Raw genomic sequence first — 109,985 nt, 5'->3', positions numbered from 1 at the left:
GTCGACCTTGGTGCCGCCGACGGTCACCACGTGCCGGTCGACGTCCATCCGGACGGGCCCGGCCTCCAGGGCGGCCGGGGCGACCTCCTCCGGCTCGCCGCGCCGGCGCAGTACGGCTCGGATGCGGGCGACCAGCTCGCGGGAGGAGAAGGGCTTGGTGACGTAGTCGTCGGCCCCTATCTCCAGTCCGACGACCTTGTCGATCTCGCTGTCCTTGGCGGTCACCATGATCACGGGAACGTTCGAGCGGCCGCGCAGCTGGCGGCAGACCTCCGTGCCCGGCAGGCCGGGCAGCATCAGGTCGAGGAGCACGAGGTCGGCGCCGTTGCGCTCGAACTCGTCGAGTCCGTCGGGGCCGGTGGTCGCGATGGCGACCTCGAAGCCCTCCTTGCGGAGCATGTACGACAGGGCGTCGGAGAAGGACTCCTCGTCCTCGACGACGAGCACACGGGTCACGGAAGGACCTCCGGGGCGGGAAACGTTTCGTACGGGGATGTTTGGGGGGATGAGGCCGACCGCGGGGTCTCGTCGCCGATTCCGTCGCGGTCGGACCGCTGCCGCGCGCGGTCGCGGGCCAGGCCCGCCTCCGGCAGCCGCAGGGTGAAGGTGGAGCCCTGGCCTTCGGCGCTCCACACCGTGACCTCCCCGCCGTGCGAGGCGACCACGTGCTTGACGATCGCGAGACCCAGGCCGGTGCCTCCGGTGGCCCGCGAGCGGGCCGGGTCGACGCGGTAGAAGCGCTCGAAGACGCGCTCCTTGTCCTTCTCCGAGATGCCGATGCCCTGGTCGGTCACGGCGATCTCGATCAGGTCGCCGCCGGTGGCGGCGACACGGCGGGCGGCTATGCCGACGCGGGTGCGGGCCGGCGAGTAGTTGACGGCGTTCTCGACGAGATTGCCGAGGGCGGCGGCGAGCTGGCCGCGGTTGCCGCGTACGTGCAGATCCGCCGTTCCTCCGGCGGCCATGGTGATCTGCTTGGTGCCGGCCGCGTGCCGGCAGCGGTCGATGGCCTCGGCGACCAGCTCGTCCACCCGGACGGGCTCGGCGTCGTCGAGGGGGTCGTCGTTCTGGACCCGGGACAGGTCGATGAGCTCCTGCACCAGGTTCGTCAGCCGGGTCGCCTCGATCTGCATCCGCCCGGCGAACCGCTCCACGGCCTCCGGGTCGTCCGCCGCGTCCATCACGGCCTCGGACAGCAGCGAGAGCGCCCCGACCGGCGTCTTCAGCTCGTGGCTCACATTGGCGACGAAGTCGCGCCGTACGGCCTCGATGCGGCGGGCCTCGGTGAGGTCCTCGACCAGCAGCAGCACCAGCCGGGATCCGAGGGGCGCGACGCGCGCCGAGACGGCGAGGGCCTCCCCCCGCCCGTTGCCGCGCCGGGGCAGGTCCAGCTCGACCTGCCGTATCTCCCCGTCCCGCCGCGTGTCCCTGGCCATCTGCAGCATGGGCTCGACGGCGAGCTTGCCGCCCCGGACCAGGCCGAGGGCGTACGCCGCCGAGCTGGCCTTGACCACGGCGTCGGCCTCGTCGAGGACGACGGCGGAGGAACGCAGTACGGACAGGACGGTGTCGACGCCGGGCGGCAGCACGGGGTCGGTGTGCAGCGAGGTGCGTGTGGGGCGCTTCTGCTCCCGCTCGCTCCAGCGGAACGCCAGCGTGGCGATGACACCGGTGAGTACTCCGGCGATCGCAGCCGCTGCGGCGACCGCCGCGTTCACGTCCATGTCTCCAAGGTTAGGCACGGCGAACGGCCATGCCCCAGCCATCGGGGTGCGACCTCGAACACTCGTCGCCCAGAGTTCACCTTGGAGCCAGGGATGGTTCATTTGGGGTGCCGGAAACGGACGCGTACAGGACGGAACGTGTAAGCGTGGGGGCACGGCGAGGGGCGCGAGGCCGCTTTCGAGCCCCTTAAACAGACGTACGAGAGGGAATCCTGATGCGGGACGCGTACCACGAGGAACTTGATTCGATCGGTGACGGTCTGGTGGAGATGGCCCGGCTGGTCGGGTCGGCCATCGGACGCGCCACGACCGCGATCCTCGACTCCGACCTGAAGCTGGCCGAGGCCGTCATCGAGGCGGACCAGAAGGTCGACGACCTCCAGCACGAGCTGGAGGCCCGGGCGATAACCCTGCTGGCCCGCCAGCAGCCGGTCGCCACCGACCTGCGCATCGTCGTGACCTCGCTGCGGATGTCGGCCGACCTGGAGCGCTCGGGCGACCTGGCCCAGCACGTGGCCAAGCTGGCCCGGCTGCGCTACCCGGAGCGTGCGGTGCCGCACGACCTGCACGCGACCATCCTGGAGATGGGCCAGCTCGCGCAGCGCCTGATGGCGAAGGCCGCCGAGGTGATCATCACCAAGGACGTCGACCTGGCGCTCCAGCTGGAGCAGGACGACGACGCGATGGACCTCCTGCACCGCACCCTCTTCCAGCACCTGATGGACGACCGCTGGAAGCACGGCATCGAGACGGCCGTCGACGTCACGCTGCTGGGCCGCTACTACGAGCGCTTCGCCGACCACGCGGTCTCGGTCGCCAAGCGGGTGGTCTACCTGGTCACCGGCGAGCACGCGGACGCCCTCCAGTCGGACATCCAGCCGGCGACGCAGGTCGAGGGGGCCTGAGCCTCGCCTGCGCGGGAGGCCGGCTGCACGGGAGGCTGGCCATGGGGGGAGGTCGGCCGTGGGGGGCGCGCGGGTTCGCTTCAGTGCGCCGTTGATGCGACGGCCACTCGGGGCGTGCAATGGACGCAGGACCCCGGGGCCCCGGGACCCAGGGCCCCGGCACCCGCTTCCAGGAGGAACCATGGCCGATTCCCCCAGCACGAGGCCCGACCCCGCACAGGAACGTCCCACCGAGCAGCCCCCCGAGATCCGCAGCCTCCCGCTGATCGCCGCCTGCGGCTGCGGCTCGGGCTGCGGCTGCGGCTGCCAGTCGGGAAGCCCCTGCCAGTGCGGCTGACGCGGTAGCGGCAACCGGTGCACAGGGGTGCGGCGGCCGGGTTCGCCCCGGCCGCCGCACGGGCGCACCCTGGAGGAAAGACCCTGAAGGGGGTGCGAGGCGCCATGGCTCACTTCATGGACGTACACCACGGGATGCACGGCATCACCTCGGACCAGTTGCACCGGGCCCACCAGGCCGATCTCGCCGTGGAGAAGGACGAGAACGTCCACTTCGAACAGGCGTGGGCGGACCCGGCCTCCGGCACCATCTACTGCCTCTCCGAGGGGCCGTCGGCCGAGGCGGTCCAGCGCGTGCACGAACGCGCGGGCCACAAGGCGGACGAGATCCACGAGGTCCCCCTGTCGGTATAGACCCGGTCCAGGCCCGGTCCAGGCCCTGCTACGGCCCGGACAGGCCTCCGCAGGCGGGTACCGCGTCACCCCGGACTTGAGTACGGGTACTCAGGCCCGGGGCGGGCTCCCGGTCGACCCTGGTTCAGGAGCACGACCACGACCACCACCCCGGGGGGCCCGGATCCCATGAACAGCACCCAGCCGAACAACGCCCGAACCGACCGGACCGACGGCACCGACCGGCCCGGCCGTATACGCGGCCTCGTCCGCCTGGCCCTCGCCAACCGCGTCTCCGCGGCCTACCTCACCCTGGTCGGCGGCGCGATGGCGGTCGCCGCGGTGCAGCCGCTCTTCTGGAACGGCCCCGACGCCTCCCTCGTCTGGGTGTGGCCGGCCCTGTTCACCTTCCCGGCCTTCGGTTTCGTGGCCTGGCTCGGCGAGGCGGGCTGGGGCGGCGAGGCACCGGCGTGGTTCTTCGTCGGCGGCATCGTGCTCTCGGCGCTGGTCCAGTCCCTGGCCCTGGGTGCGGCGTGGCGGACGCTGCGCGGACGCCGGGACGACCGCCGCCACCTGACGACGGCGAACTGACCCCCGCACTCCCTCCTCCCTCCCCCGCCCGCCCGAACCGACCGAACCGAACGGCGGCGATCGGGCGTCGCCCGTGTGCCCCCTGCGACGGTGGATGCCGAAGGGAGGCCGCATGATCTCCGCGTTGAACCACCTGGTCGACCTGGTCGAGGAGCACCTCGGCGAGGAACCGGACGTTCCCGCACTGGCCGCGAAGCTCGGCACGACCGAGTACCACCTGCGCCGGATGTTCTCGTCGCTGGCGGGCATGCCGTTGTCCGAGTACGTCCGGCGGCGCCGCATGACGGTGGCCGCCGCCGACGTCGTACGGGGCGAGGACGATCTGCTGACCGTCGCCGTCCGGTACGGCTACGGCTCGACGGAGGCGTTCGGACGCGCGTTCCGGTCGGTCCACGGCTCCGCCCCGCGCGACGTCCGCCGCGACGGCGGCCCCCTTCGGACACAGCCGCAGCTCAGGTTCCGCCTGACCGTCGAAGGGAGCACCCCCATGGACACCCGTTTCACCGACCGCCCCGCGTTCCGCCTGATCGGCCACGCGACCCGCGTCCCCCTCATCCACGAGGGCGTCAACCCGCACATCCAGCAGCACATCGCCGCCCTCCCCCAGGAGGCCCACGCCCGCCTGAAGTCCCTCGGCGACACGGACCCGGCGGGCCTGCTCCAGGTCTGCGACGACGTGGCCCAGGACAGCGCGGAGGGCACGGAGCTGACCTACCTCCACGGCGTCGCGATCTCCGGGGCCACCCCGGCCCCCGACGACCTCGACGCCATCGAGGTACCGGCCGGCACGTGGGCGGTCTTCCGCAGCTCGGGCCCCTACCCGGACGCCCTCCAGACCACCTGGGCGGCCACGGCGTCGGAGTGGTTCCCCTCGAACCCCTGGCGCCTGCGCCCGGGCCCGTCGATCGTCACCGTCCTGGACCGGGCGGAGGACTTCACGACGGCGACGACGGAACTGTGGCTGCCGGTGGAACCGGCCTGAGGGCGGGCGCGCTCAGACCGTCCCCAGCTCGTCGGCCAGGTCGCCGAGATCGGCGGTGTCGTCGGCCGGCGGCGCCTCGACGGTCACCGGTTCGTTGACGTCGAGGAAGGTGACGGTCATGTCGAGGGGTTCGCCGTCGATGATCTCGAGCGGCTGGTCGACGGTGCCGCCCTTCGACGCGTACGTGTCGCTGCGCATGCGGAACCGCTTGGTGCGGTTGTCGTCGCCGACCCACAGGTCCATGGTGAGCGTGCCGTCGAGGCGCATGGCCGAGAACTGGCCGAGGCTGTCGATCTGGCGCTCGCGGGCCGCTTTGTCGGGGGCGGCGTCGCGGGCGGCACGTACGCCCTTGCTGGTGACCGTCCCTCTGTAGTGCGTGGCCGGGACGCCGTCGATCGTCTCGGTCCCGACGCGTCGCACGTCCTTGGAGGCGGTCAGCATCGCCGACTGCACGACCGGGTTGCCTTCGAGCTGACGCGGCAGCAGGCCGTACGACTTGTTGTCGAACAAGTCGCTTCCCCACGTGCCCGGTTCGGCGCGGAGCCAGCTCGCGCCCTTCAGCTTCCCCGAGTCGACGCCGTCCCGGTGAACGTACATCGCTCCGTCGACGAACCGGATCTCCAGTCGGCTGCCGCCGTACCGGCCGTCGGTGGCGTTCATCGTCATGTCCATCGTCATGGGCGCCGTGTGCATGGACGCCTCCGCGTTCAACCGGCCCCACTCCGGCACGGTGCCGGTGACCCGGTAGTGCAGCGACGTGATGTGCCCGGCGCTCGCTGCCGCCTTCGCGACGGCCTTCATGGGCGTCACTTCGGGCGATTCCTCGTTCGCGGACGCCGAGTCACTCGCCGCCCCCTCCCCGCAGGCAACCGTTCCTCCGGTGAGCAGCACGACGGCGAACGCCGCACTCGTCACCCTGCGCGGTATCCGACCACGCGGTGATTTTCCCACGATTCCCCCCGGAACCAGAGCGGCCGACCCTGCCGCGCCGTGAGCGTATCCCGGTGCACGCCCCTTGATCCACGGAGGTGCGTGAGCCCGACCCGAGCCCCGCGCAGCCGGCTGCTAGCTTCCGGAACCATGACGGACAGCGTGTACGTGGGCAACGCGGGCAAGGACGCGGCACTGGACCGAGGGTGGCTGCTGGGGCACTTCAAGGACGCCTCCGACCCCCGGCACAGCGAGGACGTGGAGATCAAGTGGGGCGTCCATCCGAAGGGGGACGAGCGCGCCCACTGGGTCACCGGCGAGGAGCGCACCGCCCTGCAGGTCCTCATCAGCGGCCGCTTCCGCGTGGAACTGCCCGGCCGCAGCGTCGTCCTGGCCGAACAGGGCGACTACGTCGTGTGGGGCAGGGGCGTCGACCACTCCTGGTACGCGGAGGAGGAGTCCGTGGTGCTGACGGTGCGGTGGCCGTCCCTGCCCGGCTACGCGGTCGACCGGGACGCCTCCGGGTCGCCGCCCGCCGGGGACTGAGCAGTCCGGAGGGACCGAACTCACCTGGCAGGATGGCCGACATGCCGACCCGGAACAAGACCGAGACCGCTTGCCGGACATGCGGCCTGGACGACGGCGAGGTGCTCTTCGACGAGTACGGCGTGCCCCAGTACGTCATCTGCGAGTGCTGCTACAACGAATCCGGCATCGGCGACGACACCGTGACCCAAGTCCGCGAACTCCGGGGCTACTGGGTCGGCAACGGCGCTCAGTGGCACGACCCGAAACGGAAGCCGGCCGACTGGGACCTGCTGAAGCAGATCGGCAACATTCCCCCCGAGTGGCGTTGACCTGGGCGTCGCGCGGCTGCAGTGCGCACACCACCGACGCTCGAGAGTCCGGCCCCGGTGTCAGACGTCCCTGATGATCACGCGGTCGCCGCAGAGCCGGGTCCAGTCGTCGCGGTCGGCGGTGAGGACCAGTGCGGGGGACGGCGAGCGCAGGGCCGTCGCGGCGACGAGGGCGTCGATCGCGTACTTGTGCCCGTGCGGTCCCCCGGCCTCCCGCAGCAGGTTCACGGCTTCGAGCGAGTCTTCCGGCGTCACGGCCTCCAGCCGGAGCCTGGAGAGGTGCCACCGCAGACGCGGGACGTCGGTCTTGCCGTGCACCGCCTCGACGACGGTCAGCGCCGAAACGCGGACCGGGAGACCGGCTCCGCGGGTCGCCTCGATACGGGCGGTCATCGCGCGGTCGTTGCGCAGGAGCAGCGAGAGCGCCTCCGAGTCGAGGACGACCGAGCGCGCGGCACCCTCCTTCACGCGGCGTGCTTCCCGTCGCGTCCGGCGTCACCGAAGAGCTCCCGGGACGCGGCCTCGATCTCCGCCGCGGTCAGCGAGCCGTGCTCCGCCTCCTGAGCGGCGACGATCTCCGCCAGGCCGTCCATCTCCAGCTGATGCCGGACGGCTTCGGTGATGTAGGCGGACAGCCCTCGTTTCCCGGTCCTCTCCCGCAGTACCGACAGCAGATCGGCCGGTAGGGAGACGGAGACGTTCTCGGTGCTTCCCGCGCGCTGAGTGGCCATGCCGGCGAATGTACGACAAAGTGCGTTACACCACCCACTTGCCACCCCGGAAACTCAATACTTTCCACACAGGAAACAGACTGCTACTCTTTCCAGTATGGAAACTAACGGGGTACCGCTGACGCCCGAGCAGGCCCGGGCCGCCCTGACCGACACCGAGCGAGTCCGGGTCTCGGCGGCGGCACTGACGGCCACACCATGGCCGACCTGGTTCTTCATCACGCTGACGCTCTACGTCGTCGCCCTCCCGATCACCCTCGGAGGCATCACGGCCGACCGTGACTGGCTGCTGCCACGCCCCGCCTGGATGGCCGCCATGCTGGTGATCACCGCGCTCTACGCGGCCCTCTTCGCCGTCGCGGCGAAGGCGTGGCGCGAGAAGACGGGCGTAGCACTGCGGATGGACGTACTGCCGAAGCGGGCGACCCTGCCGCTCATGGTCGGCCTGCCCCTGCTGCTGGTCGGGGGGCCGCTCGCCTTCCGCGCCACGGGCCAACCGGCGTGGCTGATCGCGTCCTCCCTGCTCGGCGCCGCCGCCTCCGTCGGCTTCCACCTGACCTTCGTACGCCTGCACCGGAGGACCGCGTGAGCGCCGAGCCCCGCGACCCTCTGGTCGGCTTCGACACCACCATCCACGCCCCGCACCGCCTGCGCATCTGCGCCCTGCTGGAGGCAGCGGGGGAGGCGGAGTTCGGCCTGGTCCAGAAGGAACTCGGCCTCTCCGCCTCCGCGTTGAGCAAGCACGTCACCGTCCTGATGGACGCCGGCCACGTCGAACAACGCAAGGCCGTCCGAGACACCCGCCAACGCGTGTGGCTCCGCCTCACCAAGCAGGGCCAGGCCGCGTACCAGGGCCACCTCGCGGCCCTGCGCGCGATCGTGGGTCCGTCCGACCCGGCACCCTGACCAGAACAGGAATCCGCCCCATTCCCCTGAGCAGGCCATGGTCAGTGACTACGGCTAGGGTCGCGGACGCGCGGTCGGCATCCGAGGTACCCAGCTCTGCAGTGGAGCTGCATCCCCGGTTCTGTCCGGGGGCGGCCCGGGAACAGCCCGGGACCCAACCGACGGCCGGGCTTCGTCGATGGCCAAGAGCGAGACCTGCCAGCGCCGACCGCGCGCCTCTTCCCCCGGGAGCCGTCAGGCAACATTTTATAGGAGTACAGTTTATAAAAACGTACCCCTACCACCTGAAGCGGGTCGCATGGAAAAGCCCCTCGACATGTTCGACCGCGACCACGAGTGGGCGGCTCTGACCCGGTTCGTCACCGACGCCCAGCCTGGTGCGACCCTGGGGGTCGTCTCCGGAAGGAGGCGCCAGGGGAAGACATTTCTGCTCGAGGCGGTCTGCGAAGCGGCAGGCGGTTTCTACTTCGGCGCGACAGAGGCTGCCGACGCCGAGTCCCTGCGCCGGCTGAGCACCGCGCTCACGGCACACGACCGTCCCGCCAGCCCGTACCACTTCGCCGACTGGCACGAGGCGGTGGACGCCCTGCTCGCGCTGGGCAGAGAACGACCGGTGCCGGTGGTGATCGACGAATTTCCCTACCTGGCCAAGGCCAACCCGGAACTGCCGTCGATCATTCAGAACGCGCTCCGGCCCCTGCGGGAGCAGCGCGTCGGCTCCCGCGCCCGGTTGCTGCTCTGTGGTTCGGCACTGTCATTCATGGGCCGCCTGCTGTCCGGAAACGCTCCACTGCGCGGCCGGGCGGGCCTGGAACTCGTGGTTCGTTCCCTCGACCACCGACAGGCGGCGCGGTTCTGGGGCATCGACGATCCACGACTGGCCCTCCAGGTGCACGCCGTCGTGGGCGGCACCCCCGCATACCGCCGGGAATTCGCGCGCGGCGACAGCCCGTCCGGGCCGGACGACTTCGACGACTGGGTCATCCGCACGGTACTGAACCCGGAGACCCCACTCTTCCGTGAGGCCCGTTACCTGCTCGCCGAGGAACCCGACCTGCGCGACACCGCGCTCTACCTCTCCGTGCTCGGAGCCGTGGCAGAGGGCAACACCACGCGTGGCGGCATGGCCGGCTACCTGGAACGCAAGGCCACCGACATCGCCCACCCGATCAACGTCCTGGAGGACTCCGGCCTGCTCCGGCGCGAAGCCGACGCCTTCCGCAGCAACCGCTCCACGTATCGCATCTCCGAGCCCCTGATCGCCTTCTACCACGCGGTGATGCGACCGGTCTGGCCACAGCTGGAACGCCCCGGAAGCGCCGCCCGGGTCTGGCGGGCCAGCCGCAGCCGCTTCGCGGCCAACGTCCTCGGCCCCCACTTCGAACAGGTCTGCCGCGAGTGGGCACTGCACCACGCCGACCCCGACCGTCTCGGCGGCCTTCCCGCCCACGTCGGCCAGGGCGTCGTGAGCGATCCGTCGGCGCGCACGTCCCACGAGGTCGACGTCGCCGTCGTCGGAGTCGCCGACGGGACCAGGGCCCCGCTCCTGGCGATCGGCGAAGCCAAGTGGAACGACACGATGGGCATCGCCCACATCGACCGGCTGCGTCACATCCGGGACGTCATCACCCGGACCTCCCGCTACGACACCAGCCGCACCCGGCTCCTCTGCTTCAGCGGCGCCGGCTTCAACGCCAAGGCCCGCCATGCCGCCGCCACTTCACCGGACGTACATCTGATCGACCTGCGGACGCTGTACGACACGACGGGGACCTGAGACCGGACACCCTCCAGACTCCCTGGCGGCCACGACGTCCGAGTGGTCCTCCTCCACCCCCTGGCGTCTGCGCCCCGGCCCGTCGATCGTCACCGTCCTCGACCGCGCGGAGGACTTACCGCGGCGGCGACCGAACTGTGGCTGCCGGTGGAACCGGCCCGAGGGCGAGGTGCTCTCAGCCGCTCACCGGTGGGCGCTTCCACGCGCTGACGTACCCCTTGAAGGTCGGCAGCCCCGCTCCGCCCTCCCCCGGGACGATGTCGGTGATCTCCGCCTCCGCCACACTGTCGTTGCTGGTGATGGCGCACAGGATGGTTCCGACCTTCACCTGTCGACCCAGGCGCAGTTCCGCGGCAGGCAGCGGGTGGGACAGTACGGCCGTCTGCTGCTCCTCCGTGCAGACGGTCTTCCGTTCCCCGACGACGACCAGGATGCTGCCGAGCCAGCCGTCGGAGTTGTACACCAGCTCCGCCGGCCCCGGGAGCGCGGCGCGTTCCATGTACGTGGCCCTGGGGATGTCGAGGTCCAGGTGATTGGCCTGATCGTCCCTGGCCGGCGGGGCGAAGGTGAAGGGCTTGTTGGCGAAGAGCAGCCGGTAGCCCTGGGGCGCGTACGGCACCGGACGCTTCCCGTTCGCGCCGCCGCTCCCGGACGGCTTCGGCGACGCCGTACCGGTGCCGGTACCGCCGCCCGTACCGGCGTCGGTCGGGCCGCCGGGGCTCGGTTTCCCGGACGCACGGTCCCCGTCGTCCATCCCCTGCCACACCACCGTGGCGGTGGCGCCCAGTGCCACGATCGCGAGAGCGACGGCCCCAGCGGCCAGCGCCCGTCCTCGGCCTCGCCGACCGGTGGATGCCGGACGGGGACGGACGAGCACCGTGGGCATGCTGGGCGCCGGTCCGAATCCGGCGACCGGCGCGGTGGACGGCATCGGCGGCGGTGCGACGGCCGGAGTCGGCGGCGGTGCGGCGACCGGCGGGCCGGTAACGGGCACGCTCCTGGTGGCGGCGGTCACCGCCTCCTCCATCTCGGCCACGACGGAGGCGACCGGCCCGGGCAGCCACCCGTCGAGGTCGGCCAGGGAACGTCCCGCCGCCTCCTCGCACAGCCCCGCCAGGGCGGCCGCGTCGGGCCGCTCCTCCGGCGCGGCGGCGAGGGCCGCCCGCAGGATGTGCCGCAGGGGCGCGGGGTAGTCGTCGAGCACGGGCGGGTGACTGTCCGTACCGGCGATCAGCGCGGCGACGGCCACATCGCCGGCATCGCCGTAGGGATGGCGTCCGGTCGCCGCGACCGCGGCCAGCAGGCCGAGGGAGAACACATCGCTGGGTGACCCCGGCCCCGCCCCACGCGCGTGCTCCGGCGACATGTAGCGCAGCGTCCCCACGAGGCCGCCGGCGGTGGTGAGCCGAGTGGCGGCGACGGAGCGGGCGATGCCGAAGTCGATCAGCCAGGGACCCTCCGCGCCGAGGAGGACGTTGCTGGGCTTGACGTCCCGGTGCACGTACCCGGCGGTGTGCACGGCGTGCAGGGCCCGCGCCACGCATCCCGTCAACTGGAGGGCGGCCACCGCCTGAAGCGGGCCGTACGCGTCGAGCACGGTGGAGAGGGCCGGACCCGGCTGGTACGCGGTCGCGATCCACGGCTGCTCGGCGTCGGTGTCGAAGTCGACGACGGGGACCAGGTGGTACCCGGCGACCTTCCGGGCCGCCCGGGCCTCCTGCGCGAACCGGAGCCGGTACTGCGGATCCTCGGCGTACTCGCGCCGGATGACCTTGAGCGCGACGGGCCGGTTTCCCCGGGTGCGCGACAGGTAGACCGTGCCCATGCCGCCCTCGCCGATACGGGCGTGCACGGGATAGCCACTGATCTCCAGGGGGTCGCCGGGTCTGAGCCCCTGGAGCCCCCCGGTGCCCCCCGTACCACCGGTCAACCGCATGCCGTCCCCCTGAGCGCCGTGACCACGAAGTGGCCACAACCTAGCAAGGGCACGATCAGGCCACCTGAGTACGGGAACTCATTCCGCCGGAGCGAGGGACGAGGGGCAGGGGGACGGGAGCTGATCCTCCTTGGTCACCGCCGTGGTTTCACCTCAGCAGGCTCTCCAGCCCGACGTCCCGACCGCGCACCCGTCAACGAGGCGAGTGGCCGAGTTCCCCACCGCGATCCAGCGTGCGGCCGAGAAGGGGCAGCAGGCGCTCCCAGTGACGCCGCAGTGCGGCGGCGTCGAAGGCGTCGGTGTCCGACATGGTGAAGCCGTGGACGGTGCCGGGATAGATCTCGGAGGTGTAGCCGACACCCGCCGCGTCCAGGCCCTGGTTGAGCTCATCGAGAGCCTCGGGCGTCAAGTCGCCCTCGGCATGGCCGAAGTGGACCTCGGCGGTCAGCTCGGCGAGGCTGTCGGGCCCGTCGGCTCCCACGGGAGCGTGGAACGCGGCGAGGGCGGCCACCCGGCCCGGGTGGGCCACCGCGGTGCGCGTCGCCAGGAGGCCGCCGATGCAGTAGCCGGTCACCGCGACCGGTCCGGGACCGACCTCGGGCTGAGCGGCGAGGAACGTGAGAAAGGCGTCGGCGTCGCGCAGGACCCGTTCCGAGGTGTGCGCCTCGATCAAGGGCATCACCTGGGCGAAGACCGCGCCCCGGGCCTCTTCTCCGATGTACTCGGGAAGCTCGACGACCGGCGCCGGGCCGTGCCGGTAGAAGTAGTTGGGCACCAGTACGTAGTACCCGTGCCCGGCCAGTTCGCGGGCCATCTCCCGCAGCACGGGCCGGATCCCGAAACCGTCCGCGTACATCAGGACCCCCGGGTACCGCTCCCCGTCGCCGGGGAAGGCGGCGAACGCGTCGGCCTGTCCGTCCGCGGTCGGGATCTGCAACATCTTGGTGGGCATGAATTCCCCTGTCGTGGTTGATGTGTCGAGCCTGTGATCAACACGACGGAGGCGGAGCCCGCGCGGCGCTCAGAGGAGCACCGGGTCACCAATCCGTGTGTGGCGCGAAGCCGTCCCGGTAGTCATGACTCCAGAACATAGCCCACCGGACGCCGCAGGGGTCGGGCCCTACGACGTCCGGTGGGCTACTGGGCCGCCTGTTCTCGACGTGCACGCTGGTGCCGTCGCGGCCTCACGCCGGGGGATAGATGTCCCCGCCCCGCTCCATGCTTTCCTCTTCGCTCTGACTTCGCAGCCTTCGGGCCTTCTCCTGGAGCCTCTTCCGCTCGTCCGGGTCGCCGGCCCGTTCCGAGGCGGCCTGCAACTCCTGGGCCTTGTCGCGCATCTGCTGGAGTCGGGCGCGCGTTTCTCCGCTTTCACTCATGGGATCCGTCCTCGCATCGTGAGCGGCGGTTGCGCATACCAGCGAAACACACACGGCTATGCTCCGCACCCGGAGCGTTACCCGAGCCGCGCCGCGCGCTAACGGCGTACGTTCTACTGTGGTCGCGGACCGAAGGGGCGGCGCATGGCCTACGTCGTGGATCTGATCCGCTATCCCGTCAAGGGGTGTGCGGGCACGTCGTTGAACGATGCGCTCCTGACGCCGGCGGGCCTCGCCCACGACCGCAGCTTCATGGTCATCAGCGAGGACGGAATCTTCCGCACGCAACGCCGGCATCCCCGCCTCGCCCTGATCCGTCCTGCCATCAGCACCGACGGCACTCGGCTCACGCTTGACGCGGCCTGTGGTGCCGACGGCACGGGCCGCTTCGGCACGCTGTGCCTCGACGTGACGACGTCCGCACCCCGCCGCGACGTCGATCTGTTCGGCACCGCTTTCCAGGGGATCGACCAGGGTGACGAAGCCGCCGCCTGGCTCTCGGAGTTCCTCGGCACCCCCAGCCGTCTGGTCCGCGTCCCGCCGGAGCACGACCGGATCGCCGACGGCCTCACCCCTGGCCCGTCCGGCTATGCCGACAGCAGTGCGGTGCACCTGCTGTCCCGCGCCTCCCTCGCGCTCCTCAACCAGCGGATCGCTGAACGCGGTGCCCCGCCCCTGCCGATGAACCGCTTCCGCCCGAACATCGTCGTCGACAGCCACGAGGGCCACGACAACGACAGCGGTAGCGGCAGCGACCGGGCAGCCCTGCCGCACGCCGAGGACCGCGCACGCCGCATCTCCATCGGCGGTGCCGAATTGGGGTACGCCAAGCTCGCGGTGCGCTGTGCCGTTACCCTGGTCGAGCAGGAGGCCGGAGCGAGGCGAGGGCCGGAGCCCCTGCGCACACTCGCGAGCTACCGACGGGCGGCAAGCGGCGGCGTGGTGTTCGGCGCCAAGTTCTCCGTGATCACGCCGGGCAAGCTGTCGGTCGGCGACGAGCTTGTCGTCCAGGAGTGGGGCGACGCCGAGCCACAACCCCTCCCAACGAACTGATCCGGATCCGATGGCAGACATGACCGAAGGCGCCGCAGTCGACGTCGCCGACGAACAGATCCTCGGCAACCAGATCATCCGGGGCATCCAGACCCTCCGAGACCATCTGGACTGCTCTCTCCACGAGGCCCTGGACGTCTTCGCCGCCAGGTACGAGGTACTGAGGGCGGAGCGCCCGGGCGACTTCGTCTGCGGCCGTGACGAGTACGGGGCCGGCTTCTTGTCGTGAGGCCGAGCCCGCCGCCGACAGCACGGCCGGATACGCGATCGCCTCGCCGCCACCAGCCACGACCGGCGCGTACTCCACCGCCGGTCTCAGGCCGAGTGGAACGGCGCGGCTAAGGCATCACGGGTTCGAGCCGCAGCCGCAGGGTCGGCCAGGGCGCCGGCTCGGCCGGGCCGAACCAGATCCGGACGTCCTCCCCGGTGCGGACGGGCAGGCGGGGAAAGTCGTTCTCGGCGTGCTCGGTGCGGTGCAGCGCGTGGCCCGGGCCCAGGTGCCGAGTCGCGTACGCGTCGAAGTCGGCCGCGTCGGCGGGGTGACAGACGGTCGCGAGCACCACCCGCGTGCCCGGCTCCGGCATGAAGCCCGGGCCGCGCAGCAGCAGGACGTCGTCACTGTCGACCATGGTGGCGTTGGCCGCGTCACGGTGCTCCCGCCACTTCGGGCCTGTGTAGAACGCCTCAAGCGCCCGCCGGCGGTGCGTCATGTCGGGGAACGCGCGGAGCCAGACGAAGCGGTTCGGGTCGTCCAGGTCGCGGAACCGGCCGCCGACGGTGATGCCGGCCGCCTGCTGGCCGGTCACGAACTCGCGCTCGAACAGCTCGATCAGCGTCTCGCGGGCGCCGGGATGCAGGGTGTACTGCCGGAGTTCGACGATGCTCATGCGGTGGCCTGCCCGGTGCGCGTGGGGTCCATGGTCCAGTTGTCGTCCATGCGCCGCAGGCTAGAGCCAGTCTCCTGACATCTCCTGTCAGTGGATAATGAGGCGGCATGCGCGCGAGTCGGCTGATCGCCCTGCTTCTGCTGCTCCAGAACCGGGGCCTGATGACGGCCCGGCAGTTGGCCGACGAACTGGAGGTCTCCGTCCGGACGGTCTACCGGGACGTCGAGGCGCTCGGTGCCGCCGGTATTCCGCTGTACGGCGCCGCCGGCCACGCCGGCGGCTACCGCCTGGTCGACGGCTACCGAACCCGGCTCACCGGACTGACCACGGACGAGGCGCAGGCCGCGTTCCTCGCCGCACTCCCCGACACTGCCGCCGAACTCGGCCTCGGCGAGACGCTCGCCACCGCCCAGCTCAAACTGCGGGCCGCCCTTCCCGCGGAGCTGCGCGAGCATGCCGAGCGGATCCAGGAACGCTTCCTGCTCGACGCCCCCGGCTGGTACGGCGACGCCGACCGGGTGCCTCACCTGGCCGCGGTCGCCGCCGCGGTGTGGGCGGGGCGGGCGGTGGTACTGCGGTACCGGCGCTGGCGGGCGCCGGAGGAGATCGAGCGACGGGTGGAGCCGTACGGGCTCGTCCTCAAGGCCGGCCGCTGGTACCTGGTCGCCGGTGGGACGTCCGGGATCCGGACCTACCGCGTCGACCAGATCCTCGAAACCCAGTCACTGGACGAGGAGTTCGCCATTCCGGACGGGTTCGACCTGGCCGGACACTGGAACGGCTACCTGGCCGACTTCCGAGCACGACTGCACACCGCGGAGGCCCTGGTACGACTCACCCCGGAGGGCGCACACCGCCTCGGTGTGACACCCACGGGTACCGGATGGACGGAGGCCCGCGTGCCCATCGAGTCGATCGACCACGCCCACCGAGAGTTCCTGCGCCTAGGCACCGATGTCGAGGTCCTGGCACCGGCCGAACTACGCAGCCGCATCGCGGAAACAGCACGAAACCTGACCACCCGCTACGAAGGGCGGTAGGACCCGATGGGCCTCTCTTCGTTGATCACACGTCGTAGGCGTCGGCTAGGTTGCGGAAGTGACCGTCATAGATCCGCTTGTGCCAGCCCTTGCAGAGGTGGTTGTCGATGCTTTCCGGTTTCTCGAAAGCTGCGATGACGACGAAGTAGATCCCGACTCCGCGGTGAAGTTGATGGAAGGTATGAGCGGGGAGCTGCTGCGACTGCCTCCGGACCAGCGCGCCCGTCTCCTGCAGGCACTCGCCGACTTGACCGAAGCAGAACAGGACCCCGGACGACGGGAGTTCCTGGAGTCGTTTCGCTTCGCCTGCGGCCTGGTCGAGGAACCGAGGGACTGAGCCCAACGTCGGCTGAGAGAGCGCCGCCGCTCCTCGCTGTCGTTGATGTCAGCCATGGATGTCGCCTCACATCCAACTGACAGTCACTTGCGACGCTTGCGCGCCTTCGCCTTCCGCTCGGCTTCCTTGCGCTTCTCGATGGTGTACGACGACCACTCGCCACGGTGCAGGTTGCATCGCGACGCACCGACCATCGCCAGCCGCCGGCACCGCGCGCCCTTCTCCGTCAGCGCTCCACACCTGGACTGCGTACGAGCCACGTCTCCCACCTCCGGTCTCGACCGTCGTGCGAACCCATGCAGGATGGCCGGACCCATGTCCTCTGTGGAGGGCGCACGGCTCCGCGCAGTGGTGCACGGCGGCCCAAGCAGGTTGCCCGGGGCGCCGGACTCACGCGTCGAAGTCGTACTCCAGGATGTACGAGGCGGCGTCCAGCGTCATTTCGTTGACCTCGACGGGGCGGCCCTCGGCGCGAAGCCGACCGGCTCAAAGTACGCGCCCGCATCGAGATCCAGCGGATAGTTCGCGACACCCAGGACGCCCTTCACCGCGCTGGCAAATCGCAAACTGCCCAGATGCTGGAGCAGTTGTTGGTGGACTTCGCGATTGGCGATATCCATCCCGAGGATGGTCCATCCGGACGCCACCGCCGCACCACACTACCCGTATCTACACCGCGCCCCGAACTCACCATCTGAAGTGCAACTCGTACATGATGGCCTGGTTCTCATCATCTGATGCATCGCCCAAGGGCGTGCCACCGGGCCAGTCGCGCACGAGTCGTATGTTGCCGCAGTTCAGCGCAACTGATCATTTGTGACCGTGAGCTGTGGCTGCGTTTTCGATTAAATCCCTCGTGCTGCTGAGCTGATGGCAGTTGTCTGCGTTGGTCATCGTTGAGCCCTTCCATGGCTCCAGGGCGGCCCGGGGGATGGCGCTCGTGCGTGAGCATCGCGTTAGGAGAGAAGGTGGGTGGTCTGCGGGCTGAGCTGCGGCTTCGCCGGCCGAGGAAGTAAGCGGCTATTCGACCGTGGGGCACCGATGTTGACCGTGACTGACCCCTGCATCTGGCACGGTTGTGGCACGAACCTCAGCCGACGAAAGCCAGCCACGATGGCGGGTGCGCCGACCGACCAGGCGCGCGTATGCCTCGCTGTACCCCCACGTGCCTTAGCCACGTTACTCAGCTTGTGCCGTCTACTGAACCTTACGCGGCTGTCCAACGGCCGTTTCAGCCGACTGAGAATCAAAGGATCTTCTGCGCGTGTTCAGCAATAGGCGTAGATGCAGTGACACCAGGCAAGACGCCGCGACGCTCGATCGCGTTACGAGTGAACCAGCCGAAATCCTCTCTGATCGAAGAGAACGTTTCCCTTAGTGCTTCTTCCTGTTCTCCATTTGGCAGCAGCTCGTAAATGTCCGAAATTATAATTTCGAGAGAACTGGCGTGAGCGCTATACCGGATCGGATCTACAATCCTGCCGTGATAGTCATGGAAGATATAAGGGAACACGCTGCCTGGAATTACAGACGTCAATATGAGTTCTTCGTGGAACTCTCGCCAGGGCGAGTCTTCCCGACCGCGACGGCCATCGAACCAGGCATAGAACTTCAACAGGTTCCTACCAGGTATCCGGATTCGCAGATCAGATCTACTTGCGTCATCGATGGCGATCAGGTCGTCGTCTTGCGCGTCGATCGATGCTAGAAAGTGTTGACCTTCAGAAGAGAATTTGAATACACCTCCCGCCGGTTGATAGTGAGGAAAGCGCGAGCCTCGGACGAGGAGATATTTATCGTCCAGTTTGATGCGGAAGAGATACGCGGCCGAGATTCGGATGGTTTGATTTCTATAGCGCAACGAATACCAGTAAAGCCGCGCATGCGTCCGACTGGAGCTAATCGCTATTCCAGTGGGCACTGTCAGAGCCAAGAAGGCTCCAACTGACAGGTCCCCTAACGTCGTGTTTTGGAAGGAGAAGCCCAACGTGAGAAGAGTTACGGAGGCGGCTAGGTAGAGCGCGGCTCTCAGCAATTTGACTCCTTTCAGCTTAAACAGGAAGAGGTACGTCAGACACGTTGCGCAGATATCGCGCGGTCCAACTTAGATCAGTTTCCCTCTTCTTTTCGATGTCCCGTAGTAGAGCATCCGGCATGTATGCGCATTCGTGCATAGCGATCAGTAGCGCTCGCTTGATCGCGTCACTATTCTCGGACTCGTACTGCATCTTCAGCAAGGGGCCGTCAGCTACGTCTGAGTTGCGCCCTATATATCGCGCAGCGAACTCGCGCGGGTAGTTAGGTCGATTTCTGTCTCGCAGGATGGCCCAAGCGGTATCCTTTAGCACCTTAGATTGGACGTCTTGCCGTAGAGCACAGTGCAATATATTACGTTCAAGGAACGGATAGTTCAGTAGCGAGTAGTCTGACACCACAGCTTCTAGTGTGCTAACCAGGCGTTTCCGATAGCCAGGAAGTGCCTCGATATAGCGAAGTATCTGAGCGGATATATGGTGGAGATCTTTAAGATTGTTCAAGGCCCAGTCGACAGCGGTCGCATCCTGCCTGTACCTGAAGCGCGTTAGGGAGAATTTAACGTCCCTCTCATTTGGAGGCGTCTTGGAAGTGGCATTTCGGAACAGCTTATTCAGCAGCTCTTTCGCTTGAGGATTACCCAGCGAATGCAGGTATGCGATCAGGTCGCGCTCTGCGTCATCTAGATAGTCTATCGATTTACTACGGCTTAATATCTCTGTCTTCTTTGAGGACGGAGTGAGGCGCCGAGCGCGTAAAGCCTGGTTTGCGCCTACCAAAGATGACCTTAGAGTTTCCCAATCGCTGCCAAAAAGATACGTGTCGTCAGAATAACGAACATGCTCTATGCCTGACTGTCGAATGAACTCATCGAAAGGGAGGAGGTAGATATTTGCCAAGACGCCGGAAGCGCTTGACCCTTGAGGTAACCCCCAGGCCTCCGATTGATGCTGAAAGCCCTCCAGGAATGATTGGATTTGTTCAACGAGAGATACTTCCACGCCAGCTTGAAGTAGATCTAACTGCAAGATGTCTATGTCTATGTTCTCGTAGAAGGCAGATACGTCCGTTCTGGCCATCATGAGATTTGGGTTAGACAGTAGAATTTTCCGAGCGCGATGTCGCATGGCCAACCAGTCGTGCACTGAGTGCATCTGGTTCTTCTTGAGGCGGTAGCTGAAAATATTAGATGGAATCAATTTGTCTACCGCATGGGATGCCTCAAGTGCAAGAGTTTCGTAAGCCAAGCGGTCCTTGATGTCAAAGCGAGCCAAGGGGCGCACCGAAATGGGGTCTTTGGGGTGCTCTACGATCTCTACCCTTGCTGGAGCGACATCCGGGTTCGAGACGTACTTGATCATTCCGCCCTTGTAGACGTCCCACTGCTTTTTAATGTCGCTGAAATTAATGATGTCCGGGAGCTCTTGACGCACTTCGACGAAGAAAAGGCGGCGAGCTGCGCGTCGCAGGTAGTCTTCCTTCGCCACTGGCACCCCGCCGCTTGGTAAAGTGAATAACTGGGCGTAGTTTACCGGTAGGCCTTACCGGACTCTAGTGCTGATCAAGGGTCGGCTGAGCGGCTTGGCCGGGAGCCCGCTTGGCCTGACGGCTTGTCCGCTGCGAGGCGCGGGTACGGCCGCCGGCCGGGCTGGAGCGGGACGGAGGCAGGAGCGCAGGCCCGGCCGGGGGCCGGGCCGCGTGCGGGGAGCGGAGCGAGTCGCCTTGAAGCCAGTAGAGAGAGTTGTAGCTCAGTTGGGCACGTGACGGTCCTGAGGAAGGCTCGGTGCCTTGGTTCTCAGGGGATTTGTCGGGCCATGAGTGCTGGGATCGCGGCGATCTTCTCCGTCGTGAGGGCCGACCAGTCGACTCCTGACGGACGGTGAGGGTTCGGGCAGGTGATGGTTGCATCGGGAGTCACGATCAGGTCGACGCCTACGTCGTGTCCGGAAGTGGGGATCACGGTCTCGGTCACCTGGAGTGGGTGGACGGTGGTGATGACGACGGTCTCCGGCGTCACCAAGCCTGCTTCGGTCAGCAGGGCGAACTCGATGTCGGAGTAACCAGCGCCCTTGCCGATGCGGGCGCCGTTGCGGTTGACGGCGACGCTGCCAAGGATGATCAGGTCCAGTGGGCGGAGGGCTTCGACTTCGACGGTCGGGGCGAGGGTGGCGGCGGTGCGGCTGCTTGCGGCCTCGACGGGTGGGATGGTGAGGGCGGCCGGATCGAGGAGGTAGAAGGGCTTGAGGGTGGCCAGTTTCGGGACGGCCATGTAGACGGTCTTGCCTTCTTCCAGTGCTCGCGCCCGAACCGGAAGTTGGGCCTTGTCCGGCACGGCTTTAACGACGCTTGCAGCCTGCCAGACTGGGAGTGCCGCGAGTCGGGCCGCAGCTTGCTCGGCGCCCTTGAAGTGAGGGATCCGGCCGTGGACGGAGACGTCGTGGACCGCGTCCTCAGTGGTCAGGGCATCCCAGACCTGTGTGCGTACCGCCTGCTTGGCGCGGTCCACGGAATTGGCTGCCACCTGTGTCTCCTTCTCTCCTCTACGCTGCCGTCATCAGGCCGAGCAGCCTGTCGTGAACCTCAGCGACGAAGGGTTCCTGTCGCCAGGGGCGCAGTTCTCGGGCGGCCCCGAAGACGATGTTCATGCCTCCGCCCCCACGTGTGGTCTCCAGCTCGACGATGGCTTCGGTGAGGCTGGCCACCCCTGCCTCGACATCGCCTTGGCGGATACGGGCGAGCGTAAGGTTCCCCAGTACGATCGCGCGCGACTTTCGCCTGTCCCGTAACTTCTCCGCCGTGCCGGCCAGCAGGGTCTCCGCCCGTCGGTGGTCCCCAAGGGTGAGGTAGCAGGAGCCTGCGAGTCGCCCGAACTGGGTGGGGGACACGAGGTCAGCGGCGGCGTCCCCGTCGTCCGCGTGGGCGAGTCGGCTCTCCGCGCCAACGAGAGCGCGTTCGCAGTCCGAGGCCGACCGCAGCATCGCGTGTGCCTCGGCGACGTGCAGGAGCGCCAGCCCGGCCAAGGCGGGACTCGTGCGCCCTGCGATTTCGGCCGCTTGCTGCGCGAGCGTGAGCCCGGCCTGCGCATCGTGTGCGCCGTACAGCGCGACGTAGCAGGTGCGCAGTAGGGCGTGGGCTTCGAGAGTCGTGTCCCGTAGGTGTCGTGCGAGGTCGGCGCTCTGCTCGTAGTACGCCTTGGCACTGGTGTGGTCGCGACGCTGAGAGGCGTCCCAGATCAACTGCCCCATGAGAGCGCACGCGTCGGCATGCAGCGCATGTAGTTCTCTCTGTGCACGCCCGCGGGCGCACCCGGTGGCGAGCCGGTCGATGTCGTTGAGCTGCGCCGCCGCCTCTGCGATGAGGCCGGCCGAGGGTACGCGGTCGTAGCGAGCGGCACAGTCGTCGAAGCGCGTGCGCAGCGCGGCGACGGCGCTCAGGTCGATGCGGTCGGGGTGAAGCAGCACGTAATCAAGGGCGTCCTGCCCCTGCGTGCCAACCGCCGACCGCACAGTCAGCAGGTCGTTGAGGCCCTCGGCATCGACGCGCAGAAGGCGGGCCAACCGTGGGCGCATCCAGGGCTGCGGGGCGGTGCGGCCCGACTCCCAGCGGGTGATGGTGGAGCGGTCCACCTGCATGTGCTCGGCGAGAGACTCCTGGGTGAGGCCTACGGTCCGGCGGCGCGCTGCGAGGCCGTTGCGGCTGTGTGCCATGACGCTGTCTCCCCGTTTCTCCTGCCCTGTCAGGGATGTGCGGCTGAAGCGACTTCCCAGGTGAGGTGTGGTGATGGCGCACGGATGCCGCATGGATGCATCCATTGTGCTCTGGGCGTTGTCCGCTGTGGGCGGTTGTGTGGAACTCCGACGCTCATCGCCAGGAAGGTCCGCCCTCCATGACGTTCCGAACCCTCGTATCGAAGTCCTTCACCTTCCGTGTCCCGTCCGACGTCGGCGCCGTGTCTCCCGCCCGCCGCCGGGTTGTCGCGATCGTCCGTGACTGGGACGTGCCGCTCGTGCAGGACACGGTCGAGACGCTGGAGCTGCTGGCCGGCGAGGTGGTTGCGAACGCCGTGGTGCACACGGGGAAGGGCTGCCAGGTCACGGTGAGCTGGGACGGGGCCCGTTTGCGGTTCGAGGTCGAGGACGCAGAAGGCGGCCCTCCCACGCAGCGGACGTCGGTCGGCTCGCACGAGGAGAGCGGGCGTGGACTGCAATTGGTCGACGGCCTTGCCCAGAGATGGGGATCCCGGCCGACTCCGGACGGAAAGGTGGTCTGGTTCGAGATCGGCGGTTGCTCACCGCCGCCGCTCCGCCCGTGCCCCACCGTGAACGACAGCGATCTCCCGTTCGGGGGAGCACAACGGCCGGTGTCGGTTGCCGAACCGAGTCGCAGTGCGCTCGGCGGTTCTCACGTACATGCCGCTACCACCTGATCACTGACCACCTGGCTCGGGAGGCGCAAGTCCTGAGCCAGGTCCCGGCATCCCTGAGCTGCCCTCCGCCTCTGGTGGGGCAACCGGGGGCGCCACCACCAGGGAGCGGGCGACCGGCCTGCTTCCGCCCCCACCAAGAGGAGATACACCCATGCCCGAGCAGAACATGACCACGAACGGTGGTCAGGAGGGCCACGGCCTGCTGGTAGCCCGTCGCCGGATCGTCGCCACCCGTTCTCGTGCCGAGCAGCCCTCGGACGGCGGTTCCACCGGTCGTTCCGACGGCAACGACTAGGAAGGGCCAGGACCGTAACCGATGACCACCGACTCCTTCGCGGTGGTCGCGCGCCTGGGCGAGGACTTCCTCGCCCAGGCGTACGGCCGCACCTACCGCCACTTCCCCGGCGAGCCGGACCGCTTCGGCGGCCTGCTGGGCTGGGACGACCTGAACGCCTTGCTCACCCACCACCGGCTCGAACCGCCCCGCCTGCGACTCTCGGCCGGCGGCGAGACGCTGCCCCAGCATGTCTACACGGTGCCGGTCACCACCCGTCGCAACACCGTGTGGCACCGACTCAAGCCTGCCGACCTGCACCGCCACCTAGCTGAGGGCGCCACCCTCGTCCTGGACGCGATCGACGAACTGCACCCAGCCGTCGGCGACCTCGCCCGGTCGCTGGAGCGGCACCTGCGCACCGGCATCCAGGTCAACGCCTACGCCTCATGGACCCCCGAAGAAGGCTTCGGCGTCCACTGGGACGACCACGACGTTCTCGTGCTTCAACTGGACGGCGCCAAGCGATGGCGCATCCACGGCCCCACGAGGCAGGCCCCGCTCCACCGGGACACAGACGTCCCCGAACCACCGCCGAACGAACCAGTCGTCGAACTCGTTCTGCATGCCGGGGACATGCTGTATCTGCCCCGAGGCTGGTGGCACGCGGTCGCGGCCTCCGAAGGGGTCCACTCCCTCCATCTCACCTGCGGTATGCAGACGGCGACCGGAGCCGACCTCCTCCAATGGCTCTCCGAGGACCTGCGTCGCGAATCGACCGTGCGCAGCGACCTGCCACGTTTCGGGACCGACGAGGAGAAGGCACACTTCGTACGGTCCCTCGGCGACCTCATTGTGAAGGAGTTCGAGGACGTGGCCCTGCTCGACCGCTTCCTCACCATGCGAGACGCCACCGACCGAGCCCGCCTCGCGCCCTCTCTGCCGTACGTCGAAGGTGTGCCGCCCGACTCCGGTCTCGCCGTACGCCTGGTGACCGCTCGCGCCCGGCTGCACAGCGACGAAGAGGGCCATGCCGTGCTGACGGCAGGAGGAGAGGAATGGACCTTCTCCCCCCAGGCCGCGCCCCTGCTGTCCCTCCTCGTGGACGGAGGCCGTCACCGCCTGGACACACTCGCCCAGGCGGCCGGCCTTCGTGTCGGTCAGGTGGCCCTGCTCGTGGGCGAACTGGTGGACGGCGAGGTCGCGGCCGTGGAGCAGATCCGGTGAGCGCACAGCTCGCGGCCGGGACGTACCGTTGCCGTGACGTATCCAAGTCGGTGGCTGCTGCCGTGCGCGCTGGGGTGACCTGGATCGACACGGCTCCGAACTACGGCTCCGGTTCGGCCGAGGCCGCGCTTCGGCAGGTCCTCAACGCATGCCCAGAGGTACAGGTCTCGACAAAGGTCGGCTTCGTCCCCGACTCCGACCGACGGGCCGCTCGGGATGTCGGCGCACTGCGGCACGGCCTTGAACGAGGCCACTGTCTGGCGCGTCCCTACATCTCCTGGCAGCTCGCCCGAAGCCGCGCCCGTCTCGGCCGTGTCCCGGACCTGGTCTTCGTCCACAACCCGGAACACGGGCGGACGGACCGGGCCGCTGTGTCACGGACGCTGGCCGGGACATTCGAGGAACTGGAGAGCGCGGCGGACGCAGGCAAGATCGGCGGCTACGGCGTTGCCACCTGGGCAGGCCTGTCGAGCGGCATGTTCACCGTCCCTGGACTCATGAAACTCGCCACAACCGCGGGCGGGCCACACCACCACTTCCGGGCTGTGCAGTTCCCGGTCTCGCTCATTCATCTCGCTGTGGTCGCGGATGCACTCGACGGGCACGGAGCACTGGCGCAAGCGCAGGAAGCAGGGCTGGATGTCTTCGCATCGGCCCCCCTCGGAGGGGGTGAACTGCTCGGCGCCATGACGGAGGAGCTGGTACGCCTCATCGATAGTGAGGCATCTCAGGCCCAGGCCGCCCTCTTGGTCGCGCTGTCCGCCCCTGGGGTGTCACGTGTCCTGCTGTCGGCGAGTACAACGGCACACTGGGCGGATGCCCGTGGTGCTGCGGCCCGCGAGTCCTTGCCGCCCGATCGCCTGAGAAGGGTCGCCGATGTCCTTGGAACCTGACGACCTAGAGGTCGGCGCACGCATGCGGAGTGCCCATACCGTGGCGTGCGGCCTTTTCGGCGCGGCCCCTGACGCTCGGCTGTCCGACGGGGAGAGGCAAGAAGCGTGGGGCTGGAAGGGGCGCACGCTCGGCCGTCCCGTCGCAGGCCCATACGGACCCGGATGGCTGCGTGTCGTCCACAGTCCGCTGGACAAGGCGATCGGCAAGTTGTGGACCGGTCCGGAAGATGCCGAACGGCTGGTGCCCTCGCAGGTGCCGCGCCCTGGCCTACGTCTGGTACGCCAGTGGGTGGAGGGCGGATACGCGTACAAGGCGGAGCTGTACGACCACACCGCCGGCGAAACCGTCTCGCCCACCCCCACGCCCGTCACCGACGAACCTCCGCTGACGGCAACCTGGTGGAGCGACCTGCGCACGGCCCTCGGCCGTGTCTCGACGGTCGACACCGACCGTACGGCCGTACGACAGGCGTACCTGGACCGCGCCATGCCCAAGTACCTGGCCTTCCTCGGCGGGCCGGTCCCTACGACGCCGCGCGCCTGGTCCACCGCACATGGCGACCTGCACTGGGCAAACCTGACCGGTCCTGAACTCGGCATTCTGGACTGGGAGGGCTGGGGCACGGCCCCGGCCGGCTACGACGCCGCCCTGCTGCACGCCTACAGCATCGGCAGGCCGAAGGCTGCCGAACGCGTCCGCCAGGAACTCTCCCCCGTCCTCGACAGTGAGGACGGGCGCTTCGCGGAGCTGGCAGTCATCACCGAACTCCTGCAGAGCGCAGAACGCGGAGACAACGTGGAGCTCGTTCCCGCTCTGCGACAGCGTGCGGAAGAGGTCTGGCACCGGGTGTCGGCCGACGGGGTGATCAGGGCCCAGTGAGGGCCCAAGGGCAGCAAGAAGCCCCTTACCTGGGGGAAACCCGCAGGTAAGGGGCCTACTCGCGGGTGCCTACTTCTTCTTGCCCTGGTTCTTCACGGCCTCGATCGCTGCCGCGGCCGCGTCCGGGTCGAGGTACGTGCCGCCGGGGTTCAGGGGCTTGAACTCGGCGTCGAGTTCGTAGGACAGCGGGATGCCCGTCGGGATGTTCAGGCCCGCGATGTCCGCGTCGGAGACGCCGTCGAGGTGCTTGACGAGGGCGCGGAGGGAGTTGCCGTGGGCGGCGACGAGGACCGTGCGGCCGGTGAGGAGGTCGGGGACGATGCTGTCGAACCAGTACGGCAGCATGCGGCCGACGACGTCCTTCAGGCACTCCGTCTGCGGGCGCAGCTCCGGCGGGAGCATCGCGTAGCGCGGGTCGGAGAACTGGGAGTACTCGGCGTCGCGGTCCAGCGCGGGCGGCGGGGTGTCGTAGGAGCGGCGCCACAGCATGAACTGCTCCTCGCCGAACTCCGCGAGGGTCTGGGCCTTGTCCTTGCCCTGGAGGGCGCCGTAGTGGCGCTCGTTGAGGCGCCAGTGGCGGTTGACCGGGATCCAGTGGCGGTCGGCGGCCTCCAGCGCGAGCTGGGCCGTGCGGATCGCGCGCTTCTGGACGGACGTGTGGACCACGTCGGGCAGCAGGCCGGCGTCCTTGAGCAGCTCGCCGCCGCGCGTCGCCTCCTTCTCGCCCTTCGGGGTGAGGTTGACGTCCACCCAGCCGGTGAACAGGTTCTTCTCGTTCCACTCGCTCTCGCCGTGGCGGAGGAGGATCAGCTTGTACGGTGCGTCGGCCATACGACCGAGCGTAATCCAACGGCCCGGTCCCCCGCGCAGGCGCCCGGTGGGCGGACGGCGGGCGGACGGCGGGCGGACGGTTGACGGGAAGTGTTAATCGGGTGGCCCCCCGCCCTCACGGGTTCGTAAGTTGTGCTTACCGCATCAGCCGCTTACATCCATCTCGGGGGACCCATGTCAGTCGCCGGACTCAGGCGTGCCGCACGCGAGACCGTCTCCGGGCTCCCGCGCGAGTTCTGGTGGCTGTGGACCAGCACCCTGGTCAACCGGCTCGGTGCCTTCGTCGCCACCTTCATGGCGCTGTACCTGACCATCGACCGCGGCTACTCCGCCTCGTACGCCGGTCTGGTCGCCGCCCTGCACGGGCTCGGCGGGGTCGTGTCCTCGCTGGGTGCCGGGGTGATGACCGACCGGTTCGGGCGGCGGCCGACGCTGCTCGTCGCGCAGACCTCCACCGCGCTGTCCGTCGCGCTGCTCGGCTTCATGCGGGACCCGTTGGCCATCGCCGCCGTCGCCTTCCTGGTCGGCATGGCGAGCAACGCCTCCCGGCCGGCCGTGCAGGCGATGATGGCGGACATCGTGCGGCCCGAGGACCGGGTCCGGGCGTTCTCGCTCAACTACTGGGCGATCAACCTCGGCTTCGCGATCTCCTCCATGGCGGCCGGGTTCATCGCCGAGGTCAGCTATCTCGCCGGGTTCATGATCGAGGCCGGGATGACGCTGGTGTGCGCCGTCCTCGTCTTCGTGAAGCTGCCCGAGTCCCGGCCGCCCCAGTCGGCGGGGACCGGCGGCCCCGAGGACAAGGAAGCCGCCGTCTCCCTCCTGACCGTGCTGCGCGACGGGCGGTACATGGGTGTCGTGGGGCTGTCCTTCCTCATCGCGCTGATCTTCCAGCAGGCCTACGTCGGGCTGCCCGTCGCCATGGGCGAGGCCGGGTTCACGCCCGCGGACTTCGGCATGGCGATCGCCGTCAACGGGGTGCTGATCGTCGTCCTTCAGATTCCCGTCACCCGGTTCATCCAGCACCGCGACCCCCGGCTGCTGCTCATCGGGTCCTCCCTGCTGGCCGGGTACGGCTTCGGGCTCACCGCCTTCGCCGGGTCGGTCGGGGTCTTCGCCCTCACGGTGTGCGTGTGGACGCTGGCCGAGATCGTCAACGCGCCGACCCAGACCGGGCTCGTCGTCCGCCTCTCCCCCGTGCACGGGCGCGGGCGCTACCAGGGCATGTACACCATGTCCTGGGCGGTCGCCGCCCTCGTCGCCCCGCTGATGTCCGGGTTCGTCATCGACCACTGGGGCGCCGAGTGGCTGTGGGGCGTCTGCGCCGTCGTCGGGACGGTGGCGGCGGCCGGGTACTGGGGGCTCATGCGGGGGCTGCCGGACGACGACGGGACACCGGTCGCCCGGGAAGCGTCCGGTGCGCCCGCCCCGGACGCTCCCCGGGCCGACGCCGGCGCCGTCTGACGCCGTGGCCCCGCCGCCCGCTCACGGGTGCATCCGCGCCCCCTTCAGCACCTTGTCCACCGCGTTCCTCGGGCCGTACACCGCGAGGCCCACCAGGTCCAGGTCGGCCGTCGGCACGGCCCGTACCGCCGCCCGGTTGTCGCGGTCGTTGCCCGTGGTGAAGAGGTCGGACGTGAAGAGGGCGCGGGGCAGGGCGCGCGACAGCACGCGCGCGTGGGCCTTCGTCAGGGTCTCCTTCGTGCCCTCGAAGACCAGGACCGGCTGGCGGAACATCGGCAGGTAGCCGACCGCGCTGGCGTCCTCGTACGGCTCCCCGATCACCTCGGGGAACTGGCTGCCCAGGCCGCTGACCAGGAAGGCCGTGACGTTGAGGCGCTGCCAGGTCTCCAGGTCCCCGCGCAGCAGTACGGCGATCTTGGTGTCGAAGCGGACGGGGGCACCGGTTCCGGGCGCTTCGGGGGCTGCTTCGTGCGTGCTCATACGGTGAGACTGCCGACCCGTACCCCGCCCGGTCTTGTACGTTTTTTGCATGGGCGGCCGAGCGAAGGACCAGCGGAACGTCTCCGCCTGGCGCCCGCGCGTCCCCGGCGTCGTCGAGGTCTTCCACGCCCACTACACCGAGTACGCCTACCCGATGCACGTCCACGACGCCTGGACGCTGCTCATCGTCGACGACGGCGCCGTACGGTACGACCTGGACCGGCACGAGCACGGCACCCCGCACGACACGGTGTCGCTGCTGCCGCCGCACGTGCCGCACAACGGCTCCCCGGCCACCCCGGACGGCTTCCGCAAGCGCGTCCTGTACCTGGACGCCTCCCGGCTCGACGACGAGCTGATCGGACCGGCGGTGGACGCGCCCGACCTGCGCGACCCGGTGCTGCGGCGGCGGGTCGGGCAGCTGCACGCCGCGCTCGCGCTGCCCGGGGACGAGCTGGAGGCGGAGAGCCGGCTGACGCTGATCGGCGACCGGCTGCGCACCCACCTGCGCCCCCGGGGCGACAGGGGCGACGGGGACCCCGTGCGCCGGGACCCCGTGCTCGCCCGGCGGCTGCGGGAGCTGCTCGACGAGCGGGTCGTCGCGGGGGTCGGGCTCGAGGAGGCGGCCGCGCTCGTGTCCGCGCATCCGGCGCATCTCGTACGGGCGTTCAGCGGGGCGTACGGCATCGCGCCGCACCAGTACCTGATGTCCCGCCGGGTCGACCGGGCCCGGCGGCTGCTGCTGGCCGGGCGGGCCCCGGCGGACGTGGCAGGCGCCACCGGGTTCTACGACCAGGCCCATCTCACCCGGCACTTCAAGCGGCTGGTGGGGGTCACGCCGGGGCGCTACCGGGTGAGCGGCGCGCGAAGGGGCTGAAAGGGCTGAGGCCGGTCAGTCGCCCGCCCGCTCGATGAGGTGCCGGAAGGCGTCCAGGTTCCGCGTCGACTCGCCCCGCGAGGTCCGCCACGCGTGCTCCTTGCGGATGGCGGACGCGAAACCCAGCTCCAGCAGGGTGTTGAAGGCGCCGTCGGCGGCCTCGAGGACCTGCCCGAGGAGGCGGTCGATCTCGTCGGGGGTGACGGCGGCGAGGGGAAGCTTCGCGGTGACGTAGATGTCGCCGAGGCGGTCGACGGCGTAACCGATGCCGTAGAGCTTGAGGTTGCGCTCCAGCAGCCAGCGGTGGACGGCCGGTTCGTTCTCGTCGGGATGGCGGATGACGAAGGCGTTGAGGGAGAGGGAGTGCCGGCCGAGGAGGAGGGAGACCGTCGTCGAGAGCTTGCGGGTGCCGGGGAGTTTGACGACGTAGTTGCCGGGTTCCGGGCTCTCCCACTCCAGCTCGGCGTCCTTCAGCGCCGCCTCGAGGACCTGCGCTGCCTTCTGCTGTGGTGCCTCAGCCATGGTGCGAGCGTACGTGACGGCGGTGCGACTGGATCGCGGCCGTGTAGACCTCGGCCGTCGCGGCGGCGGCGCTGTCCCAGCCGAAGGCCTGGGCGTGCCTGGCGGCGGCGTCGCCCATGCGGGGCGTCAGCTCGGGATTGTCGGCGAAGTCGCGCAGCACGCGCGCGTACGCGACGGGATCGTGCCCCTGGACGAGGCGGCCGGTCTGCCCGTCGCGCACGGCGACCGGGAGGCCGCCGACCGCGGCGGCGACAACCGGGGTGCCGGCCGCCTGCGCCTCTATGGCGACCAGGCCGAAGGACTCGCTGTAGGAGGGCATGACGAGGACGGACGCGGCCCGGAACCAGTCGGCGAGCTGCTCCTGTCCGACCGGCGGGCGGAAGCGTACGACGTCGGCGATGCCGAGGCGTGCGGCGAGTTTCTGCAGGCCCTCCGGCTTGGCGAGGCCGCTGCCGCTGGGGCCGCCGACGACGGGCACGACGATGCGGGAGCGCAGCTCGGGGCGTTCGTCGAGGAGGACGGCGACGGCGCGCAGCAGGATGTCCGGCGCCTTCAGGGGCTGTATCCGGCCCGCGAAGAGCGGGATCAGCGCGTCCTGGGGCAGGCCGAGGCGGGCGCGGGCGGCGGCGCGGGCGTTGCCGTGCTGGCCCGGGCCGGGCACGCGGCCCTTGGGGAAGGGGCGGAACCGGTCGAGGTTCACGCCGGGGTGGACGACGGCGACCTTGGCGGGGTCGGCGGAGTAGTGGCGGACGAGTTGGCCGGCCTCCTCCGTGGTGTTGGCGATCAAGCGGTCGGAGGCGGCGACGATCTGGGTCTCGCCGATGACGCGGGCGGCCGGTTCGGGGGTGTCGCCGTCGGCCAGGCTGGCGTTCTTGACCTTGGCCATGGTGTGCATGGCGTGCACGAGGGGGGCGCCCCAGCGCTGGGCGGCGAGCCAGCCGACGTGGCCGGAGAGCCAGTAGTGGGAGTGCACGAGGTCGTAGTGGCCGGGACGGTGGCCGGCCCAGGCCTGCATCACGCCGTGGGTGAAGGCGCAGAGCTGGGCGGGCAGCTCCTCCTTGGCCAGTCCCTCGTACGGGCCCGCGTCGACGTGCCGGACGAGGACGCCGGGGGCCAGCTCGACGGAGGGCGGGAGGGCGGCGGTGGTCGACCGGGTGAAGATCTCGACCTCGATGTTGATCGCGGCGAGGCGCTGGGCCAGCTCCACGATGTAGACGTTCATGCCGCCGGCGTCGCCGGTGCCGGGCTGGTGGAGCGGTGAGGTGTGCACGGAGAGCATGGCGACGCGGCGCGGTTTGCGCAGCAGCCTGAGCCGCGGGGAGGCCGCCGGTGAGCGACGCCCGAGCCTGCTGACGTACTGGCTCACGAGCCGTTCCTCCTCGCTGCGGGCATGCCGGTCGGAGGACCTGCGGTGCCCTCCAAGGGGTGGGAACACCGGACGGGCAGTGCTCCATTCCGGTTTTCCGGCCTTTGCCGAATCATTACCGCCTATCGCTCAACCGTTCGAGGGCTTACCGGGTCCCCCGACGCGGTGGCACGCGGCGGGAACCCTGCCCTGCCTCGCGGTGTGCGGGTACCACCGTCCCGTGGCCGCATGCCGGCCGGCCGGACGCATACCCTCGTAGGCATGCCGCCCCGCGCCACCGCCACCCGCCCCGTGGGCACGGTCACGCGCGGGACGACGAACCCCAACCGGCTGCGCCGCATGGACCGCTGGATCGCGGCCGTGCACGGCGCCGAACTGCGCCGCGCCGCCGACCCCGTCGCCGTCGACCTCGGCTACGGCGCGGCGCCCTGGACCGCCGTCGAACTGCTGCTGCGCCTGCGCTCGGTCGCGCCGCACGCGCGCGTGGTGGGCGTCGAGATCGACCCGGCCCGGGTGGCGGCGGCCCAGCCGTACGCGCGCGCGGGGCTCGACTTCCGGCACGGCGGCTTCGAGGTCCCCGTCCCGGCGCCGCCGCTGCTGATCCGCGCGGCGAACGTGCTGCGCCAGTACGACGAGGGCGAGGTCGCCGCCGTCTGGCAGCGGCTGTGCGCGCGGCTCGCACCGGCGTCGGAGCACTCGCGCGGGGGGCTGCTGGTCGAGGGCACCTGCGACGAGATCGGGCGCCGGCACGTGTGGGTGGCGCTCGGGCCCGAGGGGCCGCGCACGGTCACCTTCGCCACCCGGCTCGGTTCCCTGGGCCTCCCCTCCGACCTGGCCGAACGGCTGCCGAAGGCACTCATCCACCGCAATGTCCCCGGCGAGCCGGTGCACGCCTTCCTGCGTGACTTCGACCGGGCCTGGGCCGCCGCGGCGCCCTATGCCTCCTACGGCGCCCGGCAGCGCTGGATGCGGGCCGTGCGGGACCTGACGGCCGACTGGCCGGTGGCGGACGGGCCGGCGCGGTGGCGGCAGGGCGAAGTGACGGTGCGGTGGGAGGCGTTGGCGCCCCGCACGTGACGCGACGACGGCGGCGACGGGCGAGCAGGGAACGATCTCCGCACGGCGTTCGTCACACACCCGAGCCCCCGGGAGGGAAGCGGGAGGGAAGCGGGGGAGCAGGAGGAATGCACGGCCTCTGTCGCCCTCTGTCGCTTTTCGCTCCGGCATGGCACGATCCCCGGAGCGGGCTATGTTACTGACGGTTAATCAGTTTGGGGGCGAGGTATGCGTACGGGGAAGCGTGGCTTGACGACCGCCGCAGTGACCGTGGTCTGCGCGATCACCGTGCTGGCCGCACCGGGCACGGCGTTCGCGGACCCGGGCCCTTCGTCGCCGCCCTCGTCGTCACCGTCGCCCAGCACCCCCGGCGCCGCCACCCCGACCGCCCCGGCCGCCACGCCCGGCAAGGGCAAGGACCTGGAAGCCGTACGCAAGAAGCTCGACGGGCTCTACCGCGCGGCGGCCTCCGCCACGGAGGAGTACAACGCCGCCGAGGAGAAGGCCGAGAAGCAGAACGCCGAGATCGTCGAACTGGCCAAGAAGATCGTCAAGGGCCAGGAGAGGCTGGACGGCCTCAAGGACCGCGCGGGAGCCGCGGCCCGCTCCCAGTACCGCACCGGCGGCCTGCCCGACGGGGCGAAGCTCGTCCTGAGCGACGACCCCGAGGACTTCCTCGACGGCACCGGCCGGGTGATCCAGGGCCAGCGCGCCACCAAGGGCCTGCTCGGCGAGCTGACCCGCGCCCAGGAGGACCTGAAGACCTACGCGGCGGACGCCTCCGCCCACTTCAAGGAGCTGGAGGCGAACCGCAAGGCCAAGGCCAAGGCCCAGAAGAAGATCGAGAAGCAGATCTCGGCGGCCGAGAAGCTGGAGTCCGAGCTGGAGAAGGAGGAGAAGGAGCGCCTCGCCCTGCTGGAGAAGGCGGCGCAGGCCAAGGCCCAGACCGCCTGGCTCGGCTCCGGCATCCTCAAGGACCTCGACACCGCGGCGACCGAGCGGGGTCGCAAGGCGGTCGAGTACGCCACCGCCCAGATCGGGAAGCCGTACCAGTGGGGCGCCGAGGGCCCGAAGTCCTACGACTGCTCCGGTCTGACCTCGCAGGCCTGGGTGTCGGCGGGGCAGGCGATACCGCGCACCTCGCAGCAGCAGTGGAAGCAGCTGAAGCACGTCGACATCGAGGACATGCGTCCCGGGGACCTGATCATCTACTTCGACGACGCCAGCCACGTCGGCATGTACGTCGGCGACGGCTCCATGGTGCACGCCCCGCGTCCGGGGCGCTCGATCACCGTCGCGGGCGCGGGCACCATGCCGATCCTCGGTGTGGTCCGGCCGGACACCGCCCCGGAGCAGGCACCCGCGCCCAAGGGGTGACGCGGGCCACGCGCCGCCCGCCGGACGCGTGAGACGGGCCACGTGACCCACTCCACGCCCGGCGTCCCGCCCCGCGTGACGTTCGTCATCCCAGGTCCCCGGGCGACGTGTCCAACTGCGGGGCATAACGCGGCATATGACACTGGCCGATGGCCGCCCGACGTGTTCTGGACCATTCCGCAGCGGTGCCGTCACCCGCTATGGTCCCCGTCGGTGGGTCGAGGTCCCTCGCCCCGCCATGCCCTCGGGGGGAGGGAAGGAAACCAAGACGATGCCCGTACCCGTACCGCGGCAGAGGGCGATCCCGGCCGTGGAGTGTGGTCAGGCGCCCGCCGCGTCCCCGGACAGCGGCCCTTCCACGGAACAGGCCCCGCCCGGGGACCGCCCGGCCGAGACCCCCGTCACGCAGCGGGAGAACGCTCGGGAGAACGCCCGAAAGAACCCCACGGAGAAGCGCGAGAAGCCCACGGACACCAGCACCGGCACCCCCGGCACCAGCACCCCCGGCACGGACACCGGCACCGCCCGCACGCGGAGCGGCCGGGCCGAGAACGCCGTGCCCACGAACCTGACGGTGCTGCTGATCGAGGACGACCCGGCCGGCTCGGCGATCGTGCCCGACCTGCTCGACCAGGCCGGCAAGCCGATCCGCGTCCGCACCGCCCGCAACCTCACCGAGGCCGGGCGGCTGCTGACCGACGACGTCCACTGCATCCTGCTGGACCTCGCCCTGTCGTCCCCCGCCCCGGCCCGCGCCGGCGGGGAAGGCACCGGCGACGGCGAGGGCGCCGGTGAGGGGAGCGACGAGCTGGCCGTGCTCCGGCACGTCCTGGAGCTCGCGCCCCGGCACGCCGTACTCGCGCTGACCTCCTCCAGCGACGCCGAGCGCGGCGCCGAGGCCGTGGCGGTCGGCGCGCAGGACTACCTGTTCCGCGACGAGCTGGACGGCCGTCTGCTGAGCCGGGCGATCCGCTACGCCGTCGAGCGCAAGCGGTCCGACTCGGCGGAGCGGAGGCTGGCCGAGGGCCGGGTGCGGGCGCAGGAGAACCGCCGTCTGGAGCGCGGCCTGCTGCCGACCCCGCTGCTCGCCGGCTCCCCGCTGCGCTTCGCCGCCCGCTACCGGCCGGGCCGCTCGCGCGCGCTGCTCGGCGGCGACTTCTACGACGTCGTCCGCACCCCGGACGGCACCGTGCACGCCATGATCGGCGACGTCTGCGGGCACGGTCCGGACGAGGCGGCGCTCGGTGTGGAGCTGCGGATCGCCTGGCGGGCGCTGACCCTGGCCGGGCTCTGCGGCGACGAGCTGCTGGGCACGCTCCAGCAGGTGCTGGAGCACGAGCGCTCGGACGACGAGATCTTCGCGACCCTGTGCGCGGTGGACATCTCCCCGGACGGCCGCCGCGCGGGCCTGTGCCTGGCCGGGCACCCGTCCCCGCTGGTCGCCGCGCCGGGCGTGCCCGCACGCCTGCTGCCGTACGACAACAACGGCCCGGCGCTGGGGCTGCTGCCGGGTGCCCGCTGGCCGCGGATGCAGGTGGAGCTGGGCGCCGAGTGGAGCCTGATGCTCTACACCGACGGCCTGATCGAGGGCCACGTCGGCGAGGGCCGGGAGCGGCTCGGCCAGGACGGCATGGTGGAGATGGTGCGCCGCCAGCGCGCCGAGGGCCTGCGGGGCGAGGAGCTGCTGCGGGCGGCCGTCAACGAGGTCCGCGAACTCAACGGCGGCGAGCTGGCCGACGACGTGGCGGTGGTCCTGCTCGACCGGACGGCCTGAGCCGCCCGGTCCCGGTGACCACGCGCACGGGGCTCCCCGTCAGCGTCCGCCGTTGTACGGGCCGTAGGGGCCGTCGCTGCTGGAGCCGCGGCGGCTGTTGCGGCCGCCGCCGGACATGCCGCGCAGGGCGGGCCGTACGTCGACCATGTACACGATCGTCGCGATGAGACCGATGATCGGCAGGAACGACAGGATGTTGAAGATCAGGTTCACCACGAAGGCGATCCCGAGGATGATCAGCCAGAACGGCTTGGTCTTCTTGTCGGCCGCGCGGTAGGCGTCCTCGCGGCGCGTGGCGGCGTCGATCAAAGCGAAGCCGCTGAAAAGGATCAGGGCGATGCTCAGCAGCCACATGAAGCCTGCGAACCCCTGCATCAGCACAACGTCCACCACCAGAATCGGATCGTCATTACGCGGTCACCGTACCCGCAGAACGAGCCGGACACCCCAAGGGTGCCCGGCCCGCTCCTCACTCGTGACGTGCCGCACTACTTGGCGGGCGGCGTCGTCTTCTTCGCGGTGTTGGGCTTCTTCGCCGGGGCCTTGCGCGGGGCGGGCGTCTTCTTCGCCGCGGCGGTCTTGTCCTCGGCGACCCGGACCGGCTCGGACTTGACGGTCGTCGGCTTGGCCGCGGTGGGCTTGGCCGGGGCGGGCTTGGCGGGCTCGACGGCCACCGCGAAGTCCTCCACGTCCTCGGCGAGGTCCTCGATGCCGTCGGCGGCCTGGCCGCGCCAGGTGCGCACCGCGTGCTCGCCGCGCTCGGCGACCTTCTCGTAGGTCTCCCGGGCCCTGACGGCGTACTCGGCGGCGACGCCGACGGAACGCAGCGCCAGGTCCTGGGCGGTCTCGCCGAGCTTCTTGAAGTCGGCGTCGAGGTTGCCGAAGAGCTCGTTGGCCTTGGCCTGGAGGCTGCCCTGGGTCTCCTTGACGCGGGCCGTCGCCTTCTCCTGGACGGCCTTCGGGTCGGTGTTGCGTACGGCGTCGATCCGCGCCGGGGCCTCCGCGCGCAGCTGGTCCACCAGCACCGGCACCTTCTTGGCCTGCTGGAAGGCGAGGTCGGCGGTGCCCGCGGCGAAGTAGAGCGGGGTGGGGTCGCTGAAGGTCTTGCGCAGATCGTCGGTGATGGCCATGGTGATGGTCCTCCGGAATTGCTTACGTTTGAGGGTTTTTAGCTGATTCAGCCCCGTCGACAACGGCATCGGCGCCGGCGTCCGCATCGGCACTGGCGTCGGCATCCTCATCGGCCCCGAACCCGTTCTCCTTGCGGAAGGACTCGTACACCTGGAGCAGCACCTGCTTCTGCCGCTCGTTCAGCGAGGGGTCGGCGAGGATGACCGCACGCGTCTCCACGTCGTCCCGGTCCCGCTCGGCGTCGAGGATCCCCGCCCGGACGTACAGCGTCTCGGCGGAGATCCGCAGCGCCTTGGCGACCTGCTGGAGCACCTCCGCGCTCGGCTTGCGCAGCCCGCGCTCGATCTGGCTCAGGTACGGGTTGGAAACGCCCGCGGCATCGGCGAGCTGCCGCAACGACAGCTGCGCGTTGCGCCGCTGCTCGCGCAGGTACTCACCGAGATTGCCGACGTTGAGCGATGCCATGCCTCCACCATGCAGCAGGATGCTAACTATTGCAAGCAAGCCGCTTGCAACAGTGCAAGCGCGGCGCGCTCGGCCCCGGAGGACTCAGTCCCAGAAGGCGCCGTCGTGCGGCAGGGCGGCGAAGTGGGCCGGGTCGTGGGAGAGGAAGGTGCGGACACCGGCCCGGCGCAGGGCGCGGATCCGGTCGTAGGTGAGCAGCTTCTCCTGGACGTTCCAGTCGCTGATCATCGGCACGTTCCGGTCGAGGCCTTCCTGCAGGTGGGCGGCGTCGCCCAGGAAGGCGATCCGTTCGTGGTGGCCGAGGGCGAGGACGACTCCCTGGTGGCCGGGGGTGTGGCCGCCCGTGCGGACCACGGTCACCGTGCCGTCCAGGAAGAGGTCGGTGTCCCCGGTGAGTTCGAGGAAGTCGTAGTCCCGTGTGTCGCGGTAGTCGTTGAAGGCGTATCCCCGCGCGGTCCATCGGTCGGGCCACCAGGCGTGGCGCAGTTCGTCGTGCTGGACCACGTGCGTGGCGCGCGGGAAGTAGCTCATCCCGCCGGCGTGGTCGAGGTGCAGGTGGGAGTAGATGACGTACGCGACGTCGCTCGTGCGGAGGCCGAGGCGGTCCAGCTGGGCGTCGACGGCGTGCTGCCGCGTGAACGCCTGGGCACCGTAGGCCGCACGGAGCCCCGCGCCCCAGTAGGCTTCCGCGGCCTCGGGGTCCGCCACGCGGTGGTTGACGCCGGTGTCGAAGAGAATGAGCCCGTGCGCGGCGTGCTCGATCACGGCCACCGTCGAGGGCACGGTGATCATGCCGGTCGCCCCGTGCAGCAGATCCCCCTTCGGCATCGTGAAGGGTCCCGCGTCCACCGTGGTCACCCGCAGTCTCGCCGCCATGTCCCCACCCTTCCCCACGGCCCGCGGATGCGCACGGCGAGCCAGGCGCACGCCCACTGCCTCAGAACGGCAGCGGGCGTGCGTGGATCACGTCCAGGCGGGACACCGCGCGGGTGAGGACCACGTACAGGCGGTGCAGGCCGCGGCCGTCCGGGGCCTCCGCCGCTGCGATCGCCGCCGGTTCGACGGCGACGACGTGGTCGTACTCCAGGCCCTTGACCACGCTCGCCGGGACCACGGCGAGCCGGGCGCCCGGGGTCTCGGGGCCCGCCGCCGGGATGCCGGCCGCGTCGAGGGCCGCCCGCAGCCGGGGCACGTCCGGGTCGGCGGCGACGACGCCCACCGAGCCCTGACGGGCGAGCGCGTGCCGTACGGCGTCCACGACCGTCTCCGGCACGGCGCCCGGCGCGCACGCGCGCAGCGTCAGCTCGCCGTCGCCGCGCAGGGAGCGGGCCGGCGGCACGTCCACGCCGAGCCGTGCCAGGAGCCGGTTGGTGAGGCCGACGACCTCCTTCGGCACCCGGAATCCCGTGGTCAGCGGCGTCACGGCCGCGTCCGGGCGGCCCAGGTGGGCCAGGGCGGTGCGCCAGGAGCGCGCGGCCCACGGCGTGGTCCCCTGGGCGAGGTCGCCGAGGACGGTGAGCGAACCGAAGGCGGAGCGGCGGGCGATGGCCCGGCACTCCATCGGGGAGAGGTCCTGGGCCTCGTCGACGACGATGTGGTCGTAGCCCTCGGGGTGGTCGAGGAGTCCGGCGACCTCGTCGAGGAGGACCAGGTCGGCGGCGGACCAGCGGGCCGACTTCCACGACCGCGGCGCCCTCCCGGGCCACAGCAGGGCCCGCTGCTCGTCGGTGTCCAGGACGCCGTCGGCCGCCCGCGCCAGCACGGACGGGTCGCCGAGGAGCGGGGCCAGTACCTCCTCCGGGCGCACCCGGGGCCACACGGCGTCGAGGGCCGCGGCGACGGGCCGGGAGCGTTCGACGCGGCGCAGCCAGGCGTGGGGGCGCGGCCCGGCGCGCCGTTCGGCGCGCTCTTGGACGTACCCCACGATCCGCGCCCGGACCCGGTCCCGCCCGACGGTGTACGGCGGCCGCTCCTCGCGCACGTCCGCGACGACGCGGGCCAGCGTCTCGGCCGGGACGCGCCAGCGGTAGGAACCGTCCGGGACGGTGAGGTCGCCCGCGGCGTCGGGGGCCACGCGCGCGTACAGGGCACGGCGCAGCACCTCGGCCGTGCGGGCGTCGTGCTTGAGGGCGGCGGCGGGCGCGTCGTCGGTACGGGTGACCGGGTGCCGGGCGATCTCCTCGGCCAGGGTCGACTGCCGTACGCCGCTCTCGCCGAGGGCGGGGAGCACCTCGGCGATGTAGGAGAGGAAGGTCGGGTTCGGGCCGAGGATCAGCAGGCCGCCCCGCTTGATGCGCTGCGGGTGGGTGTAGAGCAGGTATGCGGCCCGGTGCAGGCCGACGGCGGTCTTGCCGGTGCCCGGGGCGCCCTGGACGCAGACGGTGTCGCCGAGGCCGGCGCGGACCAGGTCGTCCTGCTCGGGCTGGATGGTGGCGGCGATGTCCCGCATGGGTCCGACGCGGGGCCGTGCGATCTCCCGGGCGACGATGGCGCCGGCCCGGGACTCGCCCCGGCCGAGGTGCTCGTCCTCCATGCCGGTGAGGTCGGCGCTCTCGCCCCGGCTGCCGGGCGCCCATCCGAAGCGGCGGCGGACGGCGACACCCCGGGGGTCGCCGGCGGTGGCCTGGTAGAAGGCGCGGGAGACGGGGGCGCGCCAGTCGACGACGAGGGGCGGTGCGGCCGGGTGCTCGGTGATCCGCAGCCGCCCGATGTGCAGCGCCCGCCCGCCCCCTCCGTCCCCGTCCCATTCCGATTCCGCTTCCGTCTCCGTCTCCGTCTCCGTCTCCGTGAAGTCCAGCCGGCCGAAGAACAGCGGGCCTTCGGGCAGTTCGCGCATCTCCTTGGCCCGGCTGCGCAGCCGGTACCCGAGGGCCTCGGCGTCGGCACCGGAGGCGGAGACGTCCTCGCCGGTGACGACGTGCTCCTGGGCGCCCTCGACCATCTCGGCGAGGACGGAACGGCAGTGGTCGTGGTGGGCGCGTTCCCGGTCGAGGGCGCGCTGGAGGGCGGGTTCGGTCGACGTCATTCCGGCAAGCATAGAGGAAAGACGTTACCGAGTTACGTTTTTTACTTCGTCATACGTCCGGGCAGCCCCGCCGCCAGCCCCGCGAACGCCCGCTCCGCCGCCGCCACCGCGTCCCCCCGCACGTCCTCCACCCGCTCCCCGTCGGCGATCCGCCGCCAGTTGTCGAGCGCGAGGACACGCTGGACGGCGATGATCTGACCGGCGGCCAGCCTGGCCTCCAGGTCGCCGCCGAGCACCCCGGCGAGCGCGGCCTCGGACCGCTCCAGCTGGGTGTGCATCCGGGCGACCAGGGCGGGGGTGCCGTAGAGCAGCCGGTGGAAGGCGAGTACGGCGGGGTGGTCGTTGAGCCCGGTCACCGGGTCGCAGCGCTCCAGGCCCGCCAGGAAGTGGCGGCGCAGCGCGTCGAGCGGCGCCGGGCCCCGGCCCGCCACCCGGGCCGCCTCCTCCTCGTGGTCGGCGATCCGGTACAGGACGAGGTCCTCCTTCGCCGGGAAGTACCGGAAGAGCGTCGGCTTGGAGACCTCGGCCGCGGCGGCCACCTCCGCGACGGACACCGCGTCGAAGCCCCGCTCCAGGAAGAGTTCGACGGCGGTGTCCGACAGCGTCCGGAACATCCGCTGCTTCTTGCGCTCGCGCAGACCGGGGGCGGGGCTGGGGGCGGGGGCGTTCATGGGGCCGAGCCTATGGCCTGCCCGGCGGGGGCCCCTCGTCCCGCGGCTGCGCGCGGCCCCAGCGCACCAGGGCGGTGCCGATCTCGGCGGGTCCCGGCACCGACCCGAGTCCGAGGGGCGGGGCCGCGGCGGACAGGACGCCGTGCAGGCGGGCCGCCGCGAGCGCGACCGCGGGGCCGGGCGACCGCGCGGCCCGGCCCAGCGAGACGGCCTCCCGGACGACGTCGGTGAAGACCGACTGGGCCCGCTTGTACCCGAGCAGCAGGTCCAGGTCCTGCCGCCAGCCGTACGTCGCGCCGGGACGGGCGGCCTCGACCGCGTGCCGCCAGCCCTCCACCACCTGCCGGAGCTGCCGGGACGGGTAGCGCATCAGGTGCAGATGGGTGGCCAGCTCGTACAGCGGGTCGCCGACCATCGCCAGTTCCCAGTCGATGGTCCACAGCCGCCGGTCCGCGTCGACGATCAGGTTCTCGCGGTGCAGGTCGGCGTGGAGCAGGCAGAACGGCCGCTCCCGGAGCCCCGCGACATGCTTGCGCAGCCTGGTGAACCCGTCCTCGTCCAGACCGAGGCCGGCGAAGAGGGTCCCGAACCGCGGCAGGTTGTCCTCGTAGACGCGCCGCTCGGTGAAGCAGACGAGCCGCTCCATGAAGCCGTCGCTGTCGCCGTCAGCGGGCCGGTCCTCGGGGTGGCACAGCCGCTCCACCGGGAGCGTCTGCCACCTCACGGCCGCCGTCTCCCCGAAGAGCCGCACGAGCTGCCGCACCAGCTCCGGGGGCACCGCCCGGCCGGCTCCGTGCAGCGTGCCCAGGGTCCGGCCCTCGATGAAGCGCTGGAGGTGCAGCCCCTCGAACTCGAAGACGTCCGGTACCTGGGTGATCCGGCCGTGCAGGGCGGACAGCAGCCGCTCCTCCGACACGAAGCACCGGCGGTCGAACCACAGCAGGCCGCTCCGCGGCTCCCGGCACTTCCAGCGCGCCGACCCCGCGGCGCCCGCCGCCCCGGGCAGCGGTACCACGTACGTCTCGTGGTGGTAGCCGCGCAGCGGACCCTCGACCGTACGTGCGTCACCGCTCACCCCGACGGCACGGAGCCGGGCGGCGGAGGCCGATTCAGGCGACATCTACCGTTTTTCTCTCGCCTAGAACCCTTGAGAACCCATGCGGAGGTGCAGGAGTGGGAGAACGCTACTCCTGTTGCCCCCTCGATGTGCGACGCCACGGGGCCGGGTCGGGCGCGGCCGGGTCAGGCGCCGTCCGTGACCGGTCCGGCGGGCTCCCACAGCAGCCGCAGTACCGGCTTCAGGGAGTGCACGACCGTCTCGGCGCCCGCCTCTTCGAGGATCTTCGCCTTCCGCTCGTTGTGGCCGTAGCCGAGGAAGGGCACGCCGGCCCGGCGGGCGGCGGTCAGGTCGGAGGTGGTGTCGCCGACCATCAGGGCCTGCGCCGGTGCGACCCCCATCGCGCTGAGCGCGCGGTTGAGGCAGTACGGGTCCGGCTTGAGCAGGTGCAGCGCCTCGGTGCGCCCGTAGATGTGCGGGGCGAAGCAGTCCAGCAGACCCCGCATCTCCAGGTACTCGCTCACCGCGCGGGGCGAGTTGTTGGTCGTGATCGCGAGGCCGACGCCGAGCGCGGACCAGGTGCGGATCAGGGGATAGGCGTACTCGGTCGGCCAGGCGGTGGGCACGGCGCGCAGTTCCTCGCGGGTCAGCCGTTCCTCGAAGTCGGCGACCAGGTCGCTCCGGTGGCGCCTGCGGTGGACCGCGCCGAGCAGGACCTGCGGGTCCGGGTGGACCTGCTCCTCCTGGGTCAGCAGCTCCTTGAGCCCCAGCGTCTCCAGCCAGTCGACCAGTTCGCCCGCCACCCGGTCGGCCGCGTGGCCCGCGAACAGTCTGCACACGGGGCCGTCGAAGTCCCACAGGACGACACGGGCGCCCTCGACCAGCTCGCGCAGCCCCTCGGGCTCTTCGAACGGCTCGCCGTGCCCGCCCGCCGGTTCCGTCTGATCCGTATCGGAAGTCACTAGGAGAGTGTCATGTCCGTGGTGATGGTTTCCCAGAGGGCGTCGAACCACTTCTGCGATTCCTCCACGAACACCGCGTCCCGGTGGCCGGTCCGCTTCAGGAACGAGAACAGCAGCGTGCGGGAGCCGAGCACGTCGTACATCTGGAGGGTCCGGCTCTCGTACTCCTCCTCGCGCCGGGTCACCGTGTAGTAGCCGACGAGGGCCTCCTCGCCGTTGAGCAGGTACAGCTTCATCGGCGGGGTGAACGGCAGGGCACGGAAGGCGATGCGCACGTCGACGCGGTGGGTGGAGCGCACGGCCTGGAGGTTGTGCTGGAGGACGCGGGCCTGCGCGTTGCGCATCTGGAGCCAGCGCTGGTGGACCGGGTCGTCCTCCTCCTGCTCGATCAGGACGGGGAAGGCGAGCGCTATGTCGCGCGACGGCATCAGCACGCGGAAGTCGATCGCCTCGGGGCGGACCCGGCCCTCGTGGATCAGGCGGAGCGGCTCGCTGAGGGCCAGCATCAGCGTCTCCGAGGTGTGGCACACGACGTCGATCCGCACCCGCGGCGCTTCGAACGCCTCCGCCAGGCGCGGCCCGAGGGTGACCATCGTCGACTGCGGCTCGACCCGGGGCACGGCGGGCTCGGCGATGCGGGGCGGGCTGCCCTTGCTGACGTTGGTGAGCAGGCCGTCCTCCTGGAGCGCGCGCAGGGCCTGACGGACGGTGCCGCGCTCCACGCCGAACTCGTCGGCCAGCTCCGCCTGGGTGGGCAGGCGGTCGCCCGCCTTGAGGTCTCCCCCGCGGATCCGCTCCCGCAGGGCCTCGGCGATCTCCTGCGACGAGAGCCTTCTGCTGCCGTTCACGGACACGTTCTCCTGAGTCACGACCAAACGCTACAACTTCGACCTACCTACATGGAGTTGTTTGAAACTTGTTTATAGGTAGCAGCCAAGTGGGGACAACCAGAGCAGAGTTGGCAGCCAACTTCGCCATGTTGGTGAAAGTTGACCTTCCCAGCTTCCGGAACGTCCCGAAGGGGGGAACGACCCATGCCCGTCCTCGCCCTGGTCTCCGCGGTCTTCGTGGTCGCCTTCGAGCAGATCGTCCAGTGGAAGTACGGCGCCACCGGAGTCGTCGGCCTGCTCCTGCTCACCGTCGGCGTCAAGGCCAGGATTCCTTCCGTCAGCTCCGCCGGAGCGGTGCTGCTGGCCCTCCTGGTCGCGGGGCCCGCGCTCTGAACGGGGCGGTCAGTTCGTGAGCAGCAGCTCCGAGCTGATCGTCCCCCACAGCGCGTCGAACCACAGCCGGGACTGCTTCACGAACACGCCGTCGCGCAGGCCGTCGCCCTGTTCGAAGGCGAACAGCGTCGAGCGGATGCCCTCCGCGTCGTACGTCTCCAGCTGCTCGTGGCCGATCTCCCGCTCCCGCCGGCCGAGGGTGTAGTAGGCGAAGAGGGCCTCGGCGCCGTTGAGCACGTACAGCTTCACCGGGGGCGTGAAGGGCAGCGCGCGGAAGGAGGCGTGCACGTCGATGCCGTGCGTGGCGCGCAGGCTCAGCAGGTTGTGCCGGAGCACCTGCCCCTGGGCGTTGCGCATCGCCAGCCACCGCTCGTGCACCGGGCCGCCCGCCGCGCCGCCCGTCACCGCCACCGGGAAGGCGAGGTCGATGTCGCTGCTCGGCAGCAGGACCCGGACGTCGACCTTGGCCGGTTTCAGTCGCCCGGCGTGGATCTGGCGCAGGGCTTCGCCGAGGGCGAGGGTGAGGGAGACGGAGGTCAGGCACAGCGCGTCGATCTCGACGTGCTCGGCGGCGAAGGCGGCCGCGATCCGGGGGGCGAGGGCCGCGGTGGTGGGCATCGGCCGTGCCTCGGGACCGTCCTGGACGCCGTACGGGCCGGGTGCGACGGTCGCCGGGCTGCCCTTGGACACGTTGGTGAGCAGACGTTCCGACTGAAGGACGCGCAGGGCCCGGCGGACGGCGCCCCGCTCCACGCCGAACTCGTCGGCCAACTGGGCCTGTGTGGGCATGCGCTCGCCCGGCCGCAGCCGCCCGGACCTGATCCGGGCGCGCAGCTCGTCGGCCACCTCTCCATGTGTTGTCCGTGGCCGCTGCGGTCTCTCCCGCCCGTCGACGGCGGCGTGTTCCGGCTCCACGACCAAACACTACAACTTCTCGCCATCTTTGGGCAGTTCGTGGAAAGGTGGTTATGAGCCGCTTCCAAGCGGAGATAAGTAAAGAGAAGTTGGCAGCCAACTTGAGCAACGTGGTCGATCGTCACGGGGGTTGGCCACCACGACTGACCGGCCGGGCCCCCTTCCGGAGGGGAGCCGGGAGCCCGGCGGGCAGCAGGCACCACGCACAACAACCACAACCGAAGAGCACGCGCTACGGATGCGCACATCCACCGTCACCGGCGGAAGGGAGTCACCTCAGAACATGTCCGGGCACCAAGGCCGCCTGGACGTACGCAGCAGGGCGTCGACCACACGGGCGGCGCCCGCTCGTTCTTCCCGGACCCGGCCGAGCGCGGCCAGCCGCACGGCCGACGCGTCGCCGAGCCAGAGCGCAGCCAAGTCGCCCACGTCGAGCGCGAGATGGGCGCTCTCGGCGGTCGGCACGCAGGACGCCCCGTCCGGGCCCGCCTCCAGTCGCCATCGCCCGCCGGTGAGCCCTCCCCGGTCCACGACCTCGAGCACCACCGCCCCCTGCCCGTCGTACGTCCGCGCCTCCAGCGCCGCCGCGACGTCCAGGATCCGCACCCACAGCCAGTCGGCCTGCGTGGTGATGCGGGCCGCGCGCGGGTCCGGCAGGAGGTGCGGGAGCAGGTCGTCGGGGGAGCGCCAGCCGCTCTTCACCGTCTGGACCCAGTCGATCGAGCACAGGTAGTGCCACAGCGCGCGCTCGGCGGCCGGGGTCACGCCGATCAGCCATTCGACGGTCGCCGTGTTCAGCGGCTGCTTGGCGTCGCCCCAGCGGTCGTCGGTCCGGTACGAGGCCAGGCCCTCGACCCCGCCGTCCGCCGAGCGGTACATGACGTAGTAGGGCTCGGTCCACGGCGTGCCGTTCATGTTCACGAGGCCGGTCCGGGCCTGCCACCACAGCGCGGTCCGGCTGACCGCGCCCGGCTGCTCCCGGCGCAGCCACTCGTGCAGCCCGGGTCCGAGGCCCCGCACGTCCTCGCCGTCCACGAGGTCGATCCGGCCGCCGTCCTCCGGGGCCGCCCAGCGCCGGTCGAGGCCGGCGCGGGGCACGTCGACCGCCCACTCGGTCATGGTGGTGGCGGGGCCGAAGCCGTACCGGCCGTAGATCGGGTACTCCGCCGCGATCAGCGTCGCGACGACGTCCCCGCGCTCCTTCGCCGCGGCCAGGTCCTGCGCCATCATCCGGGTGAGCAGACCACGGCGGCGGCGGGTCGCGGTGACGGTGACGTTGGATATCGCGTCGGCCCGGACCGTGCCACCCCCGACGGCGGTCAGCTCCTGGTCGAAGGACCGGAAGGTCGCCACGCACCGGTCGCCGTCGAAGGCGCCGAGCGTCCGGCCGGGCACGAACTGCCGGCGCCGGTCCGCCACCTGTTCGGCGGCCACGGCGGGCGGCATCAGGAACCCCGTGTTCAGCGCCCGGTTCCAGTCGGGGAACTCGGCCTCGGTGACGGGCCGTACGTCGATCTCGGTGCGGTGGCTCATGGGCTCACGGTAGGTCGGCCGCCCCGCCCGCGTCGCGCGGATTACCGGAGGCCAGGGGCACCGGAAGGGGCCTCAGAAGGCCGCCCGGATCTCCCCCACCTCCCGGCCGGCGCCCAGCAGCGGCGCGCGGCCGATGCGGTCGACGACCGGTCCTTCCACGCCCAGCAGGGCCAGGGCGCGGGCCAGGACCGGGCCGAGCGCCCGGGTGGCGCCGTCCTCGACCTTGAACGCGAGGGCGCGGCCGTCCGGCAGGGCCACCGCCTGGACGGCCTCGGCACCCATCTTGGAGAGGGTGCCGGGCACCTCGCGCATCAGCCAGGTGTCGGCGCGGCGGCTGCCGGCGACGTACTCGGGGTGGGCGCGCATCGCGTCGGCGACCCGGCGCTCGGCCGAGCCGGGCTCGGCGGCGACGAAGGACCGGAAGGCGCGGGCCAGCCCGACCAGGCTGATCGCCATCAGCGGCGCCCCGCACCCGTCGGTGCCGACGGCGGCGACCGGCTCGCCCGCCGCGTCCTCCACCACCCGGTGGATGACCCGCTGGAGCGGGTGCTCCGGGTCGAGGTACGTCTCCAGCGGCCAGCCCCGCTGCGCACACACCGCCAGCATCGCGGTGTGCTTGCCGGAGCAGTTCATGGTGACGCGGTCGGGCGCGGCGCCGGACGCCAGGTAGGTGTCCCGCTCCTCGGCGTCCAGCGGCAGGTCGGGCGGGCACTGGAGCAGCGCCGGGTCCAGGCCGTACTCGTCGAGCATCTTGCGGACCAGGTCCCGGTGAAACGGTTCTCCGGAGTGGCTCGCGGCGGCCAGCGCCAGCCGCTCCCCCGCGAGGTCGAGACCGGCCCGCAGGACGCCGGCCGCCTGCATCGGCTTGTTGGAGGAGCGCGGGAAGACCGGCGCCGTCACGTCCCCCAGGGCCAGCTCCACGGCCCCGTCGGCGCCCAGGACCACCAGGCTGCCCCGGTGCCGCCCCTCGACGAAGCCGGACCTGACGACCTCGGCGAGGACGGGCGGCACGACGGGCGAGAACGCGGACGTGGGCGCGGACCGGTCCGTCCGGGACGACGGGTCCGCGGGCGACGGCTGGTTCTCACGCGACGGTTGCGACGGCTGGGGCGCGGGCATCGGCGGTGGCCTTCCGGAACGGGCGACCCCCCGCGGCGACGCCCGGGGTCACCGGGCCCGGCGAGGCGGCGCGGATGGCCGCCCCCCGTGTCACACGAGCAGGTCGTCGACTTGTGCTTCCCCCTCACGGTACCGGCGTGCGATCTCCGCGCTGCAGTCGTCCGCCGTGCGCTGGAGCCGCTGCCGGTTCCGGGACACCTGCTGCTCGTAGCGCACGAGCCGCCCCATCCCGGCGGTCAGCTCGCCGTCGGTGCGGGCCGCCAGGTCGGACAGCTCCACCTCGCCGAGCATCTCCGCGGCCAGCCGCCGGCACTCCTCGCTGCGCGGCGTGGCCAGCGTCACGTGGCGGGCGGAGGAGCGCTGCCGCGCCGGTGCGTCGGCGAGGATCTCCGACAGCCGCTCGACCACGGACCCCGTCGCGGCGGTGGTCACCACGGACGACGACGACGTCGACCCCCGCTCCGCCAGCTCCGCGCGCAGGATGTCGATACGACCCTGAAGCAGCCTCCGCACGTAGCTGAGGTCGGCCTCCTCGCGCTGGGCGTCCCGGCGCAGCGTGCGCACCTCCGGCAGACCCAGCGCGGTCAGGTCCCGCTCCGGCGGCTCGGCCGGCAGGTCCGGACTGTCCGTGCGCTGCACGGGCGCCCGGGGCGTCTCCAGACCACCCAGACCGGCCGGACCGCTCGGACCGCCCCGGCCACTCGGACATGTCAACGCGGCAGTCCCGAACGACCGCCCCGTACTCGGTGTGCTCATGCGCCTCAACCGTCCCCTCGCCCGGCGTCTGGGAGCATCGTGCCACCCCGGGTGGCCGCTATGTGACCGAGTGCCCACGATCGGACCCGATCGGCCCCAGATGGGGGGTTCGCAGCGAAAAGAAACCCCCTACGGGCCCGCGCGTCCACACCCTGGGGGCGCACGGCATCATTGCGGGATGCGTGCAGTAGTGCAGAGGGTCGACGGCGCGAGCGTCGTCGTGGACGGCGAGACCGTGGGCGCGATCGACGGCGAGGGCCTGTGCGTCCTGGTCGGGGTCACCCATGACGACACGAAGGAGAAGGCGGCGCAGCTGGCCCGCAAGCTCTGGTCGGTGCGGATCCTGCACGACGAGAAGTCGTGCAGCGACCTCGACGCCCCGCTGCTGGTCATCAGCCAGTTCACCCTTTACGGCGACGCCCGCAAGGGCCGCCGCCCCACCTGGAACGCCGCCGCCCCCGGCGACGTCGCCGAACCGCTGGTCGACGAGGTCGTCGCGCAGCTGCGCTCGCTGGGCGCGACCGTGGCGACGGGCCGCTTCGGCGCGCAGATGCGGGTGTCCCTGACGAACGACGGCCCGTTCACGGTCCTCGTCGAGGTCTGAGTCCGGCCCCTCAGGGCTCGACGACGGTCTCCTGGGCGGCCGCGGTCTCCTCGGCCAGCAGCCGGGCGTCCACCGGCACGTTGCGCTTCACCAGGGCGAGGGCGACCGGGCCCAGCTCGTGGTGGCGTACGGAGGTGGTGACGAAGCCGATCTTCCGGCCGTCGGGCCCGTCGTCCGCGAGGCGGATCTCCGCGCCGTTCGGCGGCAGGTGGACCTCGCTGCCGTCCAGGTGGAGGAAGACCAGCCGGCGCGGGGGCTTGCCCAGGTTCTGCACCCGGGCGACGGTTTCCTGCCCCCGGTAGCAGCCCTTCTGGAGGTGCACGGCGGTACCGATCCAGCCCAGCTCGTGCGGGATGGTGCGGTGGTCGGTCTCGAAGCCGAGCCGCGGGCGGTGCTGCTCGACCCGCAGCGCCTCGTGGGCGAGGATCCCGGCCGCGGGCCCGGCCTCGGCGGCGAACGCCTCCAGCTCCTCCCGCGGCAGGAAGAGGTCGCGCCCGTACGGCGTCTCGCGGACCGCGGCGGAGGCGGGAGCCCGGGCGATCGACCCGGCCGGCAGGTGCACGACCGCGGTGTCGGCGGTGCGGTCGGCGACCTCGACCCGGTAGAAGAACTTCATCGACTCCAGGTAGGCGATCAGCGCCTCCTGACTGCCGGGCTCGACGTGCGCCCAGACGGTCGTGCCGTCGTCGACGAGGTACAGCGCGTGCTCGATGTGGCCGTTCGCGGACAGGACCAGCGCCTCGGTGGCCTGGCCGACGGGCAGGTCGCTGACGTGCTGGGTGAGCAGCAGGTGCAGCCAGCTCAGCCGGTCGTCGCCCGTGACGGTGACGACACCGCGGTGGGAGAGGTCGACGAAGCCGGTGCCGTCGGCGAGGGCACGCTGCTCGCGGAACAGGTCGCCGTAGTGGGCGGCGACGCCTTCGTCCACACCCTCGGCGGGAACGGCGCCGGGCAGGGACAGCAGGGGGCTCTTCATACGCCCAGCCTACGACTCGCTTACGACTCGGTAGTTGCGCCCTTCAGAGAACAGCTCTCGCACCGGCCGAAGATCGCGAAGTGCTTCATGTCCGTGTCGAAGCCGAACTGCTCGCGCAGCTTGGCGGTGAAGTCGGCGGCCACCGACAGGTCGGCCTCGATCACGTTGGTGCAGTCCCGGCAGACCAGGTGGATGTGGTGGTGCCGGTCCGCCAGGTGGTAGGTGGGCGCCCCGTGCCCCAGGTGGGCGTGGCTGACCAGGCCCAGCTCCTCCAGCAGCTCCAGCGTGCGGTACACGGTGGAGATGTTGATCCCGGAGGCCGTCTTGCGCACCTGGCCCAGAATGTCGTCCGGGGTCGCATGCTCCAGGGTGTCGACGGCTTCGAGCACCAGCTGCCGCTGGGGGGTCAGCCGGTAGCCACGCTGCCTGAGGTCGCTCTTCCAGTCGGTGCTCACCACACCCATGAGTCTAGGACTACTTGAAGAATGCGATCCCGTCGTCCGGCATGTCGTCGGGGAGGGCCTTGGCCCAGCGCTCGACGTCCTCCGGGGTGACGACCTTCTTCAGGTGCGCCGACATGTACGGGCGCAGCTCGACCTCGGGGGTCTGCTTCTCGCCGACCCACATCAGGTCGCTCTTGACGTAGCCGTACAGCCGCTTGCCGCCGGTGTAGGGCCGAGCAGCCGCCGTGCGGGCCACCGCGTCCGTGACCAGGTCGATCTGGGGCTTCTGGTTCGCCATCTCGCCGTACCAGATCTCGATGACGCCGTCGTCGCGCGTCATCGTCACCTCGACCTTGCGGTTCGCGTCGATGCGCCAGAAGCCGTGCTCCGACTCCAGCGGGCGGACCTTGTTGCCGTCGTTGTCCAGCACCCAGGTGTGGGACTGGTACTCCAGGAAGTCCCGGCCGTCGTGGGTGAAGGAGACCTCCTGGCCGAAATTGCACTTCTCGGCGCCGGGGAAGTCGTGCACGCCCGCGCCCGCCCAGTTCCCGAGGAGGAAGGCGAGGGGGACGAGGTCCTTGTGCAGGTCGGACGGGATCTCGATCATGAGCGGACTTACTTCCTGGCGTCGGTGATCAGCGCTGGCCCTGGTACAGCTTCTTCACGGTCAGACCGGCGAAGGCGAGAACGCCGACGCAGACCAGGACCAGCAGGGCTTCGAAGAAGATCTCCACGGGGTGCTCCTTGAGCGGGGGGCATAAACAGGGCCGGCCCCAGCTTACGCGGCCCGCCCCGGCTCTTCTCGCCGGACTCCGTCCAGGAACGCGACCCACGCGGGCGCGGCGAAGAGAAGGGCTCCGCGGGCGGGGTCCTTGCTGTCCCGGACGGGGACGAGGGAGGGGAGGTTGGGGGCGACCTCGAGGCAGTTGCCGCCGCTGGTGTTGCTGTAGCTGCTCCTACGCCAGTCGGCGTCGCGGAGGAGATCGTCGGAGACCTCGACGCAGTCGCCGCCGCTCGTGTTGCTGTAGCTGCTCTTACGCCAAGAGACGGCGCTCAGATCGACGACTCGCATGGCGCTTCCTCCAACGTCCGCAGGATGAACTCGCGCGACTCGGCCGGTGGCAGCGCCAAGTCCCGCATCGCATCGTACCTACGTTGCAGCAGCTCAACTGAGGCGTTTTCCTCCACCAGTTCACCGCGCAGGTCGTTCTCGGTATACGCGACGACACGGCCGTTCGGCAGCCGCAGGAATTTCACCGCGGTGTTCATCAGACCGTGCGGACCCGCACGAAACGGCAGTACCTGGAGGGTGATGCCGGGGCGCCCGGCCATCTCCGCCAGGTGGGCCAGCTGCTCCCGCCACGCCTCCACGTCGCGCAGCGACGTGCGCAGCACCGCCTCGGAGAGGATGACGCGAAATGGCGGTGGGGCCTCCCCGTCGAGCAGTTGCCGTCGGCCGAGACGGGCTTCGACCTGCTGCTCCAGCTCAGGCCCCTTGAGCCAGCCCACGGCCAGCGCCTCGCGCGCGTACCCGGCGGTCTGGAGCAGGCCCGGCGGTGCGCTCACCGCGTAGTGCCACAGGCTGATCGCCTCGGCTTCCAGGATCATGTACCGCCGATACTGCTCGCGGAACTGCGTGGGATCGGCCACCGCCAGCTCCCACAGCGTGAGCAGCATGCCGCCCGTGCCGTAGTACTGGTCCAGCGCCTCGACGATCTCCGGGCCGCCCAGGGTGTGGCCGTTCTCCATCTTCCCGAACTGGGACGCGTCCCAGCCCACCACCTCCGCGACGCCCCGCAGGGACACGCCCCGCCCGTTGCGCAGCAGCCGCAGCTCCTCCGCGAACCGTGCCCTCGGCTCCTGACTGCGACCCGTGATCGCCCTCCGCTGCGGCACCGCACCCCTCCCGGCTGTGGAATTTGTGGAATTTGGAGCGCCCGTTGTGGCACTAGCGGCCGTTCCGGGCTTGGCGACCCCCGCCGTGGGTCATGCTCGTAACTGCCCACCACTACGCAGAGTAGGGCAACTGTCGCATTCCGTATAGATGTTGACGTAAGGGAGCGGACCCGTGAGAACAGAACCGGCCACCTACGAGCCCGGCACCGTGCTCTACGACACCGCCGCCGCGAAGGTCGGTGAGTACCGGGGCCGCAGCGGGGCGCGGGTGATGCTCCGCCCGCTCGGCGGCGGGCGGGAGTGGGAGGCGGAGCCGGCGGCGCTGCGCCCGGCGACCGACCGGGAGCGCCTCGGGGCGAGCCTGCGCGCTGCGAACGACCGCACCCTCGCCACGCCCCCGGCCACCGGTGACGGGGACCGGCCGCCCCTGCCGGTCCCCGACTGCGAGGCCTGCACCTGGCTCGCCGACCGGCGGGAGACCGCACGCGCGGCGTTCGACCACAGCGCGGTGTCGGACGCGAACGTCCTGCTGCGCCAGCACCAGCGCAAGGAGCACGAGGGATGACGTACGACGGCGGACTGCCCTACGAGGAGTGCCGGCGGGCGCAGCGGCTCGCGCCGCGGCGGGACCGGGCTCCCCTCTCCCCCGGCTTCGCGATGCCGCCGTTCCATCCGGACCACCCGCCGAGGCCCGTGCCGAAGCAGAGGGCCCGGCACCGGCGGCGCACCCGGCTCGACGGTGCCACCGTCAGCGGGCTGCTGACCGTGCTGTGCGTCGCGACGCTGCTGGTGACGATCACCTTCGCGGTCTGACGCCGAGTGCACGGGCCCCGTGGGTCCGCCCGGCGGATCAGTGCAGCAGTTGGGTCTGGAGGACGACGGTCTGCTGGAAGGGCACCACCCGGGCGCCGCCCTTGCGGCTCTGAAGGACGACGGCCAGCACGTCACCGACGCCGAGGTAGGCCTGGCGCACCTGTTCGTCGCCGTACGGCTCGGGTTCGACGTAGAAGGTGTACCTGACGTCGTCGAACCGGGCCTCGTCCGGAAGCCTCTCGTCGGGGAAGGTCTCGGCGGGCACGGACAGGTCCTCGCCGCGCACACCGAAGGCGGGGTTGAGGGCGGGCGCGATACGGACGGCCTGGAGTTCGTCCACGACGGCCGCGGTGTCGAAGTGCAGCAGGTAGATCCGCGTCCGGGTGCCGTCCGGCGTGGTCCAGCCGCGGGCGGCGATGTGCCGCAGTCCCGTGTCGACCAGCGTTCGCCGCAGGGAGTCCCGGTCCTCCTCCACCCGGTACTCCCGGAGGAAGACGTCGGTGGGCAGCCAGCCGTCCTTTCCGCGCAGCGCCTTGTCCGCCTTCGCGCCCTCGGGAGCAGGCAGGACCAGGTCGCGCAGGTCGGCGTAGTGGGCGCCCGCCGCGTTCTCCTCGGCGAACGGTCCCGGGCTACCGGCCGGCAGCGGTGCGGCGGTGAGCGCGGGGTAGTCCCACCGTCCGTCCGACTCGGTCGCCAGGCCGGGTACGTCCGTGCGCTCCACGCGGGTGACGCCGTACGCCGTCACCGACCCGACGGCCGCGAACACGGCGACGGCCGTGCTCCAGCGCAGCACGGCGCGCAGCACGCGGCGGTCCCGCTTCCCCGGCGCCGGTTCCGGCTCCGCGACCGGGGGCGGGGGCGGCGGGGTGTCCGGCACCGGCGGGAGGGCGGGCGCCGGCGGGGTGGTCTGCTCGGTCATACGGACTCCCCGGGCTCGGCGATGCGGTCGAGCTGTTCGGTCACCAGCTCGGTGAAGCTCTCGGTGTCGAGCGGCCGCACGCTGTCGGCGGTGACGGTGACCAGCACGTCTCCCTCGTAGGCGGCGCAGAAGACCATGTCGAGTTCCTGGTCGGTCTCCGCGGACAGCCGGAAGCACTTGGCGTCCTTGTGGCCCTTGATGCGCGGGCCCTCACGGAAGAGGTCCATCGCCGCGAAGAAGTCGTTCTGCCGCGTGGCCATGTCGCGGACCGCCGACCGGTTCCCCATGCGGGAGAGCACGATGGTCACCGTGGCCGCGCCCGTCTGTCCGTCGTCGGTGAAGTGGCCGCCACCGGCGTAGTTCCGCATCACCATGCCCGTGATGTGCCGACGGTCGATCGCCTTCTCCAGCTCCTTGCGCTCGGAGCGGGGCAGGCCGGTCAGTGACTCCTTGCGCAGGGCGGTGGCCTGGGCGCCGCTCAGCGTGGCGTCCGAGCCGAACTCCCCGAGGTCGGGGCCGCGCGACCAGGCGTCGTTCCGGTACGGCACGAGGGCCTGGGCCAGACCGGCGGCTCCGGCCGGAGCCGGTGCCTGCGCCGCCTTCTTCTCCTGCCCGGCCTTGGGAAGCGCCAGGGTGGGGGCGCCAGGGCTGCGGTCGGCGTCCCGCACGGTCACAACGGTGTACCCGGCGCCCGCGACGGTGACGGCCGCCAGCACGAGCGCGGTGCCGGCCACCGCGAGACGCCGGCCACGCACGGGCCGCGCGTCGACCGCGTCGGGCGCCACGGGCGTATCGGCCTCGCTCGGCCCGGTGGAGTCGCCGGGCCCGGTGAGAACGTCGGTGTGCGGTGTCTCGTTCACAGGCGCTCCATCTGCCGCTCGGCCAGGTCCAGGATCGTCTTCTTGCTGATCCGCTTGTCGCCGTTGACCCAGATCTCCATGGCCACGTCGCCCCGCCGGGCGTGCGCCTCCGCGGTGTACAGCGGCGGCTCTCCCGGTTCGCTGGTGGGCAGCCCGTGGACGTACGCCCGCCCGTCCCCGGTCCCCGGGACGGGCCAGCTGTCGGTGTCCTCCTGCGCCGCCGCCCAGTACTTCGCCCCGGCGACCTTCTCCCCCGCCACCAGAACCTCCTCCTGGCGGAACTGGATCAGCCGGATGCTCACCACGTAGGCGCCTTCGACGTACCAGCCGCCGACGGCCGCCCGGCGGAACTCGTCGTCGAGCAGCGCGTCGAACTGCTCGCCCGGCCGCTGATAGGTCTCCGCGTACGTGGCGAGGTCCATCCAGCCGTCCTCGCCCTCCGACCACCCGAGGTCCTCGGCGTCGCGCGGCTTCTCCAGCAGCAGCTCCCGCAGGTCGCCGTCGGTGCGCACCCTGCGGTCCTGCGCGGCGGGCAGCCGCTGCGGCACCTCGCCCTTGCCGGGCGCGGCCAACGGCCGGGCCAACGACGGCAGCTCCGTCGGCTCCCGGTCGGCCTGCACGAGGTAGCCGGCGCAGACGCCGGCGACCAGCCCGAGTACGGCGGCGGTGCAGACGAGCGCGGTGGTGCGGCCGCGTCGGCGCGGCCGTGGCTCCGGCACCGTCCCGTCGGCCGGGGCCGAGCCCTCCGTTCGCGGTTCCGTTTGCGGTTCCGCCTCCGGTTCCGTTTCCTCTTCCAAGACGTCCCCCCACAGAACGTGCATGATGCATTCGATCAAACGTGCGCACAGGAGACCCACAGCCCGGCACCAGGGTTGTGGCGGCGTTGATTACGATTCGGCCATGGCCAAGAAACTCGTGATCAAGGTGACGGCGGGGGCGGACGCGCCCGAGCGGTGTTCTCAGGCGTTCACGGTCGCGGCGGTGGCCGTGGCCAGTGGGGTCGACGTGTCGCTGTGGCTGACCGGGGAGTCCGCCTGGTTCGCGGTGCCGGGGCGCGCGGCCGAGTTCGAGCTGCCGCACGCCGCACCGCTGCCCGACCTGCTGGACTCGCTGCTGGCGGGCGGCCGGGTGACGCTGTGCACGCAGTGCGCGGCCCGGCGCGACCTCACCGAGAAGGACGTCATCGAGGGCGTACGCATCGCGGGAGCGCAGGTCTTCGTGCAGGAGGCGCTGGCCGACGACACGCAGGCCCTCGTCTACTGAGGGCCGCGCCGGCCGCGCCGGGGCTCACTGGCCCATGACGTACGCCACGGTCGGGCCCGTGGTCCAGCCGCCGTCCACGGCGAGTTCGGCACCGGTGACGTAGGACGCGGCGTCCGACAGCAGGAAGACGACCGCGCCGGCGATCTCACCGGGCTCGCCGACCCGGCCCATGGGCGTGTTGGGGTACTTGCCCTCGCCCCGCTCGATGCCGGTGGCGGCGGTCATCGGGGTGTACGTCATCCCGGGGTGCACGGAGTTCACGCGGATGCGGGCGGTGCCCAGCTCCACGGCGCCGATCTTCGTGAGCCCGCGTACGCCCCACTTGGAGGCGCCGTAGCCGGCCGTGAGGGCGAGGCCCATCAGGCCCGCGGCGGACGAGATGTTGACGATCGATCCGCCGCCGGCCTCCTTCAGCGCGGGGATCACGGTCTTCATGCCGATGAAGACGCCGGTGAGGTTGATGTCGAGCACCTTGCGGAAGTGCTCGACGGACTCCGCCTCCAGCAGGCTGCCGGTCGAGATGCCGGCGTTGTTCACCAGGCCGTGCAGCGCCCCGAACTCGGTGACGGCGAAGTCGGCGACGCGCCGCCAGTCCTCCTCGGAGGTCACGTCGTGGTGCAGGAAGCGGGCGCGGTCGCCGAGCTCGCGGGCGGTGCGCTCGCCGTCGTCGTCCAGGACGTCGGTGATCAGGACGCGGGCTCCGGCGGCGACGGCCTGCCGGGCCGCCTCCGCGCCCAGGCCGCGGGCGCCGCCTGTGACGATCACGTTCTTGCCGGTCAGGTCGTGCATGGTGCGTACCTTCCTTTCTGGGGTCCTGTCTGGGGCCCTGCCTGGGGCCCTGTCCGGGGTGTCCTGGGGGCGAGCGCCCTCAGAAGTGGGTGCCGCCGTCGACGCGGACCTCGGTGCCGGTGACGAAGCGGCCGTCCTCCGAGGCCAGCATCGCGACGACCGACGCCACCGTCTCCGGACCCGCGAACCCCTGGCCGAGCGCCGGGGAGAGCTTGGCGAAGAGGGCCATGTCGGCGTCCTCGGGCAGCCCGGGGCCGGCACTCTGGCCACTGGCCCCGCTGCCGTCCGTCATGCCGGACGAGATGGACCCGGGCTGCACGGCGGTGAAGCGGACGCCCCGGCCCGCGTACTCACTGGCCAGCGCGTGGGTCATGGACTGGACGCCGCCCTTGCTCGCGGCGTAGGCCGCCATGTACGGGTGCGCGAACACGGCCGACGTCGAGCTGAAGTTGACCACCGCCGCGTCCTCGCCCTCCAGGAGCGCCGGGATCGACTCGCGGATCACCAGGAAGGTGCCGACGAGGTTCACCGTCAGGACCCGGGTGAAGTCCGCGAGGCTGGTCTCCGCGGTGTGCGAGGAGCGCAGGATCCCGGCCGCGTTGACCAGGACGTCGAGGCCGCCCAGCGCGTCCGTCGCGGCCTTGACGCCCTCGCGCACCGAGGTCTCGTCGGCGATGTCGACGACGAGCGTGGTGAGCCGGTCCGCGTGGGCCCCCGCCTTCTCCAGGGTGTCCTTCAGGCCCGCCTCGCTGACGTCGGCGGCCACGACGGTGCCGCCCTCCGCGAGCAGACGCAGCACGGTGGCCTGGCCTATGCCCGAGCCGCCGCCGGTGACCAGGGCGCGACGGCCTTCATAACGATGCATGTGGTTCATGAGAGTCACCGTACGACTAAGTGACACGGTTTGCCACTACGTCACGGCATGCCACGAGCGGGTAGCGGGCCGTACTCTTCTGGGGTGAGCACCGAGCCGTCCCCGTCGTCCCCGCCCCCGTCGTCCCCCTCCCCGTCGCTGACCGAGCGCCGCAAGGCCGCCACGCAACTCGACATCGCGCACGCGGCGGCCGAACTCTTCGCCACCCGGGGCCCGGACGCCACGACGGCCGAGGAGATCGCCCAGCGCGCCGGGATCGCGCTGCGCACCTTCTACCGCTACTTCCGCTCCAAGCAGGACGCCGTCGGCCCCCTGCTCACGGACGGCGCCGACCGCTGGCGCGGGCTGCTGGAGAGCACGGCGCCGGGCACGCCGCTCGGCCCGGCACTGCGGGCCGCCGCGGAACAGGCGCTGGCCGTGCCCGACGCCCAGGCCGCCGAGGCACTGCTGCGTACGCGCGGGCTGCTGCGGGCCGCCGGGAACGATCCGGCGCTGCGGGCCGTCTGGTACCGCGTGAACCAGGAGTCGGAGGAGCGGCTCGTCCCGGTGATCGCGAGCCTGGTGGGCCCGGCGGAGGGGGACGCGGACGGGCCCGCGGACGAGGGCGCCGGCCGGCTGGAGGTACGGCTGGTGGCCGCCGCCGCGACCGACGCCGTCCGGATCGCGATGGAGACCTGGGCCGGCACGGAGGCGGGGGCCGAGGGGCCCGGCTCACCGGCCGATCTGGCGGCGCGCTGCCTGGAGCGCCTCCTCGGGGGCCTGGACCGCGCGTAGCCATGAACGCGGGGGCACTCCCCGCGGGGGCTAGGGCCGGTCCTGGCGGCGGGGCGGCTTCTTGCCGTCCAGCTCGTCCCACCACTTGTCGGACTCGGGGTCGCCGGAGGGGTCGTCCCACCAGCGGTCGTCCGGGCCACGCCGGTTGGCGACCATCGCGGCGACCGGCGGGATGAGCATCGTGAACACGCACAGGCCGACGGCCGCCGGGACGGACCAGAGGCGCACGACTCCCCAGGCCAGGACGAAGAGGACGATGCAGGTCCCCATCATGGCGAAGTAGACGTGCCGCCGCCGCGCGTACATACCTCCAGAGTAGGTCCGGACCCCACGTCCGGACACGCCGAAGGGGCCGCACCCCAGGCGTCCAACCCGGTGGGTGCGGCCCCTTCGGCCGTTGCCGCCGTCAGACGGCGATCGCGACCTCCGCCAGACCGCCCTGCTGGGCGACGACCGTGCGGTCGGCGCTGCCGCCCGGGATCAGCGCGCGTACGGTCCAGGTGCCCTCGGCCGCGTAGAAGCGGAACTGGCCCGTCGCGGAGGTCGGGACCTCCGCCGTGAACTCGCCGGTGGCGTCCAGCAGACGGACGTAGCCCGTCACCGGCTCGCCGTCGCGGGTCACCTGACCCTGGATGGTGGTCTCACCGGGCTTGATCGTCGAGGCGTCGGGGCCGCCGGCCTTCGCTCCGCACATGGCGTAACTCCTGAGGTGTGTTGGGAAAGGTCGGCGGGTGCCGTACCCGTGTCGCTTACTTCGCGGCGCCGAGCTCGATCGGCACGCCGACCAGGGAGCCGTACTCGGTCCAGGAGCCGTCGTAGTTCTTGACGTTCTCCACGCCGAGCAGCTCGTGCAGGACGAACCAGGTCAGGGCGGAGCGCTCGCCGATGCGGCAGTAGGCGATGGTGTCCTTCGCCAGGTCGACCTGCTCGTCGGTGTAGAGCTGCTTGAGCTCGTCGTCCGACTTGAAGGTGCCGTCGTCGTTGGCGTTCTTCGACCACGGGATGTTGCGGGCGGACGGGACGTGGCCCGGACGCTGCGACTGCTCCTGCGGGAGGTGGGCCGGGGCGAGCAGCTTGCCGGAGAACTCGTCGGGCGAGCGGACGTCGACCAGGTTCTGCGCACCGATCGCCTTCACGACGTCGTCGCGGAACGCGCGGATCGCGGTGTTCTGCGGCTTGGCCTTGTAGTCGGTGGCGGCGCGCTGGGGCACCTCGTCGCCGGGGACCAGCTCGCGGGCGTCCAGCTCCCACTTCTTGCGGCCGCCGTCGAGGAGCTTGACCGCGTCGTGGCCGTACAGCTTGAAGTACCAGTAGGCGTAGGACGCGAACCAGTTGTTGTTGCCGCCGTAGAGGACCACGGTCTGGTCGTTGGAGATGCCCTTCTTCGACAGGAGCTTCTCGAAGCCCTCCTGGTCGACGAAGTCGCGGCGGACCGGGTCCTGGAGGTCCTGGGTCCAGTCGATCCGGATCGCGTTCTTGATGTGGTTCTTCTCGTAGGCGGACGTGTCCTCGTCCACCTCGACGATCGCGATGGTCGGGTCGTCCAGGTGGTCCTGCAACCAGTCGGCGTCGACCAGGACGTCGCTGCGGCTCATGTTTTCTCCTCCGGGGCAGTTGGCGGCGGGGCGTGCGGTGCGAGGGTGTGCGCACTCGGGCCGGGCGGCGGCGCGGCGCGCGGGGGCCCGGGGCAGGCCGGGCGGGCGGGGGATGAGGGGATACGGACGGCGTCGTCGCCGTCCGCCTCAGAAAGTGCGACAGAGCATGGCGGCGACGCGGCACAGGTCCACTGCCCGCCGCTTCGTGAGGTCCGCCTGTTGCTTCATAGGACCCGATCGTAAGGATTGAGGGCGGGCCGTGTCACCGACGTGTCGCATGATGAGACGAGAACGTCCGAGATATGGGATCGAGAGGCCCGACGCCCCGGTTCGGAGGGCCGCCCGACGCGGCGCGGGTCGGGTCGCTTCTGCGGTACGGACAGCGCCGTCTCGCCTGTCGGACGGCGCGGCCTGCGCGCGGCGGGCCGCCGGCGCCGACCCCCGTCCTACCCGGCCAGCTTGACGTTCGAACCCTTCACCGTGATCTCGACGCCGTCCTTCGCCGCCTCGACCTTGTCCAGCTCGATGCCGCCCGGCAGCTCGTCGATGGTCTGCTGGAAGTCGGTGATGGCCCGGATCCGCGACTCGGCGAGCTGCCTGCCGCCGATCTCCGGCAGGCCGTCGGCGACGACCTCGACGTCGTCGTCCTTGACCTTGACCGAGCTGAGCACCTCGACCGGCTCGGGCACCTCGACACCGAGGACCGTGGCCTGCAACGACACCTTGATCTTGCCGTTGCCGCCGTCGGAGAGGCCGACGACCTTGGCCGAGATGCCGGGCGCGATCTCCGTGGGCTCGGACTTGGTGGCCTTCATCAGCTCGTCGTAGCCGACGGTCGCGGTGCCGGTGGCGGTGGCCGCGGTGGCGGAGCTGTAGTCGCCGGAGAACTCGACGCCCTTCATGTGCGCCCGCAGCTCGGCGATGCGGATCTTCTCGCCGCCGTTGCCGGTGGACGCCTCGTAGTCGTCGATGCCGACCTCCACGTCGTCCAGCGAACCGCCGGCGACCTGGGTGAGGAAGGGGAAGCCGTTGATGGAGACGTCCGGCGTCGAGGCCAGGTTCTCGGTGCTGCGCAGCTTGTCCGCCGCCTCGCCCTCGGCGAAGTTGACGGCAACACGGTCGGCGATCACGAAGAGGCCGCCCAGGATCACGACGACGATCAACAGTATTCGCAGTGCGCGCATGCGGTGCTTCCCCAACCCTGGACGCTCGACGACGGCGGACCCGACGACCGACGACCGGCGGCCGTCCAGCGCGAGCGTAACGCGGGCCCCGGACACCCCCCGGGTTTTGTCGAACACCTGTGACAGGGGGCGCCGACACCTGTGACGGCGCCCCCGGGGCTCAGGCCAGGGCCCGGCCCAGGACGTACACGGCCGGGGCCGCCGCCGCGAGGGGCAGGGCCACGCCCGCCGTGAAGTGGACGAAGCGGGAGGGGTAGTCGTACGCCGCGACCCGCAGGCCGATCAGCGCGCACACCGCCGCGCCCGCGCCCAGCAGCGCCCCCGACGCCCCGAAGTCCGTCATCGAGCCGACCGCGATCCCCGCTCCGGCCGCCGCGAGCAGCGCGACGACCACGGACGCCGGGGTCGGCAGCGGCAGCGCGCGGGCCACGGCGGCCACGGCGACCGCGATCCCGCCGACGGCCACCGCGTCCGCGTCGGCGGCGAGGTACCCGCCCGCGACGACCGCCAGGGCCGCCGCCGCGATGGTCGCCATCAGGCCGTACATCCGCTCGTCCGGGTCGGCGTGCGAGCGCAGTTGCAGGACGAGGGAGAGCAGCACCCACACCCCGAGCGTGCCGAGGATCGCCGCCGGCGAGCGGTCCGACACCAGCAGCGCCGCGTCGGCGGCGAGCGCGCCCAGGAAGCCCAGCGCGATGCCCTGCCGGGCGGGCCACATGCCGTTCAGCCGGAACCAGCCCGCCGCGGTGACCGCCTGGAGGACGACGAGCGGGACGAGCAGGGCGTACGTGCCGAGCGCCGCCGCGCCGGACAGCAGCAGCCCGAGCAGCGCGGTGAGACCGGCCGGCTGCATCCCCGGGTCGATGATCGGCGAACGCCCCTCGGCCCGCGCCCGCTGCGCGTCGGTGATCCGCGTGTTCCCGGCGACGGTGGCCGGTCCGTAGCCCGGATCGGCGGCGGAGGCAGGGGCGGGCGCGGGGGTGGGGTCGGGCGCGGGCGCGGGCGCGGGTGGCGCGTACGGCTCGGGCGAGGGCTGGGCCTGCGGCTGCGGCTGCTGCTGCGCGTACGGCTGTGCCTGGGACTGGTACTGCTGCGGCTGCGGCTGCGGGTGTCCGTACGGCTGTCCGTAGCCCTGCGGCGGGTACGGCTCAGGCTGCGGCTGGGCGTGCGGCGGCAGGTACGCCGTCTCCTCCGCGGAGACCGGCGGCTGCACCTGCGTCTCCCAGGTCTGCCCCTGCCACTGCTGCGTGTACTGGTCGGCGTTCGGGTCCGGCTGCTGCTCCCCGTACCCCTGGTACCCCTGGTACTGCTGGTGCGGCTGCTGCCCGGGCCACGCCTGCGCGTCGTGTCCCTCGTACGGTTGCTGCCCGTACGGCTGATGCGGCTGGTCGGTCATCGCTCACCCTCCTGCGAACGGCGGGAGCACCTCGACCGTGCCGCCCTCGGCCAGCCGTACCGTCTCATGTGCGCGCTTACCCACGGGGTCGCCGTCGACGAGGAACGAGCAGCGCAGCAGCACGCGCGTGAGCTCGCCGGGGTGCCGCTCGCGCACCGCGCCGAGCGCGTCGGCGAGCGTCGCCGCGTCGTACGGCTCCTCGGCCACCCCCGCCGCGGCCTTCGCGGCGGCCCAGTAGCGCACCGTGACCTTTGCCATCTCGTTCCTTCGTCGTCGGCGATGAACAAGCTCAGGCTAGCCCGCCCGCGCCACCGCCCAGTCGCCGATGCGGTGCAGCAGCGCCTCGTCCGAGGCGTTCTCGGCGTGGCCCATGCCGGGCTCCAGCCAGAGTTCGCCGTGGTCACCGGCCGCCTCGGCCAGCATCCGGGGGTGGTCGAGGGGGAAGTAGCCGTCCCGGTCGCCGTGCACGATCAGCAGCGGCGTCGGCGCGATCCGCCCGGCCGCCGCCACCGGCGACAGCGGCACCGGGTCCCAGTCCCGGTGGTGGATACGGGTGCGCAGGCCGTAGCGGCCCACCAGGCGCCCGGCGGGGCGCATGACCAGCCAGTGCAGGCGGCGCATGGGTGCCGTGCCCCGGTAGTACCAGCGGGCCGGGGAGCTGACCGAGACGACGGCGTCCGTGCCCGCCGCGGCGTCATCGGCGTACAGCGCGGCGTGCCGCAGGACCACCGAGCCGCCCATGGAGAAGCCGACGGTCACCACGCGCGCGTGCCCGAAGCCGCGCGCCCACGCGACCGCCGCCGCCAGGTCGAGCACCTCGCGGTCCCCGACGGTGGACCGCCCGCCGGACGCGCCGTGCCCCCGGAAGGAGAACGTGACCACGGCACCGTGCCGCGCGAACGCCGCGGCGATGCGCCGCACGTGCGGCCGGTCCGCGTCGCCCGTGAAGCCGTGCGCGACGACGAAGACCAGGTCAGAGGGGTCGCGGTCGGCCGGGCCCGGCTCGTACACGGCGTCGACGGGGACACCGTCGGCCGTACGGAGGAAGGTGCGCGCGGGTGTGCGGCGCGGCGCTCCCCGGGGTGTCTCGGGATGCGGACGATGTCCTGGACGACGGGTGGAACGCGCCACATGACCCGCCGGTCGGTTGCTCATGTCGGCTATTCTGCTGGGCAGAGGACTCGGGCAACGTAGCCCCCGGGTCCTTTTGTGCTTTCGGGAGCGATGCCGGGCGGTCGTCGGGCGGTCGCCGGGCATTCACCTCCCGGACGCCACACGTACGAAGCAGTGCCGCAAACGTCCTCGCAGGGACCCAGGAGGAACCAGACGTTATGGGCGAGCGAACCGGGCACGACCACGAACCGTCCCAGGCAGGTGGGGCGCGATGAGTTCTCTGCTGCTCCTGACCAACGCCCTCCAGCCGTCGACGGAGGTGCTCCCCGCCCTCGGCCTGCTGCTGCACAACGTACGCGTCGCCCCCGCCGAGGGCCCCGCCCTCGTCGACACCCCGGGCGCCGACGTCATCCTCGTCGACGGCCGCCGCGACCTCCCCCAGATCCGCAGCCTGTGCCAGCTGCTGCGCTCCACGGGCCTCAGCTGCCCTCTGGTGCTCATCGTCACCGAGGGCGGGCTGGCCGCCGTCACCGCCGACTGGGGCATCGACGACGTGCTGCTCGACACCGCCGGCCCGGCGGAGGTCGAGGCGCGGCTGCGGCTGGCCACGGGACGCCAGCAGCTCGGCGGCGACGACTCCCCCATGGAGATCCGCAACGGCGACCTGTCGGTGGACGAGGCGACGTACTCCGCGAAGCTCAAGGGCCGGGTCCTGGACCTGACCTTCAAGGAGTTCGAGCTGCTGAAGTACCTCGCCCAGCACCCCGGCCGCGTGTTCACCCGCGCCCAGCTGCTCCAGGAGGTGTGGGGCTACGACTACTTCGGCGGCACCCGCACGGTCGACGTCCACGTACGGCGGCTTCGCGCCAAGCTCGGCCCCGAGCACGAGTCGCTGATCGGCACCGTCCGCAACGTCGGCTACCGCTTCGTGACACCGGAGAAGCCCGACAAGGGCGAGAAGAACGAGAAGCGCGGGAAGGACGAGAAGAGCGGGAAGGCCGAGGAGCCCGGGAAGGCGGCGGCCGAGAAGGACGGGGCGGCGGGCGCGAGGTCATCCAAGGTGTGATACGCCCTGCCCGGAGCGGGTCCATCCGCGTAGACTCCGCGCGTGGCCAAGGTGACTCGGGATGATGTGGCGCGGCTGGCGGGGACTTCCACCGCCGTCGTCAGCTATGTCATCAACAACGGACCCCGGCCGGTCGCCCCGGCCACGCGCGAGCGTGTCCTCGCCGCGATCAAGGAACTGGGGTACCGCCCGGACCGGGTCGCCCAGGCGATGGCGTCGCGGCGCACGGACCTCATAGGCCTGATCGTGCCGGACGCGCGCCAGCCGTTCTTCGCGGAGATGGCGCACGCGGTCGAGTGGGCCGCCTCCGAGCGCGGGAAGATGGTGCTCGTCGGCAACAGCGACTACGTCGGCGAGCGCGAGGTCCACTACCTGCGCGCCTTCCTCGGCATGCGGGTGTCCGGCCTGATCCTGGTCAGCCACGCGCTGAACGACAACGCCGCCGCCGAGATCGACGCCTGGGACGCCCGGGTGGTCCTGCTGCACGAGCGTCCCGAGGCCATCGACGACGTCGCCGTCGTCACCGACGACCTGGGCGGCGCCCAGCTCGCCGTACGCCACCTGCTGGAGCACGGGTACGAGTACGTCGCCTGTATGGGCGGCACCGCCGAGACCCCGTCCGTGGGCGACCCGGTCTCCGACCACGTCGAGGGCTGGAAGCGCGCGATGAAGGAGGCCGGGCTCCCCACCGAGGGCCGGCTCTTCGAAGCGCCGTACAACCGCTACGACGCGTACCGCGTGGGTCTGGAGCTGCTCTCCGGGCCGCAGCGCCCGCCCGCGATCTTCTGCTCCACCGACGACCAGGCGATCGGCCTGCTGCGCGCGGCCCGCGAGCTGCGCATCGACGTCCCCGGCGAGCTGGCGGTCGCGGGCTTCGACGACATCAAGGAGGCGAACCTCGCCGACCCGCCGCTGACGACGGTCGCCTCGGACCGGTCGGCGATGGCGCGGTCCGCGGTGGACCTGGTCCTCGACGACGGCCTGCGAGTGGCGGGCTCCCGCCGCGAACGGCTGAAGGTGTTCCCCTCGCAGCTGGTCGTACGGCAGTCCTGCGGCTGCCTGTAGCCGCCGAACAGGGGTCGGGGCCGGGCGCCTTTATATCGGGCATACGAGGTTCTGCCGGGCTTCTCAGGCAGCACTCAGGCCGCTCTCATCCACGGGCGGGAAGCTCATGGACATGACCGAGAGCCTCCGCCAGAACGGCGAGTACGAGCACGCGAACCCGTACCAGGGACCCCACCAGCACGCCTCCTCTCCCGTCTCTCCCGTCAACCCGGAGTGGCCGCCCCCGCCGGCGCAGCCGCCCGGGAGCCACCCCACGCAGCCCTTGCCCGAGCCGCCGCACGGCGGGCGACCGGCCCGGCGGCGCGGCCCCGCCGCCCTCCTCGTGGCCGTGGCGATCGTCGCGGCGGCCGTCGGCGGCGGCACGGCGTACGGCATCCAGGAGCTGACCGGCAGCGACACCGTCGCCACCGGCTCCACCAGCACCAACGTGGTGGCCTCCAGCCAGAAGGGCACGGTCTCCGGCGTCGCGAAGGCGGTCAGCCCGAGCATCGTGGAGATCAACGCCACCTCGAACGCCGGCTCCTCCACCGGTTCCGGTGTGATCATCACCGACGACGGGGAGATCATCACCAACAACCACGTCGTCGCCGGTGCCTCCTCCGTCAAGGTGACGACGCACGACGGCAAGCAGTACACCGCCCAGGTCGTCGGCACCGACAGCAAGAAGGACCTCGCACTGATCAAGCTCGAGAACGCCTCCGGCCTGAAGGCCGCCACCCTCGGCGACTCCGACGGCATCGGGGTCGGCGACCAGGTCGTCGCCATCGGCTCCCCCGAGGGCCTGACCGGCACCGTGACCAGCGGCATCGTCTCCGCCCTCGACCGGGACGTGACCGTCTCCACCGACGAGGGGCAGCAGCAACAGCAGCAGCGCGGCGGTCAGTGGCCCTTCGAGTTCGGCGGGCAGCAGTTCAACGGCGACACCGGCTCGTCCACGACCACGTACAAGGCGATCCAGACCGACGCCTCCCTCAACCCGGGCAACTCCGGCGGCGCGCTGATCGACATGAACGGCAACATCATCGGCATCAACTCCGCGATGTACTCGGCGACCGAGTCCTCCGCGAGCGCCGGCAGCGTGGGCCTGGGCTTCGCCATCCCGATCAACACGGTCAAGGCAGACCTGCCCGACCTGCGGGCGGGCGCGAGCAACTGACGAGCAGCCGAGCGGGCGCGAAGACGTGCGACGCTGAAAGCGTTGACCCCCGTACCCGTACCCGTACCCGACCGCATCCGAGGACCCGAGCCCATGAGCCCCGCAGACGGCGACCGTGACCGCGACCGTGAGACCCAGCGCATCCTGATCGTCGACGACGAGCCGGCGGTCCGCGAGGCCCTCCGGCGCAGCCTCGCCTTCGAGGGGTACGACACCGAGGTCGCGGTCGACGGCGCCGACGCGCTGGAGAAGGCGGCGGCGTACCGCCCGGACCTCGTCGTCCTGGACATCCAGATGCCCCGCATGGACGGCCTGACCGCATCCCGCCGCATCCGCGGCGCGGGCGACCTGACCCCGATCCTGATGCTGACGGCCCGCGACACCGTCGGCGACCGGGTGACCGGGCTGGACGCCGGCGCCGACGACTACCTGGTCAAGCCCTTCGAGCTGGACGAACTCTTCGCCCGCATCCGCGCGCTGCTGCGCCGCAGCTCCTACGCGGCCGCCGTGGAGGCCACCGCCGCCGACGACGACACCCTCGCCTTCGCCGACCTCACCATGGACCTGGCGACGCGGGAGGTCACGCGGGCCGGACGCCCGGTGGAGCTGACCCGCACGGAGTTCACCCTGCTGGAGATGTTCATGGCGCACCCGCGCCAGGTCCTCACCCGGGAGCAGATCCTGAAGGCCGTCTGGGGCTTCGACTTCGAACCGTCGTCGAACTCCCTCGACGTGTACGTCATGTACCTGCGCCGCAAGACCGAGGCGGGCGGCGAGCCGCGCCTGGTGCACACCGTCCGCGGCGTCGGCTACGTCCTGCGGCAGGGCGGCGCCGAGTGACAGGCCTGGCCCGCCGGGTCCGCGCGCTGCCCATCCGGGCGCGGCTGTCGCTGCTGGTGGCGGCGGCGGTGGCGTTCGCGGTGGCGGCGGCGGCGGTCGCCTGCTGGTTCGTGGTCAAGAGCGTGCTGGTCAGCTCGCTGGACGAGGCGCTCAAGGCGAATCGCATGAGCAAGGCGCAGGTGAGCCAGTACGTCAACCTGCGCTCGGGTGCGTGCGCCCACGATCCCGTCACCCACGAGCAGAACCCCTTCGGCTCGTCCGTCCAGCTCGTGGACGGCACGGGCGGCAGCTGTCTCATCATCGGCACGCAGGAGATCCCGCTCAGCGACGCCGACCACGCCGTGGCCGAGGGCCGGTCCACCGACGCGCTGCACGACGCCACGGGGCCCGACGGCGCCCAGTACCGGGTCTACACCTACCAGGGGCTGCCCGAGCTGGGCGTGGCCGTCTCCGCCGCGCGACCACTGGGCGAGGTGAACCGCTCCCTCAACGACCTCGCCCTGGTGCTCGCGATCGTCGCCGGCGCGGGGGTCGTCGGCGCCGGCGCCGCCGGCCTGTGGGTGGCCCGGACCGGCCTGCGCCCCGTCGACGAACTGACCGAGGCCGTCGAGCACGTCGCCCGCACCGAGGACCTCACCGTGCGCATCCCGGTCGCGGACGACAGCGACGACGAGATCGCCCGCCTCTCCCGGTCCTTCAACAGCATGACCTCGTCCCTGGCCAGCTCCCGCGACCTGCAACAGCAACTGATCGCCGACGCGGGCCACGAACTGCGCACCCCCCTCACCTCGCTGCGCACCAACATCGAGCTGCTCACCCGCAGCGAGGAGACCGGCCGCCCGATCCCGGAGGCCGACCGCAAGGCACTGCTCGCCTCGGTCAAGGCCCAGATGACGGAACTGGCGGCGCTCATCGGCGACCTCCAGGAACTCTCCCGCCCCGACACCGGCCAGCACGAGGGCCGCACCCGCATCCTCGCCTGGCACGACGTCGTCGAGTCGGCCCTGCGCCGAGCCCGGCTGCGCGGCCCGGAGCTGACCATCGAGGCGGACGTGCACCCCTGGTACGTACGGGCGGAACCGGCGTCCCTGGAACGCGCGGTGGTCAACATCCTGGACAACGCCGTGAAGTTCAGCCCGGACGGCGGCACGGTCGACGTCCGCCTCGCCGACGGCGTCCTCACCGTCCGCGACCACGGCCCCGGCATCCCCGCCGACGAACTCCCCCACGTCTTCGACCGCTTCTGGCGCTCCCCGGACGCCCGCGCCCTGCCCGGCTCGGGCCTCGGCCTGTCCATCGTGGCGCGGACGGTGCAGCAGGCGGGCGGCACGGTGGGCCTGACTCCGGCCGGGGAAGGCAGCGGCACGGTGGCGACCGTACGGCTGCCGGGGGCGCCGGTGCCCCCGCCGGAGACGGGAGCCGCCGGCGGGGGCCGACCGGAGCCGGACGGGCCGCCTACCGCACGACCGTGATCCGGTCCGCCGCCGGGGGCGTGATCGGGGCGGTCGCCGAGGAGTTGGCCGTCAGGTACTGCTCGAAGGCCGCCAGGTCGTCCGCGCCGACCAGCTCGTTCGTGCCCTCGCCCAGCGTGGTGAAGCCGTCGCCGCCGCCCGCGAGGAAACTGTTGGACGCGACGCGGTAGGTGGCCGTCGGGTCGATCGCGGCACCGTTCAGCCGGATGGAGTCCGTGACGACGCGGTCCGCGCCCGACTTGGTGAGGTCCAGGGTGTAGGTGAGGCCGGAGGAGACCTGGAGGATCTTCGGGGCCGCCTCGTTGGGGCCGCTCACCTGCTCCTTGAGGACCTGGATCAGCTGCGCGCCCGTGTAGTCCTTGAGGTTCACCGTGTTGGCGAAGGGCTGGACCGTGAAGCCCTCGGCGTAGGTGACGACGCCGTCGCCCTCGGCGCCGGAGGCCGTGTAGGTCAGCGGGGCGCGGATGCCGCCCGGGTTCATCAGGGCCAGGTCCGTCTCCGGGTCCTGCGCCTTGCCGTACGCGAACTGCGCGTCGGCGATCAGGTCGCCCAGCGGGGACTCGGTGCCGTCGCGGTTGATGTCGGCGGAGACGTAGCCGATGGGGCGGTTGCCGATCGGGGCGGCGAGGGTGCTCCACCTGTCGATCAGCCGGGTCATGTCCGGCGCCTTCGGCACGTCACGGGTGACGACGTGGTTCGCCGACTTCACCGACGTACGGGCGATGTCACCCGTGGCGCGGTCGTACGTCAGCGTCGTGTCCGTGTACAGGCGGCCGAAGGACGAGGCCGAGGTGACCATGCGGGGGTTGCCCGCCGGGTCGGGGATCGTGCAGACGTACGCGTTGTGGGTGTGGCCGGTGACCAGCGCGTCGACCTGCGGCGTGATGTTCTTGGCGATGTCGACGATCGGGCCCGAGATGCCGTCGCCCGCGCCCGGGGAGTCGCAGTCGTAGTTGTAGGAGGACGAGGCCGGGAAGCCGCCCTCGTGGATGAGCGCGACGATCGACTTCACGCCCTGGCGTTGCAGCACCTTGGCGTACTTGTTGATCGTCTCGACCTCGTCCTTGAACTTCAGGCCCTTCACGCCCTCCGCCGAGACGATGTCCGGGGTGCCCTCCAGGGTCACGCCGATGAAGCCGACCTTGACGCCCCGCTGCTTCCACACCCAGTAGGGCTTGAGGATGGGCTTGCTCGTCTTCTCGTCCAGGACGTTGGCCGCGAGGTACGGGTAGTCGGCGCCCTTGAACTCCTTGTCCGAGTAGCAGCCCTCGGTGGGGTGGCAGCCGCCGTTCTGGAGGCGGGCCAGCTCCCTGGCGCCCTCGTCGAACTCGTGGTTGCCGACGCTCGTCACGTCCAGGTCGAGCTTGTTCAGCGCCTCGACGGTCGGCTCGTCGTGGAAGAGACCGGACAGGAGGGGGGAGGCGCCGACCATGTCGCCGCCGGCCGCGGTGATGGAGTAGCGGTTGCCCTTGCGGGCCTCGCGCAGGTGGGTGGCCAGGTACTCGACACCGCCCGCGTCGATCGTCTTCGTCGTGCCGTCCGGCTGGACCTCGGTGACGCGGCCGGAGGAACCGGCGGGCGGCTCCAGGTTGCCGTGCAGGTCGTTGAAGGACAGGAGCTGGACGTCCTGGTAGCGGCCGTGGCCGTGACCGTGGCCCTTGCCGTGGTCGCCGTGGCCCCGGGTGTCTCCGCCCGGGCTCGCCGACGCCGGCAGTGCCGCCGCGGCGAGCGCTCCGGCGGTGACGACGGTGGCGGCCGCGACGAGGAGGCGGCTGGTACGGCGTCTGCGACGCGGCTGGTGCGACTGTGCTGTGGCTGGCATGCGCCCCCCTGTGGGTGTGCGTGGCGCGAACCGCTGAGGAGACGGCTCGTCGGCGCAGCAGCCTAGAGTCAACGCGCGTAGCGCGACAGGGCTTCCGGGTTACGACCTGGTTTAACTTCGCCCCCCTCTTCGTCCCTCTCTTCCCCCTCTTCTTCCCCCTCTTCTTCGTCCTCTTCTTCGTCCTCGTCCGCTGCCGCCGCTTTGCCCCGCCCGCCCTTTACCCTCGTACGCATGACCAGCGACGACACCGTGCGGCCCGGCCGCCCCCGCTCGATCGAGACCCTCGCCGAACTCGCGCCGGAGCAGACCGACGCCGTCCTCGCCCTGCTCACCGAGGCGGCCCGGAACGACGGACAGCACGCCGTGTCCGAGCAGGGCCGGCTGCAACTGCGCGGCCCCGCGCGGGAGGGCGTCGCGCATCTCCTGCTCACCCTCGACGGCGGTGAACTCGTCGGCTACGCCCAGCTGGAGGGCACCGATCCGGTCGAGCCGCCGGCCGCCGAGCTGGTCGTCCACCCCTCGTACCGGGGCCACGGGCACGGGCGGGCTCTGGGCTCCGCGCTGCTCGCCGCGTCCGGCAAGCGGCTGCGGGTCTGGGCGCACGGCGGGCACTCCGCCGCCCGGCATCTCGCGCAGGTGCTCGGACTGTCCCTGTTCCGGGAACTGCGGCAGATGCGCCGCCCGTTGGCCGGCCTGGACCTGCCGGAGCCGGTGCTGCCGGAGGGCGTGAGCGTGCGCACCTTCGTGCCCGGCCGGGACGACGCGGCCTGGCTCGCCGTGAACGCGGCCGCCTTCGCCCACCACCCCGAACAGGGCTCGCTCACCCAGCGCGACCTCGACGACCGCAAGGCCGAGCCGTGGTTCGACCCGGCGGGATTCTTCCTCGCCGAGCGGGACGGCGAACTGATCGGCTTCCACTGGACCAAGGAGCACACCGAGGAGGGGCTCGGCGAGGTGTACGTCCTCGGCATCCGCCCCGACACCCAGGGCGGCGGCCTGGGCAAGGCCCTCACCACCATCGGCCTGCGGCACCTGGAGGGGCGGGGCCTGCCCACGGCGATGCTGTACGTCGACGCCGACAACAAGGCCGCGGTCTCCGTCTACGAGCGCCTCGGCTTCACCACCCACGAGACGGACCTGATGTACCGCACGGAGACGTGAGCCGCCGGGCCGTACGGGGCGGATCACCGACCGCGTCTTCGTCCCGACGGCTCCGGTCCGCACCCCGCTCCCAGCACGGCCACCGCCGCCGCCAGCACCGCCCACCGGTCGTGCCCGACGGACCAGCGCGGGTCGTCGGCCTGCACGAACAGCGCCCAGCCCTCCGGTGCCAGCAGGGGCATGAGAACGGCCGTGAACAGCAGGAACGCCGCGACGAACGGCCCCGGTCGCGCCTCGTCCGTCAGCCGTACCGCGAGGGCGGCGGCCGCGAGGGCGAGGGCGCCCACCGCCAGCGCCTCCAGGGTGACCCCGCCAACCGGGGGCCGGGACGCCGCGGGGGTCAGCAGCAGTACCGCCGTCCACCACAGCCCGGCGAGCGGCGCGACCAGGGCCACGCGCAGCGCCTGCCGGAGGAGCCTCGGGGTCGGCACCGGTGCGGTGAGGTGGCGGGCCGGGTCGTCCAGCAGGAAGGCCAGGCCCAGCGCCCCGACGAGGGCGACGCCCCGCAACAGCATGAGCGTCTGCCAGGGTGCCGGTTCGGCCCCCGTGGCGAGGGGGAAGCCGGCGACCAGCAGGCCGAGGGCTCCCGCCGCGGCCAGGGCACGCCAGGGCAGGGTGCGCCACAGCGGGACGGCCAGGTCCACCGTCAGCGTCCCCCGGACCGCCGTCAGTCCTCGCACGAGTCCGCCTTCTTCGGCCCGGGCACGCCGAGCAGTTCGGCGACGCGGGCGGTGGTGACACCCGGGGCGGTCAGTTCGGCCCAGTGCTCCTTCACCCGTGCCCCGGTCCCGGCGGGCGGATTCTCCAGCAGGCGGCGTACGACGTCCGTCTGGCCCTCCGTCATGGACAGCGGGTCGGTGGGCGACAGGACGATCGCGGAGCCCGTCACGCTGTCGTCGAGGCGGACCCGGCGCAGGGCGCCCATCGGGTCGTCCTGCCAGCTCAGGGAGAGCCACATGACGGTGACCATCCGCCCGTCGCACAGCTCGCTGCCGGCCGCCTCCGAGCCCGCGACGAGGACGGCGGCGACGGCACTGGAGAACTCGGGGACGCGGTTGCCGCCCCAGGCGGTGCCCACGGTCACCTGGCCGGCGCCGGTCAGCGCGGGGATCGCGGCGTCGGTCCCCGGCCCGTAGCGGGCGTCGATCCGCTGCCGTACGGTGAGCGGCCGGTCGTGCGCGGAGCCGCCGGCCACGGCCTGGACGCGGTCCACGACCCCGGCCCAGGTGCCGGTGCGCGGCGCCCACTCGGGGAAGGCGCAGTATTTCGAGCCGCCGTGCTCGGCGCAGGTCAGCTCGGGGTGCACCGAGGCGCGTTCGCGGGCCGCGGTCAGCTCCTTCGACGGCGTCGCGCCCCCGGCCTGGAGGATGCCGCCGGTCACCGTCGCCGCGAGGCTCAGGACGAGTCCCGCCCGGACGGCCGCGGTGCGCCCGCCCGAGACGGCCACCGCCAGGAGGGCGAGGCTCAGGGCCGCGCCCGCCAGGTACAGGGCGTGCCAGGCGGCGGGGCGCCCCAGCAGGTCGGAGGGCAGGGGGTCGGGGCCGGTGGTGGCGACGACCGGTGCCAGCCAGGACAGGCCGCTCGCCTCGCTCGGCCCGGTGCCGAGGACGAACACGAACAGCAGCACGACCACCAGCAGCGGCGCGGCGAAGGCCGACATCGTCAGACGGCCGAGCAGCACCCCGAGCGCCCCGAACGCCAGCACCGTCAGCGGCCCCACCGCCAGCTCGGCCGGTGAACCGTGCCCGACCGCACCCGGCTTGAACGCCTCCCAGCCGAACTGACCGGCCACGCACACGGCGGTGAGCAGGGCGGCCGGTACGACGGACAGCGCGTGGCCCGCCATACGGCGCCAGAGGGGCAGGACGAGGACCGAGAAGTGGTGCTCGGTGCCGTGGCGTTCGGAGCGGACGACCGCGCGTGCGGCGCCCAGCAGGACGGCGAGGCCGACGAGCATCGGCATGGACTGGGTGGCCCGGTCGGCGTCCTGGAGTGCGGGGTTGCCGTCCCAGGAATCCCGCGTACGCCAGACGATCCACGCGACGTACGCCACGAAGGCGATGACGACGGGGACGCTCAGCAGCAGCCTGCGTGCCTCGAACCGGGCGAGGGCGAGCACGGCCCGGGCCCCGCGGTCGTGGAGCGGTGCCCGCACGGGGGCGGACTCCTCCACCAGTACGGCGCTCACGCCGCCACCTCCGTGCCGGCGTCGTCGAGGACGAGCAGGTAGCCGTCCTCCAGGGCGGGTTCGGCCGGTTCGGCGCCCGGGGGCGGGTCGCCGACGTTCCGGAAGGAGCCGGTGCCGGTGCGCCATCCGGCCTTCGCGCCGGGGTCCTTCTCCGTGCTGCTCCACACCCGTCCGGCGGCCCGCTCGGTCAGCTCGGCCGGGGTGCCGTCGAAGCACACCGCCCCGGCCGCCATGACGATCACCCGGTGGCAGAGCATCGCCACGTCCTCGGTCTGGTGGGTGGACAGCAGCACGGTCCGCCCCTCCCCCGCCCCCGCGATCAGCTCTCTGAACCGCATCCGCTGCTCGGGGTCGAGACCGACGGTGGGCTCGTCGAGGACCAGGAACCCCGGGTCGCCCACCAGCGCGGCGGCCAGCGCGACCCGCTGCCGCATACCGCCGGACAGCTTCTTGATCCGGCGCCCGCGCACGTCCCCGAGGTCGACCTCCGCCAGGACCCGCCGCACCTCCCGGTGGCGTTCCCGGCGGTCCGCGAGCTCCTTCAGGATCGCCACGTAGTCGACGAACTCGAAGGCGGTGAAGTCCGGGTGGAAGCCGGGCGTCTGCGGCAGGTAACCGAGCCGCCGCCGCACCTCCTGCCGCCCCCGCGAGGTCCCGGGGTCGTGCCCGAGCACGGTGAAGGCACCCCGGTCGGCCGGCACGGCGGTGGCGAGCACCCGCAACAGCGTGGTCTTCCCGGCGCCGTTGGGCCCGAGCAGCCCGGTGACGCCCGGGGTCAGCCGCAGCGAGACGTCGTCGAGGGCACGGGTGCGCCCGTAGTTCAGGCCCAGCCCGGAGGCGGAAACGGTGGGGGTCATACGGCACTCCCGTACGTGAAGGGGATCAGGAGGTAAGGAGGGTGGGGCGGGGTGAGGGCAGGGTGGGGGCGGGGGGTGTGGCTCACGCGGTGCGGCGCGGCTCACGTGATGCCGCGTGGTTCACACGGCGCCGCGCCCCGAGACGTCGAACCGGTCGCGGAGCAGGAACAGCAGCCCCGCGCCCAGCGCCGCCACCAGCCCGGACACGCCCTGCCCGGCCGCGGTGAACGGCGCCAGCGGGCCGTCCGTGGACGCGCGTGCCGCGTCGGCGGCCAGCAGCACGGCGGCCCAGGCGCCCACGAGCACGGAGGGCGCGGCCACCGGCCCCAACCGGGGCGTCAGCGTCAGCCCGGTCGTGGTGAGGGCGAGCCCGGGAAGCAGCCAGGCCAGGGCGGCCGGCCCGAACCCGGGCAGGGCCAGACTGGCCAGGCCGCCCACCCCGAGCGCCACGACGAGCACGGCGACGGTACGGATCATCAGCAGCCGGAAGCCGTGCATCGGCGAGACGACGGCCATCTCGTGCGCGGGGTCGAGCACAGGCCCGTAGGCCAGCGCCACCGAGACCAACGGCAGCAGCGGGGCGCAGGCCAGGAACAGTGTGGGCCGGTCGGCGGCACCGGCCGCGACGGCCACGAGGAAGGTCACGAGCAGCACGGCGGTGAGCGCACCGAACCAGGACCGGCGCAGCACGGGGGTGGCCGCGAGCAGCCGGGCCGTGCCGTCGCCGGCGCCGCACCACGTCAGGAGCCGCTCGAACCGGCCCGGCCGGGGCGCGTCCAGCTCGGCGTCGAGCCGTTCCCAGCCCGCGTCCAGCGCGGCGGTGTCACTCACCCCGGCGAGCGTGCCCCGGCACGCGGCGCAGGCGGTCAGGTGGGCGTCGGTGGACCAGAGGGCGGGCGCCGCCAACTCGCCCCGGGCGTAGGCCCGCAGGTCGTCCTCGTCCACGTGCCAGGTGTGCCCGTCCCGGCGGCCGCTGTTCTCGATCCTCATGCCAGCGCCTCCCGCAGCTGCCGACGGGCCCGCATCGCCCGCGTCTTGACCGTGCCCGGCGGAATGCCGAGCAGGACGGCCGCCTCACGGGTGGTCAGCCCGTCGACGACGGTGGCCTGGAGCACCGCGCGCAGCTCCGGCGAGAGCCGTACGAGGGCGCCCGCGAGGTCGCCGTGCTCGACCCCGGCGAGGACGCGCTCCTCCGCCGAGACCTCGTCCCGGTGCCGCAGGCGGGCCAGCGCCTGCCGCAGCCGCCCGCGCGCGCCGTCGCCGCGCAGCGCGTCGATCAGCCGCCGCGACCCGATCCGCCACAGCCACCCGGCCACGTCCCCTTCCTCCCGGTAGCGGGCGCTGCCGCGCCACACGGCGAGGAAGGTCTCCTGCACGACGTCGTCGACCACGGCGTGGTCGGCGCAGCGGCCGCGCATGCGGGCGGTCAGCCAGGGCGCGTACCTGCGGTACAGCTCCTCGAAGGCGCGCCGGTCGGCATCCGCCGCGACGGCCCGCAGCAGCTCCCCGTCGCTTCTCGTTTCGCTCACATCTCCTCATCGCACGAGCCCGGCCGATCGGTTCACACGATCTCAGGGGGTGCGCCGGGACGTTCCGGAGGCCCGCAGCTATCCCACACGTCATGTCCCCGTAACCATCGATTCAGACAGCCTTGCGAGGCTCACCGAATGAAGCCGACCGAGCCAGAGCCTTCCGGGCCTGCCGGGCCGTCGGAGTTCTCGGGGTCCTCGGGTTTCCCGGGGCCCGCCGGGTTCTCCGGGTCCTCCGACGCGCCTGACTCGCGTGCGGCGCGGAAGAATGGGTTCATGAGGCAGCCGAACACCCAGGCAGAGGTCCAGCAGACGCAGCACTCCCAGCAGCCGCAGCCCTCCGTGGGCTCCCTCGCGGCGCACCGCCCGGACACCGTGGCCGCCACGGTCTCCGGCCTGGAGCCGGACATCGACGCCGACCTCGACGCGTACGAGGAGTCGGAGGAGTCCCAGGACGGCGGCGACCGCCTCCCGCAGGGCCGCTTCCTGGACCGCGAGCGCAGCTGGCTCGCGTTCAACGAACGTGTGCTCGAACTCGCCGAGGACCCGAGCACGCCGCTGCTGGAGCGGGCCAACTTCCTCGCGATCTTCGCCAGCAACCTGGACGAGTTCTTCATGGTCCGCGTCGCCGGCCTCAAGCGCCGTATCGCGACCGGGGTCGCCACCCGCTCCGCCTCCGGCCTCCAGCCCCGCGAGGTGCTGGACATGATCTGGGCCCGCTCCCGCGAGCTCATGGCCCGGCACGCCGCCTGCTTCCACGAGGACGTCGCCCCGGCGCTCGCCGAGGAGGGCATCCACCTGGTCCGCTGGAACGAGCTGGCGGAGAAGGAGCAGGCCCGCCTCTTCACCCTGTTCCGGCACCGGATCTTCCCCGTCCTCACCCCGCTCGCGGTCGATCCGGCCCACCCCTTCCCGTACATCTCCGGCCTCTCCCTCAACCTCGCGGTCGTCGTCCGCAACCCCGTCACGGGCCACCGCCACTTCGCCCGCGTCAAGGTCCCGCCGCTGCTCTCCCGCTTCCTGGAGGCCTCCCCGGGCCGGTACGTCCCCATCGAGGACGTCATCGCCGCCCACCTGGAGGAGCTGTTCCCGGGCATGGAGGTCCTGGAGCACCACACCTTCCGCCTCACCCGCAACGAGGACCTGGAGGTGGAGGAGGACGACGCGGAGAACCTGCTCCAGGCCCTGGAGAAGGAGCTGATGCGGCGGCGCCTGGGGCCGCCGGTCCGCCTGGAGGTCGAGGAGTCGGTCGACCGGGAGGTCCTGGACCTCCTCGTGCGCGAGCTGAAGATCGGCGAGGCGGAGGTCTACCCGCTGCCCGGCCCCCTGGACCTCACCGGCCTCTTCCGCATCCACAGCATCGACCGGCCCGAGCTGAAGTACCCGAAGTTCGTCGCCGGCACCCACCGCGACCTGGCCGAGGTCGAGTCCGCGTCCGCGCCGGACATCTTCGCCGCCCTGCGCACCAAGGACGTCCTGCTCCACCACCCGTACGACTCGTTCTCCACCTCCGTGCAGGCCTTCCTGGAGCAGGCCGCCACCGACCCGGACGTCCTCGCGATCAAGCAGACGCTGTACCGGACGTCCGGCGACTCCCCCATAGTCGACGCGCTCATCGAGGCCGCCGAGTCCGGCAAGCAGGTCCTGGTCCTGGTGGAGATCAAGGCCCGCTTCGACGAGTCCGCCAACATCAAGTGGGCCCGCAAGCTGGAGGAGTCCGGCTGCCACGTCGTCTACGGCCTGGTGGGCCTGAAGACCCACTGCAAGCTCTCCCTGGTCGTACGCCAGGAGGGCGAGACGCTGCGCCGCTACAGCCACGTCGGCACGGGCAACTACCACCCGAAGACGGCCCGTCTCTACGAGGACCTGGGCCTGCTCACCTCGGACCCGCAGGTCGGCGCGGACCTGTCCGACCTGTTCAACCGCCTGTCCGGCTACTCCCGGCGCGAGACCTACCGCCGCCTGCTCGTCGCGCCCAAGTCGCTGCGCGACGGCCTGGTCTCCCGCATCCACAAGGAGATCCAGCACCACCACGCCGGGCGCCCCGCCCACGTCCGCATCAAGGTCAACTCGATGGTCGACGAGGCCGTGGTCGACGCCTGCTACCGCGCGTCCCAGGCCGGGGTGCCGGTCGACGTGTGGGTGCGCGGCATCTGCGCGCTGCGTCCGGGGGTGCCGGGCCTCTCGGAGAACATCCGGGTCCGCTCCGTCCTCGGCCGCTTCCTCGAGCACTCGCGGGTCTTCGCCTTCGGCAACGGCGGCGAGCCCGAGGTGTGGCTCGGCAGCGCCGACATGATGCACCGCAACCTCGACCGCCGGATAGAGGCCCTGGTCCGGGTCACCGACCCGGCTCACCGGGCGGCCCTGAACCGGCTCCTCGAGAACGGCATGTCCGACGGCACCGCCTCCTGGCACCTCGGCCCGGACGGCGAGTGGACCCGGCACGCGACCGACGCGGACGGCCAGCCCCTGCGCAACATCCAGGAGATGCTCATAGACGCCCGGAGGCGCCGGCGTGGCACAGCGACACCTTGACCCGACGGACCCCACGACGACCACCGGACCGCCGGAACCCGCGAACGCGGGGACGGGGACCGGGACGGAAGCGGGCGCGGAGACGAGAGCGGGCGCGGGCGCGAACACGAACGCAGGGGCGGACGCGAGCGCGGGTACGGGCACGCGCCCGGGTACGGGCACGCGCACGAGCGCGAACGGGAGCCCCGGCACCGATCCGGGCGTCGGCACCGCCCCGGCGGTCGTCGCCGGTGACCCGCCCCCCGACGCGGACGCCGGCGCCCTCGCCGGCTACCTGCGCGCCCAGGCCACGGAGTTCCTGCGCGCGCTGCGCCGGCACCGCGAATCCGGGGCATCCGGGGCGTCCGGGGCGGGAGCGCCGGGCGGGGGAACGAGCGCGGGCGCGTCCGCCCCGGGCCGGGCGGCTCCGCCCGCCGACGACGTGGACGCGGTCCGCGCCCTGCGCCGTGCGGCCCGCCGCATCAGCGGCACCCTGCACACCTTCCAGCCGCTGCTGGACGCGAGCTGGGCCGAGGAGATGCGCCCCGAGCTGGCCTGGCTGTCCGGCACGCTGGCCCTGGAGCACGCGTACGCGTCCCGCCTGGAACGGCTGCTCCAGGCCCTGCACCGGCTGTCCGGCTCGGCGGCGTTCCCGGCCCCGCGCCCGGTGGGCCGGGCCGCCGCCACCGTGCCCGCCGGTGTGCCCGCCCCCGCCCGCCCGGCGTCCCCGGACCGCGGCAGCCTCACCGTGGGCGCCGCCAAGGCCGGCGCGCTGCTCGACCGGCAGCTGACCCTGGCCCGTACCCGGGCGCACTCCACGGCCCTCCAGGCACTGGGCAGCAGCCGCTTCCACGCCGTGGCGGACCAGGTCGCCTTACTGGCCAGCGAGGTCCCGCTGCGCGCCACCGGCCGCCCCGACCGTGGCCCCGCCCCCGCTGCCTCCGCCTCCGGCCCCGGGACCGCGCCCTTCGACCTGCGCCCGCTGGCCGCCGCCGCCGAGGAGCGCCTGACCGACGCCGTGACCGCTCTGCCGCTGGTCGCCGCGGGCAGCCCGTACAACGCCCAGGCACTGGTCCACGGACTCTCGCCGGACCCGGCCCCGCACCCCCAGGACGCGCCGTGGCACCAGGTCCGCCTGCTGCTGCGGCTGCACCGCTACGCCCTCGAGGCGCTGGCCGGTGCGGACACCGGGGACACCGGAGACAGCGGGAACACCGAGGCCGCAGTGGACGTACGGCTCCTCGCGGCCGGCGAGGCCCTGGACCGCCACCGCGACGCCTCGGAGGCCGCCGCGGCCGCCGCCCAGGCCGCCCGTACCCCGCGCATCGCACCGGCGACGGCGTACGCCCTCGGTGTGCTCCACGCCGACCAGCGGCATGAGGTGGAGGCGGCGAGGTACGCGTTCCAGCACAGCTGGCGCAAGGAGCCGATCAGGCTGCCGTAGGTACAGCCCGCAGGAACCACCCGTAGCAACAGCCACAGCGACAACCGGCAGGAGCGATCCCCCGGCACCACCGCGCAGGACGACGGGAGGCGTGAGCACGCCGTGAGCCCCGCAGACGACGGCACCACCGTCCGCGCGGCAGGCTGCGTCCTGTGGCGTCCCGCGCCGCCGGATGCGGCCCCCGGCCTGGAGCTGTGCCTCGCGCACCGCCCGAAGTACGACGACTGGTCGCACCCGAAGGGCAAGCTCGAGCCGGGTGAGGACCCGCTCGCCGGCGCCCTGCGCGAGGTCGCGGAGGAGACGGGGTACGCCGCCGAGCCGGGCGTCGAGCTGCCCACCGTGCGCTATCCCGTCAACGGCCGCCCCAAGGAGGTCCGCTACTGGGCCGCGGCGGCCGGCACCGGCGTGTTCGTCCCCTCCGACGAGGTCGACCGCATCCTGTGGCTGGCCCCGGAGGCGGCCCGCGCCCGCCTCACCCGGCCCCGGGACCGGGCCCTCGTCGACGCGCTGCTCGCCACGCGGCCGCCCGGCGGGCCCGGGGCCCACTGAGCGCGCGGTGCGCCCGGAACCGGTCCGTGTCCTTGACGTAAGCGTTCCGTGACCTCACCGCACCGTCCTCAGGGGTTCACCCCGCGTTCATTTACGCCCTTCGGCGCCTTCATCTCATCTGCCTAATTTCGGCCTTACCACTCCTCGCACGCCGCCGAATTCAGGACGGCGGCTCCTGGAAGGAACTCCCTCAAGTGAAGCTTCAGCGCATGAACCGGCGGGCCCTCGCTCTCGGTGCTCTCGCCGTCTCCGGCGCCCTGGCCCTCACGGCGTGCGGCTCGGACGACACCGGCGGCAACAGCAACGGCGGCGACGCCAGCGCCGCCGCCAACAGCAACATCAAGTGCGAGGACGCCAAGGGCCAGCTCCAGGCCTCCGGCTCCTCCGCACAGAAGAACGCGATCGACGCCTGGGTCAAGCAGTACGTCGCGGCCTGCAAGGACGTGCAGATCAACTACAACCCGACCGGTTCGGGCGCCGGCATCACCGCCTTCACGCAGGGCCAGACCGCGTTCGCCGGTTCGGACTCCGCGCTGAAGCCGGAGGAGATCGAGGCGTCGAAGAAGGTCTGCAAGGACGGCCAGGCCATCGACCTGCCGATGGTCGGCGGCCCGATCGCGGTCGGCTTCAACGTCCCCGGCGTCGACACCCTCGTCCTGGACGCTTCGACGATGGCCAAGATCTTCGACAGCAAGATCACCAACTGGAACGACGAGGCGATCAAGAAGCTCAACCCCGACGCCAAGCTTCCGGACCTGAAGATCCAGGCCTTCCACCGCTCGGACGAGTCCGGCACCACGGACAACTTCACCAAGTACCTGAAGGCCGCCGCGCCCGACGACTGGAAGTACGAGGGCGGCAAGTCCTGGGAGGCCAAGGGCGGCCAGTCCGCGCAGGGCTCCTCCGGTCTGGCCGGCCAGGTGAAGGGGACCCCCGGCGCCATCTCGTACTTCGAGCTGTCCTACGCCAAGGACGGCATCAAGACCGTCGACGTCAAGACCGCGGCCGCCGAGCCGGTCAAGGCCACCGTCGAGAACGCCACCGCCGCCATCGGCGCGGCCAAGATCGTCGGCACCGGCAAGGACCTCGCCCTCGAGCTGGACTACACCCCGGACGCCGACGGCGCCTACCCGCTCGTCCTGGTGACGTACGAGATCGCCTGCGACAAGGGCAACAAGGCGGACACCCTGCCCGCCACCAAGTCCTTCCTGAACTACATGGCCTCGGAGGACGGCCAGGGCCTGCTGGCGGACGCCGGCTACGCCCCGATGCCCACCGAGATCATCACCAAGGTCCGCGAGACCATCTCGGGCCTGAGCTGACCCGAGTGCGGTCCGGTCCCCGCCCGGGGCCTGCAGCGTCCCCAGCCGGGACCGACGGAGTCCCCACCGGGACCGACGGAGTCCCCACCGGGACCGACGGAGTCCCCACCGGGACCGACAGCGTCCCCGTCCGGGGACCGGACCGCACCGTCCGGTGCACCGCCGCCAGGAGCCCCCGACCGGGGCTCCGCCCGAGCCGCCGACCACGGCGGCTCCGCAGACCGGAGAACCCGATGGACATAACAACGGACACCCAGAAGCCAGCCCCCTCCCCCGCGCCCCAGCCGCCCGCCCCCGGGGACAGGCGCACCGCGCGCGGCGCCTCCCGCCCCGGCGACCGGATCTTCGTCGGGCTCTCCCGCGGGTCCGGCATCCTCGTGCTGGTCATCATGGCCGCCATCGCGGCCTTCCTCACCTACCGCGCCTGGCTCGCCATCAGCGAGGACGAGGCGAACTTCTTCACCAGCTTCGAATGGAACCCGACCGGCTCCCCGCCGGAGTTCGGCATCGCGGTCCTGGCCTACGGCACCATCGTGTCGTCGGTCATCGCCATGGCGATCGCCGTCCCGGTCTCGGTCGGCATCGCGCTCTTCATCACGCACTACGCACCGCGCAAGCTGGGCGGTCTGATCGGCTACGTGATCGACCTGCTCGCCGCCGTGCCCTCGATCGTCTACGGCCTGTGGGGCGCCCTCGTCCTCGTGCCGCACCTCAACGGACTCTACGGCTGGCTCGACACGTACCTCGGCTGGACCGGGATCTTCGAGTGGAACGGCGGCGCGGGGCGCTCGCTGCTCACCGTGGGGATCCTGCTGGCGATCATGATCCTGCCGATCATCACCAACGTCAGCCGTGAGGTCTTCCGGCAGGTCCCGCGCATGCACGAGGAGGCCGCGCTGGCCCTCGGCGCCACGCGCTGGGAGGTCATCCGGATGTCGGTGATCCCCTTCGGCCGCTCCGGCGTCATCTCCGCCTCGATGCTCGGCCTCGGGCGCGCGCTCGGCGAGACGATGGCCGTGGCCATGGTGCTCTCCCCGACCTTCGACATCTCCGCCAGCCTGCTCGACCCGGGCGGCGGCACCTTCGCCCAGAACATCGCCAGCAAGTTCAACGAGGCCAATCCGATGGGCCGGGACGCCCTGATCGCCTCCGGTCTGGTCCTGTTCGTCATCACCCTGCTGGTCAACGGCGGCGCCCGCATGATCATCGCCCGCCGCAAGGAGTACTCGGGGGCCAACGCATGAGCAACGCAACCCTGACCCCCGCCCCCAAGAACCGCAGCTCCCTGCGCGCCGCCACCCTGCCCAAGTGGTTCCCCTGGGCGGTAGCGGCCGGTTCGGTCGTCGCCGGCCTCGGCATCAGCACGGCCGCCGGGCTGAACAGCAGCATCCAGTGGGCCCTGATCGCCGCGGTCCTCTTCGTCGCCGGCTCGTACGGCATCTCCGCCCGCGTCGAGGGCGGCCGCCAGGCCAAGGACCGCATCGCGACCAGCATGGTCTGGGTCGCCTTCCTGCTGGCCCTGATCCCGCTGCTCTCCCTGATCTGGGAGACCGTGAAGCAGGGCGTGAAGGTCCTCGACGGCTACTTCCTGACCCACTCGATGGGTGTGGTCGGCGACACCGAGCCCGGCGGCGGCATCTACCACGCCATCCTCGGCACCCTGGAGCAGGTCGGCCTCGCCACCCTGTTCTCCGTGCCGGTCGGCGTGCTCACCGCGATCTACCTGGTCGAGTACGGGCGCGGCAGGCTCGCCAAGTCCGTCACCTTCTTCGTGGACGTCATGACGGGCATCCCGTCGATCGTCGCGGGCCTGTTCGTGCTCAGCCTGTGGGTCCTGATCCTGGACATGGGCCCGTCCGGCGTGGCCGGCTCCTTCGCCCTGTGCATCCTGATGATCCCGGTGGTCGTCCGCTCCACCGAGGAGATGCTCAAGCTCGTCCCGAACGAGCTGCGCGAGGCGTCCCTCGCCCTGGGCGTGCCCAAGTGGCGCACGATCCTCAAGGTGGTCCTGCCGACCTCGGTCGGCGGCATCGTCACCGGCGTCATGCTGGCCGTCGCCCGTATCACCGGCGAGACGGCCCCCGTGCTGCTGCTGGTCTGGGGCACCGACTTCATCAACGCGAACCCCTTCCAGGACCCGCAGGAGTCGCTGCCGATGTACATCTACCTGCAGTACGGCGCGGGCTCCACGGCGTCCTACGACCGTGCCTGGGCGGCGGCCCTGACGCTGATCGCCTTCATCATGATCCTCAACCTCGCGGCCCGCGGCATCGCCCGCTGGAAGGCCCCGAAGACGGGTCGCTGACGCGACCGACGCAGAACAGTCAGCGACTCGGACCGAAAGAAGCAGTGATACCCATGGCCAAGCGCATAGATGTCAGCGGCCTCAACGCCTACTACAGCTCCTTCCTCGCCATCGAGGACATCTCGATGACCGTCGAACCCCGCTCCGTGACGGCCTTCATCGGCCCCTCCGGCTGCGGCAAGTCCACCTTCCTGCGCACGCTCAACCGCATGCACGAGGTCACCCCCGGCGGCCGCGTCGACGGCAAGGTGATGCTGGACGACGAGAACCTCTACGGCGCCGGCATCGACCCGGTGGCCGTGCGCCGCGAGGTCGGCATGGTCTTCCAGCGCCCGAACCCGTTCCCGACGATGTCGGTCTACGACAACGTGGCGGCGGGCCTGCGCCTGAACGGCAAGTACAAGAAGTCCGAGCTGGACGGCATCGTCGAGAAGTCCCTGCGCGGCGCCAACCTCTGGAACGAGGTCAAGGACCGCCTGAACAAGCCGGGCTCCGGGCTCTCCGGCGGCCAGCAGCAGCGCCTGTGCATCGCGCGGGCCATCGCGGTCGAGCCGAACGTCCTGCTGATGGACGAGCCCTGCTCCGCCCTGGACCCGATCTCCACCCTGGCGATCGAGGACCTGATCGGCGAGCTGAAGGAACGCTTCACGATCGTCATCGTGACGCACAACATGCAGCAGGCGGCGCGCGTCTCGGACCGTACGGCGTTCTTCAACCTGGCGGCGGTCGGCCAGCCCGGCAAGCTGATCGAGATCGACGAGACGGAGCGCATCTTCTCCAACCCGTCGGTCCAGGCGACGGAGGACTACATCTCCGGCCGCTTCGGCTGATCCGCCTTCCCGATCCCCTCGCGGTGCTGCATGGCGGTGCCACCGCGAGGAGCACAAGGGCCCGCCCCCGGAATCCGGGGGCGGGCCCATCGCCGTAAGGGGGCGCTCGCTGCCGACACGCGCTACAGGAACGCCAGGTTCACGATCCAGAACGACACCGCGGCCACCACCGCGGCCGCGGGCATCGTGATGAACCACCCCATGATGATGTTCTTCGCGACCCCCCACCGCACGGCGTTGACCCGCTTCGTGGCCCCGACGCCCATGATCGCGGAGGTGATCACGTGCGTCGTCGAGATCGGCGCGTGGAAGATGAACGCCGACCCGAACATGATCGAGGCCCCCGTCGTCTCCGCGGCGAACCCCTGCGGCGGATCCAGCTCGATGATCTTCCGCCCCAGCGTCCGCATGATCCGCCAGCCACCGGCGTACGTCCCCGCGGACAGCATCAGCGCGCAGGCGAGCTTCACCCACACCGGGATCGGGTCGCCGTAGTCCTCGACGTCGGCGATGACCAGGGCCATCACCACGATGCCCATCGTCTTCTGCGCGTCCTGGAGACCGTGCCCGAGCGCCATGCCCGCCGCCGACACCGTCTGCGCGATACGGAAACCGCGCTTGGCCTTGTGCGGATTGGTCCGCCGGAAGATCCACATGATCGCGGTCATCACCAGGTAACCGGCGAGCAGACCGACGACCGGCGACACGAACATCGGGATGACGATCTTGTCGACGACCCCGTGCCAGTACACGGTCGTGCTCCCGGCCAGCGCCGCGCCGACCATGCCGCCGAACAGTGCGTGCGAGGACGAGGAGGGCAGCCCGAAGTACCAGGTGATCAGGTTCCACACGATGGCGCCCACGAGCGCCGCGAAGAGGATCCCCATTCCCTTCGAACCCTCGGGGGTCTCGATCACCCCCTCACTGACGGTCTTGGCGACCCCGGATCCCATGAACGCGCCGGCCAGGTTCATGACCGCGGCCATGGCGAGCGCCGCGCGGGGCGTCAGCGCGCGCGTCGACACCGAGGTGGCGATCGCGTTGGCCGAATCGTGGAAGCCGTTGGTGTAGGTGAAGAAGAGCGCGACCCCGATGGTCACGACCAGAGCAAAGGTGTCCATGAACGGCTCAGGACTCCTTGACGGCGATGGTCTCCACCGTGTTCGCCACGTGCTCGAACGCGTCGGCCGCTTCCTCGAGCACGTCCACGATCTGCTTCAGCTTCAGCACCTCGATGGCCTCGTACGAGCCGTTGAAGAGGTGCGCGAGCAGCTTGCGGTGGACCTGGTCGGCCTGGTTCTCCAGCCGGTTGACCTCGATCCAGTACTCGGTGAGGTTGTCCATGGTCCGCAGGTTCGGCATGGCCTCGGCGGTCAGCTCGGCGGCCCGCGCCAGCACCTCGATCTGCTGGTCGACGCCCTTGGGCAGTTCCTCGACGTTGTAGAGGACGACCAGGTCGACGGCCTCCTCCATGAAGTCCATGATGTCGTCGAGGGACGAGGCGAGGTTGTAGATGTCCTCACGGTCGAAGGGCGTGATGAACGAGGAGTTCAGCTGGTGGAAGATCGCGTGCGTGGCGTCGTCACCTGCGTGTTCGGCGGCCCGCATACGCTCTGCGATCTCGGCCCGGGCGGATGCGTCCGCCCCGAGCAGTTCCATCAGGAGCTTGGAGCCCGTGACGATGTTGTCCGCGGAGGCGGCGAACATGTCGTAGAAGCTCGTCTCCCTGGGGGTCAGACGAAAGCGCACGTGGGGTCCTCGGGGTGCATCGGTTTCGGTCAGGCTGATGCTAGGCGCATCATCCGGCCACTGCTATCGGCCGTCCACCAGTGTCGCCCATCAGGCAGAGTGATGAGCAGGGGGGCGACGTCGGCCGCTCCGGCAAGGGCCCCATACCCGGGAAAGTTCGTTACCATATACCCACCAGGGGTATATGTCCGTTATTGGAGGACGCGATGACGACCACCGAGGCCGGCGCGGGTGCGCCCTCCGCCGCCGTGGACCGGACGGTGGACCAGGTGGAGACGGACGGCACGGACACCGTGACCGACCACGACCGCGGGGTGCACGGGTACCACAAGCAGAAGGGCGAGCACCTCAAACGCCTGCGCCGTATCGAGGGCCAGATCCGCGGCCTTCAGCGGATGGTCGACGAGGACGTCTACTGCATCGACATACTGACCCAGGTCTCCGCGTCCACCAAGGCCCTCCAGTCCTTCGCGCTGCAACTGCTCGAGGAGCACCTGCGCCACTGCGTCGCCGACGCGGCCCTCAAGGGCGGCACCGAGATCGACGCCAAGGTGGAAGAGGCGACGAAGGCGATCGGCCGGCTACTGCGCACGTGAGCGCTCCTCGGCCACGCGCAGCACCTCGTCGATGCTCTCCATGCTGAGCCGCTCCCGGGCGGCCGACGCCGCGATGATCAGCTCGCCGCACAGCTCGATCTCGGCGAGGGCCACGTGGTCCTGAACCGCCGTACCGCCGACCGGAGCCACACGCGTCACCTCGTCTCTGCCGTCACCGACTTCCTAGAGTAGGGAGCGGCCTACGCACCGCGCATGGCACGGAAGGGCTAGTTCTTGCCGCCCACCGCCGCGTCGTTCGTGGCGCCCGTGTCGCCCGGCTCACCCGCGGCGCCCGGCTCGGCGGCGATCCGGCCGGCGTAGATGTCCGCGTCCTCGGGCAGCCGTACGCGGACGGCGGCGCCGAAATCGTAGAGCAACGTCGTCGAGGCGACGTCCACGGTGCCGGTGCCGTCCCCCTGCCCGTTGGAGAAGCTGAAGCGGTGCCGGACCTTGCGGATACGGCCCTCGTCGTCGAGGTAGGCGTCGAACGGCACCTCGGCGGTGGCGAACCCCTCGGCGGCCGCCGCCAGCGCCTTCCTGTTGCCCTCCGAGGCACCGCGCGCCGCCCGCGCCAGATCGGCGGTCCCCCGGTAGTGCCGCACCGCCGTACCGGCGACCTCCGTGCGCCCCACGAACGTGGCCGTCCGTGTCCCCCGCAGCACCTCGGCGGCGGCGAACGGATCCGTCGCGCCGCCGGTCACCAGATTCCCGTCGGACAGCGACTCGGTCTCCACCCGCACCCACTTGTCGTCGGGGACACCGGCGCCGCGGTTCTTCATGAACAGGGCCCCCGGGGCGAGCAGCTCCGTGATCGGCCGGTGCTCGCTCGTCCCCGCCGGATCCTGGGGCAGGCGCACCTTGAGCTGCCCGAGCCGCTCCGCGAAGTCGTACACGCCCTCGCCCCGGATGGTCACCCGCGTCCCGCCGCTGGCCATCTGCATCGCGGTACGCGCCTTGGCGCTCCCGGCGGCCACCAGCCGGTCGGCGGCCCGGTGCAGCACGGCGACGGGATCACCACCGCCGGCGCCCTCGACGGAACCCCCCTGCCCGGCACCGGAGCACCCGGCGCCCGCCAGACAGACACAGACCATCCCGCCGGCGAGGACGAGACGGCCGCCCGTCCGCCCACTCCGCAGCTCCCGCTCCTGCTCCTGCTCCTGCTCCCGCCCGACCATCGCCACCTGCTGTCCCAGCCGTCACGCCCGTTCCGGACCCCCTGCCGTCCCGCTTAACGAGGGGCAGGCGACCCCGGTAACGTTGTGGGCGTGGCGCAGCAGGACGGTCTCGAAGCCCCCGGGGACACCCCGGAACACCTCACGACAACGGTCGAACAAGGCCCCTTCTGCCTGGCCCGCTGCACCTGCGGCTGGCGAGGCCCAGCAAGAAGAGCCAGAAGCCAGGCCCGCACAGACGCCCAGTCCCACACGCGCTAGCTGCGGGCAGCCGCCTCGCCACGTAGCTGCGGGCAGCCGCCTCGCCGCGTGGCTGCGGGCAGTCGTGCCGCTGGGGCGGCACGGGTGGGCGCAGCGGCACCCCGCACCGCCGGGCAGCGCCCCCACCCCCGCCCAGCCCAAGCGCACCCGCACCCCCGGCCGTACACCTGTACAGCCGACGCCCACGGAACCCCGACCCCCCACACCCCCGTCTCCCCCCAAGACCCCCCACGGGACGCGGAGGCGACATGCACCGGCGCACATTCCTGGCCACCACAGCCGCAACCCTCGCGGCAACCACATCCGCCTGCACAGGCAAGGACCACACCCCCGGCACGGACTCAAAAGGCACCGGAACCACCAAAGGCACCGGGACGAGAACCACCACCGCCACCCACACCAACGGCAAAAGCCCGGCCGCCACCCCGCCCCCCGCCACCTGGACCGCCCTGGCCGAGTCCCTCGACGGTCACCTGGTCCGCCCGGGCGACCCCACCTGGAAACCGGCCCACCAGCTCTACAACACCCGCTTCGACACCCTCGAACCCACCGCGGTCGCCTACCCCTCCCACTCCGACGACATCCGCACCGCCCTCTCCTACGCCCGCGCCCACCACATCCCCGTAGCGATCCGCAACGGCGGCCACAGCTACGCGGGTTGGTCCTCCGGCAACGGCCGCCTGATCATCGACGTGTCGAACCTCGACCGCGTCCGCGCCTCCGCCGGCGAGGCAGTCGTGGGCGCCGGCGCCAAGCTGATCGACGTCTACCGCGCCCTCGCCGCGAAGGGCGTCACCGTCCCGGCCGGCTCCTGCCCCACCGTCGGCATCTCCGGCCTCACCCTCGGCGGCGGCCACGGCGTCGTCTCCCGCGCGTACGGCCTGACCTGCGACAGCCTCACCCGGGCCACGCTCGTCACGGCGGACGGCAAGGAACTCACCGCCGACGCGACCGGCACCCACAAGGACCTCTTCTGGGCCCTGCGCGGTGCGGGCAACGGCAACTTCGGCATCGTCACGGAGTTCCACTTCCGCACCCACCCCGCACCCAGGGCCGTATCGGCGTACCTGACCTGGCCCTGGCGCAGGGCGGCCGCGGTCGTCCGCGCCTGGCAGGAGTGGGGCCCGGACCAGCCCGACGAGATCTGGTCCTCCCTCCACCTGGCCGCCGCCCCCGGCCACACCCCCACCGTCTCGGTCGCCGCCTTCTCCCTCGGCACCTACGGCGAACTCCAGAACGCCGTCGACCGCCTCGCCGACCGCATCGGCGCCTCCGCGAGCCACGTCTCCCTCAAGCGCCGTACGTACGAGGAGTCGATGGAGATGTACGCGGGCTGCTCGTCCTTCTCGACCGACGCCCGCTGCCACCTCCCGGGCTCGGCGCCCGGCCACTCACCGGAGGGCTCGCTCGGCCGCGAAACGTACGCCGCCCGCTCGGACTTCTACGACCGCTCGATCCCGCCGGCCGGCATCAAGGCCCTGCTCGCGCAGCTCCCGCAGGTGCACGGCGGCGCCGGCAGCATCGCGTTCACGGCGCTCGGCGGGGCGGTGAACCGCGTTTCCCCCACGGCCACCGCGTTCGTGCACCGGCGCTCCCGGACGCTGGCCCAGTACCTCGTCTCGTGGCGGCCGGGCACAAGCGGAACGGCGGCACGGTCCTGGCTGGATTCCGCCTACGACGCGATGCGCCCGTACGCCTCGGGCGCCGCCTACCAGAACTACACGGACCCGGATCTGACGGACTGGCGGAAGGCCTACTACGGAGACGCGGCCCCGCGTCTGGCGCGTCTGAAGCACCAGTACGACCCGGACCGCGTCTTCACCTACCCACAGGCTCTGTGACCGTCAGAACACCACAACACCACAACACCACAAGGCCACAAGGCCAGCACTCCAGAACGTCAGGCGGCGAGGTCCCGCTCCCCCGACGCCTCGGACGCACTCTCCTTGCGCGCCCCGGGAATCACGGCGTCGCGCCCCGCGACACCGGACCGTCCTCGCGCGCTGACCAGCCACCCCACCCTCGGCGAGCGCTCGACGGCCCGGGTCAGCGGCGTCAACAGGGCCATGGCGACCGGCGACAGCAGCAGCGCCACCGCCGTACCGAGGGCGAACCCGCCCACGACGTCCGTCGGATAGTGCACGCCCATGTAGACCCGGGCGAAGCCGCCGAAGAGCGCCAGCACGATGGCCGCGATCCCGAACTTCCGGTTGGCGACGAACAGTCCGACGGCCAGGGCCATGCAGAGCGTGGCGTGGTCGCTCACGAAGGAGAAGTCGTTCTTCCCCTCCACCAGCACCTCCAGCCCCTCATGGGACTTGAAGGGCCGGGGCCGTTCCACGAAACCCCGTATCGGCACGTTGACGAGGACGGCGACCCCGGCGGCGAGGGGCGCCCACACGAGAGCGGCCACGTTCGAGGCCGCGTCCTCACCGCCCCGCCGCCGCACGCCCCACCAGCAGCACAGCACCAGCAGCACGATCGCGAACAGCAGTCCGTACTCACCGACGAACTCCATGACCCGGTCGAACCAGTGCGGTGCGTCCTTGGCCAGGCCGTTGATGTCGTAGAGCAGCTCGACGTCGGGGTTCGACCCGGATTCGGCGAGTCCAGCCATGGTGCTGCGGCCCCTTCGTCATGTCCTCCGGCGCACCGACCGCGCGCCTCTTCTGCCACCCCCGTGGTCAGCTACACGTCAACAGGAACGCACGGCCCCTGTTGATACGTTCCACACTCCACTGAATGATCACGCAGACGTTATCGAAGAGAGACACGTCGCCGCAGCTCAGGGCAGGGTTTCACGCTGGGTCCACACCCTTCCATTCACACCGTGGTGGGCAGCGCTTTCGCGCCATCCTCGGTGACCCGGGTGGCCCCGAAATAGTCGGGGGTGTCGATCGGGTCGAACCGGATCACCGCTCCCGTACGCGGCGCGTCGATCATGTACCCGCCGCCCACGTAGATTCCCACGTGCCGGATGGCCCGCGAGTTGGTGAGGTCGTCCGAGAAGAACACCAGGTCCCCCGGCAGCAGCTCCTCGCGCCCCGGATGCGGCCCCGCGTTGTACTGGTCGTTGGCGACCCGGGGCAGCTCGATCCCGACGCTCTCGTACGCCGCCCTGGTCAGCCCCGAGCAGTCGAACCGCCCACCCTGCTCGGCCGTTCCGGTCCCGCCCCACAGATAGGGCGTCCCGAGCTTCTTCTGCGCGTAGGCGATGGCCCCCGCGGCCTGCTCGGACGGATCGACCCGGCCGGTGGGCGCCGCGAAGCTCTTCTCCAGGGTCGTGATGACCCTGACGTAGTTCTGCGTCTCCTTGTACGGCGGCACACCCTGGTACTTGATCACCGCGTAGGCCCCCGCGTTGTAGGAGGCCAGCATGTTCTCGGTCGGATCGCCGGGCACGTCCTTCACGTACGAGGCGAGCGAGCAGTCGTACGACGCCGCCGAGGGAATCGCGTCCGCCGGGTCCCACACGTCGCGGTCCCCGTCCCCGTCCCCGTCGATGCCGTGGGTGGCCCACGTCCCGGGGATGAACTGCGCTATGCCCTGCGCCGCCGCCGCGCTCCGGGCCCTCGGGTTGAACCCGCTCTCCTGGTACAACTGGGCGGCGAGCAGCGCGGGGTTGATGGCGGGACAGAGATTGCCCCACTTCTGCACGATCGGCTGGTACGCCGCGGGCACGCTCCCCTTGGCAAGCCTCTTGGCCCCGCCGCCCGCCCCGCCGGCCACGTTCCCGGCGACGAGGTAGACCCCCACGACGAGCAGCATCACGAAGCCCATCCCCAGGGCAACCGCGACACCGGCACCGACCCACATCTTGCGCATGGTCCAACCATCCCCCATGAGCTCACCGTTCAGTGACGTTTACCGGCCATGTCGCAGCGAGTCAGCCGGTGACAGCCCTCCTCCTGCCCATCCGGATCCCACCACTTGCGGCCGCACTCCACCTCCACGAAACCGCGGGGCCTGACAACATCGTCTCCACTGACCGTCAGGGGAGCGACGAGGGGGCACTGTGGAGCAAGGGACGCAGGGGATGCTCGTGGGTGGCCGGTACCGGCTCGAACGGGTCCTCGGGACCGGGGGATTCGGCCGGGTCTGGTCGGCCCGGGACGAGGTTCTCCAGACCGGCGTCGCGGTCAAGGAGCTCCTGCTCGCGCCGCACCTGCCCGAGGCCGAGCGCCTCGACCGCCTGCACCGCGCCGGACGCGAGGCCCGCAACGCCGCCAGGCTCCGTGATCACCCGCACATCATCAGCGTCCACGACGTGGTCGTCATCGATCAGACGCCGTGGATCGTCATGCAGCTCGTGTCAGGTGGCACGCTCCAGGATCGCCTGGCCCGAACCGGGCGTCTGTCCGTCGCCGACACCGCCGGGCTCGCCAAGGCCCTCCTCCGCGCACTCGGCGCCGCCCACGAGCAGGGCATCATCCACCGTGACGTCAAACCCGCCAATGTGATGCTCACCGACGACCACCAGATCCTGCTCACCGACTTCGGCATCGCCATCAACGGCACCGAGACCCGGCTGACCCGGACCGGCCTGGTCATCGGCTCTCTCCCCTATCTCTCGCCCGAGCGCGCCCAGGGCAAGGAATCGGGCCCCGCGAGCGACCTGTTCTCCCTGGGCACGACGCTGTACGAGGCTGTGGAGGGCACCAACCCGTTCCATCGCGACGAACCGCTCGGCTCCCTCCACGCGGTGACCTACGAGGAGCCTCCCCCCATGCGCCGGGCAGGCACCCTCGAGCCCCTCATCACGGCCCTCCTGGCGAAGAACCCGGCCGACCGCCCCTCCGTCTCCAAGGCCCTGAAGCTCCTCGAGGCCCCGGAGCGGAAGAAGGGGAAACCGAAAGACCCCGACCGGACGACGAACGACAGCACCCCCTCGCAAGCCACCCTGCACATCGACAACCGAACGGGCGGCTGGCTCGGCATCATCTTCGACAATGTGTACCGCTATACCGTCGCGCCCGGAGCGACGGGCACCTACGCGCTCACCCCAGGTGTCCGCAAGGTCGCGGTGAAGAGCGACGGACACAAGAGCGCCCCCTGCGTGCTCCACCTCAAGGCCGGCGCCACCGAACGCATCACCGCCCGCGACCAGGGCAGGAACGTACTGCTCGGCAGCCAGGAACGGCCTGCGGAGGACACGTCCAAGAAATCCGTGGGCCTACTGGCGGCAGGCGTGTTCGGCTGGGTCCTCGCCATCGGCGCGGCTCTGACCATTCTGTACGCGACAAACAGCGCGTTCGCCGACTGGATCAGCTCCGGCTTCAGCGGACGCGTGTCCTCCGCCCAGGTGGGCGACTGTGTGCACGAGACGGACGAGGACGAGTGGGTCCGGGTCCCCTGCTGGTCCGGCGCCACGAGCTACCAGGTCGACTACCGGACGGCTTCCGGGGAATCGTGGGGCGACGGGACGAGCAGCGGCTGCGAGGGCTTCTACTCCCACCAGGCCGACGCCCGGGACGTGAAGGCCCAGCGCTACCGGACCGTCACCTTCATGGGCCCCGCGGGCCACACGTGGGAACTGTGCGCCAGGGAGCGTTGACCCCACTGCCCCTCCATCCGGGCCCCCTTCGGGCCTCACGGCAGCCCATCTGACCGAAGGCAGCGACCCCACCGGCTCTGCGTGAGGCCCTGGTCCCAAGGTCGCTCCCGGGATGGGGCCGCAGACCGAGGCACGACCCCTGCCTTCGGGGAAATCATGTGCCTCGTTCGTTCGAGCCGAGGAGGGGCCATGCGGGTGGAGCAAGTGGAGCAGGTGGACTGGGTCGACGTACCGGTCGGGGTGCTGCGTCGGGGCACCCCGGTCGACGAGGTGGAGGCGGTGGCCCACCGCTATGCCGACACCGGGGTGCCGCTGGAGTGGTACCTGAAGGAGGCCCCGCGCGCGGAGCTCCACGTCCCCGCGTTCCGGATCGCCCGTACTCCGGTCACGGCCGGCCAGTGGGCACGCTTCGCGGCGGCCACCGACCGGCCGACACCCCGGCCGTCACCGGCGGACCACCCGGTCATCGGGGTCACCTGGGAGGCGGCGACGGACTACTGCCGGTGGATCGGGCAGCGGCTCGGCGGCCTGGACGTGCGACTGCCCACGGAGGACGAGTGGGAGCGCGCGGCACGGGGCGACGACGGCCGCGAGTTCCCGTGGGGCGAGGAGTACCGCACCGGTCTGGCCAACCTGGTGGACCTCGGGATCGGCACGACGACACCGGTCGGCTCGTTCCCCGACGGCGCCAGCCCCTTCGGCGTACTGGACATGGCGGGCAACGCCGACGAGTGGACCTCGACCCTCTACGCCCCCTACCCCGGCGCCCCCGCGGAGGTGCCGAAGACCGAGGACTGGGCCTTCGACCGGCACATCACCCGGGGTGGCGCCTTCCGTCACGACCGGGACCTGGCCCGGTGCGCCCGCCGGCACGGCGCCTACGAGCCGGACCTCGCGGCGATCGGCATGGGCTTCCGCCTGGCGGCCCCGGCCGCGTAAAGATCACTGACACCCAATCAGGGCCTAACGACCGAACCGCGTCCCAGGTTTCGCTTACACATCGTTGCCAGCCATGCCCCGCCGTGATACACAGAGTGACGATACGACCACCAGGAGCCGTCCGGCGCCGACTGACCAGCCAGCGCCGGACGGTGACAGACTGTTCGCACGAAACCCGCCAAACAATGACGCCAACGCGACATGCGACGGCGTCATCGTCGGCGACAATGAGGCTTGACCTCTGCACGTCCGCAGAGGGCGCGGAACTACCCAACAGGGGCGGTGACTTACATGCTCTTTGCGGCCGACGAGGGAGACATCAACACCATCATCGGGGGGATCGCTCCGGACTGGGGCCCCTTCGGTGCGCTGGGGACCGAGGCGAAGACGATGGTCCAGGTCGTCATGGCCGTCGCCATTCTGCTCTGCCTCGGCATCGCCATCTGGGGCGCCGCCAAGCAGCGCATCGGTGCCACCGCACTCCGGGACACCTTCAGCGCGGAGCAGGGCAAGGGCCTGATCATCGCGGGGCTGACGGGCGTGTTCATCATCGGCTCACTCGGCACGCTCTTCACCATCGTGTACGGGATGGCCGTATAACCCGGCACCCATCCGTCCTTCCCCCTCCATCCCACCCGCCCGTCGTGCCAACCGGCTGAGGTTGCGTTTCCCTGATGTCGAGTCATAACACCGCGCCCGAGCGGGACCCAGCACGGCTACCGTCGTACGTACACGGCCGACCCGACGTCGAGGGGGCGTACGCGGCATGAGTCTCGGAGACGATCACCACTCGTCCGGCGATTACGGCGGCACCGGCGGGACGCGGCTCCGGCTCCCGGAGGAGGACGGCGGCCCCCGACGCGGCGGCCACTCCTCCTCCCGGAGCCTGGTCACCGTGGTCGGCGTCGTCGTCCTGCTCATCGCGGCGATCGCCTTCGCGAACCGCGGAGGAGACGGTTCCGCATCCGCGGAGGGCGGCGACGGCGACAAGCCGAAGACATCGGCGACGGCACCCACGGGCACGCGCCCGGTCCAGTCGGGCTTCGCCCACGACGAGCAGGGGGCGCAGAGCGCGGCGGCGAACTACGCGGTGGCGTTGGGCTCTGACGGGATGTTCGACAAGGCCAGACGGCACGAGATCGTGCAGGCCATCGCCGATCCCGGCTGGGCAGATCGCCTCCAGTCAGGTTTCGACGCCGACTACTCGGAAGCCTTCCTCAAGAAGATCGGTCTCGACAAGAACGGCAAGGCTCCTTCGGGTGTCACCTTCGTCAACCGGACACTGCCGGCAGGCACCAAGGTGGCGGCATTCAGCAACAGCGCCGCCACTGTCGATGTCTGGTGCAACGGGCTCTTCGGGCTCACCGGAGAGAAGACGACCAATCCGGTGACGAACAGCTGGTTCACGGTGACGATGAAACTGAGCTGGGACGGCAGCGACTGGAAGATCACAGAGACCAGCCAGAAGAACGGGCCGACCCCGGTACCCGGGGACAACCCTGTTTCTGGTGCCGACGAAATGAGCAAGGCGGTCCAGGAGTTCGGAGGCTTTACCTATGCCCGGTAGCCAGCACCGCGCGCTCAAAGTCACCGCCTTGGTGGCCGCTGCTCAGGCAGCCGCCCTCCTGTTCTCGACCCGCGCCTTCGCCGAGCCCAGTCCGACGCCGACGAAGGACGACCCCTGCTCGCTCATCGCGGGCCCGGCCAAGAAGTACTGCGAACGAGGCGAAGGCGCGGCCCAGCGCAGCCCCGGGACCTCCGACACCCTCCCCGACACGCTCGACCCCCTCTCCTCCCTCGCCAAGGGCTGTGCCGACGCCGCCGCCTGGACCGTCGACACGCTCAGCAAGGCCGTGCAGAACACCGCCGACGTCGACTTCACCAACGGCACGTTCCTCAAGCAGTACGGCATCGTCTTCGCCGCGTCGACGATCCTCACCCTGGTCCTCTGGCTGCTGGCGGTGGCCAAGCGTGCCGTGCGCGGCGTCCCCCTCACCACCGCGCTCTCCGAGGCCGTCGGGTTCCTCTGGCTCACCGTGCTGGCGTCGGCCTTCACGCCGTTGATCCTGTACACGATCGTGTCGGCCACCGACGCCGTCACCGACGTCCTGGCCAAGGGGACCGGCGACCAGACCGACACCTTCTTCGGCACGTTCAGTCAGGCGCTGAAGCAGGGCAACGACATCGGCGGCGGCCCGATCATGCTGATCCTGGTGTCGTTCGTGTCGATCATCGCGGCCGGCGTCCTCTACCTGGAGCTGTACCTGCGCGCCGTCCTGCTCTACGTCGGCGCCCTGCTCGGCGTCGTCGTCTACGCCGGCCTGGTCGACAAGAACCTCTGGGGCCACGTCCGCCGCTGGGCGGGCATCATGATCGCCGTGATCATGGTGAAGCCCGTGATCGTCATCGTGCTCGGCCTCGCCGGCGCACTGACCACGGAAGAGGGCCCCGACTCCGTCGCCGCGATCGTGTCCGGCCTCGCCATCATCCTGCTCGCGATCTTCGCCTCCGCGATGATCTACCGCTTCGTCCCCGGCTTCGGCGACGAGATCGCCAACGGCCGCAACAACCGCATCATGCAGGGCGCCGAGGGCAAGGCAGCCGCAGTGATCAGCTCCCCGGCGAACCTGGTCGCGCAGGGCATCAGAACCCACAGCGGCCGCGGCGGCGGTGACGGCGGACAGTCCTCGTCCTCCGCGGCCGCCCGCCCCTCGAACCCCGCTTCCGGCGGAGTCGCCGCGCACAGCTCGCGCCCCTCGAACGGCGGCGGAAATGTCCCCTCCGCCGCACCCGCACCGCGCTCCGGCAGCCCGGTGAACACACCGCACGCAAGCAACAACCGCAACACTCGCAACACTCGCAACAGCCAGAACACAGGAGGTGACGGGCGTTGACGACCGAGTCCCACATGTCCCATACGGTCACGCCCCGCCGTACGTATCTGATCGGCCGCGCCCGGCCGAACGCGATCGTCGGCCGCAACCGCGAGACCGGTGAGATCGCGCTGATCGTCGCGGGCGCGTTCCTCGGCATGATGTGCGGGCTCCTCGTCCCCGTCCTGACCCTGCGCATCGTGCTGCTGTGCGGCTTCCCGATGCTCGCGCTGGCGGCGGTCTACGTGCCGTACAACCACCGCACGTTCTACCGGTGGTTCGAGATCAACCGCAGCTACAAGCGCACCCTCCGCAGGGGCACCACCTACCGTTCCGGCGCCATCGAGGCCGGTACCCGGCTCGACGGCCGGGAGGTCGAGGTCGGCCCGCCGCCCGGCATCGGCCGCATCTCCTGGCTGGCGGCGCCCTTCGGGCCGGACGAGATCGCCGTACTGCTGCACGCCGACCGCAAGACCGTGACGGCCGCCATCGAGATCGAGGGGCCCGGCGTCGGCCTGCGCGACTCCGAGGACCAGGAAGCCCTCGTCGACCGCTTCGGCACCCTGCTCAAGCACGTGGCCAACGGCGACGGCTTCGTCACCCGCATCCAGATGCTCGCCCGCACCCTCCCGGCCGACCCGGACGCGCACGCCAAGGACGTCAGCCAGCGCGGCGACGACAAGTCACCGCCGTGGCTGCGGCAGTCGTACGACCAGCTCCAGTCGATGGTGTCCACCAGCAGCGAGCAGCACCGCGCGTACCTGATCGCCTGCATGCACTACAACCGCGAGCTGGCCGCCGAAGCGCACACCATGGCCCGCGCCGCCCGCCCGCACACCGGACGCAAGCTGGACCGGGACGCCGGGCTCGCGGTCGTCATGGCGCGCGAGCTGACCGACATCTGCTCCCGCCTCCAGGAAGCCGACATCCGCGTCCGCCAGCCGCTGGGCCAGGGCCGGCTCGCCTCCCTCGTCCACGCCATGTACGACCCGGACCACCCGATCGACCACATCCAGGCGATGACCAAGCGCAACGCCTGGCCGGCCGAGCTGGACGCCATGGAGCCCACCTACCTCCAGGCCAAGACCCGCGAGTCCGCCACCCGCGCCCCCTGGTGCCACGCCACCGCCTGGATCAAGGAGTGGCCGATGACCCCGGTGGGCGTCAACTTCCTCGCGCCCCTCCTCGTCCACACCCCGGACGTGATCCGCACGGTCGCCGTCACGATGGACCTCGAACCGACCGAGGTCGCCATCGAGCGGATGCTGACCGAGAAGACGAACGACGACGCCGAGGCGTCCCGCGCCGCCAAGATGAACCGGACCGTGGACCCCCGCGACATCGCCGCCCACGGCCGACTCGACCAGCGCGGCGAGGACCTCGCCAGCGGCGCGGCCGGCGTGAACCTGGTCGGCTACATCACCGTCTCCTCCCGCACCCCCGAGGCCCTGGCCCGCGACAAGCGGACGATAAGGGCGTCGGCCGGGAAGTCGTACCTGAAACTGGAGTGGTGCGACCGAGAGCACCATCGCGCCTTCGTGAACACTCTTCCGTTCGCCACCGGCATCCGAAGGTAGGGGCTGAGCCTGATGCGGGACCCGCTGACCGTCCTCACCGACGCCTTCACGTCCTTCCTCTTCGGGAAGGTGGAGACGACCCGCCTCCCCGTCCGCACGTCCACCGGCCAGGCCCAGGCCGTCTACCTGCCGACGGCCGCCCCCGGCCTCGGCGACTCCGGCGTGATCATCGGCCGCGAGGTCTACTCCGGCAAGGGCTACATCTACGACCCCTTCCAGCTCTACGGCCAGCAACTCCCCGCCCCGCACTGGCTGGTGCTCGGGGAGTCGGGGAACGGCAAGTCGGCGCTCGAGAAGACGTACGTCCTGCGCCAGCTCCGCTTCCGCGACCGCCAGGTCGTCGTCCTGGACGCCCAGGGCGAGGACGGTGTCGGCGAGTGGAACCTCATCGCCGAGGAGCTGGGCATAACCCCCATCCGCCTCGACCCGATGGCCGCCCTGGACCACGGCATCCGCCTCAATCCCCTCGACCCGGCGATCACGACCACCGGCCAGCTGGCGCTGCTCCGGACGATCATCGAGGTCGCGATGGGCCACGGCCTGGACGAGCGCTCCGGCTTCGCCCTCAAGGTCGCGCACGCCTACGTCAACGAGACCATCGTCGAACGCCAGCCGGTCCTCACCGACATCGTCGAGCGGCTCCGCCACCCCGAGCCGGAGTCCGCCGAGGCGATGAACGTCGCCATAGACGACGTACGGGCCTGGGGCCTGGACGTGGCGCTCGTTCTCGACCGGCTCGTCGACGGCGACCTGCGCGGCATGTTCGACGGCCCGACGACCGTCGGCATCGACCTCGACGCGCCCCTCATCGTCTTCGACCTGTCCCACATCGACCGCAACTCCATCGCGATGCCCATCCTCATGGCCATCGTGGGCGTCTGGCTGGAGCACACCTGGATCCGCCCCGACCGGAAGAAGCGCATCTTCCTGGTCGAGGAGGCCTGGCACATCATCAACAGCCCCTTCGTGGCACAGCTGTTCCAGCGGCTGCTGAAGTTCGGGCGCCGGCTGGGTCTGTCGTTCGTGGCGGTGGTGCACCACCTGTCCGACGTCGTCGACGGGGCGGCGGCCAGAGAGGCCGCGGCCATCCTCAAGATGGCGTCCACACGCACCATCTACGCCCAGAAGGCCGACGAGGCACGGGCCACCGGACGCGTCCTCGGCCTGCCCCGCTGGGCGGTGGAGATCATCCCCTCCCTCACCCCCGGCATCGCGGTCTGGGACGTCAACGGCAACGTCCAGGTGGTCAAACACCTGATCACCGAGACCGAACGCCCCCTGGTCTTCACCGACCGCGCGATGACCGAGTCCTCCACCGACCACCTGACCGACGACGCCCTGCGTGCCGCGGAGCTGGAGGCGGAGGAGCGGGCGGCGGCGTTCATGGAGCAGCACATCGGCGACTCCTCGGAATCGACGGTGGCGTAGGGCCAGTGGGCCAATAGGCAGCAGACCAGCAGCACTGCGGGACAGTGGGACAGCGGGACGAGGAGAGGCACCGGACGCATGAGACCGGACGACCGCCGAGATCAGCGGCCGGCCCAGGGCGGCATCCCCGACGGCCTGCTGATCGGCGTACTGGCCTTCCTCCTCGGCATGACCCTGCTGGTGTGGACGGCGACCGGCCTGTCCGGCCTGTTCGCCCACGGCTCCTGGCCCGACGGTGTCGGCTTCACCGGCACCCCGCAGGCCATGCGCCACCTGATCTCCGAGCCCCACGACATCCCCGGCGCCTGGCCGGACACCCCCGAGACGGCACTCTCCGGGTACGGGCTCTTCTGGGGGCTGTTCATCGGGCAGCTGATGGTGCTGGTGGTGCTCGCGGTGTTCGTGATGGGCACGGTGGCACGGTGGCGCGCGGTACGACAACGCCGGCGCGAGGAGCCGACACCGGCACCAGCACCGGTAGCGCCGGAGACACCGGTCCAGGAGACCCAGGCCCAGGACGTACCAGTGCACGAGGTACCCACCCCGAGGGCGCCGCAGCAGGCCCCCTTGACCAGCGACACTCCGGCCCAGGAGACCGACCACCCCTCGGCCTCTCTACTCAAGGGCGAACGGGTGGGCGGGTGGGAAACAACCCGCGCCGAAGGCGCGTTGCACTACGGCCCCAGGGAAAGCCGCCACTCAACGGCCGTCCAAACCCTGCGAGACGCAGAAGGTGCCGCCCTCGTCGTCACCTCCAACCCCGCCCTCTGGTCGGAGACCAAGGACGCCCGCGCCAAACTCGGCCCCACCCACCTCTACGACCCGAACCACCTCTGCGACACCCCCGCCCGCTTCCACTGGTCCCCCACCGCGGGCTGCGAGGACAAACAGACGGCCACCGCCAGAGCCGCCGCCCTCCTCGCACCGGTCCGCCCCACCGCCCGCCTCGACCAGGCGGTGGCCGACACGGCCGAACTGCTGCTGCGCAGCTACCTGCACGCCGCCGCCATCGACGGCCGTACCGTCCGCCACGTCCACCGCTGGTCCCAGGGCCTCCAGGTGCAGGACGCCGTCCGCGTCCTGCGCACCCATCCCAAGGCCGCCCCCGGTTCCGCCGGCGAACTCGAGGGGTCCCTCACCGCGCATCCCGAACGCCGGGACATGGCACAGCAGCTGACCGCCCGGGCCCTGGCCGCCCTCTCCACGGTCAATGTCCGTGAGGCCTGCACTCCCCACCGAAGTGATGCCCTCGCCTTGGATTCCTTCGTCCACGAACAGGGAACCCTTTACGTGGTGGGGGAATCGATCGAGGACCCCCGCACGAGCGCGGGCGCGATGCCGCTGCTGACGGCGCTCGTCTCCAGCGTGGTCGAGCGCGGCCGGCGCATGGCCGAACGGTCATCCTCCGGTCGCCTCGACCCACCAATGACGCTCGTCCTGGACGACGTCGCCGCCGTGGCCCCGCTCCCCCAGCTCCCGGAGCTGCTGGCCGGCGGCACGGACCTGGGCATGCCGACCCTGGCCCTCCTCCGCTCCCGCGAACAGGGCCGGGCCCGCTGGCCCCACGACGAACTGCCGGTGTAGCGGCGCCGAAAGGCGCCGCCGTCAGCGCTCGAGGACGTACTCCAACTCGTGGTCCCCGGGCCCGCCCTCCAGCGGCACCGTCCGCCCGCTCGGCGCGAACCCGGCCCTGCGGTACGCGCCCTGCGCCCGCCCGTTGTCCGGATGCACGATGAGCCGCATCCGCTCCAGGCCGTTCGACCACGCCCACTCGGCACCGGCGTCGAACAGCGCCTTGGTCAGCCCGGTCCCCCGCCACTCGGCCCGCACGAAGACCCCGACGACATGTCCCTGCCGCCGTTCGACCGGGAACCCGGCCCAGTCCGTCGCCCCGGCCTCCTCCACCAGCACCGTCAGTGTGCCGAGCCACAGCCCACCGGGCCCCTCGGCCACGATCTGCCGCGCCCCGGCCGCCCCCTCGGCACCCCAGGCCGCCCGCTCCTGCCAGTAGGCGTCGGTCCGCGCCACCGCGTCCTCGTACGTCTCCAGATACGCCAGATCCGCGACCGGATCCCGCAGCGCGCGCAGCCGCAACTCCTTCACCGCGGGCCACTCGTCGGCGCGTATGGGGCGGATCACGTAGTCACCGGGGACCGAGGCAGTCATGCCGGCCACCGTAATACCCGGGTACTACGCCTCTCACCTCATATACGGCCGCCGGGACGACGCCTCCCGGCCCCGTATCCCCGACCATGGTCGGATGGACCACGTGGACGCCGCCCGGCCCGCGCCGGAGGACCGAGTCGCCGAACCCCTCACCGAGTACATCCAGCGCTTCACCCGGCGAGTCCGAGGCTTCGACCGGCGCCGTCCACTCGTGTGGGACCTGCACCTGACCGGGTTCTGGCTGACGGCCGCCCTCATCGACCTCAGCGCCTACCTCAACGGCGGCCGGCGCTACGTCGCCCACAACCTGGACGTGCCCAGCGGGCTGCTGCTCGCCCTGAGCCTGGGCTTCACGGTCCCGCTCCTGTGGCGCCGCTCCCACCCGGCGGCGGTGCTGCTCACCATGACCCCGGTCGCCCTCCTCAACGCCTGGAGCGGCGCCATCCTCCAGGCCGCCATGCTCCAGCTGCTCGTCGTCTTCCACATCGCCCTGCGCCTGTCCCTGCGCACCCTCTCCTGGGCCGCCCTCCTCGTACTCACCCCGGTTGCCGTCTCGGCCATCCGTTACGGCGACCAGCCCACCTGGGAGCAGCAGATCGGGGCCCAACTGATGTCCGTCGCGGTGGCGGCGCTCATCGGCATCACGGTCCGCACCCGCCGCGACCACACCGAGGTCCTCGAGGACCGTGCCCGCCGCCTGGAAACCGAACGCGACCAGCAGGTACGGCTCGCCGCCGCCGCCGAACGCGCCCGCATAGCCAGGGAGATGCACGACATCATCGGTCACAACCTCTCCGTCATCACCGGTCTCGCCGACGGCGGCCGGTATGCCGCCGCCAAGTCCCCCGACCGGGCCGCCCAGGCCCTCGACGCCATCGGCACCACCAGCCGACAGGCCCTGGGCGAACTCCGCCGCCTCCTGGACGTCCTGCGCGACGACGCCCAGGACGGCGCGGCAGCCGAACTGGCCCCGCAGCCGGCCCTCACCGACCTCGACCGTCTCCTCGACGGCGTCCGCCGGGCCGGCCTGCCCGTCCACAAGACCGTCAAGGGCGAGCCCGCCCTCCCCGAGGGCCGCCAGCTCACCCTCTACCGCGTCATCCAGGAAGCGCTCACCAACACCCTCAAGCACGCCGGCCCCGACGCGACCGCCCACATCGACCTCTCCTACGGGGCGGACGGCGCCGCCACCCTCACCGTCACCGACACGGGCCGGGCGACCCCGCCCCAGACGCCCGCCGTGCCCGGCGGCCGCGGTCTGCCGGGGATGCGCGAGCGAACGTCCCTGTACGGGGGCACACTTGAGGCCGGTCCACGCCCCGCACCCGAGCGGGGCTGGCGCGTCCACCTGCACCTACCGGAGGAATCCCCGCAGTGACCACCGTCCTCATAGCCGACGACCAGCCCCTCCAGCGCTTCGGCTTCCGCATGCTTCTGGAGAGCCAGGACGACATGACGGTCGTGGGCGAGGCGACCGACGGCGCCGAAGCCACCCGGATGACGGCCGAACTCCACCCCGACGTCGTCCTCATGGACGTCCGCATGCCCGGCCTGGACGGCATCGAGGCGACCCGCCGCATCGTCGCCGACGGCGGCCGCTCCCGCGTCCTCATCCTCACGACCTTCGACCTCGACGAGTACGCCTACTCCGGGCTGCGCGCCGGCGCCTCCGGCTTCCTCGTCAAGGACGCCCAACCGGAGGAACTCCTCTCCGGCATCCGTGCGGTGGCCACGGGCGACGCGGTGGTCGCCCCGAGCCTGACCCGCCGCCTGCTCGACGCGTACGTCCACCACCTGCCGGCCACCGCGGAGCCGGACGGTTCGCCCGACTCCGCCGATCCCCGCCTGGCTCCGCTCACCGAACGCGAGACCGAGATCCTGCGGGTCATGGGCCAGGGCTGGACCAACACGGAGATAGCGCAACGCCTCCACCTGGCCGAGTCGACGGTCAAAACCCATGTGGGCCGCATCCTGGCCAAGACGGGCTCGAGGGACCGCGTCCAGGCGGTCATCCTGGCCTATGAGACGAAACTGGTCGGCTAGACAAGCAGGGGTAAACGGGGAGAGGCAAACGAGGAGGGTAAACGCAGAAAACCCCGCACCGTTCCCGGTGCGGGGTCTCCTCGCAATAATTGTTCGGCGGCGTCCTACTCTCCCACAGGGTCCCCCCTGCAGTACCATCGGCGCTGTAAGGCTTAGCTTCCGGGTTCGAAATGTAACCGGGCGTTTCCCCTACGCTATGACCACCGAAACACTATGAAACACTCAACCGCACCATGCTGTGGACGTGGGGTTGTTCGTGGTTTCAGAACCAACACAGTGGACGCGAGCAACTGAGGACAAGCCCTCGGCCTATTAGTACCGGTCACCTCCACACCTCACGGTGCTTCCAGATCCGGCCTATCAACCCAGTCGTCTACTGGGAGCCTTAACCCCTCAAGGGGGTGGGAGTCCTCATCTCGAAGCAGGCTTCCCGCTTAGATGCTTTCAGCGGTTATCCCTCCCGAACGTAGCCAACCAGCCATGCCCTTGGCAGAACAACTGGCACACCAGAGGTTCGTCCGTCCCGGTCCTCTCGTACTAGGGACAGCCCTTCTCAAGACTCCTACGCGCACAGCGGATAGGGACCGAACTGTCTCACGACGTTCTAAACCCAGCTCGCGTACCGCTTTAATGGGCGAACAGCCCAACCCTTGGGACCGACTCCAGCCCCAGGATGCGACGAGCCGACATCGAGGTGCCAAACCATCCCGTCGATATGGACTCTTGGGGAAGATCAGCCTGTTATCCCCGGGGTACCTTTTATCCGTTGAGCGACGGCGCTTCCACAAGCCACCGCCGGATCACTAGTCCCGACTTTCGTCCCTGCTCGACCCGTCGGTCTCACAGTCAAGCTCCCTTGTGCACTTACACTCAACACCTGATTGCCAACCAGGCTGAGGGAACCTTTGGGCGCCTCCGTTACTCTTTAGGAGGCAACCGCCCCAGTTAAACTACCCATCAGACACTGTCCCTGATCCGGATCACGGACCCAGGTTAGACATCCAGCACGACCAGACTGGTATTTCAACGACGACTCCACCCACACTGGCGTGCGAGTTTCAAAGTCTCCCAGCTATCCTACACAAGCCGAACCGAACACCAATATCAAACTGTAGTAAAGGTCCCGGGGTCTTTCCGTCCTGCTGCGCGAAACGAGCATCTTTACTCGTAGTGCAATTTCACCGGGCCTATGGTTGAGACAGTCGAGAAGTCGTTACGCCATTCGTGCAGGTCGGAACTTACCCGACAAGGAATTTCGCTACCTTAGGATGGTTATAGTTACCACCGCCGTTTACTGGCGCTTAAGTTCTCAGCTTCGCCACACCGAAATGTGACTAACCGGTCCCCTTAACGTTCCAGCACCGGGCAGGCGTCAGTCCGTATACATCGCCTTACGGCTTCGCACGGACCTGTGTTTTTAGTAAACAGTCGCTTCTCGCTGGTCTCTGCGGCCACCCCCAGCTCGGAGTGCAAGACTCGTCACCGGGTGTGGCCCCCCTTCTCCCGAAGTTACGGGGGCATTTTGCCGAGTTCCTTAACCATAGTTCACCCGAACGCCTCGGTATTCTCTACCTGACCACCTGAGTCGGTTTAGGGTACGGGCCGCCATGAAACTCGCTAGAGGCTTTTCTCGACAGCATAGGATCATCCACTTCACCACAATCGGCTCGGCATCAGGTCTCAGCCTTATGTGCGACGGATTTACCTACCGCACGGCCTACACCCTTACCCCGGGACAACCACCGCCCGGGATGGACTACCTTCCTGCGTCACCCCATCACTCACCTACTGCAAGTCTGGTTCGTCGGCTCCACCACTCCCCTCAACTCCGAAGAGATCAGGGCGGCTTCACGGACTTAGCATCGCCTGGTTCGATGTTTGACGCTTCACAGCGGGTACCGGAATATCAACCGGTTATCCATCGACTACGCCTGTCGGCCTCGCCTTAGGTCCCGACTTACCCTGGGCAGATCAGCTTGACCCAGGAACCCTTAGTCAATCGGCGCAAACGTTTCTCACGTTTGTATCGCTACTCATGCCTGCATTCTCACTCGTGAACCGTCCACAACTCGCTTCCGCGGCTGCTTCACCCGGCACACGACGCTCCCCTACCCATCACAGCCGGCGTTGGCCGTATTGCTGCAATGACACGACTTCGGCGGTACGCTTGAGCCCCGCTACATTGTCGGCGCGGAATCACTAGACCAGTGAGCTATTACGCACTCTTTCAAGGGTGGCTGCTTCTAAGCCAACCTCCTGGTTGTCTGTGCGACTCCACATCCTTTCCCACTTAGCGTACGCTTAGGGGCCTTAGTCGATGCTCTGGGCTGTTTCCCTCTCGACCATGGAGCTTATCCCCCACAGTCTCACTGCCGCGCTCTCACTTACCGGCATTCGGAGTTTGGCTAAGGTCAGTAACCCGGTAGGGCCCATCGCCTATCCAGTGCTCTACCTCCGGCAAGAAACACACGACGCTGCACCTAAATGCATTTCGGGGAGAACCAGCTATCACGGAGTTTGATTGGCCTTTCACCCCTAACCACAGGTCATCCCCCAGGTTTTCAACCCTGGTGGGTTCGGTCCTCCACGACCTCTTACAGCCGCTTCAACCTGCCCATGGCTAGATCACTCCGCTTCGGGTCTTGAGCGTGCTACTAAAATCGCCCTGTTCGGACTCGCTTTCGCTACGGCTTCCCCACCCGGGTTAACCTCGCAACACACCGCAAACTCGCAGGCTCATTCTTCAAAAGGCACGCAGTCACGAGGATGGAGCAAGCTCCATCCCGACGCTCCCACGGCTTGTAGGCACACGGTTTCAGGTACTATTTCACTCCGCTCCCGCGGTACTTTTCACCATTCCCTCACGGTACTATCCGCTATCGGTCACCAGGGAATATTTAGGCTTAGCGGGTGGTCCCGCCAGATTCACACGGGATTTCTCGGGCCCCGTGCTACTTGGGTGTCTCTCA

Annotated in this window: 117 protein-coding genes, 2 rRNA genes and 1 pseudogene (2 of these 120 only partly in view); 55 read left to right on the top strand and 65 right to left on the bottom strand. The window is 70.9% G+C overall.

Annotated features, from left to right (window positions below; all coding sequences use genetic code 11):
* A protein-coding gene (locus OHA99_RS20525; RefSeq protein ID WP_003974745.1) for a response regulator transcription factor crosses the window boundary here: on the bottom strand, positions 1–456 show its 5' portion. 225 nt of this gene lie to the left of the window's left edge; the window shows 456 of its 681 coding nt (coding positions 1–456); the start codon lies at positions 454–456; the stop codon falls past the left edge of the window.
* On the bottom strand, positions 453–1,724 hold the full coding sequence (locus tag OHA99_RS20520) for a cell wall metabolism sensor histidine kinase WalK (protein WP_153179198.1): 1,272 nt from the start codon (positions 1,722–1,724) through the stop codon (positions 453–455). The genes OHA99_RS20525 and OHA99_RS20520 overlap by 4 nt, the downstream gene beginning before the upstream one ends.
* Positions 1,725–1,939: 215 nt before the next feature.
* Here OHA99_RS20520 and phoU point away from each other — a divergent pair, with 215 nt between their 5' ends.
* The 5 genes from phoU to OHA99_RS20495 all read left to right on the top strand — a co-directional run bounded on the left by phoU (position 1,940) and on the right by OHA99_RS20495 (position 4,871).
* Positions 1,940–2,629, top strand: coding sequence for a phosphate signaling complex protein PhoU (gene phoU / locus OHA99_RS20515; protein ID WP_153179197.1), 690 nt, complete (start codon positions 1,940–1,942; stop codon positions 2,627–2,629).
* Positions 2,630–2,810: 181 nt separating this feature from the next.
* Positions 2,811–2,966, top strand: a complete 156-nt coding sequence (locus OHA99_RS20510) for a hypothetical protein (protein ID WP_164384231.1) — start codon at positions 2,811–2,813, stop codon at positions 2,964–2,966.
* A gap of 104 nt (positions 2,967–3,070) precedes the next feature.
* Positions 3,071–3,319, top strand: a complete 249-nt coding sequence (locus OHA99_RS20505; RefSeq protein ID WP_153179195.1) for an SCO4226 family nickel-binding protein — start codon at positions 3,071–3,073, stop codon at positions 3,317–3,319.
* Positions 3,320–3,487: 168 nt separating this feature from the next.
* Positions 3,488–3,889, top strand: coding sequence for an SCO4225 family membrane protein (locus tag OHA99_RS20500; protein ID WP_366473603.1), 402 nt, complete (start codon positions 3,488–3,490; stop codon positions 3,887–3,889).
* A gap of 112 nt (positions 3,890–4,001) precedes the next feature.
* Positions 4,002–4,871, top strand: a complete 870-nt coding sequence (locus OHA99_RS20495) for an AraC family transcriptional regulator (RefSeq protein WP_194280032.1) — start codon at positions 4,002–4,004, stop codon at positions 4,869–4,871.
* Positions 4,872–4,883: 12 nt separating this feature from the next.
* Here OHA99_RS20495 and OHA99_RS20490 read toward each other — a convergent pair whose 3' ends face one another.
* Positions 4,884–5,672, bottom strand: coding sequence for a hypothetical protein (locus OHA99_RS20490; RefSeq protein WP_153181894.1), 789 nt, complete (start codon positions 5,670–5,672; stop codon positions 4,884–4,886).
* Positions 5,673–5,951: 279 nt separating this feature from the next.
* On the opposite strand from OHA99_RS20490, the gene OHA99_RS20485 reads away from it, so the two are divergent.
* Positions 5,952–6,347 carry a signal peptidase I gene (locus tag OHA99_RS20485; protein WP_153179192.1) on the top strand — a complete coding sequence of 132 codons (396 nt, stop codon included), beginning with the start codon at positions 5,952–5,954 and terminating at the stop codon, positions 6,345–6,347.
* A 41-nt stretch (positions 6,348–6,388) separates the two neighbouring features.
* A complete protein-coding gene (locus OHA99_RS20480; protein ID WP_153179191.1) occupies positions 6,389–6,658 on the top strand; it encodes a hypothetical protein in 270 nt (89 codons plus the stop codon).
* A gap of 60 nt (positions 6,659–6,718) precedes the next feature.
* On the opposite strand, the gene OHA99_RS20475 is transcribed toward OHA99_RS20480, so the two are convergent.
* Both OHA99_RS20475 and OHA99_RS20470 read right to left on the bottom strand, forming a co-directional pair.
* Positions 6,719–7,126 carry a PIN domain-containing protein gene (locus OHA99_RS20475; protein WP_405697119.1) on the bottom strand — a complete coding sequence of 136 codons (408 nt, stop codon included), beginning with the start codon at positions 7,124–7,126 and terminating at the stop codon, positions 6,719–6,721.
* Positions 7,123–7,389, bottom strand: a complete 267-nt coding sequence (locus OHA99_RS20470; RefSeq protein ID WP_366473605.1) for a hypothetical protein — start codon at positions 7,387–7,389, stop codon at positions 7,123–7,125. The genes OHA99_RS20475 and OHA99_RS20470 overlap by 4 nt, the downstream gene beginning before the upstream one ends.
* Before the next feature lie 97 nt (positions 7,390–7,486).
* Between OHA99_RS20470 and OHA99_RS20465 the strand changes: the two genes are divergently transcribed.
* The 3 genes from OHA99_RS20465 to OHA99_RS20455 all read left to right on the top strand — a co-directional run bounded on the left by OHA99_RS20465 (position 7,487) and on the right by OHA99_RS20455 (position 10,072).
* Positions 7,487–7,978 carry a hypothetical protein gene (locus OHA99_RS20465; protein ID WP_405697117.1) on the top strand — a complete coding sequence of 164 codons (492 nt, stop codon included), beginning with the start codon at positions 7,487–7,489 and terminating at the stop codon, positions 7,976–7,978.
* On the top strand, positions 7,975–8,295 hold the full coding sequence (locus tag OHA99_RS20460; protein WP_405697115.1) for a transcriptional regulator: 321 nt from the start codon (positions 7,975–7,977) through the stop codon (positions 8,293–8,295). The genes OHA99_RS20465 and OHA99_RS20460 overlap by 4 nt, the downstream gene beginning before the upstream one ends.
* A 298-nt stretch (positions 8,296–8,593) precedes the next feature.
* A complete protein-coding gene (locus OHA99_RS20455) occupies positions 8,594–10,072 on the top strand; it encodes an ATP-binding protein (RefSeq protein ID WP_366473607.1) in 1,479 nt (492 codons plus the stop codon).
* A 175-nt stretch (positions 10,073–10,247) separates the two neighbouring features.
* Here the strand turns inward: OHA99_RS20455 and OHA99_RS20450 are convergent, their stop codons facing one another.
* The 3 genes from OHA99_RS20450 to OHA99_RS20440 form a co-directional block, all read right to left on the bottom strand.
* Positions 10,248–12,008: a serine/threonine-protein kinase gene (locus OHA99_RS20450; protein WP_405697112.1), complete on the bottom strand. Its 1,761-nt coding sequence runs from the start codon at positions 12,006–12,008 to the stop codon at positions 10,248–10,250.
* Positions 12,009–12,201: 193 nt separating this feature from the next.
* Complete coding sequence (locus OHA99_RS20445; RefSeq protein WP_381498682.1) at positions 12,202–12,960, bottom strand: dienelactone hydrolase family protein; 759 nt, start codon at positions 12,958–12,960, stop codon at positions 12,202–12,204.
* 232 nt (positions 12,961–13,192) lie between these two features.
* A complete protein-coding gene (locus tag OHA99_RS20440; RefSeq protein ID WP_153179184.1) occupies positions 13,193–13,384 on the bottom strand; it encodes a DUF6381 family protein in 192 nt (63 codons plus the stop codon).
* Between the two features lie 144 nt (positions 13,385–13,528).
* Between OHA99_RS20440 and OHA99_RS20435 the strand changes: the two genes are divergently transcribed.
* Both OHA99_RS20435 and OHA99_RS20430 read left to right on the top strand, forming a co-directional pair.
* On the top strand, positions 13,529–14,437 hold the full coding sequence (locus OHA99_RS20435) for an MOSC N-terminal beta barrel domain-containing protein (RefSeq protein WP_366473610.1): 909 nt from the start codon (positions 13,529–13,531) through the stop codon (positions 14,435–14,437).
* Between the two features lie 19 nt (positions 14,438–14,456).
* Positions 14,457–14,666: a hypothetical protein gene (locus OHA99_RS20430; RefSeq protein ID WP_153179182.1), complete on the top strand. Its 210-nt coding sequence runs from the start codon at positions 14,457–14,459 to the stop codon at positions 14,664–14,666.
* 109 nt (positions 14,667–14,775) lie between these two features.
* On the opposite strand, the gene OHA99_RS20425 is transcribed toward OHA99_RS20430, so the two are convergent.
* Positions 14,776–15,324: an NIPSNAP family protein gene (locus OHA99_RS20425; protein ID WP_366473611.1), complete on the bottom strand. Its 549-nt coding sequence runs from the start codon at positions 15,322–15,324 to the stop codon at positions 14,776–14,778.
* A 107-nt stretch (positions 15,325–15,431) separates the two neighbouring features.
* Between OHA99_RS20425 and OHA99_RS20420 the strand changes: the two genes are divergently transcribed.
* The gene (locus OHA99_RS20420; RefSeq protein WP_405697108.1) at positions 15,432–16,364 is read left to right on the top strand and encodes a helix-turn-helix transcriptional regulator; all 933 of its coding nucleotides are present in this window, start codon (positions 15,432–15,434) and stop codon (positions 16,362–16,364) included.
* 58 nt (positions 16,365–16,422) lie between these two features.
* Entirely contained in the window at positions 16,423–16,701 is a 279-nt protein-coding gene (locus OHA99_RS20415; protein WP_153179179.1) for a hypothetical protein, read from the top strand.
* 83 nt (positions 16,702–16,784) lie between these two features.
* On the opposite strand, the gene OHA99_RS20410 is transcribed toward OHA99_RS20415, so the two are convergent.
* The 7 genes and pseudogenes from OHA99_RS20410 to OHA99_RS20380 form a co-directional block, all read right to left on the bottom strand.
* Complete coding sequence (locus tag OHA99_RS20410) at positions 16,785–16,961, bottom strand: hypothetical protein (protein WP_153179178.1); 177 nt, start codon at positions 16,959–16,961, stop codon at positions 16,785–16,787.
* Positions 16,962–17,091: 130 nt separating this feature from the next.
* Positions 17,092–17,169, bottom strand: a pseudogene (locus OHA99_RS20405) (GntR family transcriptional regulator); the annotation flags it as partial.
* A complete protein-coding gene (locus OHA99_RS20400; RefSeq protein ID WP_153179177.1) occupies positions 17,139–17,321 on the bottom strand; it encodes a hypothetical protein in 183 nt (60 codons plus the stop codon). The gene OHA99_RS20400 and the pseudogene OHA99_RS20405, both read right to left, overlap by 31 nt.
* A 626-nt stretch (positions 17,322–17,947) precedes the next feature.
* On the bottom strand, positions 17,948–18,634 hold the full coding sequence (locus tag OHA99_RS20395) for a hypothetical protein (RefSeq protein WP_405697103.1): 687 nt from the start codon (positions 18,632–18,634) through the stop codon (positions 17,948–17,950).
* A 118-nt stretch (positions 18,635–18,752) separates the two neighbouring features.
* Positions 18,753–20,222, bottom strand: a complete 1,470-nt coding sequence (locus OHA99_RS20390; protein WP_153179175.1) for an RNA-directed DNA polymerase — start codon at positions 20,220–20,222, stop codon at positions 18,753–18,755.
* A gap of 308 nt (positions 20,223–20,530) precedes the next feature.
* On the bottom strand, positions 20,531–21,256 hold the full coding sequence (locus OHA99_RS20385; RefSeq protein WP_153179174.1) for a 5-formyltetrahydrofolate cyclo-ligase: 726 nt from the start codon (positions 21,254–21,256) through the stop codon (positions 20,531–20,533).
* Between the two features lie 19 nt (positions 21,257–21,275).
* Entirely contained in the window at positions 21,276–22,442 is a 1,167-nt protein-coding gene (locus tag OHA99_RS20380) for a helix-turn-helix domain-containing protein (RefSeq protein WP_381498670.1), read from the bottom strand.
* A 179-nt stretch (positions 22,443–22,621) separates the two neighbouring features.
* Here OHA99_RS20380 and OHA99_RS20375 point away from each other — a divergent pair, with 179 nt between their 5' ends.
* The 5 genes from OHA99_RS20375 to OHA99_RS20355 all read left to right on the top strand — a co-directional run bounded on the left by OHA99_RS20375 (position 22,622) and on the right by OHA99_RS20355 (position 26,435).
* A complete protein-coding gene (locus OHA99_RS20375; protein WP_194280030.1) occupies positions 22,622–23,161 on the top strand; it encodes an ATP-binding protein in 540 nt (179 codons plus the stop codon).
* A gap of 151 nt (positions 23,162–23,312) precedes the next feature.
* Positions 23,313–23,456: a hypothetical protein gene (locus OHA99_RS20370; RefSeq protein ID WP_381498667.1), complete on the top strand. Its 144-nt coding sequence runs from the start codon at positions 23,313–23,315 to the stop codon at positions 23,454–23,456.
* Between the two features lie 21 nt (positions 23,457–23,477).
* Entirely contained in the window at positions 23,478–24,662 is a 1,185-nt protein-coding gene (locus OHA99_RS20365; protein ID WP_381498665.1) for a cupin domain-containing protein, read from the top strand.
* The gene (locus tag OHA99_RS20360; protein ID WP_153179170.1) at positions 24,659–25,555 is read left to right on the top strand and encodes an aldo/keto reductase; all 897 of its coding nucleotides are present in this window, start codon (positions 24,659–24,661) and stop codon (positions 25,553–25,555) included. Before OHA99_RS20365 ends, OHA99_RS20360 begins: the two co-directional genes overlap by 4 nt.
* 253 nt (positions 25,556–25,808) lie before the next feature.
* Positions 25,809–26,435 (top strand): phosphotransferase, encoded by a 627-nt coding sequence (locus OHA99_RS20355; protein ID WP_381498662.1) that lies wholly within the window; start codon positions 25,809–25,811, stop codon positions 26,433–26,435.
* Positions 26,436–26,504: 69 nt separating this feature from the next.
* On the opposite strand, the gene OHA99_RS20350 is transcribed toward OHA99_RS20355, so the two are convergent.
* Entirely contained in the window at positions 26,505–27,266 is a 762-nt protein-coding gene (locus OHA99_RS20350) for a phosphoglyceromutase (RefSeq protein ID WP_007451013.1), read from the bottom strand.
* Positions 27,267–27,440: 174 nt separating this feature from the next.
* Between OHA99_RS20350 and OHA99_RS20345 the strand changes: the two genes are divergently transcribed.
* Positions 27,441–28,730 (top strand): MFS transporter, encoded by a 1,290-nt coding sequence (locus tag OHA99_RS20345; protein WP_164384218.1) that lies wholly within the window; start codon positions 27,441–27,443, stop codon positions 28,728–28,730.
* Between the two features lie 21 nt (positions 28,731–28,751).
* On the opposite strand, the gene OHA99_RS20340 is transcribed toward OHA99_RS20345, so the two are convergent.
* Entirely contained in the window at positions 28,752–29,210 is a 459-nt protein-coding gene (locus OHA99_RS20340) for a DUF2000 family protein (protein ID WP_405697094.1), read from the bottom strand.
* A 49-nt stretch (positions 29,211–29,259) separates the two neighbouring features.
* Between OHA99_RS20340 and OHA99_RS20335 the strand changes: the two genes are divergently transcribed.
* A complete protein-coding gene (locus OHA99_RS20335) occupies positions 29,260–30,087 on the top strand; it encodes an AraC family transcriptional regulator (RefSeq protein ID WP_366473614.1) in 828 nt (275 codons plus the stop codon).
* A gap of 15 nt (positions 30,088–30,102) precedes the next feature.
* Here OHA99_RS20335 and OHA99_RS20330 read toward each other — a convergent pair whose 3' ends face one another.
* Positions 30,103–30,609, bottom strand: coding sequence for a YbjN domain-containing protein (locus tag OHA99_RS20330; protein WP_282882488.1), 507 nt, complete (start codon positions 30,607–30,609; stop codon positions 30,103–30,105).
* On the bottom strand, positions 30,602–31,975 hold the full coding sequence (gene mshA, locus OHA99_RS20325; RefSeq protein ID WP_007451016.1) for a D-inositol-3-phosphate glycosyltransferase: 1,374 nt from the start codon (positions 31,973–31,975) through the stop codon (positions 30,602–30,604). The genes OHA99_RS20330 and mshA overlap by 8 nt, the downstream gene beginning before the upstream one ends.
* A gap of 261 nt (positions 31,976–32,236) precedes the next feature.
* On the opposite strand from mshA, the gene OHA99_RS20320 reads away from it, so the two are divergent.
* The 3 genes from OHA99_RS20320 (at position 32,237) to OHA99_RS20310 (ending at position 36,182) form a co-directional block, all read left to right on the top strand.
* The gene (locus tag OHA99_RS20320; RefSeq protein WP_205616707.1) at positions 32,237–33,052 is read left to right on the top strand and encodes a class I SAM-dependent methyltransferase; all 816 of its coding nucleotides are present in this window, start codon (positions 32,237–32,239) and stop codon (positions 33,050–33,052) included.
* 207 nt (positions 33,053–33,259) lie between these two features.
* On the top strand, positions 33,260–34,408 hold the full coding sequence (locus tag OHA99_RS20315; protein WP_153179163.1) for a C40 family peptidase: 1,149 nt from the start codon (positions 33,260–33,262) through the stop codon (positions 34,406–34,408).
* Between the two features lie 271 nt (positions 34,409–34,679).
* Positions 34,680–36,182 carry a PP2C family protein-serine/threonine phosphatase gene (locus OHA99_RS20310; RefSeq protein WP_282882492.1) on the top strand — a complete coding sequence of 501 codons (1,503 nt, stop codon included), beginning with the start codon at positions 34,680–34,682 and terminating at the stop codon, positions 36,180–36,182.
* Between the two features lie 39 nt (positions 36,183–36,221).
* Here the strand turns inward: OHA99_RS20310 and OHA99_RS20305 are convergent, their stop codons facing one another.
* From OHA99_RS20305 to OHA99_RS20265, 9 genes are all read right to left on the bottom strand, one after another.
* Positions 36,222–36,557, bottom strand: coding sequence for a DUF2516 family protein (locus OHA99_RS20305; protein WP_007388804.1), 336 nt, complete (start codon positions 36,555–36,557; stop codon positions 36,222–36,224).
* Between the two features lie 113 nt (positions 36,558–36,670).
* Positions 36,671–37,312: a hypothetical protein gene (locus OHA99_RS20300; RefSeq protein ID WP_153179162.1), complete on the bottom strand. Its 642-nt coding sequence runs from the start codon at positions 37,310–37,312 to the stop codon at positions 36,671–36,673.
* Between the two features lie 22 nt (positions 37,313–37,334).
* Entirely contained in the window at positions 37,335–37,778 is a 444-nt protein-coding gene (locus OHA99_RS20295; protein ID WP_007388806.1) for a helix-turn-helix domain-containing protein, read from the bottom strand.
* Between the two features lie 84 nt (positions 37,779–37,862).
* Complete coding sequence (locus tag OHA99_RS20290; protein ID WP_153179160.1) at positions 37,863–38,654, bottom strand: N-acyl homoserine lactonase family protein; 792 nt, start codon at positions 38,652–38,654, stop codon at positions 37,863–37,865.
* A 61-nt stretch (positions 38,655–38,715) separates the two neighbouring features.
* Positions 38,716–40,803 carry a HelD family protein gene (locus OHA99_RS20285; protein WP_405697085.1) on the bottom strand — a complete coding sequence of 696 codons (2,088 nt, stop codon included), beginning with the start codon at positions 40,801–40,803 and terminating at the stop codon, positions 38,716–38,718.
* Between the two features lie 41 nt (positions 40,804–40,844).
* Positions 40,845–41,474 carry a TetR/AcrR family transcriptional regulator gene (locus OHA99_RS20280; protein ID WP_165685561.1) on the bottom strand — a complete coding sequence of 210 codons (630 nt, stop codon included), beginning with the start codon at positions 41,472–41,474 and terminating at the stop codon, positions 40,845–40,847.
* A 10-nt stretch (positions 41,475–41,484) separates the two neighbouring features.
* Positions 41,485–42,594 (bottom strand): phosphotransferase, encoded by a 1,110-nt coding sequence (locus OHA99_RS20275; RefSeq protein WP_405697082.1) that lies wholly within the window; start codon positions 42,592–42,594, stop codon positions 41,485–41,487.
* A gap of 122 nt (positions 42,595–42,716) precedes the next feature.
* On the bottom strand, positions 42,717–43,493 hold the full coding sequence (locus OHA99_RS20270) for an HAD-IA family hydrolase (protein ID WP_366473637.1): 777 nt from the start codon (positions 43,491–43,493) through the stop codon (positions 42,717–42,719).
* Positions 43,493–44,368 (bottom strand): winged helix-turn-helix domain-containing protein, encoded by an 876-nt coding sequence (locus OHA99_RS20265; protein ID WP_153179155.1) that lies wholly within the window; start codon positions 44,366–44,368, stop codon positions 43,493–43,495. The genes OHA99_RS20270 and OHA99_RS20265 overlap by 1 nt, the downstream gene beginning before the upstream one ends.
* 159 nt (positions 44,369–44,527) lie before the next feature.
* On the opposite strand from OHA99_RS20265, the gene OHA99_RS20260 reads away from it, so the two are divergent.
* Positions 44,528–44,716, top strand: a complete 189-nt coding sequence (locus tag OHA99_RS20260; RefSeq protein WP_153179154.1) for a hypothetical protein — start codon at positions 44,528–44,530, stop codon at positions 44,714–44,716.
* Between the two features lie 9 nt (positions 44,717–44,725).
* Here the strand turns inward: OHA99_RS20260 and OHA99_RS20255 are convergent, their stop codons facing one another.
* From OHA99_RS20255 to OHA99_RS20240, 4 genes are all read right to left on the bottom strand, one after another.
* Positions 44,726–45,637 carry a FadR/GntR family transcriptional regulator gene (locus OHA99_RS20255; protein ID WP_405697077.1) on the bottom strand — a complete coding sequence of 304 codons (912 nt, stop codon included), beginning with the start codon at positions 45,635–45,637 and terminating at the stop codon, positions 44,726–44,728.
* Between the two features lie 270 nt (positions 45,638–45,907).
* Positions 45,908–47,164: a GNAT family N-acetyltransferase gene (locus OHA99_RS20250; protein WP_405697074.1), complete on the bottom strand. Its 1,257-nt coding sequence runs from the start codon at positions 47,162–47,164 to the stop codon at positions 45,908–45,910.
* Between the two features lie 72 nt (positions 47,165–47,236).
* A complete protein-coding gene (locus OHA99_RS20245) occupies positions 47,237–48,283 on the bottom strand; it encodes an asparaginase (RefSeq protein ID WP_405697071.1) in 1,047 nt (348 codons plus the stop codon).
* A gap of 90 nt (positions 48,284–48,373) precedes the next feature.
* On the bottom strand, positions 48,374–49,039 hold the full coding sequence (locus tag OHA99_RS20240; protein ID WP_153179151.1) for an aerial mycelium formation protein: 666 nt from the start codon (positions 49,037–49,039) through the stop codon (positions 48,374–48,376).
* Between the two features lie 178 nt (positions 49,040–49,217).
* On the opposite strand from OHA99_RS20240, the gene dtd reads away from it, so the two are divergent.
* Complete coding sequence (dtd, locus tag OHA99_RS20235) at positions 49,218–49,643, top strand: D-aminoacyl-tRNA deacylase (RefSeq protein WP_153179150.1); 426 nt, start codon at positions 49,218–49,220, stop codon at positions 49,641–49,643.
* A gap of 10 nt (positions 49,644–49,653) precedes the next feature.
* Here dtd and OHA99_RS20230 read toward each other — a convergent pair whose 3' ends face one another.
* From OHA99_RS20230 to OHA99_RS20210, 5 genes are all read right to left on the bottom strand, one after another.
* Positions 49,654–50,619 (bottom strand): folate-binding protein YgfZ, encoded by a 966-nt coding sequence (locus OHA99_RS20230; RefSeq protein WP_153179149.1) that lies wholly within the window; start codon positions 50,617–50,619, stop codon positions 49,654–49,656.
* A gap of 20 nt (positions 50,620–50,639) precedes the next feature.
* The gene (locus tag OHA99_RS20225) at positions 50,640–51,077 is read right to left on the bottom strand and encodes a Fur family transcriptional regulator (RefSeq protein ID WP_164384204.1); all 438 of its coding nucleotides are present in this window, start codon (positions 51,075–51,077) and stop codon (positions 50,640–50,642) included.
* A gap of 16 nt (positions 51,078–51,093) precedes the next feature.
* A complete protein-coding gene (locus OHA99_RS20220; protein WP_153179145.1) occupies positions 51,094–51,669 on the bottom strand; it encodes an FABP family protein in 576 nt (191 codons plus the stop codon).
* Positions 51,670–51,840: 171 nt separating this feature from the next.
* Positions 51,841–52,134 carry a DUF397 domain-containing protein gene (locus OHA99_RS20215; protein WP_405697064.1) on the bottom strand — a complete coding sequence of 98 codons (294 nt, stop codon included), beginning with the start codon at positions 52,132–52,134 and terminating at the stop codon, positions 51,841–51,843.
* Complete coding sequence (locus OHA99_RS20210) at positions 52,116–52,958, bottom strand: helix-turn-helix domain-containing protein (RefSeq protein WP_405697062.1); 843 nt, start codon at positions 52,956–52,958, stop codon at positions 52,116–52,118. Before OHA99_RS20210 ends, OHA99_RS20215 begins: the two co-directional genes overlap by 19 nt.
* Before the next feature lie 172 nt (positions 52,959–53,130).
* On the opposite strand from OHA99_RS20210, the gene OHA99_RS20205 reads away from it, so the two are divergent.
* A complete protein-coding gene (locus OHA99_RS20205) occupies positions 53,131–53,523 on the top strand; it encodes a hypothetical protein (protein WP_366473641.1) in 393 nt (130 codons plus the stop codon).
* Positions 53,520–53,771 carry a hypothetical protein gene (locus tag OHA99_RS20200; protein WP_153179142.1) on the top strand — a complete coding sequence of 84 codons (252 nt, stop codon included), beginning with the start codon at positions 53,520–53,522 and terminating at the stop codon, positions 53,769–53,771. The genes OHA99_RS20205 and OHA99_RS20200 overlap by 4 nt, the downstream gene beginning before the upstream one ends.
* Positions 53,772–53,808: 37 nt before the next feature.
* Here OHA99_RS20200 and OHA99_RS20195 read toward each other — a convergent pair whose 3' ends face one another.
* Genes OHA99_RS20195 through OHA99_RS20185 form a run of 3 tightly spaced genes read right to left on the bottom strand, consistent with a single transcriptional unit; the run spans position 53,809 to position 56,269 of the window.
* The gene (locus OHA99_RS20195; protein WP_366473642.1) at positions 53,809–54,690 is read right to left on the bottom strand and encodes a hypothetical protein; all 882 of its coding nucleotides are present in this window, start codon (positions 54,688–54,690) and stop codon (positions 53,809–53,811) included.
* Positions 54,687–55,550 carry a hypothetical protein gene (locus tag OHA99_RS20190; protein ID WP_405697059.1) on the bottom strand — a complete coding sequence of 288 codons (864 nt, stop codon included), beginning with the start codon at positions 55,548–55,550 and terminating at the stop codon, positions 54,687–54,689. Before OHA99_RS20190 ends, OHA99_RS20195 begins: the two co-directional genes overlap by 4 nt.
* Positions 55,547–56,269, bottom strand: coding sequence for a hypothetical protein (locus OHA99_RS20185; protein ID WP_164384197.1), 723 nt, complete (start codon positions 56,267–56,269; stop codon positions 55,547–55,549). Before OHA99_RS20185 ends, OHA99_RS20190 begins: the two co-directional genes overlap by 4 nt.
* Before the next feature lie 181 nt (positions 56,270–56,450).
* Between OHA99_RS20185 and OHA99_RS20180 the strand changes: the two genes are divergently transcribed.
* The gene (locus OHA99_RS20180; RefSeq protein WP_003974797.1) at positions 56,451–56,813 is read left to right on the top strand and encodes a DsrE family protein; all 363 of its coding nucleotides are present in this window, start codon (positions 56,451–56,453) and stop codon (positions 56,811–56,813) included.
* A gap of 24 nt (positions 56,814–56,837) precedes the next feature.
* Here OHA99_RS20180 and OHA99_RS20175 read toward each other — a convergent pair whose 3' ends face one another.
* Positions 56,838–57,602 carry a glucose 1-dehydrogenase gene (locus OHA99_RS20175; protein WP_153179139.1) on the bottom strand — a complete coding sequence of 255 codons (765 nt, stop codon included), beginning with the start codon at positions 57,600–57,602 and terminating at the stop codon, positions 56,838–56,840.
* A 79-nt stretch (positions 57,603–57,681) separates the two neighbouring features.
* Entirely contained in the window at positions 57,682–58,467 is a 786-nt protein-coding gene (locus tag OHA99_RS20170; protein WP_194280300.1) for an SDR family NAD(P)-dependent oxidoreductase, read from the bottom strand.
* Between the two features lie 93 nt (positions 58,468–58,560).
* Here OHA99_RS20170 and OHA99_RS20165 point away from each other — a divergent pair, with 93 nt between their 5' ends.
* Positions 58,561–59,250, top strand: a complete 690-nt coding sequence (locus tag OHA99_RS20165) for a TetR family transcriptional regulator (RefSeq protein WP_165685551.1) — start codon at positions 58,561–58,563, stop codon at positions 59,248–59,250.
* 30 nt (positions 59,251–59,280) lie between these two features.
* On the opposite strand, the gene OHA99_RS20160 is transcribed toward OHA99_RS20165, so the two are convergent.
* The 7 genes from OHA99_RS20160 to OHA99_RS20130 form a co-directional block, all read right to left on the bottom strand.
* Entirely contained in the window at positions 59,281–59,556 is a 276-nt protein-coding gene (locus tag OHA99_RS20160) for a DUF3099 domain-containing protein (RefSeq protein ID WP_164384194.1), read from the bottom strand.
* 100 nt (positions 59,557–59,656) lie between these two features.
* Positions 59,657–59,944 (bottom strand): DUF1416 domain-containing protein, encoded by a 288-nt coding sequence (locus tag OHA99_RS20155; protein WP_007388823.1) that lies wholly within the window; start codon positions 59,942–59,944, stop codon positions 59,657–59,659.
* A gap of 55 nt (positions 59,945–59,999) precedes the next feature.
* Entirely contained in the window at positions 60,000–60,845 is an 846-nt protein-coding gene (locus tag OHA99_RS20150) for a sulfurtransferase (protein WP_007388824.1), read from the bottom strand.
* 446 nt (positions 60,846–61,291) lie between these two features.
* Positions 61,292–62,029: a DUF2993 domain-containing protein gene (locus tag OHA99_RS20145; RefSeq protein ID WP_164384192.1), complete on the bottom strand. Its 738-nt coding sequence runs from the start codon at positions 62,027–62,029 to the stop codon at positions 61,292–61,294.
* Between the two features lie 160 nt (positions 62,030–62,189).
* Positions 62,190–63,425, bottom strand: coding sequence for a hypothetical protein (locus OHA99_RS20140; protein ID WP_405697055.1), 1,236 nt, complete (start codon positions 63,423–63,425; stop codon positions 62,190–62,192).
* 3 nt (positions 63,426–63,428) lie between these two features.
* Positions 63,429–63,683, bottom strand: coding sequence for a MoaD/ThiS family protein (locus OHA99_RS20135; protein WP_007450968.1), 255 nt, complete (start codon positions 63,681–63,683; stop codon positions 63,429–63,431).
* A 36-nt stretch (positions 63,684–63,719) separates the two neighbouring features.
* Complete coding sequence (locus OHA99_RS20130; RefSeq protein WP_207627953.1) at positions 63,720–64,580, bottom strand: alpha/beta hydrolase; 861 nt, start codon at positions 64,578–64,580, stop codon at positions 63,720–63,722.
* A 229-nt stretch (positions 64,581–64,809) separates the two neighbouring features.
* Here OHA99_RS20130 and glnR point away from each other — a divergent pair, with 229 nt between their 5' ends.
* From glnR to OHA99_RS20105, 5 genes are all read left to right on the top strand, one after another.
* Positions 64,810–65,604, top strand: coding sequence for a two-component system response regulator GlnR (gene glnR, locus OHA99_RS20125; protein ID WP_153179133.1), 795 nt, complete (start codon positions 64,810–64,812; stop codon positions 65,602–65,604).
* Positions 65,605–65,646: 42 nt separating this feature from the next.
* Positions 65,647–66,669 carry a LacI family DNA-binding transcriptional regulator gene (locus OHA99_RS20120; protein WP_366473646.1) on the top strand — a complete coding sequence of 341 codons (1,023 nt, stop codon included), beginning with the start codon at positions 65,647–65,649 and terminating at the stop codon, positions 66,667–66,669.
* Between the two features lie 112 nt (positions 66,670–66,781).
* Positions 66,782–67,825, top strand: coding sequence for a S1C family serine protease (locus tag OHA99_RS20115; RefSeq protein ID WP_405697051.1), 1,044 nt, complete (start codon positions 66,782–66,784; stop codon positions 67,823–67,825).
* 93 nt (positions 67,826–67,918) lie between these two features.
* On the top strand, positions 67,919–68,665 hold the full coding sequence (locus tag OHA99_RS20110; protein ID WP_405697050.1) for a response regulator transcription factor: 747 nt from the start codon (positions 67,919–67,921) through the stop codon (positions 68,663–68,665).
* Complete coding sequence (locus tag OHA99_RS20105; protein ID WP_405697048.1) at positions 68,662–70,137, top strand: sensor histidine kinase; 1,476 nt, start codon at positions 68,662–68,664, stop codon at positions 70,135–70,137. Before OHA99_RS20110 ends, OHA99_RS20105 begins: the two co-directional genes overlap by 4 nt.
* On the opposite strand, the gene OHA99_RS20100 is transcribed toward OHA99_RS20105, so the two are convergent.
* Positions 70,121–71,959 carry a bifunctional metallophosphatase/5'-nucleotidase gene (locus tag OHA99_RS20100; protein WP_405697046.1) on the bottom strand — a complete coding sequence of 613 codons (1,839 nt, stop codon included), beginning with the start codon at positions 71,957–71,959 and terminating at the stop codon, positions 70,121–70,123. The two genes, OHA99_RS20105 and OHA99_RS20100, sit on opposite strands and share 17 nt — an antisense overlap.
* 231 nt (positions 71,960–72,190) lie before the next feature.
* Between OHA99_RS20100 and mshD the strand changes: the two genes are divergently transcribed.
* Positions 72,191–73,120 (top strand): mycothiol synthase, encoded by a 930-nt coding sequence (gene mshD, locus OHA99_RS20095; RefSeq protein ID WP_153179127.1) that lies wholly within the window; start codon positions 72,191–72,193, stop codon positions 73,118–73,120.
* Positions 73,121–73,143: 23 nt separating this feature from the next.
* Here mshD and OHA99_RS20090 read toward each other — a convergent pair whose 3' ends face one another.
* The 5 genes from OHA99_RS20090 to OHA99_RS20070 form a co-directional block, all read right to left on the bottom strand.
* Entirely contained in the window at positions 73,144–73,800 is a 657-nt protein-coding gene (locus OHA99_RS20090; protein ID WP_194280023.1) for an ABC transporter, read from the bottom strand.
* Complete coding sequence (locus tag OHA99_RS20085) at positions 73,788–75,308, bottom strand: ABC transporter permease (RefSeq protein WP_153179126.1); 1,521 nt, start codon at positions 75,306–75,308, stop codon at positions 73,788–73,790. The genes OHA99_RS20090 and OHA99_RS20085 overlap by 13 nt, the downstream gene beginning before the upstream one ends.
* On the bottom strand, positions 75,305–76,165 hold the full coding sequence (locus tag OHA99_RS20080) for an ABC transporter ATP-binding protein (protein WP_153179125.1): 861 nt from the start codon (positions 76,163–76,165) through the stop codon (positions 75,305–75,307). Before OHA99_RS20080 ends, OHA99_RS20085 begins: the two co-directional genes overlap by 4 nt.
* A gap of 120 nt (positions 76,166–76,285) precedes the next feature.
* Positions 76,286–77,155, bottom strand: a complete 870-nt coding sequence (locus OHA99_RS20075) for a zf-HC2 domain-containing protein (RefSeq protein WP_405697042.1) — start codon at positions 77,153–77,155, stop codon at positions 76,286–76,288.
* Positions 77,152–77,694 (bottom strand): RNA polymerase sigma factor, encoded by a 543-nt coding sequence (locus tag OHA99_RS20070; RefSeq protein ID WP_087790419.1) that lies wholly within the window; start codon positions 77,692–77,694, stop codon positions 77,152–77,154. Before OHA99_RS20070 ends, OHA99_RS20075 begins: the two co-directional genes overlap by 4 nt.
* Positions 77,695–77,970: 276 nt before the next feature.
* Here OHA99_RS20070 and OHA99_RS20065 point away from each other — a divergent pair, with 276 nt between their 5' ends.
* The 7 genes from OHA99_RS20065 to pstB all read left to right on the top strand — a co-directional run bounded on the left by OHA99_RS20065 (position 77,971) and on the right by pstB (position 86,658).
* A complete protein-coding gene (locus tag OHA99_RS20065; RefSeq protein WP_194280022.1) occupies positions 77,971–80,229 on the top strand; it encodes an RNA degradosome polyphosphate kinase in 2,259 nt (752 codons plus the stop codon).
* A gap of 274 nt (positions 80,230–80,503) precedes the next feature.
* Entirely contained in the window at positions 80,504–81,652 is a 1,149-nt protein-coding gene (locus OHA99_RS20060; RefSeq protein ID WP_366473656.1) for a CHAD domain-containing protein, read from the top strand.
* 102 nt (positions 81,653–81,754) lie between these two features.
* Positions 81,755–82,201, top strand: coding sequence for an NUDIX hydrolase (locus OHA99_RS20055; RefSeq protein WP_405697040.1), 447 nt, complete (start codon positions 81,755–81,757; stop codon positions 82,199–82,201).
* 194 nt (positions 82,202–82,395) lie between these two features.
* Positions 82,396–83,523, top strand: coding sequence for a phosphate ABC transporter substrate-binding protein PstS (gene pstS / locus OHA99_RS20050; RefSeq protein ID WP_194280021.1), 1,128 nt, complete (start codon positions 82,396–82,398; stop codon positions 83,521–83,523).
* A 233-nt stretch (positions 83,524–83,756) separates the two neighbouring features.
* Entirely contained in the window at positions 83,757–84,767 is a 1,011-nt protein-coding gene (gene pstC / locus OHA99_RS20045) for a phosphate ABC transporter permease subunit PstC (RefSeq protein WP_165685540.1), read from the top strand.
* A complete protein-coding gene (pstA, locus tag OHA99_RS20040; RefSeq protein WP_153179120.1) occupies positions 84,764–85,828 on the top strand; it encodes a phosphate ABC transporter permease PstA in 1,065 nt (354 codons plus the stop codon). The genes pstC and pstA overlap by 4 nt, the downstream gene beginning before the upstream one ends.
* Positions 85,829–85,881: 53 nt before the next feature.
* Positions 85,882–86,658 (top strand): phosphate ABC transporter ATP-binding protein PstB, encoded by a 777-nt coding sequence (gene pstB / locus OHA99_RS20035; protein WP_153179119.1) that lies wholly within the window; start codon positions 85,882–85,884, stop codon positions 86,656–86,658.
* A 122-nt stretch (positions 86,659–86,780) separates the two neighbouring features.
* Here pstB and pitH read toward each other — a convergent pair whose 3' ends face one another.
* Entirely contained in the window at positions 86,781–87,779 is a 999-nt protein-coding gene (gene pitH, locus OHA99_RS20030) for a low-affinity phosphate transporter PitH (RefSeq protein ID WP_007451046.1), read from the bottom strand.
* Positions 87,780–87,786: 7 nt separating this feature from the next.
* The gene (locus OHA99_RS20025; protein WP_007451048.1) at positions 87,787–88,407 is read right to left on the bottom strand and encodes a DUF47 domain-containing protein; all 621 of its coding nucleotides are present in this window, start codon (positions 88,405–88,407) and stop codon (positions 87,787–87,789) included.
* A gap of 206 nt (positions 88,408–88,613) precedes the next feature.
* On the opposite strand from OHA99_RS20025, the gene OHA99_RS20020 reads away from it, so the two are divergent.
* A complete protein-coding gene (locus OHA99_RS20020; protein ID WP_405697036.1) occupies positions 88,614–89,003 on the top strand; it encodes a metal-sensitive transcriptional regulator in 390 nt (129 codons plus the stop codon).
* On the opposite strand, the gene OHA99_RS20015 is transcribed toward OHA99_RS20020, so the two are convergent.
* Together OHA99_RS20015 and OHA99_RS20010 are read right to left on the bottom strand one after the other, a co-directional pair.
* A complete protein-coding gene (locus OHA99_RS20015) occupies positions 88,989–89,153 on the bottom strand; it encodes a hypothetical protein (RefSeq protein ID WP_016326788.1) in 165 nt (54 codons plus the stop codon). The two genes, OHA99_RS20020 and OHA99_RS20015, sit on opposite strands and share 15 nt — an antisense overlap.
* Positions 89,154–89,230: 77 nt before the next feature.
* On the bottom strand, positions 89,231–90,178 hold the full coding sequence (locus OHA99_RS20010) for a hypothetical protein (RefSeq protein WP_405698983.1): 948 nt from the start codon (positions 90,176–90,178) through the stop codon (positions 89,231–89,233).
* A 506-nt stretch (positions 90,179–90,684) separates the two neighbouring features.
* On the opposite strand from OHA99_RS20010, the gene OHA99_RS20005 reads away from it, so the two are divergent.
* The gene (locus OHA99_RS20005; RefSeq protein ID WP_381498635.1) at positions 90,685–92,277 is read left to right on the top strand and encodes an FAD-binding oxidoreductase; all 1,593 of its coding nucleotides are present in this window, start codon (positions 90,685–90,687) and stop codon (positions 92,275–92,277) included.
* Between the two features lie 59 nt (positions 92,278–92,336).
* Here the strand turns inward: OHA99_RS20005 and OHA99_RS20000 are convergent, their stop codons facing one another.
* Together OHA99_RS20000 and OHA99_RS19995 are read right to left on the bottom strand one after the other, a co-directional pair.
* Positions 92,337–93,053 (bottom strand): phosphatase PAP2 family protein, encoded by a 717-nt coding sequence (locus OHA99_RS20000; protein WP_153179116.1) that lies wholly within the window; start codon positions 93,051–93,053, stop codon positions 92,337–92,339.
* 206 nt (positions 93,054–93,259) lie between these two features.
* Positions 93,260–94,279 carry a bifunctional lytic transglycosylase/C40 family peptidase gene (locus tag OHA99_RS19995; protein ID WP_366473652.1) on the bottom strand — a complete coding sequence of 340 codons (1,020 nt, stop codon included), beginning with the start codon at positions 94,277–94,279 and terminating at the stop codon, positions 93,260–93,262.
* A gap of 193 nt (positions 94,280–94,472) precedes the next feature.
* On the opposite strand from OHA99_RS19995, the gene OHA99_RS19990 reads away from it, so the two are divergent.
* From OHA99_RS19990 to OHA99_RS19955, 8 genes are all read left to right on the top strand, one after another.
* Entirely contained in the window at positions 94,473–95,990 is a 1,518-nt protein-coding gene (locus OHA99_RS19990; RefSeq protein ID WP_405697033.1) for a serine/threonine-protein kinase, read from the top strand.
* 189 nt (positions 95,991–96,179) lie between these two features.
* The gene (locus OHA99_RS19985) at positions 96,180–96,929 is read left to right on the top strand and encodes a formylglycine-generating enzyme family protein (RefSeq protein ID WP_405697030.1); all 750 of its coding nucleotides are present in this window, start codon (positions 96,180–96,182) and stop codon (positions 96,927–96,929) included.
* 291 nt (positions 96,930–97,220) lie between these two features.
* Positions 97,221–97,529 (top strand): membrane protein, encoded by a 309-nt coding sequence (locus OHA99_RS19980; RefSeq protein WP_003974839.1) that lies wholly within the window; start codon positions 97,221–97,223, stop codon positions 97,527–97,529.
* A gap of 166 nt (positions 97,530–97,695) precedes the next feature.
* The gene (locus OHA99_RS19975; RefSeq protein ID WP_381503167.1) at positions 97,696–98,496 is read left to right on the top strand and encodes a hypothetical protein; all 801 of its coding nucleotides are present in this window, start codon (positions 97,696–97,698) and stop codon (positions 98,494–98,496) included.
* Complete coding sequence (locus OHA99_RS19970; protein ID WP_405697027.1) at positions 98,486–99,823, top strand: hypothetical protein; 1,338 nt, start codon at positions 98,486–98,488, stop codon at positions 99,821–99,823. Before OHA99_RS19975 ends, OHA99_RS19970 begins: the two co-directional genes overlap by 11 nt.
* Positions 99,824–99,837: 14 nt before the next feature.
* Positions 99,838–101,379, top strand: a complete 1,542-nt coding sequence (locus OHA99_RS19965; protein WP_405697024.1) for an SCO6880 family protein — start codon at positions 99,838–99,840, stop codon at positions 101,377–101,379.
* A gap of 12 nt (positions 101,380–101,391) precedes the next feature.
* Positions 101,392–102,807, top strand: coding sequence for an ATP-binding protein (locus tag OHA99_RS19960; protein WP_007388842.1), 1,416 nt, complete (start codon positions 101,392–101,394; stop codon positions 102,805–102,807).
* Positions 102,808–102,885: 78 nt separating this feature from the next.
* A complete protein-coding gene (locus OHA99_RS19955; RefSeq protein ID WP_153179111.1) occupies positions 102,886–104,391 on the top strand; it encodes a type VI secretion protein in 1,506 nt (501 codons plus the stop codon).
* A gap of 21 nt (positions 104,392–104,412) precedes the next feature.
* Here OHA99_RS19955 and OHA99_RS19950 read toward each other — a convergent pair whose 3' ends face one another.
* Positions 104,413–104,973, bottom strand: a complete 561-nt coding sequence (locus OHA99_RS19950; RefSeq protein ID WP_194280018.1) for an N-acetyltransferase — start codon at positions 104,971–104,973, stop codon at positions 104,413–104,415.
* Between the two features lie 94 nt (positions 104,974–105,067).
* On the opposite strand from OHA99_RS19950, the gene OHA99_RS19945 reads away from it, so the two are divergent.
* Positions 105,068–106,351, top strand: a complete 1,284-nt coding sequence (locus OHA99_RS19945; RefSeq protein WP_194280017.1) for a sensor histidine kinase — start codon at positions 105,068–105,070, stop codon at positions 106,349–106,351.
* Positions 106,348–107,016, top strand: coding sequence for a response regulator (locus OHA99_RS19940; RefSeq protein ID WP_405697020.1), 669 nt, complete (start codon positions 106,348–106,350; stop codon positions 107,014–107,016). Before OHA99_RS19945 ends, OHA99_RS19940 begins: the two co-directional genes overlap by 4 nt.
* A gap of 91 nt (positions 107,017–107,107) precedes the next feature.
* Here OHA99_RS19940 and rrf read toward each other — a convergent pair.
* Both rrf and OHA99_RS19930 read right to left on the bottom strand, forming a co-directional pair.
* Positions 107,108–107,224: ribosomal RNA gene (rrf, locus tag OHA99_RS19935) — 5S ribosomal RNA — on the bottom strand.
* A gap of 84 nt (positions 107,225–107,308) precedes the next feature.
* A 23S ribosomal RNA gene (locus OHA99_RS19930) occupies positions 107,309–109,985 on the bottom strand; it runs 445 nt beyond the window's last position.

This window comes from Streptomyces coelicoflavus (assembly GCF_045041415.1).
In the GTDB taxonomy this organism is placed as follows: domain Bacteria; phylum Actinomycetota; class Actinomycetes; order Streptomycetales; family Streptomycetaceae; genus Streptomyces; species Streptomyces coelicoflavus.
Note: the sequence above shows the minus strand (reverse complement) of the source record. Positions and strands in the feature narration are given on the sequence as shown.

What these genes read in the sequence shown, in the direction of transcription:
- OHA99_RS20200 (WP_153179142.1), top strand. Translation starts at nt 53,520, where the DNA reads ATGACGTACGACGGCGGACTGCCCTACGAGGAGTGCCGGCGGGCGCAG.
- OHA99_RS20230 (WP_153179149.1), bottom strand. Translation starts at nt 50,619, where the DNA reads ATGAAGAGCCCCCTGCTGTCCCTGCCCGGCGCCGTTCCCGCCGAGGGT.
- OHA99_RS20295 (WP_007388806.1), bottom strand. Translation starts at nt 37,778, where the DNA reads ATGGCATCGCTCAACGTCGGCAATCTCGGTGAGTACCTGCGCGAGCAG.
- OHA99_RS20000 (WP_153179116.1), bottom strand. Translation starts at nt 93,053, where the DNA reads ATGGCTGGACTCGCCGAATCCGGGTCGAACCCCGACGTCGAGCTGCTC.
- OHA99_RS20350 (WP_007451013.1), bottom strand. Translation starts at nt 27,266, where the DNA reads ATGGCCGACGCACCGTACAAGCTGATCCTCCTCCGCCACGGCGAGAGC.
- OHA99_RS19990 (WP_405697033.1), top strand. Translation starts at nt 94,473, where the DNA reads ATGCTCGTGGGTGGCCGGTACCGGCTCGAACGGGTCCTCGGGACCGGG.
- pstC (WP_165685540.1), top strand. Translation starts at nt 83,757, where the DNA reads ATGGACATAACAACGGACACCCAGAAGCCAGCCCCCTCCCCCGCGCCC.
- OHA99_RS20490 (WP_153181894.1), bottom strand. Translation starts at nt 5,672, where the DNA reads ATGAAGGCCGTCGCGAAGGCGGCAGCGAGCGCCGGGCACATCACGTCG.
- dtd (WP_153179150.1), top strand. Translation starts at nt 49,218, where the DNA reads ATGCGTGCAGTAGTGCAGAGGGTCGACGGCGCGAGCGTCGTCGTGGAC.
- OHA99_RS20135 (WP_007450968.1), bottom strand. Translation starts at nt 63,683, where the DNA reads ATGGCAAAGGTCACGGTGCGCTACTGGGCCGCCGCGAAGGCCGCGGCG.
- OHA99_RS20250 (WP_405697074.1), bottom strand. Translation starts at nt 47,164, where the DNA reads ATGAGCCACCGCACCGAGATCGACGTACGGCCCGTCACCGAGGCCGAG.
- OHA99_RS20145 (WP_164384192.1), bottom strand. Translation starts at nt 62,029, where the DNA reads ATGCGCGCACTGCGAATACTGTTGATCGTCGTCGTGATCCTGGGCGGC.
- OHA99_RS20240 (WP_153179151.1), bottom strand. Translation starts at nt 49,039, where the DNA reads ATGAGCACACCGAGTACGGGGCGGTCGTTCGGGACTGCCGCGTTGACA.
- OHA99_RS20335 (WP_366473614.1), top strand. Translation starts at nt 29,260, where the DNA reads ATGGGCGGCCGAGCGAAGGACCAGCGGAACGTCTCCGCCTGGCGCCCG.
- OHA99_RS20380 (WP_381498670.1), bottom strand. Translation starts at nt 22,442, where the DNA reads ATGGCACACAGCCGCAACGGCCTCGCAGCGCGCCGCCGGACCGTAGGC.
- OHA99_RS20285 (WP_405697085.1), bottom strand. Translation starts at nt 40,803, where the DNA reads ATGACGTCGACCGAACCCGCCCTCCAGCGCGCCCTCGACCGGGAACGC.
- OHA99_RS20420 (WP_405697108.1), top strand. Translation starts at nt 15,432, where the DNA reads ATGCGCGCGAGTCGGCTGATCGCCCTGCTTCTGCTGCTCCAGAACCGG.
- OHA99_RS20370 (WP_381498667.1), top strand. Translation starts at nt 23,313, where the DNA reads ATGCCCGAGCAGAACATGACCACGAACGGTGGTCAGGAGGGCCACGGC.
- OHA99_RS20510 (WP_164384231.1), top strand. Translation starts at nt 2,811, where the DNA reads ATGGCCGATTCCCCCAGCACGAGGCCCGACCCCGCACAGGAACGTCCC.
- OHA99_RS20080 (WP_153179125.1), bottom strand. Translation starts at nt 76,165, where the DNA reads ATGACCCCCACCGTTTCCGCCTCCGGGCTGGGCCTGAACTACGGGCGC.
- OHA99_RS20075 (WP_405697042.1), bottom strand. Translation starts at nt 77,155, where the DNA reads ATGAGGATCGAGAACAGCGGCCGCCGGGACGGGCACACCTGGCACGTG.
- OHA99_RS20150 (WP_007388824.1), bottom strand. Translation starts at nt 60,845, where the DNA reads ATGAGCCGCAGCGACGTCCTGGTCGACGCCGACTGGTTGCAGGACCAC.
- pstB (WP_153179119.1), top strand. Translation starts at nt 85,882, where the DNA reads ATGGCCAAGCGCATAGATGTCAGCGGCCTCAACGCCTACTACAGCTCC.
- OHA99_RS19965 (WP_405697024.1), top strand. Translation starts at nt 99,838, where the DNA reads ATGTCCCATACGGTCACGCCCCGCCGTACGTATCTGATCGGCCGCGCC.
- OHA99_RS20375 (WP_194280030.1), top strand. Translation starts at nt 22,622, where the DNA reads ATGACGTTCCGAACCCTCGTATCGAAGTCCTTCACCTTCCGTGTCCCG.
- OHA99_RS20430 (WP_153179182.1), top strand. Translation starts at nt 14,457, where the DNA reads ATGACCGAAGGCGCCGCAGTCGACGTCGCCGACGAACAGATCCTCGGC.
- OHA99_RS20010 (WP_405698983.1), bottom strand. Translation starts at nt 90,178, where the DNA reads ATGGTCGGGCGGGAGCAGGAGCAGGAGCAGGAGCGGGAGCTGCGGAGT.
- phoU (WP_153179197.1), top strand. Translation starts at nt 1,940, where the DNA reads ATGCGGGACGCGTACCACGAGGAACTTGATTCGATCGGTGACGGTCTG.
- OHA99_RS20400 (WP_153179177.1), bottom strand. Translation starts at nt 17,321, where the DNA reads ATGGATATCGCCAATCGCGAAGTCCACCAACAACTGCTCCAGCATCTG.
- OHA99_RS20170 (WP_194280300.1), bottom strand. Translation starts at nt 58,467, where the DNA reads ATGCATCGTTATGAAGGCCGTCGCGCCCTGGTCACCGGCGGCGGCTCG.
- OHA99_RS20290 (WP_153179160.1), bottom strand. Translation starts at nt 38,654, where the DNA reads ATGGCGGCGAGACTGCGGGTGACCACGGTGGACGCGGGACCCTTCACG.
- OHA99_RS20445 (WP_381498682.1), bottom strand. Translation starts at nt 12,960, where the DNA reads ATGCCCACCAAGATGTTGCAGATCCCGACCGCGGACGGACAGGCCGAC.
- OHA99_RS20365 (WP_381498665.1), top strand. Translation starts at nt 23,478, where the DNA reads ATGACCACCGACTCCTTCGCGGTGGTCGCGCGCCTGGGCGAGGACTTC.
- OHA99_RS20215 (WP_405697064.1), bottom strand. Translation starts at nt 52,134, where the DNA reads ATGCGAGTCGTCGATCTGAGCGCCGTCTCTTGGCGTAAGAGCAGCTAC.
- OHA99_RS20300 (WP_153179162.1), bottom strand. Translation starts at nt 37,312, where the DNA reads ATGGCCATCACCGACGATCTGCGCAAGACCTTCAGCGACCCCACCCCG.
- OHA99_RS20320 (WP_205616707.1), top strand. Translation starts at nt 32,237, where the DNA reads ATGCCGCCCCGCGCCACCGCCACCCGCCCCGTGGGCACGGTCACGCGC.
- OHA99_RS20520 (WP_153179198.1), bottom strand. Translation starts at nt 1,724, where the DNA reads ATGGACGTGAACGCGGCGGTCGCCGCAGCGGCTGCGATCGCCGGAGTA.
- OHA99_RS20280 (WP_165685561.1), bottom strand. Translation starts at nt 41,474, where the DNA reads ATGAACGCCCCCGCCCCCAGCCCCGCCCCCGGTCTGCGCGAGCGCAAG.
- OHA99_RS20485 (WP_153179192.1), top strand. Translation starts at nt 5,952, where the DNA reads ATGACGGACAGCGTGTACGTGGGCAACGCGGGCAAGGACGCGGCACTG.
- OHA99_RS20310 (WP_282882492.1), top strand. Translation starts at nt 34,680, where the DNA reads ATGCCCGTACCCGTACCGCGGCAGAGGGCGATCCCGGCCGTGGAGTGT.
- OHA99_RS19985 (WP_405697030.1), top strand. Translation starts at nt 96,180, where the DNA reads ATGCGGGTGGAGCAAGTGGAGCAGGTGGACTGGGTCGACGTACCGGTC.
- OHA99_RS20260 (WP_153179154.1), top strand. Translation starts at nt 44,528, where the DNA reads ATGCCCGTCCTCGCCCTGGTCTCCGCGGTCTTCGTGGTCGCCTTCGAG.
- OHA99_RS20160 (WP_164384194.1), bottom strand. Translation starts at nt 59,556, where the DNA reads ATGTACGCGCGGCGGCGGCACGTCTACTTCGCCATGATGGGGACCTGC.
- glnR (WP_153179133.1), top strand. Translation starts at nt 64,810, where the DNA reads ATGAGTTCTCTGCTGCTCCTGACCAACGCCCTCCAGCCGTCGACGGAG.
- pstA (WP_153179120.1), top strand. Translation starts at nt 84,764, where the DNA reads ATGAGCAACGCAACCCTGACCCCCGCCCCCAAGAACCGCAGCTCCCTG.
- OHA99_RS20495 (WP_194280032.1), top strand. Translation starts at nt 4,002, where the DNA reads ATGATCTCCGCGTTGAACCACCTGGTCGACCTGGTCGAGGAGCACCTC.
- OHA99_RS20180 (WP_003974797.1), top strand. Translation starts at nt 56,451, where the DNA reads ATGGCCAAGAAACTCGTGATCAAGGTGACGGCGGGGGCGGACGCGCCC.
- mshD (WP_153179127.1), top strand. Translation starts at nt 72,191, where the DNA reads ATGACCAGCGACGACACCGTGCGGCCCGGCCGCCCCCGCTCGATCGAG.
- OHA99_RS19995 (WP_366473652.1), bottom strand. Translation starts at nt 94,279, where the DNA reads ATGGGGGATGGTTGGACCATGCGCAAGATGTGGGTCGGTGCCGGTGTC.
- OHA99_RS20330 (WP_282882488.1), bottom strand. Translation starts at nt 30,609, where the DNA reads ATGGCTGAGGCACCACAGCAGAAGGCAGCGCAGGTCCTCGAGGCGGCG.
- OHA99_RS20275 (WP_405697082.1), bottom strand. Translation starts at nt 42,594, where the DNA reads ATGTCGCCTGAATCGGCCTCCGCCGCCCGGCTCCGTGCCGTCGGGGTG.
- OHA99_RS20435 (WP_366473610.1), top strand. Translation starts at nt 13,529, where the DNA reads ATGGCCTACGTCGTGGATCTGATCCGCTATCCCGTCAAGGGGTGTGCG.
- OHA99_RS20465 (WP_405697117.1), top strand. Translation starts at nt 7,487, where the DNA reads ATGGAAACTAACGGGGTACCGCTGACGCCCGAGCAGGCCCGGGCCGCC.
- OHA99_RS19970 (WP_405697027.1), top strand. Translation starts at nt 98,486, where the DNA reads ATGCCCGGTAGCCAGCACCGCGCGCTCAAAGTCACCGCCTTGGTGGCC.
- OHA99_RS20175 (WP_153179139.1), bottom strand. Translation starts at nt 57,602, where the DNA reads ATGCACGACCTGACCGGCAAGAACGTGATCGTCACAGGCGGCGCCCGC.
- OHA99_RS20245 (WP_405697071.1), bottom strand. Translation starts at nt 48,283, where the DNA reads ATGCCCGCGCCCCAGCCGTCGCAACCGTCGCGTGAGAACCAGCCGTCG.
- OHA99_RS20505 (WP_153179195.1), top strand. Translation starts at nt 3,071, where the DNA reads ATGGCTCACTTCATGGACGTACACCACGGGATGCACGGCATCACCTCG.
- OHA99_RS20020 (WP_405697036.1), top strand. Translation starts at nt 88,614, where the DNA reads ATGACGACCACCGAGGCCGGCGCGGGTGCGCCCTCCGCCGCCGTGGAC.
- OHA99_RS20220 (WP_153179145.1), bottom strand. Translation starts at nt 51,669, where the DNA reads ATGATCGAGATCCCGTCCGACCTGCACAAGGACCTCGTCCCCCTCGCC.
- OHA99_RS19980 (WP_003974839.1), top strand. Translation starts at nt 97,221, where the DNA reads ATGCTCTTTGCGGCCGACGAGGGAGACATCAACACCATCATCGGGGGG.
- OHA99_RS20195 (WP_366473642.1), bottom strand. Translation starts at nt 54,690, where the DNA reads ATGACCGAGCAGACCACCCCGCCGGCGCCCGCCCTCCCGCCGGTGCCG.
- OHA99_RS20480 (WP_153179191.1), top strand. Translation starts at nt 6,389, where the DNA reads ATGCCGACCCGGAACAAGACCGAGACCGCTTGCCGGACATGCGGCCTG.
- OHA99_RS19960 (WP_007388842.1), top strand. Translation starts at nt 101,392, where the DNA reads ATGCGGGACCCGCTGACCGTCCTCACCGACGCCTTCACGTCCTTCCTC.
- OHA99_RS20130 (WP_207627953.1), bottom strand. Translation starts at nt 64,580, where the DNA reads ATGAGCAACCGACCGGCGGGTCATGTGGCGCGTTCCACCCGTCGTCCA.
- OHA99_RS20140 (WP_405697055.1), bottom strand. Translation starts at nt 63,425, where the DNA reads ATGACCGACCAGCCGCATCAGCCGTACGGGCAGCAACCGTACGAGGGA.
- pitH (WP_007451046.1), bottom strand. Translation starts at nt 87,779, where the DNA reads ATGGACACCTTTGCTCTGGTCGTGACCATCGGGGTCGCGCTCTTCTTC.
- OHA99_RS20005 (WP_381498635.1), top strand. Translation starts at nt 90,685, where the DNA reads ATGCACCGGCGCACATTCCTGGCCACCACAGCCGCAACCCTCGCGGCA.
- OHA99_RS19975 (WP_381503167.1), top strand. Translation starts at nt 97,696, where the DNA reads ATGAGTCTCGGAGACGATCACCACTCGTCCGGCGATTACGGCGGCACC.
- OHA99_RS20340 (WP_405697094.1), bottom strand. Translation starts at nt 29,210, where the DNA reads ATGAGCACGCACGAAGCAGCCCCCGAAGCGCCCGGAACCGGTGCCCCC.
- OHA99_RS20425 (WP_366473611.1), bottom strand. Translation starts at nt 15,324, where the DNA reads ATGAGCATCGTCGAACTCCGGCAGTACACCCTGCATCCCGGCGCCCGC.
- OHA99_RS20470 (WP_366473605.1), bottom strand. Translation starts at nt 7,389, where the DNA reads ATGGCCACTCAGCGCGCGGGAAGCACCGAGAACGTCTCCGTCTCCCTA.
- OHA99_RS20115 (WP_405697051.1), top strand. Translation starts at nt 66,782, where the DNA reads ATGACCGAGAGCCTCCGCCAGAACGGCGAGTACGAGCACGCGAACCCG.
- OHA99_RS20065 (WP_194280022.1), top strand. Translation starts at nt 77,971, where the DNA reads ATGAGGCAGCCGAACACCCAGGCAGAGGTCCAGCAGACGCAGCACTCC.
- OHA99_RS20500 (WP_366473603.1), top strand. Translation starts at nt 3,488, where the DNA reads ATGAACAGCACCCAGCCGAACAACGCCCGAACCGACCGGACCGACGGC.
- OHA99_RS20100 (WP_405697046.1), bottom strand. Translation starts at nt 71,959, where the DNA reads ATGCCAGCCACAGCACAGTCGCACCAGCCGCGTCGCAGACGCCGTACC.
- OHA99_RS20155 (WP_007388823.1), bottom strand. Translation starts at nt 59,944, where the DNA reads ATGTGCGGAGCGAAGGCCGGCGGCCCCGACGCCTCGACGATCAAGCCC.
- OHA99_RS20450 (WP_405697112.1), bottom strand. Translation starts at nt 12,008, where the DNA reads ATGCGGTTGACCGGTGGTACGGGGGGCACCGGGGGGCTCCAGGGGCTC.
- OHA99_RS20315 (WP_153179163.1), top strand. Translation starts at nt 33,260, where the DNA reads ATGCGTACGGGGAAGCGTGGCTTGACGACCGCCGCAGTGACCGTGGTC.
- OHA99_RS19955 (WP_153179111.1), top strand. Translation starts at nt 102,886, where the DNA reads ATGAGACCGGACGACCGCCGAGATCAGCGGCCGGCCCAGGGCGGCATC.
- OHA99_RS19945 (WP_194280017.1), top strand. Translation starts at nt 105,068, where the DNA reads ATGGACCACGTGGACGCCGCCCGGCCCGCGCCGGAGGACCGAGTCGCC.
- OHA99_RS20440 (WP_153179184.1), bottom strand. Translation starts at nt 13,384, where the DNA reads ATGAGTGAAAGCGGAGAAACGCGCGCCCGACTCCAGCAGATGCGCGAC.
- OHA99_RS19950 (WP_194280018.1), bottom strand. Translation starts at nt 104,973, where the DNA reads ATGACTGCCTCGGTCCCCGGTGACTACGTGATCCGCCCCATACGCGCC.
- OHA99_RS20110 (WP_405697050.1), top strand. Translation starts at nt 67,919, where the DNA reads ATGAGCCCCGCAGACGGCGACCGTGACCGCGACCGTGAGACCCAGCGC.
- OHA99_RS20345 (WP_164384218.1), top strand. Translation starts at nt 27,441, where the DNA reads ATGTCAGTCGCCGGACTCAGGCGTGCCGCACGCGAGACCGTCTCCGGG.
- OHA99_RS20305 (WP_007388804.1), bottom strand. Translation starts at nt 36,557, where the DNA reads ATGCAGGGGTTCGCAGGCTTCATGTGGCTGCTGAGCATCGCCCTGATC.
- OHA99_RS20455 (WP_366473607.1), top strand. Translation starts at nt 8,594, where the DNA reads ATGGAAAAGCCCCTCGACATGTTCGACCGCGACCACGAGTGGGCGGCT.